At 58.7% G+C, this 115,343-nt stretch carries 105 protein-coding genes and 1 pseudogene (2 of these 106 running past the window's edge); 63 read left to right on the top strand and 43 right to left on the bottom strand.

The annotated features are described in order from the left end of the window. On the top strand, positions 1 to 308 hold the 3' portion of the coding sequence (gene polA / locus EQV97_RS12145; protein WP_122840878.1) for a DNA polymerase I. It extends 2,461 nt beyond the left edge of the window; the window shows 308 of its 2,769 coding nt (coding positions 2,462–2,769); the start codon falls outside the window, past its left edge; its stop codon occupies positions 306 to 308. Between the two features lie 380 nt (positions 309 to 688). Here the strand turns inward: polA and yihA are convergent, their stop codons facing one another. After that, positions 689 to 1,333 (bottom strand): ribosome biogenesis GTP-binding protein YihA/YsxC, encoded by a 645-nt coding sequence (gene yihA, locus EQV97_RS12140; protein WP_045059116.1) that lies wholly within the window; start codon positions 1,331 to 1,333, stop codon positions 689 to 691. 191 nt (positions 1,334 to 1,524) lie between these two features. Between yihA and EQV97_RS12135 the strand changes: the two genes are divergently transcribed. The 7 genes from EQV97_RS12135 (at position 1,525) to EQV97_RS12105 (ending at position 8,729) form a co-directional block, all read left to right on the top strand. Continuing rightward, positions 1,525 to 1,815 (top strand): c-type cytochrome, encoded by a 291-nt coding sequence (locus EQV97_RS12135; RefSeq protein WP_045059117.1) that lies wholly within the window; start codon positions 1,525 to 1,527, stop codon positions 1,813 to 1,815. A gap of 46 nt (positions 1,816 to 1,861) precedes the next feature. Further along, the gene (locus EQV97_RS12130) at positions 1,862 to 2,473 is read left to right on the top strand and encodes a cytochrome c4 (RefSeq protein ID WP_122840879.1); all 612 of its coding nucleotides are present in this window, start codon (positions 1,862 to 1,864) and stop codon (positions 2,471 to 2,473) included. 199 nt (positions 2,474 to 2,672) lie between these two features. Continuing rightward, complete coding sequence (locus tag EQV97_RS12125) at positions 2,673 to 3,314, top strand: thiol:disulfide interchange protein DsbA/DsbL (RefSeq protein ID WP_045059119.1); 642 nt, start codon at positions 2,673 to 2,675, stop codon at positions 3,312 to 3,314. A gap of 14 nt (positions 3,315 to 3,328) precedes the next feature. Beyond that, positions 3,329 to 4,192: an endonuclease/exonuclease/phosphatase family protein gene (locus tag EQV97_RS12120; RefSeq protein WP_045059120.1), complete on the top strand. Its 864-nt coding sequence runs from the start codon at positions 3,329 to 3,331 to the stop codon at positions 4,190 to 4,192. Positions 4,193 to 4,204: 12 nt separating this feature from the next. Continuing rightward, positions 4,205 to 6,157: a diguanylate cyclase gene (locus tag EQV97_RS12115; RefSeq protein ID WP_240888986.1), complete on the top strand. Its 1,953-nt coding sequence runs from the start codon at positions 4,205 to 4,207 to the stop codon at positions 6,155 to 6,157. 102 nt (positions 6,158 to 6,259) lie between these two features. After that, positions 6,260 to 7,039: an N-acetylmuramoyl-L-alanine amidase gene (locus tag EQV97_RS12110; RefSeq protein WP_122840882.1), complete on the top strand. Its 780-nt coding sequence runs from the start codon at positions 6,260 to 6,262 to the stop codon at positions 7,037 to 7,039. A 76-nt stretch (positions 7,040 to 7,115) separates the two neighbouring features. Further along, positions 7,116 to 8,729: an EAL domain-containing protein gene (locus EQV97_RS12105; RefSeq protein ID WP_240888985.1), complete on the top strand. Its 1,614-nt coding sequence runs from the start codon at positions 7,116 to 7,118 to the stop codon at positions 8,727 to 8,729. Positions 8,730 to 8,736: 7 nt separating this feature from the next. Here EQV97_RS12105 and EQV97_RS12100 read toward each other — a convergent pair whose 3' ends face one another. Together EQV97_RS12100 and algB are read right to left on the bottom strand one after the other, a co-directional pair. Next, positions 8,737 to 10,527: a KinB sensor domain-containing domain gene (locus EQV97_RS12100; protein ID WP_240888984.1), complete on the bottom strand. Its 1,791-nt coding sequence runs from the start codon at positions 10,525 to 10,527 to the stop codon at positions 8,737 to 8,739. Between the two features lie 10 nt (positions 10,528 to 10,537). After that, a complete protein-coding gene (gene algB, locus EQV97_RS12095; protein ID WP_045059125.1) occupies positions 10,538 to 11,884 on the bottom strand; it encodes a sigma-54-dependent response regulator transcription factor AlgB in 1,347 nt (448 codons plus the stop codon). A 433-nt stretch (positions 11,885 to 12,317) separates the two neighbouring features. Here algB and EQV97_RS12090 point away from each other — a divergent pair, with 433 nt between their 5' ends. From EQV97_RS12090 to EQV97_RS12070, 5 genes are all read left to right on the top strand, one after another. Beyond that, a complete protein-coding gene (locus tag EQV97_RS12090) occupies positions 12,318 to 12,605 on the top strand; it encodes a hypothetical protein (RefSeq protein WP_240888983.1) in 288 nt (95 codons plus the stop codon). An 81-nt stretch (positions 12,606 to 12,686) separates the two neighbouring features. Beyond that, the gene (locus EQV97_RS12085) at positions 12,687 to 12,851 is read left to right on the top strand and encodes a DUF1328 domain-containing protein (RefSeq protein WP_003177151.1); all 165 of its coding nucleotides are present in this window, start codon (positions 12,687 to 12,689) and stop codon (positions 12,849 to 12,851) included. 2 nt (positions 12,852 to 12,853) lie between these two features. Next, a complete protein-coding gene (locus tag EQV97_RS12080; protein ID WP_122840886.1) occupies positions 12,854 to 13,318 on the top strand; it encodes an inhibitor of vertebrate lysozyme family protein in 465 nt (154 codons plus the stop codon). Positions 13,319 to 14,030: 712 nt separating this feature from the next. Beyond that, the gene (gene gltP / locus EQV97_RS12075) at positions 14,031 to 15,362 is read left to right on the top strand and encodes a glutamate/aspartate:proton symporter GltP (RefSeq protein ID WP_122840887.1); all 1,332 of its coding nucleotides are present in this window, start codon (positions 14,031 to 14,033) and stop codon (positions 15,360 to 15,362) included. 268 nt (positions 15,363 to 15,630) lie between these two features. Continuing rightward, complete coding sequence (locus tag EQV97_RS12070) at positions 15,631 to 16,860, top strand: spore maturation protein (RefSeq protein ID WP_122840888.1); 1,230 nt, start codon at positions 15,631 to 15,633, stop codon at positions 16,858 to 16,860. Positions 16,861 to 16,988: 128 nt separating this feature from the next. Here EQV97_RS12070 and EQV97_RS12065 read toward each other — a convergent pair whose 3' ends face one another. The 10 genes from EQV97_RS12065 to EQV97_RS12020 all read right to left on the bottom strand — a co-directional run bounded on the left by EQV97_RS12065 (position 16,989) and on the right by EQV97_RS12020 (position 28,009). Beyond that, complete coding sequence (locus EQV97_RS12065; RefSeq protein WP_240888982.1) at positions 16,989 to 17,615, bottom strand: ABC-type transport auxiliary lipoprotein family protein; 627 nt, start codon at positions 17,613 to 17,615, stop codon at positions 16,989 to 16,991. Beyond that, entirely contained in the window at positions 17,612 to 18,550 is a 939-nt protein-coding gene (locus EQV97_RS12060; protein WP_122840890.1) for an MlaD family protein, read from the bottom strand. The genes EQV97_RS12065 and EQV97_RS12060 overlap by 4 nt, the downstream gene beginning before the upstream one ends. Before the next feature lies 1 nt (position 18,551). Next, positions 18,552 to 19,355, bottom strand: coding sequence for an ATP-binding cassette domain-containing protein (locus EQV97_RS12055; RefSeq protein ID WP_045061642.1), 804 nt, complete (start codon positions 19,353 to 19,355; stop codon positions 18,552 to 18,554). Then, positions 19,352 to 20,500, bottom strand: coding sequence for an ABC transporter permease (locus EQV97_RS12050; protein WP_122840891.1), 1,149 nt, complete (start codon positions 20,498 to 20,500; stop codon positions 19,352 to 19,354). The genes EQV97_RS12055 and EQV97_RS12050 overlap by 4 nt, the downstream gene beginning before the upstream one ends. Before the next feature lie 54 nt (positions 20,501 to 20,554). Then, positions 20,555 to 21,583: a DUF5924 family protein gene (locus EQV97_RS12045; RefSeq protein ID WP_122840892.1), complete on the bottom strand. Its 1,029-nt coding sequence runs from the start codon at positions 21,581 to 21,583 to the stop codon at positions 20,555 to 20,557. 85 nt (positions 21,584 to 21,668) lie between these two features. Next, a complete protein-coding gene (locus tag EQV97_RS12040) occupies positions 21,669 to 23,048 on the bottom strand; it encodes an insulinase family protein (RefSeq protein ID WP_240888981.1) in 1,380 nt (459 codons plus the stop codon). Positions 23,049 to 23,227: 179 nt separating this feature from the next. Continuing rightward, a complete protein-coding gene (locus EQV97_RS12035; RefSeq protein WP_240888980.1) occupies positions 23,228 to 24,886 on the bottom strand; it encodes a Na/Pi cotransporter family protein in 1,659 nt (552 codons plus the stop codon). 322 nt (positions 24,887 to 25,208) lie between these two features. After that, entirely contained in the window at positions 25,209 to 25,976 is a 768-nt protein-coding gene (locus tag EQV97_RS12030; RefSeq protein WP_045061647.1) for a TerC family protein, read from the bottom strand. 84 nt (positions 25,977 to 26,060) lie between these two features. After that, positions 26,061 to 27,368: a CitMHS family transporter gene (locus EQV97_RS12025; RefSeq protein WP_122840895.1), complete on the bottom strand. Its 1,308-nt coding sequence runs from the start codon at positions 27,366 to 27,368 to the stop codon at positions 26,061 to 26,063. A gap of 314 nt (positions 27,369 to 27,682) precedes the next feature. Further along, the gene (locus tag EQV97_RS12020; RefSeq protein WP_240888979.1) at positions 27,683 to 28,009 is read right to left on the bottom strand and encodes a DOPA 4,5-dioxygenase family protein; all 327 of its coding nucleotides are present in this window, start codon (positions 28,007 to 28,009) and stop codon (positions 27,683 to 27,685) included. A gap of 83 nt (positions 28,010 to 28,092) precedes the next feature. Between EQV97_RS12020 and EQV97_RS12015 the strand changes: the two genes are divergently transcribed. After that, positions 28,093 to 28,761 (top strand): NAD(P)H-binding protein, encoded by a 669-nt coding sequence (locus EQV97_RS12015; protein WP_122840897.1) that lies wholly within the window; start codon positions 28,093 to 28,095, stop codon positions 28,759 to 28,761. Positions 28,762 to 28,855: 94 nt separating this feature from the next. Here EQV97_RS12015 and EQV97_RS12010 read toward each other — a convergent pair whose 3' ends face one another. Next, positions 28,856 to 30,313, bottom strand: a complete 1,458-nt coding sequence (locus EQV97_RS12010) for a hypothetical protein (protein ID WP_240888978.1) — start codon at positions 30,311 to 30,313, stop codon at positions 28,856 to 28,858. Between the two features lie 336 nt (positions 30,314 to 30,649). Further along, a complete protein-coding gene (locus EQV97_RS12005; RefSeq protein WP_240888977.1) occupies positions 30,650 to 31,600 on the bottom strand; it encodes a LysR family transcriptional regulator in 951 nt (316 codons plus the stop codon). Positions 31,601 to 31,714: 114 nt separating this feature from the next. On the opposite strand from EQV97_RS12005, the gene betC reads away from it, so the two are divergent. The 3 genes from betC (at position 31,715) to EQV97_RS11990 (ending at position 35,915) form a co-directional block, all read left to right on the top strand. Beyond that, positions 31,715 to 33,229: a choline-sulfatase gene (gene betC / locus EQV97_RS12000; protein ID WP_240888976.1), complete on the top strand. Its 1,515-nt coding sequence runs from the start codon at positions 31,715 to 31,717 to the stop codon at positions 33,227 to 33,229. A gap of 16 nt (positions 33,230 to 33,245) precedes the next feature. Further along, complete coding sequence (gene choX / locus EQV97_RS11995; RefSeq protein WP_045061217.1) at positions 33,246 to 34,166, top strand: choline ABC transporter substrate-binding protein; 921 nt, start codon at positions 33,246 to 33,248, stop codon at positions 34,164 to 34,166. Between the two features lie 180 nt (positions 34,167 to 34,346). After that, on the top strand, positions 34,347 to 35,915 hold the full coding sequence (locus EQV97_RS11990; RefSeq protein WP_225568949.1) for a SulP family inorganic anion transporter: 1,569 nt from the start codon (positions 34,347 to 34,349) through the stop codon (positions 35,913 to 35,915). 22 nt (positions 35,916 to 35,937) lie between these two features. Here EQV97_RS11990 and aroE read toward each other — a convergent pair whose 3' ends face one another. Together aroE and hemF are read right to left on the bottom strand one after the other, a co-directional pair. After that, positions 35,938 to 36,759 (bottom strand): shikimate dehydrogenase, encoded by an 822-nt coding sequence (gene aroE, locus EQV97_RS11985; RefSeq protein WP_122840902.1) that lies wholly within the window; start codon positions 36,757 to 36,759, stop codon positions 35,938 to 35,940. A gap of 13 nt (positions 36,760 to 36,772) precedes the next feature. Beyond that, a complete protein-coding gene (hemF, locus tag EQV97_RS11980) occupies positions 36,773 to 37,687 on the bottom strand; it encodes an oxygen-dependent coproporphyrinogen oxidase (protein ID WP_122840903.1) in 915 nt (304 codons plus the stop codon). Between the two features lie 158 nt (positions 37,688 to 37,845). Here hemF and EQV97_RS11975 point away from each other — a divergent pair, with 158 nt between their 5' ends. Beyond that, on the top strand, positions 37,846 to 38,823 hold the full coding sequence (locus tag EQV97_RS11975; RefSeq protein WP_240888975.1) for an NADPH:quinone reductase: 978 nt from the start codon (positions 37,846 to 37,848) through the stop codon (positions 38,821 to 38,823). 48 nt (positions 38,824 to 38,871) lie between these two features. On the opposite strand, the gene EQV97_RS11970 is transcribed toward EQV97_RS11975, so the two are convergent. From EQV97_RS11970 to EQV97_RS11960, 3 genes are all read right to left on the bottom strand, one after another. Continuing rightward, positions 38,872 to 39,429, bottom strand: a complete 558-nt coding sequence (locus EQV97_RS11970; protein WP_122840905.1) for an L-threonylcarbamoyladenylate synthase — start codon at positions 39,427 to 39,429, stop codon at positions 38,872 to 38,874. A 54-nt stretch (positions 39,430 to 39,483) separates the two neighbouring features. After that, entirely contained in the window at positions 39,484 to 40,584 is a 1,101-nt protein-coding gene (gene dprA, locus EQV97_RS11965) for a DNA-processing protein DprA (RefSeq protein ID WP_240888974.1), read from the bottom strand. Positions 40,585 to 40,664: 80 nt separating this feature from the next. Next, positions 40,665 to 41,690 (bottom strand): LysM domain-containing protein, encoded by a 1,026-nt coding sequence (locus tag EQV97_RS11960; RefSeq protein ID WP_122840907.1) that lies wholly within the window; start codon positions 41,688 to 41,690, stop codon positions 40,665 to 40,667. 169 nt (positions 41,691 to 41,859) lie between these two features. Here EQV97_RS11960 and def point away from each other — a divergent pair, with 169 nt between their 5' ends. The 5 genes from def (at position 41,860) to EQV97_RS11935 (ending at position 46,491) form a co-directional block, all read left to right on the top strand. Beyond that, complete coding sequence (def, locus tag EQV97_RS11955) at positions 41,860 to 42,366, top strand: peptide deformylase (protein ID WP_017341723.1); 507 nt, start codon at positions 41,860 to 41,862, stop codon at positions 42,364 to 42,366. A gap of 57 nt (positions 42,367 to 42,423) precedes the next feature. Further along, a complete protein-coding gene (fmt, locus tag EQV97_RS11950; protein ID WP_122840908.1) occupies positions 42,424 to 43,383 on the top strand; it encodes a methionyl-tRNA formyltransferase in 960 nt (319 codons plus the stop codon). Next, entirely contained in the window at positions 43,380 to 44,690 is a 1,311-nt protein-coding gene (rsmB, locus tag EQV97_RS11945) for a 16S rRNA (cytosine(967)-C(5))-methyltransferase RsmB (RefSeq protein ID WP_122840909.1), read from the top strand. The genes fmt and rsmB overlap by 4 nt, the downstream gene beginning before the upstream one ends. 23 nt (positions 44,691 to 44,713) lie before the next feature. Beyond that, positions 44,714 to 46,087, top strand: a complete 1,374-nt coding sequence (trkA, locus tag EQV97_RS11940; RefSeq protein WP_045061227.1) for a Trk system potassium transporter TrkA — start codon at positions 44,714 to 44,716, stop codon at positions 46,085 to 46,087. 92 nt (positions 46,088 to 46,179) lie between these two features. After that, a complete protein-coding gene (locus tag EQV97_RS11935) occupies positions 46,180 to 46,491 on the top strand; it encodes a tetratricopeptide repeat protein (RefSeq protein ID WP_240888973.1) in 312 nt (103 codons plus the stop codon). Positions 46,492 to 46,565: 74 nt separating this feature from the next. On the opposite strand, the gene EQV97_RS11930 is transcribed toward EQV97_RS11935, so the two are convergent. Next, the gene (locus EQV97_RS11930) at positions 46,566 to 47,453 is read right to left on the bottom strand and encodes a lysophospholipid acyltransferase (RefSeq protein WP_045061229.1); all 888 of its coding nucleotides are present in this window, start codon (positions 47,451 to 47,453) and stop codon (positions 46,566 to 46,568) included. 40 nt (positions 47,454 to 47,493) lie between these two features. Continuing rightward, positions 47,494 to 48,051: a DNA-3-methyladenine glycosylase I gene (tag, locus tag EQV97_RS11925; RefSeq protein ID WP_045061230.1), complete on the bottom strand. Its 558-nt coding sequence runs from the start codon at positions 48,049 to 48,051 to the stop codon at positions 47,494 to 47,496. 81 nt (positions 48,052 to 48,132) lie between these two features. On the opposite strand from tag, the gene glyQ reads away from it, so the two are divergent. The 4 genes from glyQ to EQV97_RS11905 all read left to right on the top strand — a co-directional run bounded on the left by glyQ (position 48,133) and on the right by EQV97_RS11905 (position 52,543). Continuing rightward, the gene (gene glyQ, locus EQV97_RS11920; RefSeq protein WP_008155694.1) at positions 48,133 to 49,086 is read left to right on the top strand and encodes a glycine--tRNA ligase subunit alpha; all 954 of its coding nucleotides are present in this window, start codon (positions 48,133 to 48,135) and stop codon (positions 49,084 to 49,086) included. Beyond that, entirely contained in the window at positions 49,083 to 51,137 is a 2,055-nt protein-coding gene (gene glyS / locus EQV97_RS11915; protein ID WP_122840911.1) for a glycine--tRNA ligase subunit beta, read from the top strand. The genes glyQ and glyS overlap by 4 nt, the downstream gene beginning before the upstream one ends. A 4-nt stretch (positions 51,138 to 51,141) precedes the next feature. Continuing rightward, positions 51,142 to 51,681, top strand: a complete 540-nt coding sequence (gene gmhB, locus EQV97_RS11910; RefSeq protein ID WP_163019522.1) for a D-glycero-beta-D-manno-heptose 1,7-bisphosphate 7-phosphatase — start codon at positions 51,142 to 51,144, stop codon at positions 51,679 to 51,681. Between the two features lie 82 nt (positions 51,682 to 51,763). Then, positions 51,764 to 52,543 (top strand): lysophospholipid acyltransferase family protein, encoded by a 780-nt coding sequence (locus EQV97_RS11905; RefSeq protein ID WP_122840913.1) that lies wholly within the window; start codon positions 51,764 to 51,766, stop codon positions 52,541 to 52,543. 253 nt (positions 52,544 to 52,796) lie between these two features. Here EQV97_RS11905 and gyrB read toward each other — a convergent pair whose 3' ends face one another. Genes gyrB through dnaA form a run of 4 tightly spaced genes read right to left on the bottom strand, consistent with a single transcriptional unit; the run spans position 52,797 to position 59,009 of the window. Then, positions 52,797 to 55,214 (bottom strand): DNA topoisomerase (ATP-hydrolyzing) subunit B, encoded by a 2,418-nt coding sequence (gene gyrB, locus EQV97_RS11900; protein WP_122841277.1) that lies wholly within the window; start codon positions 55,212 to 55,214, stop codon positions 52,797 to 52,799. Between the two features lie 5 nt (positions 55,215 to 55,219). Next, the gene (recF, locus tag EQV97_RS11895; protein ID WP_240888972.1) at positions 55,220 to 56,323 is read right to left on the bottom strand and encodes a DNA replication/repair protein RecF; all 1,104 of its coding nucleotides are present in this window, start codon (positions 56,321 to 56,323) and stop codon (positions 55,220 to 55,222) included. Positions 56,324 to 56,343: 20 nt separating this feature from the next. Further along, the gene (gene dnaN, locus EQV97_RS11890; RefSeq protein WP_007948106.1) at positions 56,344 to 57,447 is read right to left on the bottom strand and encodes a DNA polymerase III subunit beta; all 1,104 of its coding nucleotides are present in this window, start codon (positions 57,445 to 57,447) and stop codon (positions 56,344 to 56,346) included. Positions 57,448 to 57,485: 38 nt separating this feature from the next. Beyond that, the gene (gene dnaA, locus EQV97_RS11885) at positions 57,486 to 59,009 is read right to left on the bottom strand and encodes a chromosomal replication initiator protein DnaA (protein ID WP_122840915.1); all 1,524 of its coding nucleotides are present in this window, start codon (positions 59,007 to 59,009) and stop codon (positions 57,486 to 57,488) included. 566 nt (positions 59,010 to 59,575) lie between these two features. Between dnaA and rpmH the strand changes: the two genes are divergently transcribed. The 5 genes from rpmH to mnmE all read left to right on the top strand — a co-directional run bounded on the left by rpmH (position 59,576) and on the right by mnmE (position 63,504). Then, positions 59,576 to 59,710: a 50S ribosomal protein L34 gene (rpmH, locus tag EQV97_RS11880; protein WP_003213577.1), complete on the top strand. Its 135-nt coding sequence runs from the start codon at positions 59,576 to 59,578 to the stop codon at positions 59,708 to 59,710. Positions 59,711 to 59,726: 16 nt separating this feature from the next. After that, positions 59,727 to 60,128 (top strand): ribonuclease P protein component, encoded by a 402-nt coding sequence (gene rnpA, locus EQV97_RS11875; protein WP_045061255.1) that lies wholly within the window; start codon positions 59,727 to 59,729, stop codon positions 60,126 to 60,128. Beyond that, a complete protein-coding gene (gene yidD / locus EQV97_RS11870; protein ID WP_052966011.1) occupies positions 60,121 to 60,366 on the top strand; it encodes a membrane protein insertion efficiency factor YidD in 246 nt (81 codons plus the stop codon). The genes rnpA and yidD overlap by 8 nt, the downstream gene beginning before the upstream one ends. A 2-nt stretch (positions 60,367 to 60,368) precedes the next feature. After that, positions 60,369 to 62,054, top strand: a complete 1,686-nt coding sequence (yidC, locus tag EQV97_RS11865) for a membrane protein insertase YidC (RefSeq protein ID WP_122840916.1) — start codon at positions 60,369 to 60,371, stop codon at positions 62,052 to 62,054. Positions 62,055 to 62,133: 79 nt separating this feature from the next. Continuing rightward, on the top strand, positions 62,134 to 63,504 hold the full coding sequence (mnmE, locus tag EQV97_RS11860; RefSeq protein WP_122840917.1) for a tRNA uridine-5-carboxymethylaminomethyl(34) synthesis GTPase MnmE: 1,371 nt from the start codon (positions 62,134 to 62,136) through the stop codon (positions 63,502 to 63,504). 48 nt (positions 63,505 to 63,552) lie between these two features. Here the strand turns inward: mnmE and EQV97_RS11855 are convergent, their stop codons facing one another. From EQV97_RS11855 to EQV97_RS11845, 3 genes are all read right to left on the bottom strand, one after another. Beyond that, the gene (locus EQV97_RS11855; protein WP_240888971.1) at positions 63,553 to 65,985 is read right to left on the bottom strand and encodes a TonB-dependent siderophore receptor; all 2,433 of its coding nucleotides are present in this window, start codon (positions 65,983 to 65,985) and stop codon (positions 63,553 to 63,555) included. A gap of 109 nt (positions 65,986 to 66,094) precedes the next feature. Then, positions 66,095 to 67,042, bottom strand: coding sequence for a FecR domain-containing protein (locus EQV97_RS11850; protein ID WP_240888970.1), 948 nt, complete (start codon positions 67,040 to 67,042; stop codon positions 66,095 to 66,097). Then, on the bottom strand, positions 67,042 to 67,548 hold the full coding sequence (locus EQV97_RS11845) for a sigma-70 family RNA polymerase sigma factor (RefSeq protein WP_240888969.1): 507 nt from the start codon (positions 67,546 to 67,548) through the stop codon (positions 67,042 to 67,044). The genes EQV97_RS11850 and EQV97_RS11845 overlap by 1 nt, the downstream gene beginning before the upstream one ends. 594 nt (positions 67,549 to 68,142) lie before the next feature. Between EQV97_RS11845 and mnmG the strand changes: the two genes are divergently transcribed. From mnmG to EQV97_RS11750, 19 genes are all read left to right on the top strand, one after another. Then, positions 68,143 to 70,041, top strand: a complete 1,899-nt coding sequence (mnmG, locus tag EQV97_RS11840) for a tRNA uridine-5-carboxymethylaminomethyl(34) synthesis enzyme MnmG (protein WP_225568936.1) — start codon at positions 68,143 to 68,145, stop codon at positions 70,039 to 70,041. Then, a complete protein-coding gene (rsmG, locus tag EQV97_RS11835) occupies positions 70,038 to 70,682 on the top strand; it encodes a 16S rRNA (guanine(527)-N(7))-methyltransferase RsmG (protein WP_205891785.1) in 645 nt (214 codons plus the stop codon). Before mnmG ends, rsmG begins: the two co-directional genes overlap by 4 nt. An 18-nt stretch (positions 70,683 to 70,700) precedes the next feature. Further along, positions 70,701 to 71,498, top strand: a complete 798-nt coding sequence (locus tag EQV97_RS11830; protein ID WP_007934331.1) for a ParA family protein — start codon at positions 70,701 to 70,703, stop codon at positions 71,496 to 71,498. Positions 71,499 to 71,507: 9 nt separating this feature from the next. Further along, positions 71,508 to 72,380, top strand: coding sequence for a ParB/RepB/Spo0J family partition protein (locus EQV97_RS11825; protein ID WP_045061243.1), 873 nt, complete (start codon positions 71,508 to 71,510; stop codon positions 72,378 to 72,380). 148 nt (positions 72,381 to 72,528) lie between these two features. Beyond that, complete coding sequence (locus EQV97_RS11820) at positions 72,529 to 72,936, top strand: F0F1 ATP synthase subunit I (RefSeq protein ID WP_010465473.1); 408 nt, start codon at positions 72,529 to 72,531, stop codon at positions 72,934 to 72,936. A 16-nt stretch (positions 72,937 to 72,952) separates the two neighbouring features. Further along, positions 72,953 to 73,822, top strand: a complete 870-nt coding sequence (gene atpB, locus EQV97_RS11815) for a F0F1 ATP synthase subunit A (RefSeq protein WP_240888968.1) — start codon at positions 72,953 to 72,955, stop codon at positions 73,820 to 73,822. Between the two features lie 133 nt (positions 73,823 to 73,955). Then, on the top strand, positions 73,956 to 74,213 hold the full coding sequence (gene atpE / locus EQV97_RS11810) for a F0F1 ATP synthase subunit C (protein ID WP_002555987.1): 258 nt from the start codon (positions 73,956 to 73,958) through the stop codon (positions 74,211 to 74,213). A gap of 54 nt (positions 74,214 to 74,267) precedes the next feature. After that, complete coding sequence (locus EQV97_RS11805; RefSeq protein WP_008027535.1) at positions 74,268 to 74,738, top strand: F0F1 ATP synthase subunit B; 471 nt, start codon at positions 74,268 to 74,270, stop codon at positions 74,736 to 74,738. Between the two features lie 12 nt (positions 74,739 to 74,750). Beyond that, on the top strand, positions 74,751 to 75,287 hold the full coding sequence (locus EQV97_RS11800) for a F0F1 ATP synthase subunit delta (RefSeq protein ID WP_008027533.1): 537 nt from the start codon (positions 74,751 to 74,753) through the stop codon (positions 75,285 to 75,287). A gap of 21 nt (positions 75,288 to 75,308) precedes the next feature. Then, entirely contained in the window at positions 75,309 to 76,853 is a 1,545-nt protein-coding gene (gene atpA, locus EQV97_RS11795; RefSeq protein ID WP_028620322.1) for a F0F1 ATP synthase subunit alpha, read from the top strand. 50 nt (positions 76,854 to 76,903) lie between these two features. Next, positions 76,904 to 77,764, top strand: a complete 861-nt coding sequence (gene atpG / locus EQV97_RS11790) for a F0F1 ATP synthase subunit gamma (RefSeq protein ID WP_045061245.1) — start codon at positions 76,904 to 76,906, stop codon at positions 77,762 to 77,764. Positions 77,765 to 77,791: 27 nt separating this feature from the next. Beyond that, positions 77,792 to 79,171, top strand: a complete 1,380-nt coding sequence (atpD, locus tag EQV97_RS11785; protein WP_045061246.1) for a F0F1 ATP synthase subunit beta — start codon at positions 77,792 to 77,794, stop codon at positions 79,169 to 79,171. A 45-nt stretch (positions 79,172 to 79,216) separates the two neighbouring features. Then, positions 79,217 to 79,642 carry a F0F1 ATP synthase subunit epsilon gene (locus EQV97_RS11780; protein ID WP_007969909.1) on the top strand — a complete coding sequence of 142 codons (426 nt, stop codon included), beginning with the start codon at positions 79,217 to 79,219 and terminating at the stop codon, positions 79,640 to 79,642. A 117-nt stretch (positions 79,643 to 79,759) separates the two neighbouring features. Continuing rightward, positions 79,760 to 81,127 carry a bifunctional UDP-N-acetylglucosamine diphosphorylase/glucosamine-1-phosphate N-acetyltransferase GlmU gene (gene glmU / locus EQV97_RS11775; protein ID WP_225568933.1) on the top strand — a complete coding sequence of 456 codons (1,368 nt, stop codon included), beginning with the start codon at positions 79,760 to 79,762 and terminating at the stop codon, positions 81,125 to 81,127. A 194-nt stretch (positions 81,128 to 81,321) separates the two neighbouring features. Continuing rightward, on the top strand, positions 81,322 to 82,098 hold the full coding sequence (locus tag EQV97_RS11770; RefSeq protein ID WP_122840923.1) for a DeoR family transcriptional regulator: 777 nt from the start codon (positions 81,322 to 81,324) through the stop codon (positions 82,096 to 82,098). 1 nt (position 82,099) lies between these two features. Beyond that, on the top strand, positions 82,100 to 83,932 hold the full coding sequence (gene glmS / locus EQV97_RS11765; protein WP_122840924.1) for a glutamine--fructose-6-phosphate transaminase (isomerizing): 1,833 nt from the start codon (positions 82,100 to 82,102) through the stop codon (positions 83,930 to 83,932). A 102-nt stretch (positions 83,933 to 84,034) separates the two neighbouring features. Then, positions 84,035 to 84,937 (top strand): LysR family transcriptional regulator, encoded by a 903-nt coding sequence (locus EQV97_RS11760; protein WP_122840925.1) that lies wholly within the window; start codon positions 84,035 to 84,037, stop codon positions 84,935 to 84,937. A 123-nt stretch (positions 84,938 to 85,060) separates the two neighbouring features. Next, positions 85,061 to 85,687, top strand: a complete 627-nt coding sequence (locus tag EQV97_RS11755; RefSeq protein ID WP_122841278.1) for a glutathione S-transferase — start codon at positions 85,061 to 85,063, stop codon at positions 85,685 to 85,687. A gap of 18 nt (positions 85,688 to 85,705) precedes the next feature. Next, entirely contained in the window at positions 85,706 to 87,736 is a 2,031-nt protein-coding gene (locus tag EQV97_RS11750; RefSeq protein WP_240888967.1) for a pyridoxamine 5'-phosphate oxidase family protein, read from the top strand. 188 nt (positions 87,737 to 87,924) lie between these two features. Here EQV97_RS11750 and EQV97_RS11745 read toward each other — a convergent pair whose 3' ends face one another. The 9 genes from EQV97_RS11745 to EQV97_RS11705 all read right to left on the bottom strand — a co-directional run bounded on the left by EQV97_RS11745 (position 87,925) and on the right by EQV97_RS11705 (position 97,378). Continuing rightward, positions 87,925 to 89,055, bottom strand: a complete 1,131-nt coding sequence (locus EQV97_RS11745; RefSeq protein ID WP_240888966.1) for a glycosyltransferase family 4 protein — start codon at positions 89,053 to 89,055, stop codon at positions 87,925 to 87,927. Between the two features lies 1 nt (position 89,056). Next, a complete protein-coding gene (locus EQV97_RS11740; RefSeq protein ID WP_122840928.1) occupies positions 89,057 to 90,187 on the bottom strand; it encodes a glycosyltransferase family 1 protein in 1,131 nt (376 codons plus the stop codon). Continuing rightward, positions 90,171 to 91,547 (bottom strand): glycosyltransferase family 1 protein, encoded by a 1,377-nt coding sequence (locus EQV97_RS11735; protein WP_201146551.1) that lies wholly within the window; start codon positions 91,545 to 91,547, stop codon positions 90,171 to 90,173. The genes EQV97_RS11740 and EQV97_RS11735 overlap by 17 nt, the downstream gene beginning before the upstream one ends. Further along, positions 91,544 to 92,809, bottom strand: a complete 1,266-nt coding sequence (locus tag EQV97_RS11730; RefSeq protein ID WP_240888965.1) for an ABC transporter ATP-binding protein — start codon at positions 92,807 to 92,809, stop codon at positions 91,544 to 91,546. Before EQV97_RS11730 ends, EQV97_RS11735 begins: the two co-directional genes overlap by 4 nt. After that, positions 92,809 to 93,606, bottom strand: coding sequence for an ABC transporter permease (locus EQV97_RS11725; protein ID WP_122840931.1), 798 nt, complete (start codon positions 93,604 to 93,606; stop codon positions 92,809 to 92,811). The genes EQV97_RS11730 and EQV97_RS11725 overlap by 1 nt, the downstream gene beginning before the upstream one ends. Further along, positions 93,607 to 95,049: a mannose-1-phosphate guanylyltransferase/mannose-6-phosphate isomerase gene (locus EQV97_RS11720; RefSeq protein WP_122840932.1), complete on the bottom strand. Its 1,443-nt coding sequence runs from the start codon at positions 95,047 to 95,049 to the stop codon at positions 93,607 to 93,609. It abuts the gene before it with no gap. Positions 95,050 to 95,053: 4 nt separating this feature from the next. Beyond that, positions 95,054 to 96,025, bottom strand: coding sequence for a GDP-mannose 4,6-dehydratase (gene gmd / locus EQV97_RS11715; protein ID WP_122840933.1), 972 nt, complete (start codon positions 96,023 to 96,025; stop codon positions 95,054 to 95,056). Further along, positions 96,022 to 96,936 carry a GDP-mannose 4,6-dehydratase gene (locus EQV97_RS11710; protein WP_122840934.1) on the bottom strand — a complete coding sequence of 305 codons (915 nt, stop codon included), beginning with the start codon at positions 96,934 to 96,936 and terminating at the stop codon, positions 96,022 to 96,024. Before EQV97_RS11710 ends, gmd begins: the two co-directional genes overlap by 4 nt. 265 nt (positions 96,937 to 97,201) lie before the next feature. Continuing rightward, positions 97,202 to 97,378 carry a hypothetical protein gene (locus EQV97_RS11705; RefSeq protein WP_240888964.1) on the bottom strand — a complete coding sequence of 59 codons (177 nt, stop codon included), beginning with the start codon at positions 97,376 to 97,378 and terminating at the stop codon, positions 97,202 to 97,204. Between EQV97_RS11705 and EQV97_RS11700 the strand changes: the two genes are divergently transcribed. Genes EQV97_RS11700 through EQV97_RS11670 form a run of 7 tightly spaced genes read left to right on the top strand, consistent with a single transcriptional unit; the run spans position 97,368 to position 106,536 of the window. Then, entirely contained in the window at positions 97,368 to 98,963 is a 1,596-nt protein-coding gene (locus tag EQV97_RS11700; RefSeq protein ID WP_240888963.1) for a glycosyltransferase, read from the top strand. The genes EQV97_RS11705 and EQV97_RS11700 overlap by 11 nt on opposite strands. After that, the gene (locus EQV97_RS11695; RefSeq protein ID WP_240888962.1) at positions 98,957 to 100,261 is read left to right on the top strand and encodes a glycosyltransferase; all 1,305 of its coding nucleotides are present in this window, start codon (positions 98,957 to 98,959) and stop codon (positions 100,259 to 100,261) included. The genes EQV97_RS11700 and EQV97_RS11695 overlap by 7 nt, the downstream gene beginning before the upstream one ends. Further along, complete coding sequence (locus EQV97_RS11690) at positions 100,258 to 101,145, top strand: class I SAM-dependent methyltransferase (RefSeq protein WP_122840937.1); 888 nt, start codon at positions 100,258 to 100,260, stop codon at positions 101,143 to 101,145. The genes EQV97_RS11695 and EQV97_RS11690 overlap by 4 nt, the downstream gene beginning before the upstream one ends. Beyond that, positions 101,138 to 102,295: an acyltransferase gene (locus tag EQV97_RS11685; RefSeq protein WP_240888961.1), complete on the top strand. Its 1,158-nt coding sequence runs from the start codon at positions 101,138 to 101,140 to the stop codon at positions 102,293 to 102,295. Before EQV97_RS11690 ends, EQV97_RS11685 begins: the two co-directional genes overlap by 8 nt. Further along, positions 102,289 to 103,125: a class I SAM-dependent methyltransferase gene (locus EQV97_RS11680; RefSeq protein ID WP_122840939.1), complete on the top strand. Its 837-nt coding sequence runs from the start codon at positions 102,289 to 102,291 to the stop codon at positions 103,123 to 103,125. Before EQV97_RS11685 ends, EQV97_RS11680 begins: the two co-directional genes overlap by 7 nt. A 53-nt stretch (positions 103,126 to 103,178) precedes the next feature. Then, complete coding sequence (locus tag EQV97_RS11675) at positions 103,179 to 104,375, top strand: DUF3142 domain-containing protein (protein ID WP_240888960.1); 1,197 nt, start codon at positions 103,179 to 103,181, stop codon at positions 104,373 to 104,375. Continuing rightward, positions 104,362 to 106,536, top strand: coding sequence for a hypothetical protein (locus EQV97_RS11670; RefSeq protein ID WP_240888959.1), 2,175 nt, complete (start codon positions 104,362 to 104,364; stop codon positions 106,534 to 106,536). The genes EQV97_RS11675 and EQV97_RS11670 overlap by 14 nt, the downstream gene beginning before the upstream one ends. Here the strand turns inward: EQV97_RS11670 and EQV97_RS11665 are convergent. Next, positions 106,537 to 106,668: pseudogene (locus EQV97_RS11665) on the bottom strand (LysE family translocator); the annotation flags it as partial. Between the two features lie 63 nt (positions 106,669 to 106,731). Between EQV97_RS11665 and EQV97_RS11660 the strand changes: the two are divergent. Further along, the gene (locus EQV97_RS11660; protein ID WP_045060854.1) at positions 106,732 to 107,205 is read left to right on the top strand and encodes an Lrp/AsnC family transcriptional regulator; all 474 of its coding nucleotides are present in this window, start codon (positions 106,732 to 106,734) and stop codon (positions 107,203 to 107,205) included. Between the two features lie 6 nt (positions 107,206 to 107,211). On the opposite strand, the gene lpdA is transcribed toward EQV97_RS11660, so the two are convergent. Continuing rightward, the gene (lpdA, locus tag EQV97_RS11655; protein ID WP_240888958.1) at positions 107,212 to 108,612 is read right to left on the bottom strand and encodes a dihydrolipoyl dehydrogenase; all 1,401 of its coding nucleotides are present in this window, start codon (positions 108,610 to 108,612) and stop codon (positions 107,212 to 107,214) included. A gap of 264 nt (positions 108,613 to 108,876) precedes the next feature. On the opposite strand from lpdA, the gene cfaB reads away from it, so the two are divergent. Further along, on the top strand, positions 108,877 to 110,064 hold the full coding sequence (gene cfaB / locus EQV97_RS11650; protein WP_240888957.1) for a C17 cyclopropane fatty acid synthase CfaB: 1,188 nt from the start codon (positions 108,877 to 108,879) through the stop codon (positions 110,062 to 110,064). Here cfaB and cls read toward each other — a convergent pair. Next, positions 110,061 to 111,500 (bottom strand): cardiolipin synthase, encoded by a 1,440-nt coding sequence (cls, locus tag EQV97_RS11645; protein ID WP_122840943.1) that lies wholly within the window; start codon positions 111,498 to 111,500, stop codon positions 110,061 to 110,063. The two genes, cfaB and cls, sit on opposite strands and share 4 nt — an antisense overlap. 131 nt (positions 111,501 to 111,631) lie before the next feature. Here cls and EQV97_RS11640 point away from each other — a divergent pair, with 131 nt between their 5' ends. Further along, positions 111,632 to 112,153 carry a DUF3617 domain-containing protein gene (locus EQV97_RS11640; protein WP_045060850.1) on the top strand — a complete coding sequence of 174 codons (522 nt, stop codon included), beginning with the start codon at positions 111,632 to 111,634 and terminating at the stop codon, positions 112,151 to 112,153. On the opposite strand, the gene folE2 is transcribed toward EQV97_RS11640, so the two are convergent. Next, on the bottom strand, positions 112,120 to 113,040 hold the full coding sequence (gene folE2, locus EQV97_RS11635; RefSeq protein WP_240888956.1) for a GTP cyclohydrolase FolE2: 921 nt from the start codon (positions 113,038 to 113,040) through the stop codon (positions 112,120 to 112,122). The genes EQV97_RS11640 and folE2 overlap by 34 nt on opposite strands. Positions 113,041 to 113,145: 105 nt before the next feature. Here folE2 and zigA point away from each other — a divergent pair, with 105 nt between their 5' ends. Continuing rightward, positions 113,146 to 114,351, top strand: coding sequence for a zinc metallochaperone GTPase ZigA (zigA, locus tag EQV97_RS11630; RefSeq protein ID WP_240888955.1), 1,206 nt, complete (start codon positions 113,146 to 113,148; stop codon positions 114,349 to 114,351). A 3-nt stretch (positions 114,352 to 114,354) separates the two neighbouring features. On the opposite strand, the gene EQV97_RS11625 is transcribed toward zigA, so the two are convergent. After that, positions 114,355 to 114,711, bottom strand: a complete 357-nt coding sequence (locus EQV97_RS11625) for an NADH:ubiquinone oxidoreductase (RefSeq protein ID WP_122840947.1) — start codon at positions 114,709 to 114,711, stop codon at positions 114,355 to 114,357. A gap of 26 nt (positions 114,712 to 114,737) precedes the next feature. On the opposite strand from EQV97_RS11625, the gene EQV97_RS11620 reads away from it, so the two are divergent. After that, a protein-coding gene (locus EQV97_RS11620) for a CobW-like GTP-binding protein (protein WP_240888954.1) crosses the window boundary here: on the top strand, positions 114,738 to 115,343 show its 5' portion. 357 nt of this gene lie beyond the right edge of the window; the window shows 606 of its 963 coding nt (coding positions 1–606); its start codon is at positions 114,738 to 114,740; the stop codon falls past the right edge of the window.

Genomic DNA, 115,343 nt, shown 5'->3' with positions numbered 1-115,343 from the left:
ACATCAACGCGAAGAACCCGGCCCTGCGCAAAGGCGCGGAACGCACAGCGATCAACGCCCCCATGCAGGGCACTGCGGCGGATATCATCAAAAAAGCCATGGTGGCGGTGGATAACTGGCTGACCGCGTCCGGCCTGGATGCCAAAGTCATCCTGCAGGTCCACGATGAATTGGTGCTGGAGGTGCGTGAGGATCTCGTGGATCAGGTTCGCGAAGAAATCCGTACGCACATGAGCAATGCCGCGAAACTGGACGTGCCACTGCTGGTCGAAGTAGGTGTGGGTAACAACTGGGATGAGGCTCACTGAGTCCCGATTCACCCCATACTGCAGGAGCGAGCTCGTTCGCGAAAAACCTGAGGGCGCCGAAGATAATCTGGCGCCCCGCAGAATCGCTAGACCATCGCCGGGAGCAAGTTCTCTACACAGGAACCGCACCGCGGCAATTAGTCGCGGCCTCGCGGGTTAGACCGCAATGTTCTTGGGGTTATTCCAAACGCATTCGAAAATAATCTGAACTAAACCGCCAAAACACCACTCAGATTTACTGAATGGCTGGTGAAGCCCTTCGATGCTCCTATGTTGTGTTAAGTGTTGGCAGATATCTGGACCCCGCCCTAGCGGTCCGGAACTTGAACCCCGGAACTTCCCCCTCCCCATAGAAGTCCGGGGTTTTTTTTGCGTGCGATTTATTGCTCGGCCGTTTGCGCACCTTTGTCTGCCAGTTCCATCCAGCCCGCCAGTACAGTGTAGGCGTCTTCCAGGCCCAGGCGCTTTGGCGCCGAAAATAGCTGGATCGAGATCGCGTCGCCCCAGCCTTTACGGATGTCCGACTGCACTTTGAGCAGCACGTTTTTCGCCGCGCCGTAGGTCAGTTTGTCGGCCTTGGTCAGCAGGATGTGCATCGGCATGCCGCTGGCGACAGCCCAGTCGAGCATCAACAGATCGAAATCGGTCATTGGATGACGGATGTCCATCATCAGAATCAGACCTTTCAAACTCTCGCGACCACCCAGATACGCTTCCAGGTGACGCTGCCAGTGCAGCTTCAGCGGGATGGGTACTTTTGCATAACCGTAGCCCGGCAGGTCGACCAGACGGCGATCATCGTCTAGCTTGAAGAAGTTCAAGAGTTGCGTGCGACCGGGCGTTTTCGAGGTCCGCGCCAGGCTGGCATGCGTCAGGGTGTTCAGCGCGCTGGATTTACCGGCGTTGGAACGGCCGGCAAACGCCACTTCGAAGCCTTCGTCGTCGGGACATTGATCGACTTTGGCAGCGCTGAGCATGAAGGTGGACTGTTGGCACAGGCCGAGGATGGGGTTCTTGAGTTGCATGGGATTTCCGATGTGGGCGGCGCCGGGAATGGACGCGGCGAGCAGTGTCGTTTCCGTTTCAGTGACGCCAGTATATAATGCCGCAGATTTTGTGTGCGCTTTGTCCCAGCGTAGGATGAAGAACACGAGAGCGATAGACCTTGATTGCGCATCAGAACGCAGCACGCTCTCAACCCTGAAAAGGTCGTTTTATGACGAAATGGCTGCTAGCTGCCGGTATCTTGATGCCGCTTTACAGCGCTCAGGCTACACAGGATCCGGAAGCTGTGTACAACCGTGTTTGTGGTGCCTGTCATTCCGGCCAACTACCCATGGCGCCCAGAAAGGGCGATCAGGCAGCTTGGACGCCGAGGTTGGCGAAAGGTATGGAGACGCTGGTGCAACACGTGACCCAGGGTTTCAAGGCGATGCCGCCGCGTGGTTTGTGCATGGACTGCAGTGCCGAGGATTACCAAGCCATCATCCAGTGGATGAGCGAGTGATCCCGGTCCATAACTCTTTAACCCTTAGCCGTAGTTGGATTAGCTGATGAACAAATTGATCGTGAGTCTGCTGTTGACCGTGGGGATCTCCGGCATTGCCCATGCTGCAGGTGATGCGACTGCTGGTCAGGCGAAAGCCGCAGTATGTGGCGCCTGTCATGGCCCGGATGGCAACAGCATGGCGCCTAACTTTCCGAAACTGGCAGGCCAGGGCGAACGTTATCTGAACAAGCAGTTGCACGACATCAAGTCCGGCAAGCGTGTCGTACTGGAAATGACCGGCCTGCTGACCAACCTGAGCGATCAGGACCTGGCTGATATGTCCGCCTACTTTGCCAGCCAGAAAGGCAGCGTTGGCGCCGCCGACCCGAAAGTCGTGTCTCGCGGTGAAGCCTTGTTCCGTGGTGGAGACCTGGCCAAGGGCCTGCCGGCCTGCACCGGTTGCCACTCGCCTAACGGCGCCGGCAACGCTGCTGCCGGCTTCCCGCACCTGGGCGGTCAGCACGCTCAATACATTGCCAAGCAACTGACCGACTTCCGTAAGGAAGAAGGCGGCCGCACCAACGACGGCGACACCAAGACCATGCAGACCATTGCCAAACGCCTGAGCGATGAAGATATCGCCGCGGTGTCGAGCTACATTCAGGGCCTGCACTAAGGCCGTCCATGGAGCATCAAGGGGGACGGACATCTCCTGCAATGTTAACGCTCCATTAATCCGTCGCAGCAAGTATAAAAAGGGTGGCTCTGGCCGCCCTTTTTTGTGGCCGCTGCCGTTACACTACAGAACTCAAGCCCGCCATGACCTGTCTGAATACAGGTCGCGCGAGGCGACCAAAATTGTCCAGGAGTAAAGCATGCGTAATCTGATCATCAGCGCCGCTCTCGTCGCTGCCAGCCTGTTCGGCATGACTGCACAGGCAGCCGAAGCACCTGCCGCCCCCTATGTCGAACTGAGCAACCCGGTTCAGGTCGCCGTGCCCGGCAAGATCGAGGTGGTAGAGCTGTTCTGGTATGGCTGCCCGCATTGCTACAAATTCGAGCCAGTGATCAACCCTTGGGTTGAAAAATTGCCATCCGATGTGAACTTCAAGCGCATCCCGGCGATGTTCGGCGGCCCTTGGGACGCCCACGGCCAAATGTTCCTGACCCTGGAATCGATGGGTGTCGAGCACAAGGTTCATGCCGCCGTGTTCAAGGCAATTCAGGAAGAACACAAGAAGCTGGTAACTCCGGAAGAAATGGCCGAGTTCCTGGCAACACAAGGTGTCGACAAGGATAAATTCCTCGCTACTTTCAACTCCTTCGCCATCAAGGGCCAGGTCACCCAGGCTCGCGAACTCGCCAAGAAGTACGAAATTACTGGCGTGCCAACCATGGTCGTCAATGGCAAGTACCGTTTTGACATCGGCTCTGCCGGCGGCGCCGAACAAGCATTGCAACTGGCCGATAAGCTGGTCGAACAAGAGCGAGCGGCTAACAAGGCTGCTGCCAACTAAGCGCGGGGCCTGCCATGCGCCGCTGGGGAACTGAACGAGTGGTTGGCCTGCATGATCCGCGGGTCAACGAACATCACCTGGAATCGACCGGGTTGCCCGCTGACAGCCGTCTGCGGCTACTCAGTTTTAATATCCAGGTGGGCATCAGTACCGAGCGTTATCGGCACTACCTGACCCGGGGGTGGCAGCATTTGCTACCCCACACCGGGCGCGCCACCAATCTGCAAAAGATCGGCGACCTGCTGGGTGACTTCGATCTGGTCGCTTTGCAGGAAGCCGATGGTGGCAGCATCCGGTCGGGCTATGTCAACCAGGTCGAACACCTGGCCCAGCTCGGGGCCTTCCCCTACTGGTACCAACAGCTCAATCGCAATCTTGGTCGCCTCGGCCAGCACAGTAATGGCGTGCTCAGCCGCCTGCGCCCCTGGGCGATTGAAGATCATCCGCTGCCGGGGCCCAAGGGTCGCGGGGCAATTCTGGTGCGTTTCGGCGAAGGCCCGGAGGCCCTCGTCGTGGTGATGATGCACCTGGCGCTCGGGGCGCGGACGCGTAGCCTGCAACTGGCCTACATCCGCGAACTGATTGGCGGCTACAAGCACCAGGTGTTGATGGGCGACATGAACACCCACGCCAGCGACCTGCTGCAGAATTCGCCGCTGCGCGATCTCGGCTTGCTCGCCCCGCAGCTGGAAGCGACCTTCCCCAGCTGGCGTCCACAACGCTGCCTGGACCATATTCTGCTGAGCCCGACCCTGACCCTTGAAAAGGTCGAGGTCCTGGCACAACCCATTTCCGATCACCTGCCGGTCGCGGTAGAGATTCGTCTGCCGGGTTCGCTCACGGCTGATGCATTCCCCGCGTTGAGTCCTGCCCCCTAGCGGATCCCCTGAATGAGCGACGAAGCACAGCGCTGGAAAGAGAAATACCTTCAAAGCATCGAACATCAGGAAAAACTCGAACGTCGCTGGGACGCCCGGCTCGACTTGCTGCGCCGTGGGCTGGTGCGCAGCACGCTGGCGGCCGAGGGCACCGATCGGACGGTCGATGAATGCATGAAGGAAATGCGCGACGTAGTGCGTACCGATGACATGGACGCCGGCCTGGCCGCATTGTTGCCGCGCCTGGAAAAAGCAGTGCTCGATTCCGAGCAACGCCGCGAGACTCGGGTCAATCAAACCAGCGCCGCACTGACGGCACTGGTCGCGCAGTTGCAAACACTGCCGCTGCCGCGAGAAGTGAGTCGCCCCCTCAAGCAGTTTGCCAAGCAACTGGATGCACGGGTTGGCCAGGCTCGCGAGATGCCGCTGCTGCTTAGCGAGTTGAGCGGGCTGCAGGGTAAAGCGCTAAGTCGGCTTGAGAGCCCAGAGGAATCGGAACGACCAAGCTTGTTGCAACGCCTTTTTGGCAACCGTGAAGCGCAGGACACCGCTCCCGCGCAGGTGCCAGCAGCGATGGCCCCAGTACGCGCACCAGTGATTGCGGCGCCCGCTGCCGAGCCCCCCCCGGAACCACCTGCAGCTACTGAACAGCAACCCCCGCTGGTTACGGCGCCAGTGCCAGTAGCGGCACCGGCACCGGCATCAAATGCTGCACAGCCTGCGCCAGCGCCGCCGCCACAAGAGCCTGAGCAACCTGAGCAACCCGCAATTGCCACCGAAACGTCTGCGCCGACCAGCGCTGAACCGCCCACCGTCGAAGACGTGCCCACTTCTCCAGACACGCTCGACACTCCGGTCGCCGATGCGCAACCTCCCGAGCAAGACACGCTCTACGCGCTTCCGGACTCACCAGAGCCCACCTACAGCTCGGTGGCCAGGCACATTGAAGACACGTTACTGGGCCTGCTTGACGACCTGACACTGCCCGAACGTCATCGTCCGCAAGCCGAGGCCATGCGCCTGCGCCTGCAAAATGGATTGAACTGGTATGAGCTGATCCCGATCCTCGACGACCTGGCCACCTTGATGCTGGCGATCACCGGTAGCGGCCAGCATGAATTCGAAACCTACCTGCAGCAGCTCAACGAACGCCTGGAGGCTTTCCAGAGCAACCTGAGGGCGGCCAGCGACGGGCATGCCGACAACCGGTCTGCTGCGCGCGAGATGGACTCGCAAATCCGCGAACAGGTCGATGGCTTGCAGAGCAGCATGCAGGACGCCGCAGACCTGGACGGGCTCAAGCATGCCCTGGAGAACCATCTGGAGGGCCTGCTGGGCACCCTGGACCATTTCCAGAAACAGCGTGACGAACGTGAACAGGAAGTGGCGAGTCGCCTGCAAGGCCTGGCTGATCGGGTGGCCCACATGGAACACGAAGCCCTGGGCTTTCGCGAACACCTTGAAGAACAGCGCCAGAAAGCCCTGATCGATCCGCTGACCGGCCTGCCCAACCGCGCTGCCTGGAACGAGCGCCTGGATCAGGAAATCAGCCAATGGCATCAACAGGGAAACAGCCTGTTGCTGGCCATGCTCGACCTCGACCATTTCAAGCGGATCAACGACAACTATGGCCACCTGGCGGGCGACAAGGTCCTGAAGATCATTGCCACCGTCCTGCGCAAGCGCTTGCGCGGCTCGGACTTCATTGCCCGATTCGGCGGCGAAGAATTTGTCCTGCTGATGCCCGCGACCTTACCGGCGACAGGTGCCAGTCTGCTCGAAAAATTGCGCGCAGCCATCGAAGCCTGCCCTTTTCACTTCAAGGGCGAACCGGTAACGGTGACCCTCTCGATGGGCATGACCGCCTTCCGGCCTGGCGAGCACAGTGACGCGGCGTTAAAAAGAGCCGACCAGGCGCTCTATCGGGCCAAACATGCGGGGCGCAACCGCATCGAATTGGGGTAAAGCCAATTGTTCCATTTTGTTTAAATCGGCGCTTTGGCCTTCGACCCGCCCGGCATTACGTTACACTGTTGCATTATCATCCTACGTGTATCGTCACTCGCCATGAAATATTTCGCCCTTCTTGTGTCGCTCGTCCTGCTGGCAGGTTGCGCCAGTGGCCCGCGCATCGACACCAGTCATCCGTCAGCCAACCACGACAGCCGCATCCAGTTCGTGGTCGTGCACTACACCTCGGCGTCGCTTGAGCGCTCGCTGCAACTGCTGACCCACGGCGAAGTCAGCAGCCATTACCTGATCGGCGACGACAACAAGGCGACCATCTACAAGTTGATGGATGAAGGCCTGCGCGCCTGGCACGCCGGCGAGAGCGAATGGCAAACCCGTACCTGGCTGAACTCCAGCTCAATCGGCATTGAAATCGTCAATCCGGGCTTCAAGGACACGCCGACCGGCCGTCTGTGGTATCCCTACAGCGACGCCCAGATCCAGTCCCTGGTCTTCCTGCTCAAGGACATCAGCAAGCGCTACGGCATCAACCCTCACAACATCATCGGGCACAGTGACATTGCTCCGGGACGCAAACTCGATCCGGGCCCGCTGTTCCCGTGGAAGCGCCTGGCGGAGCAGGGGTTGGGCGTTTGGCCGAACGAACAAGCCGTGGCACGCCAGCAAGCGCAGTTCAATGTGCAGCTGCCGAGTATCAGCTGGTTCCAGGGGCAACTGGCGCGCCTAGGTTATGCCACACCGCAAACCGGTGAACTGGATGTTTCCACTCGTCACGTGTTGTCGGCGTTCCAGATGCATTTCCGGCCTTCCCGGTTCGACGGCACGCCGGATGCGCAGACTGCGGCACTGCTACAAGTCTTGAATCAGACAAAATAATGACGCCCGCCCGACGGTCGGGCGTTTTACTCAACCAGCAGCTATAACTCATTGGTAATTCTTCGGATGTTACCGGATGCCACCTGCTCGAGAGACACTACGTAGCTGGTTTTATCGCCCATGGTTTTTGGCGACGCTGGCGGCTGTCTTCAGTGCAACGTTATTGCTTACAGGCAGTCTATTCGTCGCCGTCCACCACATTGATAAAAACGAAAGCGAAGAGATGAATGCTCAGGGCGAGCGCTTCCTTGCGCGCATGGAGCAGTTGTTCGGCCAATTGCGAGAAAGCCTCGACGACCTTGAAGCCCAACCTTTGCGCACCTGCGACGATGAAATGATCGCCACCTTGCAGCAGGTGACATTCAACTATCGCTTCGTTTACGAAGCCGCCTACATGGACTCCTCGCGAATCTGCTCCAACCGGCCTCGCCAGGAAGGCCTGTCGATGAGCCGCGCCCCGGACATCAAGGGCCCCACCTACAGCTACTGGCTGAACACCACCACCGAACCGGACGAAAACCGCGCAGCGCTGATGCTGGGGCGCGGCAATTTTCGGGTCGCTACTTCGCGTGGCCATTTGACCGACATGGTCGACCTGACGCCAGGTAGCAGCCTGCTCGTGGTGCTCGACCATGGCAAACGCGCCATACCGGTTCTCGGTGCGGAGCAGGCCTGGCCGCCGCTGGAAGTTTGGTCGCCAAAAAGCCGCGATGCCTTGCAGATTACCCAGACACACCTGATCTACCGCATGCCCACCAACAACCCCGCCTATCAGCTGGTGCTGATCTCACCGCGCACGGGAATCCACGTGCCGCCGGTCTGGTGGTGGCTGGTCCCGGCCAGCCTGGTGCTGGGTGGTTTTGTCGGGTTTCTGGTCTTCCTGCTGGTGCGGCAGCGCCAGTCGATGGATGCCGAGCTCAGCGGCGCCATCCGCCGGGGCGAACTGCAGGTTTTATATCAACCGATTTTCGATCTCGACAGCCGCAACTGCGTCGGCGCCGAAGCCTTGCTTCGATGGCGCCGACCGGACGGCACGCTCACCAGCCCCGACCTGTTCATCCCCATGGCTGAGAATACCGGCCAGATCCGCCAAATGACTGATTTTGTCCTGCAACGATTACTGGAGCAGTTGGGCCAACTGCTGCGCGCCAACCCCCAGCTGTACATCTCGGTCAATCTCGCGGCATGCGATGTCATGGTGCCGCGCGTTGGCCAGGTCATGGCCCGCTTGCTGACCTTGCACCGGGTCGCCGCCAAGCAGATTGCCTTTGAAGTGACCGAGCGCGGATTGATCGACGTAGTCGTCGCCCGGGAAAACCTGCAAGCCTTGCGGGACGTCGGGCACCAGGTGCTGATTGACGACTTCGGCACTGGCTATTGCAGCCTCGCCTATCTGCAAACGCTGCCAGTAGACTGCCTGAAGATCGACAAGGCGTTTATCGACGCCCTGGGACATGACGCCGCCAGCAGCGGCGTGGCGCCGCACATCATCCACATGGCCCAGGCCCTGCAACTCAAGGTGATTGCCGAAGGCATCGAACATGAAGCCCAGGCCGCCTTCCTGAGCAGCGAAGGGGTGAAGTTCGGTCAGGGCTGGCTATTCGCTCGAGCATTAAGCGCAGTGCAGTTCATCGAACTGATTACCCGTGGCCGACGCCTGGCAGGCCGTCGCCTGGACGACGAGGCCTGACCACGCTTCAGACCGCCAGGGCCATGTAGAACTGCGTGCCCTGCCCCGGTCGCGAGTAAACCCCCATTCGCCCGCCGTGCAGTTGCACGATCTCCTTGCACAGCGCCAGGCCGAGGCCCGCGCCGCCTTTCTTGCGACCGACCTGCACGAAAGGTTCGAAAATCCGCCCCTGCTGGCCGTAGGCAATTCCTTCGCCGTTGTCCTCTACGCTGATGATCACACGTTCGCCGTGGCGTCTTGCCTGCAGGCGAATCTGCCCGCCCGGGGAGGTGTGGCGCAGCGCATTATCAATAAGGTTATCCAGTACACGATCCAGCTGCGCCTGGTCGGCCTGCAGCCGGGGCAACGGGTCTTGCACTTCCACCACCAGATCGATATTGCTCGCAAGAGCGGTCCCACAGAAACGTACCCGGGCCTGTTCCAGCAGATCTTCGATGGAGCACGGCGCCAACGTGAGCTTCTGCAGACCGTTCTGGTAACGAGAAAAATTCAACAGATCGTTGATCAACTGCATCAGCCGCTGCATCTCTTCGTTTACCGTATCCAGCAGATCGGCTTCACGAGAATCCTCCGGGAATTTGGCCCTTTCCCGGAACAGGCCGAACGCCATATGCATGCCGGTGACCGGTGTGCGCAGCTCATGGGAAGCCCGCAGCACGAACTCGCTGCGCACCCGTTCGAATGCACGCTGTTCGGTTACGTCGTGCAGCACCATCACCGCGCCGAGGATATGCCCCTGGGTGTGGCTCACAGGCGTCAAGCTGTAGGTGAGCAACCGCGATTCGCCGTCGACCTCAATACTCAGGTCTTCGGGAGCCCGCTCCAGGGTGCCGCCGCGCAACACCAGCTGCAGCTGCCCATCGAGCTCCGGACGTTCGAGGGCCGAACCCAACCCCTGCCCCAAGCGGTCCGAGTCCCAGCCCAGCTGCCGTTGGGCCACTGGGTTCAAATGCTCCAGGTGTCCTTCGCGGTCAATCATCAACAAACCGTCATCGATGCTATCGAGCACCGCTTGCAGGCGCTGTTGGCCGGCGAGCAATTCGTCAACATTGGTTGCCTGATGCTCGCGCAGGGCCTCGGCCATGATGCCAAACCGCTTGGTCAGCAGATTCATCTCCGCAGCTGACGATATCGGCAGGGTGACTTCAAAATTGCCCTGGCCAATATTGTCAGCCGCCAGCGCCAGCGCCTCGATCGGAGCACCAAAACGCCGGGCAATGGCATGGGCAGTGACAAAGCCGATAATCAGCACCGCGAGGCCAACCAGCCCGATCAGACCGGCTACCAACAAGGCACGGTCTCGCGCTGAACGTTCGGTTGCATAGATGGCATCCAGGGCGCGCTTGTGCTCGGAAAGCAGACCATTGCGCAGTTTGTTGAATTTTTCCGTGAGCTCTTCGTTTCCGCTCAACAGATGGGAGGGGCTACGTGTATCCGCGTAGGCCTGCAAAAAATCCTGGTAGTCAGCCTTGGCCTGCTTGAAACCGTACTTGAAGCCGTCACTCACCTGTTCGTGGGCAATGCCTTCGTCGAGCAACTGCAGGTAGTGATCCCTGGATTTATCGAAAGCAGCGCGGTCCGGGTTCTCGCTGAGCATGACGACCAACTGGTCACCCAGGGTCTGGCGCAGTTTCAGCCCCAGATCCAGGGTGGCGAAATTGTTGCGAACCAGCGACTGCTGGGAACTGGCCATCTGCATCACGCTGACCAGCCCGAGCAACAGCCCAAGCAGCGCGACGGTGATCAGCGCGGAAATGCTCAGGAAGAGCCGGGTGCGCAACTTCATCGCCAGTTTCATCGGGGATGACTCACAGGTTGTACTGCTTGCGTTTGCGATACAACGTCGAGGCGTCGATACCCAAGGTCTTGGCAGCCTGGTCCAGCGTGTCGGCGGTGGCCAGGACCGCGCCGATGTGAGCCTTTTCCAGCTCGTCCAGACTCAGTGCCGCGCCAATACGCGGCGCGTTGTTCACCGGCGTTTCTGCCATGCCCAGGTGGCTGATCTCGACTCGTTCCTGCGGACAAATGATGCTCGCACGCTCCACCACGTTACGCAGCTCACGGATGTTGCCCGGCCAGCGATATCCGAGTAACGCCTCGCGGGCCTCCTCGCTGAAACCCCGCGCCGGACGCGCGTACTCCTTGACGAAGCGGGCCAGGAAGCGATCAGCCAGGTTCAGGATGTCTTCACGCCGCTCGCGCAAAGGCGGTAGATGCAACGTGATGACGTTCAACCGATAAAGCAGGTCTTCGCGAAAGCGCCCATCGCGCACCATGTCTTCGAGGTTGAGGTTGGTCGCCGCCAGAATCCGCACATCGGCACGGCGAGTGACAGGGTCGCCGACTCGCTCATACTCCTTGTCCTGAATAAAACGCAGCAACTTTGGTTGCAACGTGAGGGGAAAATCGCCGATCTCATCAAGAAACAAGGTTCCGCCATCCGCCTGGTTGACTCGACCCAAGGTACTTTCGCTGGCGCCGGTAAAAGCACCCCGACTGTGACCAAACAACTCGCTCTCCATCAACTCCGCGGTCAACGAAGGACAGTTGATAGTGACGCAAGATTTTTTCGCGCGCTTGCTCCAGCCATGAATGGCATGGGACAACTCGCCCTTACCCGTCCCGGACTCGCCGAGAATAAGGATGTTGGCGTCGGTACCGGCGACTTGGCGGGCCGTTTCCAGCACCACTTTCATGGCCGGGCTATGGGAGTCCAGGCCGTCCTTGGGCTTGCGCACTTCACCTTCCAGCGCTTCAAGGCGCGCCGAGAGTTGCCGCACTTCCAATTGCTTGGCCGTGGCCAGACGCAGCTGGTCGGGGCTGCACGGCTTGACCAGATAATCGGCAGCACCGGCCTGGATGGCATCTACAGCCGTATCCACAGCCGAATGAGCGGTGACTATGACGACACGCATCCATGGCGCCTGAATGCGCATCTGTGCGAGGACGTCGAGGCCGTTGTCTTCTCCCAGGCGCAAATCCAGAAAGCACAGGTCAAACACCTGGCGTTGCAGCAAGGCATCTGCCTGAGCAGCGCTGTTGGCCGTGGCGACACTGTAGCCTTCGTCTTCAAGGCAATAACGGAAAGTTCGCAGGATGGCGGATTCGTCGTCCACCAGCAGAATGCGGCCTTGATGCTCCGTGGCTGACTCCATTTTCCTACGCTCCATAAAGAATGATCTTAGGTTAGTCCCGGAAAAATCGGGCAAGTTGCATGGTCAATTCTGTGCCTTTTCATCAAAGGAAGGGTAGCTATCTACCGCCTCGTCGGACAAAGGCTTGATTTAACAGGATTTTTTGTGAAATACGGTTTTTTGGGCAAATGCCCACGTCCATTTCTGACATCCGCGCCCTCCTCTCAATTCAAAAAGAATGAAAGTTCCTACAGCATTATCGTGCATTACGCACGACCGTAGAGAGCCCATCGTGCAGGATGCGTTCAATGTGATTTTTAACAATCTTTTAAGTCATTGTTTTTAAACAGTTTTTTCTTATGAAAAAGCTGGCATGCAGGCTGCAATAGTCTGGGTAATCAGGGCAAAAGATCGCCCACAACAAGATCACCACCGAAGTGGGAGGAGTTTCCGGATGAATCGCCAACGTGCCGCCCAATTGCGCATCTCGCCCCTGCACATCCAGCAAGGTCTATTCGCTGTACTTGCGCTTTTGATCACATTGATTGGCGGCCAGCAATTCCAGCGTTGGGAACAAAGCCAGCAGCAGGAAGCGCCGCAGCTGTCATTCAAATATCCGACTCAAACCCACTTCAGTGCCGCCAGCAGTCAAGCGGCAGATAGCCCCCCCCTGCGGATGATGGACGTCGACCAGGCACAGCCTGCGAATGAGATGCCTCGTCAGGAGCGCTGGGTGTTCTGATCACCAGACTTGGCGCGCTGCTTGCGCCGGGAAAAGCACCAAAAGCATCACCTCTAAAATAGAAGCGTAAGGAGAATCACCATGTTGAGCTGGGCAATCACATTCTTGATCATTGCCATCATCGCCGCCGTATTGGGCTTCGGTGGTATCGCGGGCACCGCCACGGGTATCGCCAAGATTCTCTTTGTCGTGTTCCTGGTGATGTTCATTGCGTCGTTCTTCTTCGGCCGCCGTGGTCGAGGCTGAACATGAACGTCTCGTTGAAGACACTGGCAGCCGCCCTGCTACTGGGCGGCAGTGCCATGGCGATGGCGGCCAATGATGGCCAGACGCGGGTCAACGAGCTGTTGAATTCCGATCCGCAGTATCGCGAAACCTGGCAAGGCGTGGTTAAGAAGGAAGAACGCCTGCCGGAATGGGTGATGAACCTGTCCGGAGATGCCGAGCAAATGAATGCAGTGCAAGAGGATGGCGACAAGTACCTTGTAGGACCGCTATGCGAATCGCAGGCGACCTGTCTGAACAAGCGTCTGATCGTTGCTGTCAGCTTCGACAAGGATGACGCCTACGGGATGCTGGTTGAAGTGCCAGCCGGGCTGCCGGCTGACAAGTCGCCGACGCGACATGCTACTTACCGGTTCCTCGGCAAGCCCGATGAGGGCATGCAGAACCTGTTGATGGAACAACTGAAAAAAGATCCAAAGTGGTACTGAGTTTGAAATAGAAAGAGGCCGCCAGGCGTCTTTCCGATGCACTGCCCGATGACGGCAGCCGCATGACCAGGGGGCCGGGACGCTCTGCCTGTTTCAGGGGCGCAGTGACCTACGGGTACAGGGAGTACCTGCGCAAGGGCCGGGTCAGGAAAAAAGCTGCGACGCAGGTTCGCGATATTCAATGTCGACGAACCTGCGAAGAGCTTATGCAATCGAGGCATTCGGTTAGCACTCAATCCTCGTTTGCACCTTCCTCTCTACAATTCGAATCAACCACACCGGAAAAATACATTTCCCGGTGTTTCCTGACGACCGTACATCGAGAAAAATAACCTGATTTTTCAAGGCTATTTGACTTTCTGATCATCGAATTTTGCTCCAAAAATCCCTTTCTGCGGTTGATCAAAAAACACTCAATCCCCGCTGTGATGGCCGGTTCACGGCACTTTTGCCTGCCGAAATGTCGTATTCGAACCGGTTGGGACGCCAGTTTCGATTAAAAAGCTCATGCCGATTCGGCATAGGGTAGGCGTTTACGGCATTAGACGTCGCAGTCTTGCATCGGAATAGTTGCGCCTTTTTTCGCCTGCCAGAGAGCTACCAACAAGCGCTCCGGGGCACCTTATACGGAGGCCGATGCACAAGACTTTTTCGCCACGAGCGTTCCTGTTCCGCGCATCTGCCTGAGTCAAACGCAAGTAAGGGTAAAGATATGAAGAAGGCAAAGCTTAGCCTCGCCTGGCAGATCCTCATCGGTCTGGTATTGGGGATTGCAATCGGTGCGCTGCTCAACCATTTCGGCGCCGAAAAAGCCTGGTGGATCAGTAACGTTCTGCAACCGGCAGGCGATATCTTTATCCGTCTGATCAAGATGATTGTGATTCCGATCGTAATCTCTTCGTTGATCGTCGGCATTGCCGGCGTCGGTGACGCGAAAAAACTCGGCAGCATCGGGCTCAAGACCATCATCTACTTCGAGGTCGTCACCACGATCGCCATCGTCGTAGGTTTGGTACTGGCCAACCTGTTCCACCCGGGTGCCGGCATCGACATGAGCACCCTGGGCACTGTGGATATCTCCAAGTACCAGGCCACAGCTGCCGAGGTCCAGCATGAACACGCGTTCATTGAGACCATTCTCAACCTGATCCCGTCGAATATCTTCGCGGCCATTGCTCGCGGCGAGATGCTTCCGATCATTTTCTTCTCGGTATTGTTCGGCCTCGGTCTGTCGAGCCTGAAACCGGAATTGCGCGATCCGCTGGTCACCATGTTCCAGGGCGTGTCGGAAAGCATGTTCAAGGTCACCCACATGATCATGAACTATGCCCCGATTGGCGTGTTCGCACTGATCGCGGTGACCGTGGCCAACTTCGGCTTCGCGTCCCTGCTGCCACTGGCCAAACTGGTGCTGCTGGTTTACTTCGCTATTGCCTTCTTCGCCTTCATGGTGCTGGGCCTGATTGCTCGCCTGTTCGGCTTCTCGGTGATCAAGCTGATGCGCATCTTCAAGGATGAGCTGGTACTGGCCTACTCCACCGCCAGCTCCGAAACCGTGCTGCCGCGGGTTATCGAGAAAATGGAAGCCTACGGCGCGCCGAAAGCCATCTGCAGTTTCGTCGTACCGACCGGCTACTCCTTCAACCTCGACGGCTCGACGCTGTATCAGAGCATCGCGGCAATCTTCATTGCGCAGCTGTACGGCATTGATCTGTCGATCAGCCAGCAACTGCTGCTGGTGTTGACCCTGATGGTAACCTCCAAAGGCATCGCCGGCGTGCCGGGCGTGTCCTTCGTGGTGCTGTTGGCGACCCTGGGCAGCGTGGGTATTCCATTGGAAGGCCTGGCGTTCATCGCCGGTGTCGACCGCATCATGGACATGGCCCGTACCGCACTGAACGTGATCGGCAACGCTTTGGCGGTCCTGGTCATCTCTCGCTGGGAAGGCATGTACGACGATGCGAAGGGCCAACGCTACTGGAACTCGTTGCCGCACTGGCGCAGCAAGGAAAAACTGCCGGCAGGTGAAGTTTCCAAAAACTGACTCACGCTGGTCTGCCCCCAAAATGTTGAACATTCATCATGACTTTTGGGGTGCCGATCACCCTGTAGGAGCTGCCGAAGGCTGCGATCTTTTGATCTGGCTTTTAAAAAAATCAAAAGATCGCAGCCTTCGGCAGCTCCTACAGTAGGTTGAGGCCATCCATGTAAATGGGCCGCCAGCAGTTCCAGACAAACCCCGGAGAAATCCGGGGTTTGTCGTTTCTGGCTACCCCGTTATCATTCGCCGCATTCTTTGGGGGATTTGACTGATGCTTAATGGCCTGTGGCTTGGCTTCTTCATCGTGGCCGCCGTATCGGCGCTGGCGCAGTGGTTGATTGGCGGCAACGCCGGGATCTTTGCCGCGATGGTGGAGAGCATTTTCGCCATGGCCAAGTTGTCGGTCGAGGTCATGGTCCTGTTGTTTGGCACCCTCACCCTTTGGCTGGGCTTTCTGCGAATCGCCGAGAAAGCCGGCATCGTCGACTGGTTGGCAAAAGCGTTGGGGCCGCTGTTCCTGCGGCTGATGCCGGAAGTGCCGGCCGGTCACCCGGCGATCGGCCTGATCACCCTCAACTTCGCCGCCAACGGCCTGGGCCTGGACAATGCTGCCACGCCAATCGGCTTGAAAGCCATGAAGGCACTGCAGGAGCTCAACCCCAGCCCGACCATTGCCAGCAACGCGCAAATCCTCTTCCTGGTACTCAATGCCTCTTCGCTGACGCTGCTGCCGGTGACGATCTTCATGTACCGGGCGCAGCAAGGTGCGCCGGATCCAACCCTGGTGTTCCTGCCGATCCTGCTGGCCACCAGCTGTTCGACTCTGGTTGGGTTGCTATCCGTGGCATTCATGCAACGCCTGCGTCTGTGGGATCCGGTGGTGCTTGCCTACATGATCCCCGGTGCCCTGGCACTCGGCGGCTTCATGGCACTGCTGGCGACGCTGTCAGCCACCGCATTGGCCGGCCTGTCTTCCATTCTCGGCAACCTGACGCTGTTTGGTCTGATCATGCTGTTCCTGGTGATTGGCGCGCTACGCAAAGTTAAGGTCTATGAAGCGTTCGTCGAAGGTGCGAAGGAAGGCTTCGATGTAGCGAAGAATCTGTTGCCGTACCTGGTGGCGATGCTCTGCGCGGTCGGCGTATTGCGGGCCTCGGGCGCGCTGGATTTTGGCCTGGATGGCATTCGGCACCTTGTGGAGTGGGCGGGTTGGGACACGCGGTTCGTTGACGCGCTACCGACCGCGATGGTCAAGCCCTTCTCCGGCAGCGCCGCCCGCGCCATGTTGATTGAGACCATGAAAACGTCTGGGGTCGACAGCTTCCCGGCGTTAGTGGCGGCGACGATCCAGGGCAGCACTGAAACCACGTTTTATGTGTTGGCGGTTTACTTCGGCGCGGTGGGGATTCAGCGTGCGCGGCATGCTGTTGGCTGCGCTTTATTGGCGGAATTCGCCGGAGTAGTCGGCGCAATCGCCGTTTGCTACTGGTTCTTCGGCTAACAACCGGCCCTTGTAGGAGCGAGCTTGCTTGCGAGGGTCGTGAACGATGACGCAGGTAACCTGACACCCAGCAGCACCCTCAAGCGCTTCGCAAGCGAGCTCGCTCCTATAGAGGAAATGTGCCGGGTTTACGGGCGCCGCGGCGGGACTGCTTTTTGGCCTTGCGCCACCGCCCAATCCACCACCTGCGCCGTCAACTGGTCGCTCGCCAGGCCAAACCCGGCCACCACGGCCGGCACCTGCACGTCGGTCAGCGGCTGGCGCACTTCAAAGCGGCGACTGGCGAGAATCCGCTGGTCATACCCGCGCACCAACAACGCATCCAGACGCACCACGACGGTAGCTGCCGTACCCTGATACTCGGTCTGGAACGCCTGCAAATTGCCACCGAGCTCCAGGTCCGCCTGGAAGTTGCTGTCGTCAGTGCTTAGCAACGGTACCCGGCCGTCACGCTGAAAGCCATCCAGCAGGCGATTGCGCAGCAACACGGGGGCAGGGTCACTCCAACGCGAGGCTTTGTAACTGCTGATCAGGTCGCCCTGGGGAACGACGGCGATGTTCGGGCTGTTCAGTGCCTGGCTTGCTTGGGGTTTGGCCAAACGCAACGACCACGGCTGTACGGCGTCTTGCCTGACCGGGGCAGCGCCTTGAGTCGATGGCAGTCGGTACACATCCGACGGATCCGCCTTGGGCAGGATCGAGCAGGCACTGATCAGCGCAAAACCGGTGAAGAGCAGGGCGCGGGTCAGCTTCATGGGGTGAATTCCTTGTTCTTGTCGTTGCCCAGCAGATATCCGCTGGGATTGGCTTCCAGGCGCTGGGAGATGGCGCGCAACGAGGTCAGCGTATCGCGCAGTTCACGCACAGCGGGTGCGAGCCCGTTAAGACCCTGCATGCCATTGTTGAGCGAGTCCTGGTTGCTGGACAGCAACTGGTTGATGGTGGCGCTGCTTTGTTCCAGCGACTTCATGGCCTGCTCGGCGCTGGCGAACATCTGCTTGCCCTGATCATTGAGCAGGCCGTTGGCATTGCGCATCAGCGCAGAGGTCTGTTCCAGCATGGCGCCGGCCTGCTTGCCCACTGATGCCAGCTGTTGCATGGCCTGGCGGATATCGCCGCGCTGGTCCGCGATGGTGCCAGTCGTCTGCTCCAGGTGCTCCAGGGTCTTGCTGATGCGCTCGACGTTTTCCGTGGAGAACATCAGGTTGGCGTTGTGCATCAGCGTGTTGACGCCCGCCATCAGGTCGTTGCTGTCGTTCAGCAGGCGAGCGATGGGCGAGGGCGACGCCACGATCACCGGCAGTTTGCCGTCCTTGCCCTTGAGCGTCGGGCTCTGGGGCGTGCCGCCGCTCAGCTGGATGATCGACGTGCCGGTAATCCCGGTCAGCGCCAGCTTCGCCTGAGTGTCTTCCTTGATCGGCGTCTCGCCGCCCAGGCGAATCCGCGCCAGTACCCGACGCGGATCGTTCGGGTCCAGGCGCAGGGTCACCACATCGCCGACCTTGATCCCGCTGTATTGCACGGCGCTGCCTTTGGACAGGCCGCTGACCGCCTCGTTGAACACGATTTCGTAGTCCTTGAACTCGGTATCCACACTGGACTTGGCCAGCCAGAGCCCGAAGAGCAGGGCGGCTGCCACCACAATTACCGTGAACAGGCCGATCAGTACGTGATGGGCTCGGGTTTCCATGTCAGACCTCGTTGAGCTGTTGAGCGGCAGTCAGCGCCGCGCGGCCGCGAGGGCCGTGGAAATATTCGTGAATCCACGCATCGTCGGTTTCCGAAACCTTGTCGATGGCATCCGCCACAAGCACTTTTTTCTGCGCCAGCACCGCTACTCGATCGGTGATGGTGTAGAGGGTGTCCAGGTCGTGGGTGACCAGAAACACACTCAAGCCCAGCGCATCACGCAGGGTCAGGATCAGTTGGTCGAAAGCGGCAGCGCCGATGGGATCCAGGCCGGCGGTGGGCTCGTCGAGAAACAGGATGTCCGGATCCAGCGCCAGCGCGCGGGCCAGTGCGGCGCGCTTGATCATCCCGCCGGACAGCGAAGCGGGGTACTTGTCCGCAGCAGACAGCGGCAAGCCCGCCAAGGCCAGCTTTACCGCCGCCAGGTGCTCGGCGTCATTTCGGCTCAACCCCGCGTGTTCGATTAGGGGCAGGGCGACGTTCTCGGTCACGGTCAGCGAGGAGAACAGGGCGCCTTTCTGGAACAGCACGCCAAAACGGCGCTCCACCAGCGAGCGCTCGTGCTCGGGAAGGGCCGGCAGGTTTTTCCCGAAGACCTTCACCATGCCCTCGCTGGGCTGGCGCAAGCCGACGATGCTGCGCAACAGCACGGATTTGCCGCTGCCGGAACCACCGACCACGGCGAGGATCTCGCCTTTGTACAAGTCCAGGTCGAGATTCTCGTGCACGCTCTGGCTGCCGAAACGATTGCACAAGCCGCGGACTTCGATCACCGCCTCGGAGGACGCTCGGGGTTGACGACTCACCAGCCCATCTCCATGAAAAACAGCGCGGCCACGGCATCGAGCACAATCACCACAAAAATCGACTGGACCACGCTCGACGTAGTGTGTGCGCCAACGGACTCGGCGCTGCCGCTGACCTTGAAGCCCTCCAGACAACCGATGGCAGCAATCAGGAAGGCGAAGATCGGCGCTTTGACGATGCCCACCAGGAAGTGCTGAACGCCAATATCCGATTGCAACAGCGAGAGGAACATCGCCGGGGAGATATCCAGCGAAACCGCGCACACCACGCCGCCGCCGATAATCCCGGAGAGCATCGCCAGAAACGTCAGCATCGGCAGCGCAACCAGCAGCGCAAGAACTCGCGGCACGACCAGCAGTTCCATGGGGTCCAGGCCCAATGTGCGAATGGCGTCGATTTCTTCGTTGGCCTTCATCGACCCTATCTGGGCGGTGAACGCGCTGGCGGTGCGGCCGGCCATCAGGATCGCGGTGAGCAACACGCCGAACTCGCGCAGAAACGAGAACGCCACCAGGTCCACGGTAAAGATACTCGCACCAAAACTCGCCAGCACCGTCGCCCCCAGAAATGCCACCACGGCACCGACCAGGAAGGTCAGCAGGGCAACAATCGGCGCAGCGTCCAGACCGGTTTGCTCGATGTGCGCCACCATTGGCGTGATGCGCCAGCGTTTGGGACGAAACAGGCCGCGAGCGATGGTTTCCAGGATCAGGCCGACAAACCCGAGCAACTGCAGCGTGTCTTGCCAGACCGCGTCCACCGCGCGCCCGATGCGCGTCAGCAGTTGGATGCCGACGCTGACTTCGGGCTCCTTGATCGGCACGCAGAAATCAGTCATGGAGCAATAGACGGTGTGCAGCAGTGCGCGATCGGCGCCGGACAAGGTGCAGTCCGGGTGTTCGGCGGACTTGCCAAGCCGCTCGGACCCCAACAACTCCACCAACAACGACGCGCCGGCCGTATCGAGGGCGCCCAGGCCATTGAGGTCGATGTGGGTGCTGTCGTCGTATTGGCCGCGAATGGTTTCGCAAAGGCCCTTGAGGTTGGCGTAATGGGCAAGCGTCCAGTCACCCGTGACCCGCAATTGTGCAGGAGAGTGAGAGGCGTCCAGTTGGGCGTTGCCGGCCGTTGTACTGCTGGTCATAAGCTCCATGCTTGTTCGACTGAATGACTGTGGTACGTAATATCACGCAGCGTATTACTTTTCTTTGATCGGTGTGCTGTCTGTGATCTTGAAACGCAACACGCCAATGACCTGGCCATCCTCGGTGAGCACCCGCACCTGCCAGTTACCAGCCGGATTGCCCGGGAAATTCTGCTTGTGCGTCCATGCGCGGTAGCCTTCCTTACGCCCGCCATGGATATCCAGCGGGATGCGATCCACCTCTTTGCCGTTGAACTTCCACACGTGGTAAATCCGCTCGTCCAGCCCGCGTGGCGCGTTGATCGCGGTGTAGGCATACAGCCCGCCACCACGGATCTGCTCGGCCGTGACTTCATCCAGGCTGTCGCCTGGGGTACGGTCCTGCAGTTGCGTACTGATGGCGACATCGGTCATCCACAGTGTCGCCGGCGGCACCCAGGAACGCAGCACCCAGCCGACGCCACCGATCCCCACGGTGATACTCAGGATCGCCAACGCGTTGCGCAGGGTGCGAATGGGAAAGATCGACGCCAGGCTGGGGAACGACAGGACCACCGCTGTGCCCAGGGCCAGTTTGAAGCTCTGGGCCGTGGTCAGGTGCAGGATGACGGGCAGAGCGGTCAGCAGCGCGGCAAACAAGGTCAGCGTATGCAGGGCCAGGAACGCCCAGCGGCGGGGGGCCAGCCACTTGTAGTAGAGCGGGTCGATGATTGATATCAGCGCGGCGATACACAGCAGCCCGGTAAAGAAGAACTGCCCGCTGTTCCAAGTGGTGGTGATGAAAAAGAACGGCAGGACGAAGAACAGGCTTTCCTGGTGGATCATCTGCGTGGCATAGCGCAGCAAGGGCTGGGGTATCTCGCGCTTGAATATTTTGGCGAACAGCCTGGTCAGGCTGTTTTCCAGCATCAGCCAGATCCAGCTAAGGACCATGATGATGGTGATCCAGGTGGCCAGCCCTTGCTGGCGATCGACCAGAATGAAACTGCCGACCCCGGAGATAAACCCACCGAGCGCAATGACCCCAGGGTAGCGCTTCATCAATTCCAGTAGGCGCTGCACGTACAGGGTCAGGGTTGGCATTCGGCGATTCGCATTGGTCGTAGGAAAAATCCTCGACAGATTACCGCCCGAGAGGGTGGTGTGGCGAGCAGGCTCGCTCCCATAGTCATGAAGTCTTTCGGCGCAGACGCCACGCCAACAATCCCAGTACCAGCAGGGCCAACATTCCGGCCACCAGCCAGATCAACTCATCATCACTGATCAACGGCTTTTCAATCCGCAGATACCCCGGCTGCAGCAACAACGAGCGCATGGCGCGGTTGGCTTCTTCCAGGGTGACACCTTGCAGATCCCTGGCCGGGTCAGCAAAGCGCCCGTTCTGGAAGTCACCCAGCGCGCCCCAGTAATAATCGGCCAGCGCGCTGTTGCCCTGCACGGCCCAGGCCTGCCGGGCGATGGCGGCCTGTTTGAGGCGGTTGAAAGTCTCTACGTTTAGACCGTCCTTGAGCAGGCCTGCCTTGAGTTCTTCCAGGACCTGCCTGGCTGCGGGCAAATCATCGCGCTCCAAGTCTGCATTGAGGCTCATGAAACCCACCCCGCCAAACACCTCGCGCTCGGCCGAGGGCCCGTAGGACAGGCTATGTGCCAGGCGCATTTGGCGGTAGAGCGCCCAGTCCAGGTAGTCCTTGAGCAAATCAAAGGTCTCGTCGTGCTGGTCCTCCAGTACCGGCTCGGGCACCAGCCAGTGCAACTTGGCGCCGTTGCCCACCAGGCCGTGGCTCAACGTACGCTCGTGGGCTGCCGTTGCCTTGATTTCCGGCAGGGGCGGGTGATCGGTCGGGTCGACCGCTTCCAGCGCGCCATAGGCCCGCTCCAGATAGGCTGGCAGCAGGCGATCAAGGTCGCCGACCACGATCAACGTCATGTTGTTGGGGGCGTACCAGGCGTTGCGCACCTCCTCGAGCTGTTCGCGAGTCAGGTGATCGACTTGCGCACGCTCAGGGCATTTAAGGCCCAGCTCCACCGCCAGCTGGTTACTCGCGGTGTGGCCCAGATCCTGGCGATCGAGCCAGCGCTGCAGGTGAGAGTAGTGGCCACCGTCCTCACGCTCCACCACCTGCTTGGCCGCATTGATTGCATTGTCGTCAAAACGGGTCTGGGTCAACAGGGCCAGCAACAGATCCAGCACTTTGCGCTGGTTTTTCGCCGGCGCTTCGATGACGAATGTGGTGTCGGCGTTGCTGGTGTAGGCATTCCACTCGCCGCCCAGGGCCTGCATGCGCTCTTCCAGCCCACCTTCGCCGGTGGCGTCGATGCCGCTGAACAACAGATGTTCGAGCAGGTGCGGCAGCTCCTTGTCGGCGCAACCGAAGTCATCCAGCCCGACGCCCACCACCAGGCGAATCGCCACATGACCACGGTCCATGCCGGGCTTGAGCAGCAATTGCAAACCGTTGGGCAGCGTATAGCCCTCGACCTGAAAGCGATCCAGGGCGAATGAGGGTAATGAGCCAAGCAGTAGACAGGCGAACAACAGGCAACGCATAACGGGCTTCCAGGCAACCTAATCGGAGATCCATGTCGTCAGTCAGGCCGCTTTCGCGGGCAAGCCCGCTCCCCTCAGGTAGATTTTTGGGGCTCACAACCCCCTGTGAGAGCGGGCCTGCTCGCGAAAGCGGTCTTGCGGCTGAACCAATGTTACTGACTCACCACCTTGGCAGACGTTCAAGGCGAATGTGTGATGTCCGCCAAATCGTCCACCGCCAGCGCACCTGTGTCGGACGTTTCCAGCACTGCATAGGCACTGCTGCAAAACAGTGAATTGAGGCGCTTCATGTCGGCAATCAGCTCCAGATGCAAGGAACTGGTCTCGATACTCTGCACAATCTTGCGCTGCAAACGGCTCACATGCGCATGCGCCAGGCGCCGTTCCTGCGCGCGAAAGCGACGTTTCTCACGCAACAACTGGCGGGCGCTTTCCTTGTCGGAACTGAGGTACACCGACAACCCCAGGCGCAGGTTGGAGATCAGTTGGCTGTGCAGCCCCGCCAATTCCTCCAGGCCCACTTCGGAAAATGACCGACGCTGCGAAGTCTTCTGTTGCTGGACCTTGCGCAGCATGCGTTCGATCAGGTCGCTGGCAAGCTTTAGATTGATCGCCAGCTCGATGGTCTCCGCCCAGCGTCGACTGTCCTGCTCGCTCAAGTCTTCACGGGGCATTTGCGCCAGGTACAGCTTGATCGCGCTGTAGAGCGATTCAACATCATCCGTCAGGCGGCGCATTTCCTGAGTCACGGCCGTCTGCTTGCCGTGCAGCACATCGAGCATGGCTTCGAGCATATTATCGATCAGGTCGCCGATGCGCAGGGTTTCCCGTGCCGCATTGGCCAGCGCCAGGCTGGGTGTGACCAGCGCAGTGGGGTCCAGGTGGCGAGGCTTGGCCGTGCCATTGATCTCCGGGCGTTCCGGTAGCAACCAGGCACACAACCTGGCCATCGGCCCCACGCTGGGCAGCAGGATCAGGCAGCGCACGGTGTTGTAGAGCAAATGGAAGCCGATGACCATTTCCTGCGGGCTGAAGTCGAGGCTGTCGATCCAGTGCACCAAAGGATCCAGCACCGGAATGATCAGCAATAGTCCTATCAGTTTGTACAAGAGGCTGCCGAGCGCCACCTGGCGGCCTGCTGCGTTTTGCATGCTGGTGCTGAGGAAGGCCAGCACGCCGCTGCCGATGTTCGCGCCAATCACCAGGCCGATAGCCACCGGCAGGCTGATCACTCCCGCGCCCGCCAGGGTGGCGGTGAGCAGGACGGCGGCGAGACTGGAGTAGGAGATCATCGCGAACAGCGCGCCGACCAGGGCGTCGAGCAGGATATCGCCGGTCAGCGAGGCGAAAATCACCTTTACGCCTTGGGCCTGGGTGATCGGCGCGGCGGATTCAACGATCAGCTGCAGCGCCAGAATGATCAGGCCCAGACCAATGCTGACCCGTCCCATCTGCCCAAGTCGCGTCTGCTTGCGGGACAGGAAGAAAATCACTCCGACGAAAATCAGCAGCGGCGACAACCAGGACAGATCGAAAGTCAGTACCCGGGCCATCAACGCCGTGCCGACGTCTGCGCCAAGCATGGTCGCCAGCGCCGGGGTCAGTGCCATCAGGCCCTGGCCAACAAACGAAGTGACCAGCATGGCCGTGGCGTTACTGCTCTGGACCATGGCCGTCACTACGATGCCGGAAATAAACGCCAGCCAGCGCCTGGACATGTTCTGGCCAATCACATGGCGCAGATTGGACCCGTAGACCCGCAGGATGCCGGTTCGGACGATGTGCGTGCCCCAGATCAGCAGGGCCACGGCAGATAACAAATTGAGCAGGGTGAGCATAAAGGCCCCCTGTGGTGGTAGCGCCCCAAAGGAGCAAGTTGACGTGCCGCGCGTTTTTCTACGTTCTGTACTTAAGCTGTAGTTGGCTAACGGTCTGCGCGCCAGCATCGCATAGCTAAAGAGATGATTGAAACAAAAGTGTCATAAAAACAGCTGGATGGAAAAACAAAACAGGGACCCTGAGGTCCCCATTCATGCCCTGTGGGAGCGAGCCTGCTCGCGATGATATCGAGGACAACGAGTTGACTCAGTCAGTACGCGTTATCATTGACGACCATCGCGAGCAGGCTCGCTCCCACAGGTTTCATGCAGGTTAGCGATATTACTGGCCAGGAATATCCTTGCGCAGTTTCACCGGGTCCTGCTGCTTGCGCTTTCTTGCCATGGCAGTGCGCATCTTGATGTTGAACGCTTCCACCGCCAGCGAGAACGCCATGGCGAAGTAGACGTAGCCTTTGGGTACGTGGACTTCGAACGACTCGGCGATCAACACGGTGCCGACTACCAGCAGGAACGACAGCGCCAGCATTTTCAATGACGGATGCTTGTCGATGAACGAGCTGATGGTACCGGCCGCCAACATCATCACCAGTACGGCGACAACAATGGCCGCGACCATGACCGGTACATGGGAGACCATGCCCACTGCCGTGATCACCGAATCCAGGGAGAACACGATGTCGATGATCGCGATCTGGATGATGGTGTACAGGAAGTTGCCACCCTTGCCGGTCGGTTCCTCACCGGTCTCGTCTTCGCCTTCCAGCGCGTGATACATCTCTTGCGAGCTTTTCCACAGCAGGAACAGGCCGCCGAAGAACAGGATCAGGTCACGCCCGGATATGCCTTGGCCGAAGACCTCGAACAGGTCTGCGGTCAGCTGCATGACCCAGGTAATCGACAGCAACAACAGGATTCGCGTGACCATGGCCAGCGCCAGGCCGAAGATCCGGGTACGCGCCTGCATGTGTTTGGGCATGCGGCTGACCAGGATCGAAATCATGATGATGTTATCGATACCCAGGACGATTTCCAGGGCGGTCAGGGTAAAGAAGGCAACCCAGATCTCAGGGTTGGTCAGCCATTCCATGTGTATTCCTTTGAGGATGTGTTGAACCACGAAGGGTCCGGGCTTCGATAAAAAAGCCAGGACCCGTCACGGTGAGTCTTGGGCTTATAGAGTGCTGAACAGCGGAAAAATCCCCATCAGCAATGCTGCAACAAGTATGCACATGCACACCAGAACTGCCCACTTCAGGGTAAAGCGCTGGTGGTCACCGAAGTCGATACCGGCCAGGGCCACCAACAGATAAGTCGATGGTACCAGCGGGCTCAACAAGTGGACGGGCTGACCGACGATCGAGGCACGTGCCATTTCAACTGCGGTTATACCGTAATGACTCGCTGCTTCGGCAAGTACCGGTAACACGCCGTAATAAAATGCATCGTTCGACATGAAAAATGTGAACGGCATGCTCACCAGTGCGGTAATCACTGCCAGGTACGGGCCGAGGAAATCCGGAATCACCGCCAGCAGGCTTTTCGACATCGCATCGACCATGCCGGTGCCCGACAGGATACCGGTGAAAATACCGGCCGCGAAGATCAAACCGACCACTGCCAGCACGCTGCCGGCATGGGCCGCAACGCGATCTTTCTGCATTTGCAGGCAAGGGTAGTTGACGATCATCGCGATACTGAACGCCACCATGAACAACACTGGCAGTGGCAACAAGCCGCCAATCAGGGTGCACATCAGCACCAGCGTCAACGCGCCGTTGAACCAGATAAGCTTCGGACGGCGGGCATCCGGGAATTGCGAAACGCTGATCTCACTGTGGTCAACTTCATCGCCAGCCAGGTGCAGTTCACCCAGACGAGCGCGTTCGCGTTTGCCGTAGAAGTAGGCAATCGCCAGGATCGCCACCACACCCGCCAGCATCGCCGGAATCATCGGCACGAAGATGTCGGACGGGTCCACGTGCAGCGCGCTCGCGGCACGGGCGGTCGGGCCACCCCACGGGGTCATGTTCATCACGCCACCGGCGAGGATGATCAGGCCGGCCATGATGCGCGGGCTCATGCCGATGCGGCTGTAGAGCGGCAGCATGGCCGCCACGCAGATCATGTAAGTGGTCGCGCCGTCACCATCAAGGGAGACGACGAGCGCCAGTACGGCGGTGCCGACCGAAACTTTCAGCGGGTCGCCCTTTACCAGTTTGAGGATCTTGCGCACAGCCGGGTCGAACAGGCCGGAGTCGATCATCAGGGCGAAGTACAGAATCGCGAACATCAGCATCACACCGGTCGGCGCGAGCTTGGTGATGCCTTCGAGCATCATCGGACCGATCTTCGGCGCAAAGCCACCGAACAGGGCGAAAACAATCGGGATGATGATCAGGGCAATCAGCGCGGACAGGCGCTTGGTCATGATCAGGAACATGAACGTGATGACCATGGCAAAGCCAAGGAAAGTCAGCATGGGAATACTCCAGGCGTGGCGCGGCTAGGGGAAATGAGCGAACCGGGTGAGGTCAGCGCAGAACGGGAAGCACGAGTCGAGCGGGCGGAGTTAAAGCGCAGGGGCGGATTGAGAAGGACATCAGGATCACCATTGTTGTTGTTAAATGGGCCGTGCGAGCAGCAAAACACTCGCGTGGGCCAACCGGTCTGTTGCCGGGAGTGAGGCGATCCTAATCGGGGAAGCTTTCAGCCAGCTTTCGCCAGTAAAAGCAATGACCGGATGTTTAACCGGTCGTCGGACAGTACGGTTTGCGCAGGATGATATTTCGCTGGTTAAAAAACACTCAGATCCAGTGGGCGAATCGCCCCCATCCAGATCGCGTGCTCGGTGTGATCCAACAAATCGTTTCCGGTATCGGGATGCAGGAACACCACCAAACCCTTGCGGTTGAGCGCCAGCCACGGCAGCACCTCGCCCAGGTATTGTGGCTCCAAGGCCAACTGGCAACTCCAGTCCGGGTGCGGGCCTACCGGACGTTCGTGCACGCGCCCCATCCTTAAGGGAAACCGCTGCGCCGCCTGCTCGCACAGTGCCCGCGCCTGATCGATGTTGCTCGCGTCGAAGTACACGTGGGCGTGATAGCCCTTTATCCCTTGCATCTGAAACCCTCCAAACCCGGTCGAACCCTGAACGATTGCCACGGGTCACACGCCATATACGTTGCGATCAAGGGACCCCAGCCATGAAAAATGCCGAAACCCCCGTTGTGAAAGTGGTGCTTTATGGTGCCATGAGTAGCCTGGGCAGTGCGCTGATGGCTGAAATGCTGCGACGTCAGCATGAAGTGATCGCGATTCTGGACGACCTCACAGCGCTCTCACCGCGTCCGGGGCTGCGCACCAAGAGCGGCGACCTGTTTGACGCCGAGCGGGTAAAGCAGAGCGTGGCCGGCAGCACGGCCGTGGTCTGCCTGTTAGACGCGCCAGGGCTGCCTTTCAACAGCGAATACGTGGAAAAAACCATTATGCCGGGGCCCGTGGAACAAGTGTTGGCTGTGGATGCGCTGATCGAAGGCATGCAGGCATCCCATATTGCGCGACTGTTCCTGGTGGGTGATTTCGAGGTATTGGACGATCCGGAAATAGAGGATCGCCTGCAACGCCATGCGGCTGAAGAAATTCGCGAGGCCCTGCAAAGCAGCGATTTGCAATGGACAATGGTTAACGCCCCTCGGGGTGTTCCCGGGCTGACCATCGAACACTTTAGCCAGGTCAGCAGTAGCCTTGAGCCGGGACTGAGAGAGCCGCTTGAGCGATTGAGCCGGGTCGCAGTAGGAATCGCCGATGAGCTGCAGTTAAATTTACATGTCGGTGAGCACGTGAATTTTATCGCGAGTGGTAGCGCAAATTGAGGGATGCGAGTGTCGAGGTACGGTATCAATCGAATCACTCAGTGCAAATGTTACACTCGCCTTTTTATACTGCCACGTATTTGAATCGCACATTTCATCTGAATCTGTACATTTCCAGAGCACTGGTAATAAAGCTGATCCATGATTTCGAGCTCTCCTGCAGTTGCCGCTCCATTTCTTTCTCCCGTAGATAAGGCTCCAGCAGATACATAGCAATAAAATCGGTGTTTGTTAGCAAGAAAGAAGACCATAATTTGGCATCTGAAGATAACGCTGTTTTAAGGTAATTTGTTTTATCAATCACTTCCACACTTTGATCACCGCCAACATACAGATCATAAAATTGCATCAGAGCAGGCTGCATTGAAAGAGGAACTTTATCAATTCGATCTACAAGGTTATCCCGGAGTTTGTCATACACCTCCAGATAAACCTTATTTTCATTTTTTTGGGTGTTATTCAGCATTGCCTCGTCAACATTGGCATAAACCATATCACCATAGCCAGCATAATGAACCATCTCATGAATAAGAATGTGGGCCATGAGCGTCGGGTGATTAACCAGTTTCTCCACGTGCGTTGTTAGTATTATAGGCAGTTTATTGCTAAACAATGACATGACCAGATGCGCTGAAGCCGCGTAGGTCAGGGGCCTGTTATTTTCCTTGTCAAGCTGCATCCCCTCAGGCGTTTGCTCTATGAGAATATACTCCACACACTTGTCACCCGTTGTTCTTGCATGGCATGGGTTTTCTAATAACGCAATTAGAAAATCCACCAATTTATCCTGCGGGTGTATATAAGAGTCTAATTGAGCATATTCTTCCCTGGAGACCCCCAAATCGGACAATAATTTGTCAAACACCCCATCCCCTATACTGCGGTCAAGGGCATCACCTTCCCGAACGACGTCTATAACCTCCTTCACAAGTTCAGTGGCGTTAACGGTCAACGGTATCAGGGAGTCGCAGGGTTGTGGACACCTGGTTTTAAATACCTTGAGCGCGGCGATTGCCACCTGTCGACCCGCATCCAACTCGTTGTACACTTCCGGATAAAGTTCCTTTATCTTTTCACCCCGGGCCACTTCACTAGCACCAATATCTTCGATAAGCCATTGAGTCAAAGAATCACTAATGTAACCTTGGGGGGCATGACTGAGCGCATCAAGGACGGCGGTTTCATTTCCAGACTGACTACTGCCATTCACGGCCCAATGGTCGGTGGACATGATGAGTGGGCTCGATACAGGCGGGCGCTGAACACCAGAGCCGTCAGGGCGACGGGGCATCACGTTTGCTAAACCATAGGCTGCCAGTCCCAACCCCCCCACCGCAAGTACCGCTTGCCCTATGAATCTTTTACTTAATGTCCGCCAATCATTGGACGCTTGTGGTGGCCTGCCGCTTTCAATATCCCTCTTGGACCGTGATGGTGTATTTTTTACCTTTTTTAGGAGCCTTTCTGCCGCGAGGGGGTCGTTTTTTGCAGTGCGTGAGTTTACGGGCAGGATTCTACTTATGTCGTGTGTTGAATTCAGAGGGCCTGGCATGCAAATACTCTTAGTTAATTGATTAAAAATATAGGATTCTTCCTAAACATCCACTTAAAACAATACGTGGCTCGGCTTATTCCACATTATGCATATACAAACCAATAAATAATTTTAATTTTACGAGCATAGCGTGACGAAATTTTACTAATCACTTGAAGAAACATGCAGTATGTTTAAACAATCAACTCATCAGGTCGGAACTTTCGTACAGCACAACTCTGGAGAAGCCGATTGCCTGAAAAGGCCTGAAGCTTTTCGATCAGGCACTCACAGCACGACAGGTAAGTGAGCCATGCCCCCCCTACCACAACGTGAGCTTCATCGCGCCTGACGTCAGTTCGCGATAGACGGCAACGGCAGGCCATTAAGCGACTGCGCACTGCGCGCCTGCTCCTGCATCAACCAGTCAACGAATCGCTGGATCAATTCGCCACGACGCTTTCGCTGAGGCAGGACCACGTAGTAGCCAAGCCGCGAAATGACCGTGGCGCCGATTGGACGACACAACAAGCCCTCCGCCAGCAAGTTATCCACAAGATGTCGCCAACCGATAGCGACGCCCTGGCCACCAATCGCGGCCTGGATCAACAAGGTGTAGTTATCAAAACGCAGCTGGCCCGGTGCGGGCGCCGAAGTGATCCCCAGCTCACGAAACACACCGCTCCAATCAAACCAGTTGCTGCTGTTTTCGCCGCGCAAGTGCAGCAGGGGCAGCTCCAGCAGCGATGAGACCGGCAGGGGCAGCGCTCGGTCCTTGAGCAGCAGCGGGCTGCACACCGGGAATACTTCTTCGCTGAACAGCCAGTGGCTCTCACCTTGCTTGAAACGCCCTTCGCCAAACAGCACGGCAATATCGATATCGCTGCGCAGCATGTTGTGGCTGCGCTCACTGGTCACAAGACTAACGTCCACGTTGGGGTTGGCGGCATGGAAGCGGTGCAGTCGCGGCATCAACCAATAGGCGGCGAACGCGAAATCCGTGGCGACCTGCAGCACCTCGTGCTGATCTTGCGCACTGATCGCCGCCAGGCCTGCATCGATATTCTGCAAACCGAGCTGCACCTGTTCGAAGAGGACGATGCCCGCCTCTGTCAGCTCGATGCCACGATAAATCCGATCGAACAGGCGGGTGGCAAGTTGCTCTTCCAGCCGTTTGATTTGCTGACTGATGGCGGGTTGAGTTGTCCCCAGCTCCACGGCGGCGGCGGTAAAACTTCGCTGGCGCGCCGCAGCTTCAAAAGTACGCAACAGGTCCAGGGACAAACTCCCGAGGGCTTCATACATAAGCTGTGCTTATCCTAGTCATTGCCGGGTGTGGGCTTTACCGCAAAAGGCATGGCACCCATGCTCGGTCGCAGCACTCTCGCATAAATATTCACTATGGAATGCCGCGATCACATGAAGCGCAAGAATATTCTTTTCATCATGGCCGATCAGATGGCCGCGCCAATGTTGCCGTTCTACGGCCCTTCGCCAATCAAATTACCCAATCTCAGCCGACTTGCTGCCGAAGGCGTAGTGTTCGACTCCGCTTATTGCAACAGTCCACTGTGCGCACCGTCGCGTTTTACCCTGGTCAGCGGCCAGCTGCCGAGCAAGATCGGCGCCTATGACAATGCGGCTGACTTCCCCGCCGACGTACCCACCTATGCCCATTACCTGCGCCGCCTGGGCTACCGCACCGCCTTGTCCGGAAAGATGCACTTCTGTGGTCCGGATCAACTGCACGGCTATGAAGAACGCCTGACCAGTGACATTTATCCCGCCGATTACGGCTGGTCGGTGAACTGGGACGAACCCGACGTTCGGCCCACCTGGTTCCACAATATGTCATCGGTGCTGCAGGCTGGCCCCTGCGTGCGCACCAACCAGCTGGATTTTGACGAAGAAGTAGTCTTCAAGGCGCAGCAGTACCTGTTTGACCACATCCGCGAGGATGGCGACCAGCCGTTCTGCCTGACCGTTTCCATGACCCATCCCCACGACCCGTACACCATCCCGAAAAAATACTGGGATATGTACCAGGACAGTGACATCCCGCTTCCGCAGACGCCAGCGCAGTCCGAGCTGGACCCGCACTCCCAGCGACTGCTCAAGGTGTACGACTTGTGGGACAAGCCGCTGCCTGTGGATAAGATCCGTGACGCGCGACGTGCCTATTTTGGGGCCTGCAGCTATATTGACGACAACGTCGGCAAACTCCTGCAAACACTCGAAGATACAGGGTTGATCGACAATACAATTATTGTTTTCTCCGGAGATCATGGCGACATGCTCGGCGAGCGCGGCCTCTGGTACAAAATGCACTGGTTCGAGATGGCCGCCCGGGTCCCCTTGTTAATCAGCGCGCCGGGGCAATTTGGTGCCGGCCGCGTGAGCGCTGCCGTCTCGACTGCCGACCTTCTGCCGACCTTTGTCGAATTGGCGGGCGGCTCGCTGGAGCCTGGCTTGCCGCTCGATGGCCGCTCGCTGGTGTCGCACCTGAAGGGGCAGGGCGGTCACGACGAAGCGTTTGGCGAGTACATGGCCGAAGGCACCATCAGCCCGCTGATGATGATTCGCCGCGCTGCCTACAAATTCATCTACAGCGAAGACGACCCTTGCCTACTCTTCGATGTGCACAATGACCCGCGTGAACAGGAAGAGCTCAGCCAGTCGCCGCAACACAGTGCACTGTTTGCCGAGTTCCTCGTCGAAGCACGGGCCAAGTGGAACATACCTGCGATTCACCAACAGGTGCTCGCCAGTCAGCGCCGCCGGCGATTCGTGGCCGAGGCCCTGACCATCGGCAAGCTCAAGAGCTGGGATCACCAGCCACTGGTAGACGCCAGTCAGCAGTACATGCGCAACCACATCGACCTGGATGATCTGGAGCGCAAAGCACGTTATCCACAACCCTGCCAAAACCAATAATGTTAAGGGGAAGTCCATGCAAAGGTTATCCACAGTTCTGACGGTCGGGCTTCTGGCTCTGGGCAGCGCATCGGCGTATGCCGATCAGAGCTGCGACACGGTGAAAATGGCCGATCCGGGCTGGAGCGACATTGCGGCGACTAACGCCATTACCGGGTTCTTGCTGGACGGCATGGGCTACAAGGCCAAGGTTGACACCTTGGCGGTGCCTATCACCTTCGGTGGCTTGAAGGACGGTCAGGTCGACGTGTTCCTGGGTAACTGGATGCCGGCGCAGCAAGGTTTCTACGACAAGTTCGTGGCCACCGGGGATGTAACCCAACTGGCGAAAAACCTCGATGGCACCGAGTTCACCCTGGCTGTTCCGGATTATGTGTGGGACGCAGGTGTGCATAACTTCGCCGACCTGAACAAGTTCGCCGACAAGTTCGAGAAAAAAATCTACGGCATTGGCTCCGGGGCTCCGGCGAACATCTCGCTGCAGGACATCATCAAGAAAAACGACTTCGACCTGGGCCAATGGAAGCTGGTGGAATCCAGCGAGCAGGCCATGCTGGCGGAAGTGTCCCGGGCAGTTAAGAAGCAGAAGTTCGTGACCTTCCTCGGCTGGACGCCGCACCCGATGAACGTGCAGCTGAAGATGCACTACCTCAAGGGTGGCGAGAAGTACTTCGGTGATACCGGTGCGGTTTATACATTGACTCGCAAGGGTTATGCACAGGCCTGTCCGAACGTCGGCAAGTTGCTCACCAACCTGAGCTTCACCCAGGAAATGGAGAACAGCATCATGGCCGAGGTCGTGAACAAGAAGATCAGCAATGCCGAGGCTGCCAAGGCGTGGATCAAGGCTAATCCTGCGGTTCTGGATAAATGGCTGGATGGCGTGAAAACCGCCGATGGCAAGGAGGCGTTGCCTGCGGTGAAAGCCAAGCTCTGATTCATAGGAGGAGCCTGCTCGCGATGGACGTACACGATTTCGCCGGGCGCCTGATGCCCCGAGGTGCCGGTACGTTTTTCGCGAGCGAGCTCGCTCCTGCAGGTGGGGGCTGGCACGCTCGCGCCGCCATCACTGGTTCACCCTGTTACCCTTTGCGCATTCCCCCACCTGAGAGGACCCATGGCCTTTCCCAGCCGCCATTCGCTCTTCCCCTTCCTGAGCTGGTTGCCTCGGCAAACCCGTGCCACTGTCGGGCGCGACCTAATCGTCGGCCTGAGCGGTGCGATTCTCGCGCTGCCACAGTCGATTGCCTACGCCCTGATTGCCGGGCTCCCACCTGAATACGGGTTGTACGCGGCTATTGTTCCCGTTCTGATCGCGTGCCTGTGGGGATCATCCTGGCACCTCATCTGTGGTCCTACAGCGGCAATTTCCATTGTCTTGTATGCCAGCGTCAGCCCCTTGGCAGTGCCCGCGTCGCAGGACTACGTGGCACTTATTCTGTTGCTGACGCTGCTGGCCGGGACCTTCCAGTGGCTGTTGGGCTTGCTGCGATTCGGCGCGCTGGTGAATTTTGTCTCCCATTCGGTGGTATTGGGGTTCACCCTCGGTGCGGCGGTGGTGATTGCCGTCGGCCAACTGCCCAACTTGCTGGGGCTGGACCTGCCCAGCCAGGCCACGGCACTCGACAGCTTCATGTCGGTGTTTCAACACCTGCATCAGGTGGACAAGCCATCGCTCATTCTCGGGCTGGCGACCGTGGCATTGGGAGCCACCCTGAAATGGCTGCTGCCGCGCTGGCCGACACTGTTGATCACGCTGGTAACGGCAGGGCTGCTGGTGTGGCTCTGGCCCGGGATGTTTGGCCACGTCAGCCTGGTCAGCGCCTTTGTCGGTCGACTGCCACCTTTGAGCGCTGTGCCGCTGGACCTGGACTTGATCCTGCGCTTGTTACCCAGCGCGGTTGCGGTGGGCATGTTGGGGCTGGTGACCAGCCTGTCGATTGCTCGCTCGCTGTCGGCACGCTCACAGCAGTTGCTCGACGCCAATCAGGAAGTGCGCGCCCAGGGTTTATCCAACATGGTCGGGGCATTTTTTTCCGGTTCGTTGTCCGCCGGCTCCTTCACTCGATCGGGCCTGAGCTACGAGGCAGGGGCCTGCTCCCCGCTGGCCGGGGTGTTCTCGGCGCTGTGGGTCGCGCTGTTTGCAGTGTTTGGCGCGGCATTGATCGCCCACATCCCGATTCCGGCGATGGCCGGCAGTATTCTGCTGATCGCCTGGGGCCTGGTGGATCATCGCGGCATTCGCGCATTGCTGAGGGTCAGTCGCGCCGAGTTCCTGGTCATGGCGCTGACCTGTGTCGCCACGCTGCTGCTGGAATTGCAGACCGCGATTTACGCCGGGGTACTGGCTTCGCTGTTCTTCTATCTCAAGCGCACCTCGCAACCGCGTGTGCAGCATTGGCGCGACGGCGATGAGGATGTGTTGCGCGTTGGCGGCTCGATCTTTTTCGGCGCCAGCCACTACCTCCAGGTACGCCTGCAGCGCATGCACGCTGCCCGGGTAGTGATTGAGGCACAGCAGATCAATTTCATCGATTACTCAGGGGTGGAGATGCTGCATCAGGAGGCGCGGCGCCTGCTCAAGCAGAATCGCAGCCTGACCCTGCGGCAAGCGCGGCCGCAGGTGGTGGAGGAGCTCAGAAAGCTGGAAGGCGCGGAGAAATGCCCGATCCGGTTTGAAGACTGAATCGTGTTTCACTCCAACAGTTTCATTCTGCGAGTTGTCGGCGCAGTTCGGCCAGCACCGGCGCCGTGTCCGGACGCACACCCCGCCACAGGAAGAACGCTTCCGCCGCCTGTTCAGCGAGCATCCCCAATCCATCCATTGCCACCGCTGCACCGTGCTCGCTGGCCCAGCGGCAGAATGATGTCGGTTCCTTGCCGTACATCATGTCGTAGCAAACCGTCTTGCCCGGTTCGATCAGACTGCTGGCAATCGGTGGAACCTCACCGGACAGGCTCGCGGAGGTGGCGTTGATGATCAGGTCCACGGATTCCTCCAGCCAGTCAAAGCCACTGGCAGAGACCGGGCCCAGATCATCGAACAACTCGGCCAGCAATTCCGCTTTTTCCACCGTGCGGTTGGCGATGATCACCGACGCCGGCTGCTCGGCCAGCAACGGCTCAAGCGCACCCCGCACCGCACCGCCGGCGCCCAGTAGCAATATGCGCTTCCCCTTGAGACTGAAAGCGGCATTAACCGTCAGGTCCCGCACCAGCCCGGCGCCGTCGGTGTTGTCACCCAGCAACGAGCCGTCAGCCAGTTTGCTCAAGGTATTCACCGCGCCAGCGCGCTGGGCACGCTCCGTCAGGCTGTCGGCCAGGCGATAGGCCTGCTCCTTGAAAGGCACCGTGACGTTGGCTCCGCGCCCCTCCAGGAAAAACGCTCGGGCGAAGTGGGAAAAATCATCGAGCGGAGCCAGGGAAGTGCTGTAGTCCAGTTGCTGACCCGTCTGCTCGGCAAACAGTCGATGGATAAGTGGCGACTTGCTGTGGCCAATCGGGTTGCCGAATACGACGTAACGATCCATCAGTTTTCCTCGTTCAGGCCTTGGCCAACCAATCGCGGTCTTGCAGGAAATATTCGGTCAGCCGCGCTTCTTCGCTGCCCGGCTCGGCCTTCCAGTCGTACCCCCAACGCACTTGCGGCGGCAGCGACATGAGGATTGATTCAGTGCGCCCGCCCGACTGCAGGCCGAACAGCGTGCCACGGTCGTAGACCAGGTTGAATTCGACATAGCGGCCGCGACGGAACTCCTGGAATTCGCGTTGCCTGGCAGTGAATGCATCGTTCTTGCGGCGCTGGACGATCGGCAGGTAGGCCTCAATGAACGCGTCGCCGATGGCCCGCATGAAAGCAAAGCTGGTGTCGAAATCCCATTCATTGAGGTCATCGAAAAACAGGCCGCCAATGCCACGCGGCTCGTGGCGATGCTTGATATGAAAGTAGCTGTCGCACCATGCCTTGTAGCGCGAATAGACGTCGGGACCAAACGGCGCGCAAGCCTGCTCGGCAACCCGATGCCAATGCACACAATCTTCTTCATTGCCGTAATAGGGCGTCAGGTCGAAACCGCCGCCAAACCACCAGACGGGTTCTTCGCCTTCTTTCTCCGCGATGAAAAACCGCACATTGGCGTGCGAAGTCGGCACCATCGGGTTGTGCGGGTGGATGACCAGGGACACGCCGAGCGCTTCGAAACCGCGTCCGGCAAGCTCTGGTCGATGGGCACTGGCCGAGGGTGGGAGGCCGCTGCCAAACACGTGGGAAAAGTTGACGCCGCCTTTCTCGATGACAGCACCGTTCTCGATCACGCGAGTGCGACCGCCCCCACCCGCGGGTCTGGTCCAGGCATCCTCGACGAAGCGCGTACCGCCGTCTTCGGCTTCAAGGGCAGCGCAAATGCGGTCTTGCAGGTCGAGCAGATAGGCTTTTACGGCCTCGGTACGGGTCGTCATGGCATCACCTTGAATCGGGACAAACGGCGCGGCGCGTCAACGGCCGGCGGCAAATTGCTGCACAGGATAACACCGCACCCTGTTGCACCACAGTTGACGAAGATCATGCTTAGGAGTCCGATAGGGGGCTTACCCAAACGATCACCAGGAGAGTTCTGATGGCAAAGCGTATCCAGTTCAGTGCCCATGGCGGCCCCGAAGTGCTCGAGTATGTCGACTACCAACCTGCCGAGCCTGGCCCGCAGCAGGTACGCGTGAGCAATAAGGCCATCGGCCTGAACTTCATCGACACCTATTACCGCAGCGGACTGTATGCGCCACCGGCCTTGCCATCGGGCCTGGGTTCAGAGGGCGCCGGCGTGGTCGAAGCGGTGGGCAACGCAGTCACTCGATTCAAAGTGGGTGATCGGGTGGCCTACGGCAGCGGCCCATTGGGCGCCTACAGCGACACTCACGTGTTGCCCGAAGCCAACCTGGTGCAGCTGCCGGATGCGATCAGCTTCGAGCAGGCGGCAGGCGTGATGCTCAAGGGCCTGACCGTGCAGTACCTGCTGCGCCAGACCTATGAACTCAAAGGCGGCGAAACCATCCTGTTTCATGCGGCTGCGGGTGGGGTAGGTTCGCTGGCGTGCCAATGGGCCAAAGCCCTGGGTGTGAAGTTGATCGGCACTGTCAGCTCTGCAGAGAAAGCCGCATTGGCCACAGCCAACGGAGCCTGGGCGACGATCAACTACAGCCATGAAAACGTGGCGCAGCGCGTCCTGGAATTGACCGACGGCAAGAAAGTGCCTGTGGTTTACGACGGGGTCGGCAAGGACACCTGGCTGACATCCCTCGACAGCGCTGCGCCACGCGGCCTGGTGGTGAGTTTCGGCAATGCGTCGGGCGCGGTGGACGGGGTGAACCTGGGGATTCTATCGGCGAAGGGTTCGCTGTATGTGACCCGGCCAACACTTGCGACCTACGCCAACAACGCCGAAAACCTGCAGCGCATGGCGGATGAGTTGTTCGAGATGATCAGCAGCGGGAAGTTGAAGGTGGATATCAGCCAGCAATATCCGCTGGCCGAAGCGGCGAAGGCTCAGACCGAGCTGTCGGCACGGCGTACTACAGGCTCGACTATTTTGTTGCCTTGAGGACGCCATCGCGGGCAAGCCTTGCCCGCGATGAACGATGACTCGGTCTCAATCCGGGCGAATGACCTGCCCCGTCGCCAGGTCCCGAATCACACTCGGATTCCTGCGCCCACCCAAATTACCGCCCAGGATGTAATCCACCTGCCCACGGAAATACTGCTCCACGCGAATCCGTGTGCGCGCTGCCGGCCGACCTTGCGGGTTGGCCGAAGTGGACACCAACGGCCCTACCAATGAACACAGGTCCCGTACCTGAGGATGATCGCTGACGCGCAACGCCACGGTCTCATGCTTGCCAGTAATCCACAGTGGCAACTGATTCTGGTGCGGCACCAGCCAGGTGTTAGGTCCCGGCCAGGTGCTGGCCATGCGGTCCATCCACAACTCGGGAAAATCCTCGAACAGGAAGTCGAACTGGCGAATATTATCGGCGACCAGAATCAGGCCCTTCTCCATGGACCGTCCCTTGATCATCAGCAAACGTTCCACTGCGCTCTGGTCCCATGGGTCGCAACCCAGACCCCAGACCGCTTCGGTTGGATAGGCAATCACCGCGCCTGAGCGAACGGCTTGCGCGGCTTGTTGCACACGCCAACTGTTGACCATGAAAAACTCTCCGGAATAAGGCTCTGCGCAGTTTACCGATCTTCCTCATAAAACCTAGCTCACCCGCGCAAACCAGCGACCGCTTTCACATACCGCCCGACCGTCCATTTCCAGTTCGGTCAGCGCGGCCAGCACCTTGGGCAATGCCCAGCCGCTGCTAATGGCCAACGATTCACTGGTATGCGGCGCCGCGTGAAGCAACGCGAGCAGGGGGTGGGTCACCGCCGGCATAGGTGTGGAAAATGACAACTGTTGCCAACCGCGCAAGGCTTCAAGAATGTGCTCGATGGTTTCCACCAGCATGGCACCATCGCGAATCAGCTGATGACAGCCCTTGGCGCCGGGATGATGAATCGATCCCGGAATCGCATAAACCTCCCGCCCTTGCTCCGCCGCCAGCCTGGCGGTAATTAACGAACCACTGGCGACGCTCGCTTCGACCACCAGTACGCCGAGGGACAAACCACTGATGATTCTGTTGCGCCGCGGGAAGTTGCTGGCGGTGGGGGCCGCGTCCAGCGGAAACTCCGAAACCACTGCGCTGCCAGAGGCAATCATGGCTTCTGCCAGCCTGCGATTGCGCTGTGGATAAAACTTTTCAAGTCCCGTGCCAAGTACCCCGACCGTTCGCCCGCCCACGTCCAGAGCCGCCTGGTGCGCTGCAGCGTCGATGCCAAGGGCCAGACCACTGGTAATCACAAAACCGGCACCGGCCAGGCTGCGGGAGAACGCTGCGGCCGTGTCCATCCCCGGACGAGATGCGCGACGACTGCCGACCATCGCCAACTGTGGTTTGTCCAGGATACCGGGATCGCCCGCGACAAATAACAAGGGCGGCGGGTCACTGATTTCCGCCAGCAGCGCCGGGTAGTCAGGTTGGTCCCACATCAGTAAATGCTGGCGCGGACGCTCCAGCCAGGCCAATGCATGGTGGGCGCCATGGCGCACATCGGGATCGCGACGCCCCTCGGAGCAAGCGAATGGAAGGCCCAGAGACTTCCAGGCGTTGGCCGGCGCGCTCAGCGCTTTTGAGGCCGAGCCGAAGGCATCCAGTAGCTTTTTAAACCGCGCCGGCCCCAGTTCGGGTAAGCGATGCAGACGCAGACGCGCCTCCAGTTCGGCAGGCGAAACAGCTGCAGCAGCAGAGAATGTCATGGATCATCCTTGATCGTTATGAAGCCCGTTCAAACGGGCATAAGCTGTGGATAAGTCTGTTGGTAACTTGTGAAGCAGGCTTACGGATTTCGTACTTTGTCCATCACCGCTAAAGACCGCGAAGCATTGAGGACCAGGCCGTAACTGAGTTTGTCGTAGGTGCGGAAAACCATTAGCAACCCGGCGCGCTCATCGGGAATCTTCAACGGCTGACCGGTGATGCGGTCCCGCACGGTTTCACCGGTTTTCATCACCACCAGCACATTGCCTTCGGCCAATCCGTCGCGCTGCCCCTTGTTCAACGTGACGACATCCATCGCGCCGATCTGGGTCACCCCGCGCGGCACATCAATGATCAAGCCCTTGATGTCGGTCTTTGGCGCACTGGGCATGAAGGTGGAATTGATCGAACGCTCCTCGCCACTGAACAGCCGATCCCCCAGGCGCACCTCCTGGGTAGTGCGCTGCAGCGCCAGGGTGGCGACATCGCCCTCGGCGGCCACGATCTCGCCACCGCCGATATCGTCCGCGTTGATCCCGAGGAACTCCTTGCTCTCGGGATCGGTGTAAACCTTGCCCTGGCGGAAGATTCCATACACTGGCTGGTTCGGATCAAATTGCCCGCGGGCGAAGATGCGGTCTCCGGTGCCGCTGAGCACGCGCTCGGCATCGCCGGCAACGATATAGGGCGCCTTGTCGAAGTCCTCGACCTTGTCGACGATACGGTTGCTCAACAGGAAGCTGTTAATCAATTGCAGCGGAATGCTCGGAATCGCATCCGCCACCGGTGAACTGCGAATGCGCGGCGACAACTTGATAGTGCCCCTGGAAGCCCCGCGATTGAGGGTCAGGCGCGGCTGGCCGTTGATGTAGACCAGCGTCAGCGAGTCGCCCGGATAGATGAGATTGGGGTTTTCGATCTGGGGATTGGCTTGCCATAACTCCGGCCACTTCCATGGCTCGCGCAAGAATTTTCCAGAGATGTCCCAGAGTGTGTCGCCGGTAACCACCGTGTATTGCTGTGGAAAACCTTCCCTGAGTTGCACTTGCCCATGCGCTAAACCGGCTGAAGCCAGAAGCAGCAGGGCGAGTAGTGATTTCCTCATGCGGTGAATCCCTTTATTATGTGCGTTCGCGTGAAACGCCAGAGCCCTCGTGGCTCGCTCCCGACTCTTTGCAGAGAAAAGGGAGCTACGCTTCACAACGGTAGCCTGCATCTTCGGACCCGCCAGGCCATCGACCCGACTTTACCTCACACGTGCAGCAAATAAGCTTATGGCCATTTTAGACATCCTCGAATTTCCCGACTCGCGCCTGCGCACTATCGCCAAACCTGTGGCTGTAGTGGACGACGAAGTGCGTCAGTTGGTCGACGACATGTTTGAAACAATGTATGAAGCGCCAGGCATCGGCCTCGCCGCGACCCAGGTCAACGTGCACAAACGTATCGTCGTGATGGACCTCTCCGAAGACCGCAGCGAGCCGCGGGTTTTCATCAACCCCGAGTTCGAATCACTGACCGACGAGATGGAACAATATCAGGAAGGGTGCCTCTCGGTGCCGGGCTTCTACGAAAATGTCGATCGCCCGCAAAAGGTCAAGGTCAAGGCCCTGGACCGCGACGGCCAGCCCTACGAACTGATCGCCGAAGGCCTGCTTGCCGTGTGCATCCAGCACGAATGCGACCACCTCAACGGCAAATTGTTCGTCGACTACCTGTCCAACCTGAAACGTGACCGAATCAAGAAGAAACTGGAAAAGCTCCATCGCCAGAACGCTTGATGCCCTCCTTTCAAAGGCTTGCTGCGGCAAGCCTTTTCTTTTTCAGAGATCGCTCCCATGACTGAGCCATTGCGCATCGTCTTTGCCGGCACCCCGGAATTCGCCGCCGAACACCTCAAGGCGCTGCTCGCCAGCCCGTACGAGATTGTCGCGGTCTACACCCAGCCGGACCGCCCGGCGGGCCGTGGGCAAAAGCTGATGCCAAGCCCAGTCAAGCAGCTCGCGCTGGAACATCATATTCCGGTGTTGCAGCCGCCGACCCTGCGCAATGAAGACGCCCAAGCCGAATTGGCCGCACTGAACCCGGACCTGCTGGTGGTGGTCGCCTACGGCCTGATCCTGCCGCAAGTGGTGCTGGATATTCCACGCCTGGGCTGCATCAACAGTCATGCCTCTTTGCTCCCGCGCTGGCGCGGAGCGGCGCCAATCCAGCGTGCCGTCGAAGCCGGTGACAGCGAAAGTGGCGTCACCGTGATGCGCATGGAGCTGGGCCTCGATACCGGGCCGATGCTGCTTAAGGTCACCACGCCGATCACTGGTGAAGACACCGGTGGCAGTCTCCATGACCGGCTGGCTGAAATGGGTCCGCCGGCAGTGGTGCAGGCTATCGCCGGGCTGGCTGCCGGAACGCTGGAAGGCGAGGTGCAGGACGACAGCCTCGCCACCTACGCACATAAGTTGAACAAGGACGAAGCGCGCATCGACTGGAGTCGTCCGGCGCTAGAGCTGGAACGTCTGGTGCGCGCCTTCAACCCCTGGCCTGTCACCCACAGCTCTCTCAATGGCGAAGCGCTGAAAGTCCTGGCCGCGAACCTCGCTGAAGGGCAGGGTGCCCCGGGTGAAATCCTTGGCGCCAGCAAGGATGGACTGGTCGTGGCTTGCGGCGAGCAGGCGCTGTGCCTGACGCGCCTGCAATTACCCGGCGGCAAGGCGCTGAACTTCAGCGACCTGTTCAACAGCCGTCGCGAGAAATTCGCCCTCGGCACCGTCCTCGGCCAAGCGGTGGAGGCGCAATGAACCCGCGTCTCGCCGCCGCCAAGGCGCTCGCCGCTGTGCTTAACGGCAAAGCCTCGCTCAACAGTTCACTGCCCACGCAAATGGACAAGGTTGAAGACCGCGATCGCGGCTTCACCCAGGACCTGGCGTTCGGGACTGCGCGCTGGCAGCCACGCTTGTCGGCGCTCGCGGCAAAGCTGCTGCAAAAACCCTTCAAGGCGGCAGACGCCGATGTCGAGGCGCTGTTGCTGGTTGGCCTGTACCAACTGCTCTACACCCGGGTTCCCGCCCACGCCGCCATTGGTGAAACCGTCGGTTGCGCCGACAAGCTGAAAAAACCATGGGCCAAGGCGCTGCTCAACGCCGTGCTGCGCCGTGCCCAACGTGAAAGCGAAGCGCTACTGGCCGAGCTGGAACACGATCCGGTGGTGCGCACAGCCCATCCACGCTGGTTGCAAAAATCGCTCAAGGCATTCTGGCCCGAGCAGTGGGAAGCCATTTGTGCAGCGAATAACGCGCACCCACCGATGATTCTGCGGGTCAATCGCCGTCATCACAGCCGCGACGCCTACCTCGGACTGCTGAGTGAAGCGGGGATCGCCGCCAGCCCATGCGTCTACAGCCAGGATGGCATCATCCTCGACACGGCTGCCGATGTGCGCAGCCTGCCTGGGTTCGCCGAAGGCTGGATCAGCGTGCAGGACGAGGCGGCGCAACTGGCCGCCGATCTGCTCGACCTGGCACCGGGCCAACGGGTACTGGACGCGTGCTGCGCGCCGGGCGGAAAGACCTGCCACATCCTCGAAGCCGAGCCCCGGCTGGCGGGCGTCGTCGCCGTCGACCTGGAGGCCAAGCGCCTGGTGCGCGTGCGGGAAAACCTCGCCCGCCTGGGCCTGAGCGCCGAGCTGATTGCTGCCGATGGCCGCGATACCGCCACCTGGTGGGACGGCAAACCCTTCCAGCGCATCCTGCTAGATGCCCCGTGCTCGGCGACCGGCGTCATCCGGCGTCATCCGGACATCAAGCTGACTCGCCAACCTGACGACATCGCCGCACTGGCGGTTCTTCAGGGCGAATTGCTCGACGCCATGTGGATAACCCTGGAAGTCGGCGGCATCCTCCTTTACGCCACCTGCTCCACATTGCCGACCGAAAACACTGAAGTCATTGAAGCCTTCCTCGCCCGCACCCCGGGCGCCCGCGAGCTCGATCTCGCGACGGCCGCTGGCATCAAGCAGCCCCACGGCCGTCAGTTGCTCGCCCAGCAAGGCGGACATGACGGGTTTTACTACGCCAAGCTGATCAAGATCGCCGCCGCGCGCGGTTAACCGGACTTCAAGGGAGTGACTGGATGAAAATCATCATCCTCGGCGCGGGGCAGGTCGGTGGTTCGCTGGCCGAGCACCTGGCCAGCGAAGCCAATGACATCACTGTGGTCGACACCGACAGCGAACGTCTGCGTGACCTCGGCGACCGCCTGGACATCCGCACCGTGCAAGGCCGCGGCTCATTGCCCACGGTGCTGCGTCAAGCGGGCGCGGACGACGCCGACATGCTGGTGGCGGTGACCAACAGCGACGAAACCAACATGGTCGCGTGCCAGGTGGCCCACACCCTGTTCCACACCCCGACCAAGATCGCCCGGGTACGTGAAGCGGCATACCTCACCCGCTCCGAGTTGTTTGACAATGAAGCGATCCCGGTCGACGTGCTGATCAGCCCGGAACAAGTGGTGACCAACTACATCAAGCGCCTGATCCAACACCCGGGCGCGCTACAGGTCATCGACTTCGCCGAAGGCAAAGCGCAATTGGTGGCGGTGAAGGCCTATTACGGCGGGCCGCTGGTGGGACAGCAACTTCGCCAGTTGCGCGAACACATGCCAAATGTCGAAACCCGCGTCGCGGCGATCTTTCGCCGGGACCGCCCGATCCTGCCCCAGGGCGACACCGTGATCGAAGCGGACGACGAAGTGTTTTTCATCGCCGCCAAAGCGAATATCCGCGCGGTGATGAGCGAAATGCGCCGCCTGGATGAAACCTACAAACGTATTGTGATTGCCGGGGGCGGGCAGATCGGCGAGCGCCTGGCCGAGGCGATCGAAAGCCGCTACCAGGTCAAGATCATCGAGATGAACCCGATACGCTGCCGGCACCTGTCGGATACCCTGGACAGTACCGTGGTGTTGCAGGGCAGCGCTTCGGACCGTGATCTGCTGCTGGAAGAAAACATAGCCGACGCCGACCTGTTCCTGGCTCTGACCAACGACGATGAAGCCAACATCATGTCTTCGCTGCTGGCTAAACGCCTGGGCGCGAAGAAGGTGATGACGATCATCAACAATCCGGCCTATGTCGATCTGATCCAGGGCGGCGACATCGATATCGCCATCAGTCCGCAGCTCGCAACCATCGGCACCTTGCTCGCCCACGTGCGCCGCGGCGACATCGTCAGCGTGCACTCATTGCGCCGGGGTGCGGCCGAAGCGATCGAAGCGATTGCCCACGGCGATGAGAAATCAAGCAAGGTGATCGGCAAGGCCATCGAGAACATTGGCCTGCCACCGGGCACGACCATTGGTGCGATCATCCGCGATGAAGAAGTGATCATTGCCCATGACGACACAGTGATCGAGGCGGGGGACCATGTGATCCTGTTCCTTGTGGATAAAAAGCATATCCGGGATGTGGAGAAGCTGTTCCATGTGGGGTTGAGCTTCTTCTAAGCCAGTTTGGTGGCGAGTTCATTGGCCTCATCGCGGGTAAGCCTTGCTCCCGCAGGCAATCTCATGATCACAAATCAATCAGAGGGTAATCCATGCTCGAATCCCTGGAAAAAATGCTCGCCAAGGGTGTGGATAACGCATTGCTGCGCTTCGGCCTGGGTAAGGGTTACCTGGATCTTGGGGAAAACGCCAAGGCGGCCGAGCATTTCCAGCGCTGTGTAGCGTTTGATCCGAAGTATTCGGCGGCCTGGAAGCTATTGGGCAAGGCGTATCTGGCGCAGGCTGACTTCGCAGCCGCCCGCCATGCCTGGGACATGGGCCTGGAGGCTGCCCGGGCCCATGGCGACAAGCAGGCGGAAAAAGAAATGACCGTATTCCTGAAGAAACTAGACCGCCACCCGTAGGAGCTGGCGCAGCCTGCGATCTTTTGACCTTTTCAAATCAAAAAATCGCAGGCTGTGCCAACTTCTATATAACCTCAGTACCAGCGCTCTTCGCCCGGCGGACGCTTCTTGAAGCGTTTCATGCTCCACATGTATTGGCTTGGATACGCACCGACATAACGCTCCACCACCTTGCTCATCGCCGCGCAGGACGTCTCGGTGTCGGTGCTGTACATCGCATCAGGCGCTGCTTCGAGTATCACTTTGTAACCCGAACCGTCCGGCAGCCGCAGTGCATGCAGGAAGACGCCGACGGCTTTGCCGCCGGCCAGCATGTTTGGCACAAACTTGCTGGTCAGGGCCTGGGTGGCGAAAAACGGCACGAAAATCCCGGCAGACTCTGCCGGCTCAGGGTCCGCAGGAATACCCACTGCGCCACCTTTGCGTACCTCCTTGATCACGCTGAGAATGCCTTCCTTGGTGGAAGCCGCGACTCGGTTGCCCAGTTGTACTCGCTGTTTGCGCAGTAAATCATCCACCGCCTTCAACTTCGGTGGTCGGTAGAAAATGATCGGCTTGCACTGGCTGCAATAGAAATGGTTCAGCACTTCCCAGTTGCCCAAGTGACTGGTAATGCCCACAACGCCCTTGCCCGAAGCCAGGGCGTCCTTCAGCACGTCCAGACCTTCGACTTCACGCACCAGGTCGATCGAACGCTGCGCCGGCCAGATCCACGCGCAGGCACTCTCGGTCAGCGATTTGCCGATGTCCCGCAGGCTGCGACCCACCAGCTGTTCACGCTCGGCCGGGTCCATCTCGGGGAAACACTTGGCCAGGTTGATCCGCACCACATCGCGCGAGCGGTTGGGGGTTTTCCACATCACCCAGCCGATGGCCGAGCCGACAGCCTGCACGGCGCGCCACGGAAGCAGGGCAAACAACCGCAGAGCGCCTACCAGCAAGGCGCCTTTAAACTTATCCACAGGTCACTCCTGATCTTGTGCTGTGTGCGAGGCGGCCATTCTAACCGCCGTTCGCCAAGGTCGCGTAACGATCGCAATCGCGGGTGTGGTCCATGACCATGCCCGACGCCTGCATCAGCGCGTAACAGATGGTGGGCCCGACGAAGGTGAACCCGGCTTTTTTCAGGCCCTTGCTCATTTCTACCGCCACGGGCGTCACGGCTGGCACTTCGCTGCGGTCCTTGAAATGATTGATCACCGGCGTTCCGCCGACAAACGACCAGAGGAACGCAACCGGATCCTCCAGCGCCAGCCAGGCCTGGGCATTACGGCGGGCCGCGTTGAGTTTCAGTCGATTGCGGATTATGCCGGGATCGAGCATCAATTCATCGATTTCCGCGTCGCTCATTTGCGCCACACGCTGCACATCGAAGCCAAACAGCACTTCGCGATAACGCTCGCGTTTGCGCAACACGGTGATCCAGGAAAGACCGGCCTGGAACCCTTCGAGCAAAAGCAACTCGAAGAGTCCCTGCGCATCGCGAAGCGGCGCGCCCCACTCCTGATCGTGATAAGCCATGTACAGCGGATCTTCGGAACACCAAAAGCAGCGTGGCATAAGGCTCCAGGGGGCGTGCGCAGGACCGAATCGGGTATACTCCCGCTCTTTAAATCGCAGCCCAAGAAACAGGTGAATTTCGTGAGCCAGCCTACGCCAGCCGTGCGTACCTTCCAAGACTTGATCCTCGCCCTCCAGCAATACTGGGCCGAGCAAGGTTGTGTGGTACTTCAGCCCTACGATATGGAAGTAGGCGCCGGCACTTTCCACACTGCCACATTCCTGCGCGCCATTGGCCCGGAAACCTGGAACGCCGCTTATGTGCAGCCCAGTCGTCGCCCGACTGACGGCCGCTACGGCGAAAACCCGAACCGCCTGCAGCACTACTACCAGTTCCAGGTAGTGCTGAAGCCGAACCCGGACAACTTCCAGGAACTGTACCTGGGCTCCCTCAAGCACGTTGGCCTGGACCCACTGGTCCATGACATTCGCTTCGTCGAAGACAACTGGGAGTCGCCAACGCTGGGCGCCTGGGGCCTGGGCTGGGAAGTGTGGCTCAACGGCATGGAAGTGACGCAGTTCACTTACTTCCAGCAGGCGGGCGGCATCGAGTGCTACCCGGTGACCGGCGAGATCACTTACGGTCTCGAGCGCCTGGCCATGTACCTGCAAGGCGTGGACTCGGTCTACGACCTGGTCTGGGCAGACGGCCCGATGGGCAAAGTCACCTACGGCGACGTGTTCCACCAGAACGAAGTCGAGCAGTCGACCTACAACTTCGAACACGCCAACGTCGAGAAGCTGTTCGAGCTGTTCGACTTCTACGAAAGCGAAGCCAAGCGCCTGATCGAACTCGACCAGCCGTTGCCGTTGCCTAGCTACGAAATGGTGTTGAAGGCGTCCCACACTTTCAACCTGCTGGATGCGCGCCGGGCAATCTCCGTGACTGCGCGTCAGCAATACATTCTGCGTGTACGCACCCTGGCGCGTTCCGTTGCGCAAGCCTACCTGCTGGCTCGCGCCAAGCTGGGCTTCCCGATGGCGACCCCGGATTTGCGTGACGAAGTACTGGCCAAGCTGGAGGCTGCACAATGAGTGCTCTGGATTTTCTGGTTGAACTGGGCACCGAAGAACTGCCACCCAAAGCGCTGAACGCTTTGGCGGATGCCTTTCTTGCCGGTATCGACAAGGGTCTGCAAGCTGCCGGCCTGAATTACGAGACCAAAACTGTCTACGCCGCGCCACGTCGCCTGGCGGTACTGATCACTTCGCTGGCTACCCAGCAGCCTGATCGCAGCATCAACCTCGATGGCCCGCCACGCCAGGCCGCTTTTGATGCCGAAGGTAACCCGACTCAGGCCGCCCTGGGCTTCGCCAAGAAGTGCGGCGTCGACTTGAGCGAAATCGATCAAAGCGGCCCGAAACTGCGCTACAGCCAGAGCATCGCCGGCAAACCGACCGCGAGCCTGCTACCGACCATCGTCGAAGACTCGCTGAACGACCTGCCGATTCCCAAGCGCATGCGCTGGGGCGCTCGCAAGGAAGAATTCGTGCGTCCGACCCAGTGGCTGGTAATGCTGCTCGGTGACCAGGTCATCGACTGCACCATCCTTGCCCAGAAGTCCGGCCGCGATTCCCGTGGTCACCGCTTCCATCACCCGCAAAGCGTGCGCATCACCTCGCCAGCCAATTACCTGGCCGACCTGCGTGCAGCCTACGTGCTGGCCGATGCCCATGAGCGTCGCGCCCTGATCAGCAAGCGCACCGAAGAACTGGCGACCCTGCAGGAAGGTACTGCGATCGTACCGCCAGCCCTGCTCGACGAAGTGACCGCGCTGGTTGAATGGCCGGTGCCGCTGGTGTGCTCGTTCGAGGAACGCTTCCTCGAAGTGCCACAGGAAGCCCTGATCACCACCATGCAGGACAACCAGAAGTACTTCTGCCTGCTGGATGCCGACGGCAAGTTGCTGCCCCGTTTCATCACCGTGGCCAACATCGAAAGCAAAGACCCGCAGCAGATCATCGCCGGTAACGAGAAAGTGGTTCGTCCACGCCTGACCGACGCCGAGTTCTTCTTCAAGCAGGACAAGAAGCAGAAACTCGAAGATTTCAACCTGCGCCTGCAGAACGTGGTGTTCCAGGAGAAGCTGGGCAGCGTCTACGACAAGGCCGAGCGCGTTTCCAAACTGGCTGCGTTCATCGCTCAACGCATCGGCGGCAACGCTGCATGGGCGGCCCGCGCAGGCCTGCTGTCCAAGTGCGACCTGTCGACCGAAATGGTCGGTGAGTTCCCCGAGATGCAAGGTGTCGCCGGGTACTACTACGCCCTCAACGACGGCGAGCCGGAAGAAGTCGCCCTGGCGCTGAACGAGCAGTACATGCCGCGCGGTGCCGGTGCCGAACTGCCGACCACGATGACCGGTGCGGCCGTTGCCATCGCCGACAAGCTCGACACCCTGGTAGGCATCTTCGGGATCGGCATGCTGCCGACCGGCAGCAAAGACCCCTATGCCCTGCGTCGTGCAGCACTGGGTGTGTTGCGCATCCTGATCGACAAGAAGCTCGACCTCGACCTGAATGACGCCGTGGCTTTCGCCGTGAATGCATTTGGCACCAAGGTCAAGGTTGCCGGCCTGAATGACTCGGTGCTGGAGTTCATCTTCGATCGTCTGCGTGCCCGTTACGAGGACGAAGGCGTGGATGTCGCGACCTACCTGTCGGTGCGCGCCCTGAAACCAGGTTCTGCACTGGACTTCGATCAACGCGTGCAAGCCGTCCAGGCGTTCCGTCAGTTGCCGGAAGCTGCAGCACTGGCCGCGGTGAACAAGCGCGTGTCGAACCTGCTGAGCAAGGTCGAAGGCTCGGTCCCGACCGTCGTCGAAGCCAAGTACTTCGATAATGCCAACGAGTTCTCCCTGTATTCGGCGATTCAGCAGGCGGATCAGGCTGTCCAGCCGATGGCTGCGGCGCGTCAGTACAGCGAGTCCCTGGCTCGGCTGGCCGCCTTGCGCGAGCCGGTGGATGCATTCTTCGAAGCCGTAATGGTCAACGCCGATGACGCCAATGTGCGCGCCAACCGTTATGCGTTGCTGGCGCGTCTGCGTGGATTGTTCCTCGGCGTTGCCGATATTTCGTTGCTGGGCTGAGGGACTGCTGTTGAAACTGCTGATTCTTGATCGGGACGGGGTGATCAACCATGACTCCGACGCTTACATCAAGTCGGTGGAGGAGTGGATTCCACTCCCCGGTTCGATCGAGGCCATCGCGCAGTTGAGCAAGGCCGGCTGGACGGTAGCAGTCGCCACCAACCAGTCGGGCATTGCTCGCGGCTACTACGACATCGCCACCCTGGACGCCATGCACGAGCGCTTGCGCTCGCTGGTGGCGCAGCAGGGCGGTGAAGTCGGGCTGATCGTCTATTGTCCGCACGGGCCGGACGACGGTTGCAACTGCCGCAAGCCAAAACCCGGGATGTTGCAAAGCATCGCCGCTCATTACAACGTGTCGCTGACAAATCTATGGTTCGTCGGCGATAGTCTTGGTGACCTGGAAGCCGCCAAAGCCGTCGATTCTCAGCCCGTTTTGGTAAAGACCGGGAAGGGCGAAAAAACGCTGGGCAAGACTCTGCCGGTGGGGACCTTGATTTTTGACGATCTGGCGGCGATTGCCGCAGAACTTATCCACAACTAGAGCGTTTTCGATATTCCTGAACCAGGATTGATCGGGAGTGCGCTTTGTATAGACGGGCACAGCCCGCACGGTAAACGTCGCCATGTCGATACTGCAGGCCATCAGAACCTTCCTTTTTTATCTGTTGCTGGGCACCAGCTCTCTGCTTTGGTGCAGCCTGAGCTTTTTTATCGCGCCCTTTCTGCCGTTCAAGGCGCGCTATCGTTTCATTAACGTGTACTGGTGCCGCTGCGCGCTGTGGCTGAGTAAAGTGTTCCTGGGCATCAGTTATGAAGTCAAAGGCGCGCAGAACGTACCTGATCAGCCTTGCGTGGTTCAGTCGAACCACCAGAGCACCTGGGAAACATTTTTTCTCTCGGCGTATTTCGAACCCTTGAGCCAGGTGCTCAAACGCTCGCTGCTGTTTGTGCCGTTTTTCGGCTGGGCGATGGCCATGCTGCGGCCTATTGCGATTGATCGTGACAACCCGAAAGCCGCCCTCAAGCATGTGGCCAAGAAAGGCGATGAATTGCTCAAGGACGGCGTCTGGGTGCTGATTTTCCCTGAAGGCACTCGTGTGCCTTACGGCACCATCGGCAAGTTTTCCCGAGGTGGCACCGCATTGGCTGTAAATGCTGCCCTGCCGGTACTGCCTATTGCGCACAATGCCGGTAAATTTTGGCCGAAATCCGGCTGGGCCAAGAAGCAGGGCGTCATCACTGTGATCATCGGCGAGCCGATGTATGCAGCAGGAACAGGGCCTCGGGCCATTGCTGAATTGAACGACCGGGTCCAGGCCTGGAACGAGCAGATGCAGCGGGAAATGGGTTCGTTGCCACCTGCACCCCAGGCACCCGCGGCAAGCGATCAACTGGTTGTCTGAGATTCTGTGGATAAGCTGTGTACCGTTTCCCGGAAAATGTCCTGAATACGATCGTAACTTACTGATTTATATGTATATTTATTAATTGCTGAATATCTGTAAAAAGGTGCATAAGTTTTTTTTGGATGTAAAAAAACCGGCTGATATAGCCGGTTTTTTTATGAGCGAAATTCGTCGGTTCTGAGCACCTTGCGAAACAAAAAGGCCAACGCAAGCGTTGGCCTTTTTGTCTGGCTGGGTTATCTACACTGGATCAGAAGTCCAGATTCGAAACCGCCAAGGCATTGCTCTCGATGAAGTCACGGCGAGGCTCGACCGCATCACCCATCAGGGTGTTGAAGATCTGGTCCGCGCCAATGGCGTCTTCGATGGTCACCTTCAGCATACGGCGCTGCGCAGGGTCCATGGTGGTTTCCCACAGCTGATCCGGGTTCATCTCGCCCAGACCTTTGTATCGCTGAATGGTGTGCCGCTTGGTGCTTTCGGCCATCAGCCATTCAAGCGCTTCCTTGAACTCGGTGACGGCCTTCTTGCGTTCGCCACGCTGGATATACGCGCCTTCGTCGAGCAGAGTGCTCAACTGAGCGCCCAGGGAGACCACGGTCTTGTAATCGTTGCTGCCGAAGAAGTCGCGGTTGAACGTCACGTAGTTCGACAAACCGTGGGAGATCAGCTCGACCTCAGGCAGCCAAACGTTACGTTCACGGTCTTCACGCAGGCTGGCCTTATAGACCAGACCCGACTTCTCAACGGTACGCAGGCGAACTTCGAACTTGGCCAACCACTCCTGCATGGCTGCATGATCGGACAGTTGCTCCATGCTGACTGCAGGCAGGTAGATGAAGTGCTCGGTCAGCTCCTGAGGATACAGGCGCGACAGACGCTTGAGGGTCTTCATCACCAGGCGGAAATCATTCACCAGGCGCTCAAGGGCTTCACCAGAGATACCCGGTGCCTCTTCATTCAGGTGCAGGCTGGCATCTTCCAGGGCCGATTGCGTCATGTATTCTTCCATGGCGTCATCGTCTTTGATGTACTGCTCTTGCTTGCCTTTCTTGACCTTGTACAGCGGCGGCTGGGCGATGTAGATGTAGCCACGCTCGATCAGCTCGGGCAACTGACGGAAGAAGAAGGTCAGCAGCAAGGTACGGATGTGCGAACCGTCGACGTCAGCATCGGTCATGATGATGATGTTGTGATAACGCAGTTTCTCAATGTTGTACTCGTCACGACCGATGCCGCAGCCGAGCGCCGTGATCAAGGTGCCTACTTCCTGCGAAGAGATCATCTTGTCAAAGCGGGCTTTCTCAACGTTGAGAATCTTGCCCTTCAACGGCAGGATGGCCTGGGTACGACGATTACGTCCCTGCTTGGCGGAGCCGCCAGCAGAGTCACCTTCCACGAGATACAGTTCGGAAAGGGCAGGGTCTTTTTCCTGGCAGTCAGCCAGTTTGCCCGGCAGGCCGGCGATATCCAGCGCGCCCTTGCGACGGGTCATCTCACGGGCTTTACGTGCTGCTTCACGAGCACGGGCGGCGTCGATCATCTTGCCGACGACCAGCTTGGCTTCGTTCGGGTTTTCCAGCAGGAAGTCGGAGAAGTACTTGCCCATTTCCTGTTCGACAGCGGTCTTCACTTCGGAAGAAACCAGCTTGTCCTTGGTCTGGGAGCTGAATTTCGGATCCGGGACTTTCACCGAAATGATCGCGGTCAGGCCTTCGCGCGCATCGTCACCTGTAGTGGCAACTTTGTGCTTCTTCGCCAAGCCCTCGGCTTCGATGTAAGTGTTCAGGTTACGCGTCAACGCCGAACGGAAACCCACCAGGTGAGTACCGCCGTCGCGCTGTGGAATGTTGTTGGTGAAGCACAACAGGTTCTCGTTGAAGCTGTCGTTCCACTGCAGGGCGATTTCTACACCAATGCCATCTTCACGTTGGATGTTGAAGTGGAACACCTGGTTGACCGCAGTCTTGTTGGTGTTCAGGTATTCAACGAACGCGCGCAGGCCGCCTTCATATTTGAACAGCTCTTCCTTGCCGCTACGCTCATCCTTTAGGACGATGCCAACACCGGAGTTCAGGAACGACAGTTCACGAATCCGCTTGGCCAGGATGTCCCAGCTGAAGTGGATATTCTTGAAGGTCAGGTCGGAAGGCTTGAAGTGGATCTGGGTGCCAGTAGTTTCACTCTCGCCAACGATTTTCATCGGCTCTTTCGGAACGCCGTGGATATAGGTCTGTTCCCAGATCTTGCCACTGCGTCGTACTGTCAGGATAAGCTCTTCGGACAGGGCGTTCACAACCGACACACCTACACCGTGCAGACCGCCGGATACCTTGTAGGAGTTATCGTCGAACTTACCGCCGGCGTGCAGCACGGTCATGATGACCTCGGCTGCAGAAACGCCTTCTTCCTTGTGCACGTCAACCGGGATGCCACGGCCGTTGTCGCGAACGGTGATGGATTCATCCGGGTGAATAATAATGCTGATGTCGTCGCAGTGGCCGGCTAGAGCTTCGTCGATCGAGTTATCGACCACCTCGAACACCATGTGGTGCAGACCGCTGCCATCGTCGGTGTCACCAATGTACATACCGGGACGTTTGCGTACGGCATCCAGGCCTTTCAGCACTTTAATGCTCGTTGAGTCGTACGTATTTTCTTCGCTCAATGCCTTCACTCCCGATGGTCGTGGGTCTGGGTGATACGGCCCTGTTCCACGTGGAACAAAGCGACTGGCGTTTCCGTCTGCCAGCCTTCCCTCAATAATTCATGATCTACACAGGTGATAAATACCTGGCAGCGTAAGTCTTCCAACAAGCGGCAAAGCGCGCGGCGGTGGTGCTCATCCAATTCGGACGGCAGGTCATCCACCAGATAAATACACTGGCCGCGACGGGCTTGGCTGACCAAGTGCCCCTGGGCAATGCGCAATGCACAAACCACCAGCTTCTGCTGACCGCGGGACAAGATGTCCGCGGCGTTATGTGCGCCCAATCTGAGACGCAAATCAGCGCGTTGTGGTCCGGCCTGGGTATGGCCCATTTGCTGATCCCGTTGCACGGAACCGGCGAGCACTGCACTCAGTTCGCGGTCTTTGTCCCAGCCTCTGTAATAGCTGAGCGTCAAACCTTCAAGCTCAACCAACTCACTCAGGGTTTGTTCAAAGACTGGTTTCAGGGCTTTGATATAGGCGCGACGGTATTCATCGATTTCCGCGCTGGCCTGGCACAGTTCCCTGTCCCAAACCGCTTGCGAAACGGCGTCAAGTGTACCATGCCGCAGCCAAGAGTTTCTCTGGCGCAGGGCCTTCTGCAACCGTTGCCAGGTGGACATGAATCGTGGTTCCACGTGGAACACACCCCAGTCGAGGAACTGCCGACGAATCTTCGGCGCGCCTTCGAGCAGGCGGAAGCTGTCAGGGTTGATCAGCTGCAAAGGGAGGATCTCGGCCAGCTGGGCTGCGCTACGAGCGTTTTGTCCATCAATGCGGATCTGGAACTCACCCTGACGGTCGCGCGAGATCCCCAGCGCGCTATGGCCGCCTTCGGCTAGCTCGACTTGACCGAATACGGTGCACGCCAGCTGCTCGTACTGAATAACGGGGAGCAGCCGGGTGCTACGAAACGAACGGGCCAGGCCCAGCAGATGGATGGCTTCCAACACGCTGGTCTTACCGCTGCCGTTGGCGCCGTAGAGAATATTGATTCGAGGGGAGGGGGAGATGGTCACCGGGTGCAGATTGCGCACCGCGGTGACCGAGACGCGACTTAATGACATCTAGCTTCTGCTGAGCATGATTACAGACGCATCGGCATGACAACGTAGGCCGAGTCGTCGTTGTCGGACTCCTGCACCAGCGCGCTGCTGTTGGAGTCGGACAGAATGAGGCGAACCTGCTCAGTGGTCATCACGCCCAGCACGTCGAGCAAATAGCTGACGTTGAAGCCGATTTCCAGCGAGCCCCCGTTGTACTCAACGCCCACTTCTTCCTCTGCCTCTTCCTGCTCAGGGTTGTTGGCCTGAATCTTCAGCTGACCATTGGCCAGCTGCAGGCGGATGCCACGATACTTTTCGTTGGACAAAATCGCGGTGCGGCTGAAAGCTTCACGCAGTGCCTGACGATCGCCGAGAACCAGCTTGTCACCCCCTTTAGGCAGGACACGCTCGTAATCGGGGAATTTGCCGTCTACCAGTTTGGAGGTGAAGGTGAACTCACCTGTGGTAGCACGAATGTGGTGCTGGCCCAACACGATGCTGACGATGCCATCCGGCTCGGTGAGAAGACGCGCCAGTTCAAGGATGCCCTTGCGTGGCACGATCACCTGGTGACGATCCGGTTGACCGATATCCGCCTGCATCGAGCACATCGCCAGACGGTGGCCGTCGGTGGCCACAGCGCGGATGATTCCGGCCGACACTTCCAGAAGCATGCCATTGAGGTAATAGCGCACATCTTGCTGGGCCATGGCGAAGCTGGTGCGCTCGATCAGACGACGCAACTTGCTTTGCTCCAGGCTGCACGTCAGCGAACCTGGGCCTTCCTCAACAGTCGGGAAATCATTGGCTGGCAGCGTCGAGAGGGTAAAGCGGCTACGACCGGCTTTCACCACGAGCTTTTGCTCGTCGACCTTGATATCAATCAGCGCGTCATTCGGCAGGCTCTTGCAGATGTCCATCAACTTGCGCGCAGGCACAGTGATGGAACCCGGGTCTGCCGGCTCTTCGAGCTGTACACGACCGACCAGCTCGACTTCCAGGTCGGTACCGGTCAGCGACAGTTGCTGGCCTTCGACAACCAGCAGCACGTTGGAAAGCACCGGCAAGGTCTGTCGGCGTTCGACGACGCCTGCGACCAGTTGCAGGGGTTTCAACAGGGCTTCGCGTTGAATGGTGAAATGCATGGTCTAGTCCCTTGCCTTAATAAGCTGCGCTGGTGTCATCAAGTGGTCAGTGTACGCAGCAGGTTCTTGTAGTCCTCGCGGATGTCCGCGTCGGATTCCTTAAGTTCGTTGATCTTGCGGCAGGCGTGCAAAACCGTCGTATGGTCACGGCCGCCAAACACATCGCCGATTTCCGGCAGGCTGTGGTTGGTCAGCTCCTTGGACAATGCCATGGCCACCTGACGCGGACGTGCCACCGAGCGAGAACGACGCTTGGACAGCAGGTCGGAGATCTTGATCTTGTAGTACTCGGCGACCGTGCGCTGAATGTTATCCACAGAGACCAGTTTGTCTTGTAGCGCCAACAGATCCTTCAGGGATTCGCGGATCAACTCAATGGTGATATCGCGACCCATGAAGTGCGAGTGGGCGATCACGCGTTTAAGCGCGCCTTCCAGTTCTCGCACGTTGGAGCGAATGCGCTGGGCAATGAAGAACGCGGCGTCGTGTGGCAGATCAACCTTGGCCTGATCGGCCTTCTTCATCAGGATCGCGACACGGGTTTCCAGTTCCGGCGGTTCGACTGCAACCGTCAGGCCCCAGCCGAAACGGGACTTCAGGCGTTCTTCAAGGCCTTCGATTTCTTTCGGATAGCGGTCACTGGTGAGAATGACCTGCTGGCCACCTTCGAGCAAAGCGTTGAAGGTGTGGAAAAACTCTTCCTGAGAACGTTCCTTGCGGGCGAAGAATTGAATGTCATCGATCAACAGCGCATCCACCGAACGGTAAAAGCGCTTGAATTCGTTGATCGCATTCAGCTGCAACGCCTTGACCATGTCGGCCACGAAACGCTCGGAATGCAGGTACACGACCTTCGCATTCGGATTCTTCTTTAACAGGTGGTTACCCACAGCGTGCATCAAGTGGGTCTTACCCAAGCCAACACCACCATAAAGGAAGAGCGGGTTGTAGCCATGCTTGGGGTTGTCCGCAACCTGCCAGGCCGCAGCGCGAGCGAGTTGGTTGGACTTGCCCTCGACGAAGTTCTCGAAGGTAAACGTGCGGTTCAGGTAGCTGGTGTGCTTGAGCGCACCTTCGACCTGCACCGTGCGCTGTTCAGCGCGAATCGGGGCCTGTTGCGAACTGGCACCGGCCATCGGGTCGAAACTGTCCCGGGACGGTTCTTCGCTGACATCGGCAATTTTTTGCGTCGAGCGTTTGGTCTGCTGCGGGGCAGCTGGCGCAGGCGCAGGTGCACTCACCGGAGCCTGTGCGGCCTGAGCCTGGGAAGCGGCGGCGGCCAGCGGAGCATTGGGTGCCGCCCGCGGCGCCGAACTGCGTTTGCTGCCTATTAATAAGGACAGCGCCGGCATCGAGCCATTGCCATGCTCATCCAGCAGCTCAAGAACACGACCCAGATACTTTTCGTTGACCCAGTCGAGAACAAAACGATTCGGCGCGTAGACACGCAGCTCGTCGCCTTCGGCTTCGACCTGTAGTGGACGGATCCAAGTGTTGAATTGTTGGGCAGGCAGCTCATCGCGCAAAAGCTCCACGCACTGCTGCCAAAGTTCCACTGACACGGATATCCCCTAAGTTGAAAGCCGGTGAGGCAAAAACAAGCGGCCATTGTAACGATCAGGCGCCGACTTATCCACACGAAGGTTGTTCATCCACCAAGAAGAATCAACGCTTTATAGGGAAAAAAGGCGACCAATGGTCTGTGCATAAGCTCTGTGGATAACCGGGGTTAAGGTCATTGCACAAGTAGGGGGGAAACTCGGTGGATAACCTACCTGTGGATAAACATGCCTTTCACCCACAGCTTATCCGACAGCGCAGCACAGGCTGACCACCGTTTACCACGGTAGTTGTCATTCTCTGTACACCGCGTTTTACCTGGCCCCAAGGCAGTTATCCACAGCAAAGTGCCTGCCTAGCTTTTATAAGCTTTACAAAAAAGCTTTAAATACTTTCCTTCTTTATTTCTATATCTACAGGTTGGTCAGGCACCGGGAATCGCCAGCAGATCTATTTATAAGGAAACGCTGGTTGGAAATTGACCTAGAGGCTTGCTTTCTCTAGAATCCCCGGTCTCTTAAAACGGGGGCCATTCCGGCCCGTTGTGGACGAACCAGGTAACACGACAATGAAACGTACTTTCCAACCAAGCACTATCAAACGCGCTCGTACCCACGGTTTCCGTGCTCGCATGGCTACCAAAAACGGTCGCGCCGTCCTGTCGCGTCGTCGCGCCAAAGGTCGTGCGCGTCTGGCAGTTTGATAATCCGGCACTGGAGGTGAGTCAGGACTTCAGTCGGGAGAAGCGTTTGCTTACCCCCCGGCATTTCAAGGCAGTCTTTGACTCCCCTACCGGCAAGGTTCCGGGGAAAAATCTCCTGCTCCTTGCGCGCAATAACGATCTTGATCACCCCCGTCTCGGGCTGGTTATCGGGAAAAAGAGCGTAAAGCTCTCCGTCGAGCGCAATCGCCTCAAACGTCTGATGCGCGAATCGTTCCGTCTGCACCAGGAATCACTGGTCGGTTGGGACATTGTTATCGTCGCGCGCAAAGGTTTGGGTGACGTAGAAAACCCCGAATTGATTCAGCATTTCGGCAAACTCTGGAAGCGTCTGGCACGCAGCACGCCAGTACCAGCAGTCAAAACCGAAACTGTAGGGGTAGACAGTCCCGATGCGTAAACTGGCACTCGTTCCGATCCAGTTTTATCGCTATGCCATTAGTCCCCTGATGGCCAGTCACTGTCGCTTCTACCCCAGTTGTTCCTGCTACGCGTATGAAGCCATAGAAAATCATGGCCTTCTGCGCGGTGGCTGGCTGACCTTTCGTCGTTTAGGTCGCTGTCATCCGTGGAATCCCGGTGGTTATGACCCGGTTCCATCTATCCCTACCTCCCGTTCTTCTTCGATGGCCGAGTAATCATGGATATCAAACGCACGATCCTGATCGTCGCCCTGGCAATCGTGGCCTACGTTATGGTCCTTAAATGGAACCAGGACTACGGTCAAACTGCCCTGCCGACTCAGAATGTTGCTTCCAGTACTACCGCACCGGGCCTACCGGATACGGCGACTGGCAATAATGCTTCTGTCAGTGACGACATTCCGCGCGCCCCAAGCGATACCAGTGCAACTGCTCCTGCTGAAACTCCGGTAGCGGCAAGCAAAGACCTCATCCGCATCAAAACGGATGTGCTCGACCTGGCAGTCGATCCACAGGGTGGTGACGTTGCCCAACTGACACTGCCGCTGTATCCACGTCGCCAGGACCATCCGGAAATTCCGTTCCAGTTGTTCGACAACGGCAATGAGCGCACTTATCTGGCTCAAAGTGGTTTGATCGGCACCAACGGTCCGGACGCGAACCCGGCCGGTCGTCCGGTTTACTCCTCGGAGAAGAAGGTTTACCAGCTGGCTGATGGCCAGGACCAAATGGTCGTGGACCTGAAGTTCAGCAAGGACGGCGTCAATTACATCAAGCGTTTCACCGTGAAACGTGGCCTGTATGACGTAACCGTTTCGTATCTGATCGACAACGAGAGCGCTCAACCCTGGTCTGGCGCGATGTTTGCCCAACTCAAGCGTGACGCCAGCGGTGACCCATCCTCGACTACGGCCACCGGTACTGCCACTTATCTGGGCGCTGCCCTGTGGACAAGTAACGAGCCGTACAAGAAAGTGTCCATGAAAGACATGGACAAGGCCCAGCTGAAGGAAACAGTCAGCGGTGGTTGGGTTGCCTGGTTGCAGCATTACTTCGTAACAGCTTGGATTCCGGCGAAAGGCGAAAACAACGTCGTTCAGACCCGTAAAGACAGCAAAGGCAACTACATCATCGGCTTCACCGGTCCGGCAATTACTGTCGCGCCAGGTGCCAAAGCTGAAACCAGTGCGGTTCTCTACGCAGGTCCGAAAAGCCAGGCTGTGCTGAAAGAGTTGTCCCCAGGCCTGGAACTGACCGTCGACTACGGCATCCTGTGGTTCATTGCCCAGCCGATTTTCTGGCTGTTGCAACATATCCACGCGTTGGTCGGTAACTGGGGCTGGTCGATTATCTTCCTGACCATGCTGATCAAGGGGATCTTCTTTCCACTGTCGGCTGCCAGCTACAAATCCATGGCACGTATGCGTGCAGTGGCACCGAAACTGGCCGCGCTGAAAGAGCAACATGGCGACGACCGGCAGAAAATGTCGCAAGCCATGATGGAGCTGTACAAGAAAGAGAAGATCAATCCGCTGGGTGGTTGCTTGCCAATCCTCGTGCAGATGCCGGTTTTCCTTTCCCTGTATTGGGTTCTGCTGGAAAGCGTGGAAATGCGCCAGGCGCCGTTCATGCTGTGGATTACTGACCTGTCCATCAAGGATCCGTTCTTCATTCTGCCGATCATCATGGGCGCAACCATGTTCATCCAGCAGCAGTTGAACCCGACTCCACCGGATCCGATGCAGGCCAAGGTGATGAAGCTGATGCCAATCATCTTCACCTTCTTCTTCCTGTGGTTCCCGGCTGGTCTGGTGCTGTATTGGGTAGTCAACAACTGCCTGTCCATCGCCCAACAGTGGTACATCACGCGTAAAGTCGAAGCGGCTACTAAAGCAGCAGCCTGATTTACACTGTGGATAACCACTCAGAACGCCCCCTAGTGGGGCGTTTTGCTATCTGTCATTTTTGTCTGGATATCGGTTTATGAGCGTTCCTCGTGAAACCATCGCCGCTGTCGCAACTGCACAAGGTCGCGGTGGCGTGGGCATCGTGCGCATTTCGGGGCCACTGGCCAGTGTTGCTGCCAAAGCCTTCAGCGGCCGCGAACTGAAACCCCGATATGCCCATTACGGACCTTTCCTCGACGGCAACGAAGAGGTGCTGGACCAGGGACTGGCCCTGTATTTCCCGGGCCCGAATTCGTTCACCGGCGAGGATGTGCTGGAACTTCAGGGCCACGGCGGCCCGGTCGTCCTGGACATGTTGCTCAAGCGCTGCCTGGAACTGGGGTGTCGTCTGGCTCGCCCGGGCGAGTTCAGCGAACGGGCATTCCTCAACGACAAACTCGATCTGGCCCAGGCCGAAGCTATCGCTGACCTGATCGAAGCCAGTTCCGCACAGGCAGCGCGAAATGCGCTGCGTTCCCTGCAGGGAGCTTTTTCCCAGCGGGTGCATAACCTTACCGAGCAGTTGATTGGCCTGCGGATCTACGTTGAAGCGGCCATCGACTTCCCGGAGGAGGAAATCGACTTCCTCGCCGATGGCCATGTCCTGAGCATGCTCGACAAAGTGCGAGACGAGTTATCCACAGTACTGCGTGAGGCCGGGCAGGGTGCCTTGCTGCGCGACGGCATGACCGTAGTCATTGCCGGTCGACCGAATGCCGGTAAATCCAGCCTGCTGAATGCCCTGGCGGGTCGCGAGGCTGCGATTGTCACCGAGATTGCCGGTACTACCCGGGACATTCTTCGCGAACATATCCACATCGATGGCATGCCGCTTCATGTAGTCGATACGGCCGGTCTGCGGGATACCGATGATCATGTGGAGAAAATCGGAGTGGAAAGGGCGTTGAAGGCCATTAGCGAAGCGGATCGGGTGCTGCTGGTAGTCGATGCCACCGCGCCGGAAGCGCTTGATCCGTTTGCCTTATGGCCCGAATTCCTCGAAGTGCGCCCGGACCCGGCCAAGGTCACATTGATCCGCAACAAGGCTGACCTGACAGGCGAAGCCATTGCACTGGAAGTCAGCGAGGATGGCCATGTCACTATCAGCCTGAGTGCCAAGTCCGCCGGCGCCGGCCTGGAACTGCTGCGAGATCACCTCAAGGCGTGCATGGGCTACGAGCAAACTTCTGAAAGCAGCTTCAGTGCCCGTCGACGCCACCTTGAGGCGTTACGCCATGCCAGCGCATCCCTCGAGCACGGTCGCGCGCAGCTGACACTGGCAGGTGCCGGGGAGTTGCTGGCCGAGGATCTGCGCCAGGCGCAGCACTCCCTGGGAGAAATCACCGGTGCGTTCAGCTCCGATGATTTACTGGGGCGGATATTTTCGAGTTTTTGTATAGGCAAGTAAAAAAAGGGCTGGGGATAGGTTATCCACAGCCCTTTTTCTGACTGTTACTTACCAGTTATAGGTAATCGAGCCCAGTAACGTTCGGCTTTCGCCCCAATAGCACCGCCCCGCATCATTACACCCAGCCACATACTCCTTGTCGAAGACGTTCTTTGCATTCACGTCGACCGTCCAGTTGCGATCAATCTGATAACCCACGGCCGCATCCACCAGGGTGACATCACCCGCATCCAGCTTTCCGTACAGGGACGGCGCCGTGTAGGCGAACGCGCTGTCGAAGTACCGCACACCGCCACCTGCATATAGCCCCTTGAGGCTGCCTTCGAGGAAGCGATACTTGGCCCAAACCGACGCCTGATTGCGCGGAACCCCCGTCATCTGGTGATCCTTCACCAGCGAAGTGGCGGAGTCCTTGGTGATGCGTGCATCGGTGTAGGTGTAGGCCGCCGTCACATTCAGATTTGGCGTCAGGTTGCTGTTGAGTTCCAGCTCCACGCCTTTGGCACGGCTTTCACCCACTTGGCGATAGGTGGAAGTGGTTGCGTCGAAGTAGGTGTCGTCTTTCTTGCGCAAGTCATACACCGAGGCGGTGAAGGCCGTGTCCCAGCCGATGGGTTCGTATTTCAGACCCACTTCATACTGGCTGCTGGTGATCGGGTCCAAGGGTGCACCCGAGTTGGAGATCTGCTGCACGGGCACAAACGCAGTGGAATAGCTGACGTACGGCGTCAGGCCGTTGTCGAACTGGTACATCACGCCGCCCTGGTAGGTGAACTTCCTGTCCTCAGAACTGATATTGCTGGCCGAGGCTACTTTGTCGCGGAAATCGCTGTCCACCCAGTCCTGACGACCTCCCAACAAGAAAAGCCAGTGATCGTACTTGCTCTGGATCTGCGCATAGGCACCTTGCATTTGCTGTTCCAGCAAAGTGTTCTGCACCGCGATGGGGGTCAACGGATCGCGCAGGTAAACCGGGTTATATATGTCGATTGGCCCGACGAAGCCTGCATTCCAGTCCTGATTGAAGGAAGTGCGATCAAAGCTGCCGCCAAACAGTACGGTGTTTTCCAGGCCGCCCACCTCGAACTTGCCTTCCAGCTGGTTATCCAGCGAATACACCATCGACTTGTTGAAGCGGTCATAGGCAGTCACGTTCAGGCGGGTACCAAAGCCTGCATTATTCAGATTGCCGGGCCAGGTTTCGTGACGGGTGATCCTGGACTGCATGTAGCGCGAGTTCTGCCGAAACTGCCAGTCGTCATTGAAGCTGTGGGTAAATTCATATCCGGTGCTCCACGTTTCCCTTTCGAAGGTGTTCCAGTCCGGGTCGCCGAGCATGGTGTCCTTGGATAACTTGCCATTGGGATTGTTCAGTAAGGTACCTGCGGCAGGCAGACCGAGCTCCATGTTGGTGTGATCCTTCTGGTAGTTGGCCAGCAGGGTCAAGGTGTTGTAGTCATCGAAGTTGAGGGTCAAGGAGGGGGCGATGTAGATCCGATCATCTGGCACGTGATCAGTCTGGGTGTCGGCATTGCGTCCCAGCATTACCATCCGGCCGAGAATGTTGCCGCTGTCATTGAGCGCACCGGACACGTCGACACCCAATTGGCGACGATTGTTGGAACCGTAGCCCAACTGCACCTCGCCCTGGGGGGCGGCAGTCGGGCGTTTGCTCACGATGTTGACCAGGCCACCAGGGGCGTTTTCGCCATAAAGCAATGAGGAAGGACCGCGAAAAATCTCTACCCGCTCCAGCCCGTACGGTTCGGTGCTGGTGTCGTACCGATTGCCTTGCACCCGCAAGCCATCTCGCAACAGACCATATCCATAGTCGGTAGCGTTAAAACCACGGATGAAAAACAGGTCGCCGGCGAGGCTATCGCCCGCGGCAAAGGGCGGCGCAAAAATGCCGGGGACGTAACCCAGCACATCGGTAAGGGTCTGGGATTTTTGATCCCTGATCCGCTGACTGGTGACCACCGACACCGAGCGCGGGGTTTCAGACAGCGGTGTGCTGGTCTTGGTCCCGACTCGACTATTTTTTGCGTTGTAGCCAACGTCTGCCGAGTAGTCGAGGCTCATTTGACCAGGTTGCGCGGCATTGATATTGGTGGCGCCCAGGACCAGGGGCCCATTCTCTGGTACTGGCTGGAGTGTGTAGCTGCCGGGAGCACTCGGCACCGCCTGCAACCCAGAGCCTTCGAGTAACACCTGGAAACCCTCATCGATCGAGTAGTTACCTGCCACCCCCCCGGTTCGCAACCGAGCGGTCTGCTGCGGCGAGAACGACAGGATCACATTGGCCGCCGCCGCGAACTGACTCAGCGCTCCATCCAGTGGTCCCGCGTCAATGGTAAAGCGTTGAGAAGAACTGGCTGCCATTGCGTGGGGTGTCAGCAGGCAACCTGCAGCACTGGTCATCAATAAACCGTAGGCGAGGCAGTGGTGGGAAAAACGCTTGCGGAACGTAGGAAGACGCATGAGTGGATGAGCCCTGAAGGTGGCGAAAAGCCGCGTGAGTCGCGATTACCTGTAGGGCCGTGTCAGGATAAAAAAAGATAACCCTGTCGCTACCTATTTTTCTCCAGGCTCAGCCAGCGTGACCGACCGACACCCAGTAACGGGTGAAATAGCGCACGCTAATGGGCAAGGAGGCTTGCAGATTGGCCAGCACAGCGTCGGTAGCGTCCAGTCGAAAAGTCCCGGAAACCCGCAACTTCGCAGCCCCCTCATCACAGTGGATAACGCCCGGCCGATATCGAGCCAGTTCCCCCAGCACCTCACCCAGCGGGGTATCCAATACGATGAGCTGGCCGTTGATCCAGGCTGCTTGCGATGACCTATAAGGGTGAATGGCACCTAAGCGGTCACTGCGCAAATCGATGCCTTCTCCTGCCTGGAGTATTCGCGAACCAGTGGAAGCCCTGGTTGGTCGCACGTTCACCCGGTCCTCCAATACACCAACACGTGTCGAGCCTGAAAATTGCTGCACCGAAAAACGTGTGCCCAACGCCTGTATCCGACCATCGCGGGTTTCGACGATGAAGGGCCGTTGGTCGCCGAGCTTGCCAGTGCTTACAAGAATTTCCCCGGAGCGCAATCGAATCAACCGTTGCTGATCATCGAACAGCACATCCACTGCGGTCTGGGTGTTCAGGTGCAACTGAGTACCATCGGCCAGCTCGATTTCCCGGCGTTGACCCACCTTGGTTGAGTAATCCGCCCAGACGTTACCCAGCGTCGTGTATTTCTGAGCGTTCCAACCGACATAGCCGGTGCCGGCGCCTAACAGCAAGAGTTTGAGCATCTGCCGACGATTTTGGCCAGGAGTCAGGGCGCGTCTAGCCAGATCCCTGGGCATTGTCCCCAAGTGCCTTTGCATTTGCTCCAGGTGGTTCCACGCGGCGAGGTGCGCTGGATTGCTGTCCACCCACCGCTGCCAGGCTTGTTGCTGTGCTGGCGTAGGCGGTTCGGCCTGGAACTGCACGTACCAGCCTGCAGCCGCTTCGAACACTTGACGATCCGGCGCCGTAGCCATCACAGGCCTGCCATGATCAAGGAACATTCAGTAAGAGCACGGACCATGTGTTTCTTCACTGTTGTCAGCGACACTTTGAGCTCTGCTGCAATCTGTTGATAAGTCAGCCCCTCGATCTGCGACAGCATAAAGATTCGCTGCGTGCGTATTCCCAGGCTGGCCAGGGCTTTATCCACAGCTATCAGGGTTTCGATAATGAGCGCCTTGTCCTCCTCACTGATGACCATAATTTCGGGCCTGGCTGCCAATGTTTCCAGGTAGGCCAGCTCGATAGCGCGTCGACGATAACGGTCAATCACCAACCCTCTGGCTACCGTTGCCAGATAGTCTCGGGGTTCGCGAATGTGCATGGCACTACGTGAGCCCAGGATGCGCACAAAGGTGTCATGTGCGACATCCGCGGCATCGCACGCATCATGCAGCTTGCCCTTGAGCCATCCATACAACCAGGAATGGTGCTGCTCGTAGATGTGCTGAACGGCTGCCGTATGGGTGGGTAGGGACATAAGGGCATCAGGCTGGTTAATGATAATGGCTATTATTAGCTTCCACTGCGCCGTCCCACAATAGTGATCACCACGCAAAGCTCCCCCTTCAAATTTACTTTTTTCAATCGCTCGCGCCCGGCGGGAAGGTGTCTGGGGGGAGTTTTTTTTGCCGTCATTTCTAGAAAACTTCAAAAAACTGTGGATTAAGCCCTGTGAATAACTGCCACTAAGGGCAGTTGATAACAGGGTCTGAAAACTGAATATAACTGCCCCTGTGGATAACCACCCCTTTCATCCACAGGCTTAAACCGGTTATCCAAGGGCCTCATTGGCACATGGACACAGGGTTTTGAATCTCTGTACACATTGAATAATATGGCCTGTAGCGTTTTATCCACAGAAACATGCCTCAGTAGAAATAAACATAAAAACAAAGATTTAATAAATTTCTCTCTTTTTAATTTCTATAACCCTGACTTCTCCACAGCTGGTTAAATTTTGTGCAAAGGGTTCTTTAGAAACGGCGAAGTCCCTATACTTGTCGACCAGGTCCAGAAACCTGAGCTCAAACTATTCCTGATTACCCAACTGAAAGCAGGCACGAGGTGCGTGGTGGATTTCCCTTCCCGTTTTGAAGTGATCGTCATCGGCGGCGGTCATGCCGGTACCGAGGCAGCACTGGCCTCAGCACGTATGGGGGCAAAAACCCTGTTGCTGACGCATAACGTGGAAACCCTCGGAGCCATGAGCTGCAATCCCGCTATTGGCGGCATTGGCAAAAGTCACCTGGTCAAGGAAATTGACGCCCTGGGCGGCGCGATGGCCATGGCTACTGACAAAGGCGGCATTCAGTTTCGCGTGTTGAACAGCCGCAAAGGCCCGGCCGTGCGTGCAACTCGCGCTCAAGCCGATCGGGTTCTGTACAAGGCAGCTGTCCGCGAAATCCTGGAAAACCAGCCGAACCTGTGGATATTTCAACAAGCGGCCGATGACGTCATCGTCGAGCAGGATCAGGTGCGAGGTGTCGTTACCCAAATGGGCCTGCGCTTTCTGGCAGATTCGGTGGTACTGACCACCGGCACCTTCCTGGGTGGACTTATCCACATCGGCATGCAGAATTTTTCCGGCGGTCGTGCCGGTGATCCGCCCTCAATCGCCCTGGCTCAACGTCTGCGTGAGTTGCCGCTGCGGGTGGGACGCCTGAAAACCGGAACGCCGCCGCGCATCGACAGCCGCTCAGTCGATTTTTCGAAGATGACCGAGCAAGCCGGCGATACCCCGATTCCGGTGATGTCGTTCATGGGCTCCAAGGAGCAGCACCCGCGGCAGGTGAGCTGCTGGATTACCCATACCAACGCCCGCACCCACGAAATCATTGCCGCCAACCTTGATCGGTCGCCGATGTACTCGGCCGCCGGGATGATCGAGGGCATCGGGCCGCGTTATTGCCCATCGATCGAAGACAAGATCCATCGCTTTGCCGACAAGGAAAGCCATCAGGTATTCATCGAACCTGAAGGTTTGACCACCAACGAGCTGTATCCCAACGGGATTTCCACTTCGTTGCCGTTCGACGTGCAATTACAAATCGTGCAGTCGATCCGCGGCATGGAAAACGCGCACATTGTTCGCCCGGGTTATGCGATCGAATACGACTATTTCGATCCCCGCGACCTGAAGTACAGCCTGGAAACCAAAGTAATCGCCGGCCTGTTTTTTGCCGGGCAAATCAACGGCACCACCGGTTACGAAGAAGCCGGCGCCCAGGGTTTGCTGGCCGGAGCCAACGCTGCACTGCGTGCACAAGGCAAAGATGCCTGGTGCCCGCGTCGCGACGAGGCGTACATTGGAGTACTGGTCGACGACCTGATTACCCTGGGTACTCAGGAACCGTACCGGATGTTTACCTCCCGTGCGGAGTACCGCCTGATCCTGCGCGAAGACAACGCCGACCTGCGCCTGACCGAAAAAGGTCGCGAGCTGGGACTGGTGGACGACGCCCGCTGGGCGGCGTTCTGCACCAAACGCGAAAGCATTGCGCTGGAAGAACAACGTTTGAAAAGTACCTGGGTACGCCCGGGTACCGAGCAGGGCGATGCCATTTCCGAGAAATTCGGCACCCCGCTGACTCACGAATACAATTTGCTCAACCTGCTGAGCCGTCCGGAAATCGACTACGCTGGCCTGATCGCCGTGACCGGTGGGGGTGCAGAAGATCCACAGGTTGCCGAGCAGGTCGAGATCAAGACCAAGTACGCCGGCTACATCGACCGGCAGCAGGACGAAATTGCTCGTCTGCGGGCCAGCGAAGACACCAAATTGCCTGTGGATATCGATTACACGAATATCTCCGGTCTCTCCAAGGAGATCCAGAGCAAACTCGGTGCGACCCGTCCTGAGACACTTGGCCAGGCGTCACGTATTCCCGGCGTTACCCCGGCAGCCATTTCGCTGTTGATGATTCATTTGAAAAAACGCGGCGCGGGCCGTCAGTTGGAGCAAAGCGCTTGAGTTCGTTGGTCACCTCGCAACATGCCGAAGAGTTATCCACAGGTGCGCGCCAGCTCGGTGTCACACTGACCGAGACCCAGCACGCACAGCTGCTGGGTTATCTCGCCCTGTTGATCAAATGGAACAAGGCCTACAACCTGACCGCCGTCCGAGATCCGGATGAAATGGTTTCCCGCCACCTGCTCGACAGTTTGAGCGTGATGTCTTTCGTCCAAGACGGTCGCTGGCTCGACGTCGGCAGCGGCGGCGGGATGCCCGGCATCCCGTTGGCCATCCTGTTTCCGCAGTCGCAAGTGACCTGCCTCGACAGCAACGGCAAGAAAACCCGGTTCCTGACCCAGGTCAAACTCGAGCTGAAACTGGACAACCTGCAAGTTATCCACAGTCGCGTCGAAGCCTTCCAGCCTGCCGAGCCATTCAACGGGATCATCTCCCGGGCTTTCAGCAGCATGGAAAACTTCAGCAACTGGACTCGCCACCTCGGCGACAGCAACACACGTTGGCTGGCAATGAAGGGCGTTCATCCGGCCGATGAGCTGGTAGCATTGCCGGCAGACTTCCACCTCGATAGCGAACACGCCCTGGCCGTACCTGGTTGCCAAGGCCAACGCCATCTGCTGATACTGCGCCGCACGGCATGATTGGGAACAAAAGCAAGAATGGCTAAGGTATTCGCGATTGCGAACCAGAAAGGTGGTGTGGGTAAAACCACCACCTGCATTAACCTCGCAGCATCCCTGGTCGCTACCAAGCGTCGGGTGCTGTTGATCGATCTAGATCCACAGGGCAACGCCACCATGGGTAGCGGTGTGGACAAGCACGGCCTGGAAAATTCGGTCTACGACCTGTTGATCGGTGAGTGTGACCTGGCTCAGGCCATGCACTACTCCGAGCACGGTGGTTACCAACTGCTGCCGGCCAACCGTGACCTGACTGCGGCCGAAGTGGTTCTGCTGGAAATGCAGATGAAGGAGAGTCGTCTGCGCAGCGCGCTGGCGCCTATCCGCGAGAACTACGATTACATTTTGATCGACTGCCCACCTTCGCTGTCGATGCTCACGCTCAACGCCCTGGTTGCCGCTGACGGGGTAATTATCCCCATGCAGTGTGAATATTTCGCACTCGAAGGCCTGAGCGACCTTGTGGATAACATCAAGCGCATCGCCGAGCTGCTTAATCCGAACCTGAAGGTCGAAGGCCTGCTGCGGACCATGTACGACCCGCGACTGAGCCTGATGAACGACGTGTCGGCGCAGCTCAAGGAGCATTTTGGCGATCAGCTCTACGACACCGTCATTCCGCGCAACATCCGCTTGGCTGAAGCGCCGAGTTACGGCATGCCGGCGCTGGCGTACGACAAATCATCGCGGGGCGCCATTGCCTACCTGGCTTTGGCGGGCGAGATGGTTCGTCGCCAACGCAAAAATTCACGTACAGCCGCTGCTCAGGCAACTTAAGGAATCCCCATGGCCGTCAAGAAACGAGGTCTCGGACGTGGACTGGATGCACTGCTGAGCGGTCCTACCGTCAGTTCGCTGGAAGAGCAGGCGGTCCAGGCTGATCAGCGCGAACTGCAGCACCTGCCGCTGGACCTGATCCAGCGGGGCAAGTATCAGCCGCGCCGGGACATGGATCCCCAGGCGCTGGAGGAGCTGGCGCAGTCCATCAAGGCCCAGGGCGTGATGCAACCGATTGTGGTTCGTCCAATCGGCGGCGGGCGTTTTGAAATCATTGCCGGCGAGCGTCGTTGGCGTGCGAGCCAGCAGGCTGGCCAGGAAACGATCCCCGCAATGGTGCGTGACGTGCCGGACGAGACTGCGATCGCCATGGCGCTGATCGAGAACATCCAGCGCGAAGACCTGAATCCAGTCGAGGAGGCGGTGGCCCTGCAGCGTTTGCAGCAGGAATTCCAGCTGACCCAGCAGCAGGTGGCAGAAGCGGTGGGTAAATCCCGCGTGACCGTAGCCAACCTGCTACGCTTGATCGCGTTGCCCGAAGTAATCAAGACCATGCTGTCCCATGGGGATCTGGAAATGGGCCACGCTCGTGCGTTGCTCGGTTTACCGGAGAATCAGCAGGTTGAAGGGGCGCGACATGTTGTCGCACGGGGGCTGACCGTGCGCCAAACCGAGGCACTGGTTCGGCAGTGGTTGAACGGCAAACCGGAGCCTGTTGAACCGGCTAAACCAGACCCGGATATCGCCAGGCTCGAGCAGCGCCTGGCCGAGCGCCTGGGCTCTGCGGTGCAGATCAGGCACGGAAAGAAGGGCAAGGGCCAGTTGGTGATTGGCTACAACTCCCTGGATGAGCTCCAGGGTGTCCTTGCACACATTCGCTGAAACATTTCCTCATGTAGCGAGCAGTCGGAAATCACTACCTGACAGTTGAATAGGGGCTGAACCGCCCCTATACTCTGCGCGCATTTTGTCGGCACAAATTATGCCAAGTTATTGAATTCTGGCAGCCGACCATTGGAGAGCAAAAGTGATGGAAAGCCGCACGCCAAACCGCTTGCCGTTCCATCGCCTGGCAGTTTTTCCGGTGTTAATGGCTCAATTTGTCGTTTTGCTGATCGCCGCTTTGGCGCTCTGGCAATGGCACGGGGTCGTTGCCGGGTACTCGGGACTTTGCGGAGGCCTGATAGCCTTGCTGCCCAATGTTTATTTCGCTCACAGGGCATTTCGGTTTTCCGGCGCCCGAGCAGCCCAAGCCATCGTCCGGTCTTTTTATGCCGGTGAGGCGGGCAAACTGATTTTGACGGCAGTGCTCTTTGCATTGACGTTTGCAGGTGTGAAGCCATTGGCGCCGCTAGCTGTATTTGGCGTCTTCGTGTTGACCCAACTGGTCAGCTGGTTCGCGCCCCTGCTGATGAGAACAAGACTTTCGAGACCTTAGGGCGTTTGAGGCAACCATGGCAGAGACAACCGCTTCGGGCTATATCCAGCACCACTTGCAGAACCTGACCTTCGGTCAGCACCCAACAAGCGGGTGGGGTTTTGCCCACACCGCAGCAGAGGCCAAAGAAATGGGCTTCTGGGCTTTCCACGTCGATACTCTCGGCTGGTCGGTCGCTTTGGGTCTGATTTTCGTTCTTCTTTTCCGCATGGCGGCAAAGAAAGCGACATCCGGTCAGCCTGGTGCTTTGCAGAACTTCGTTGAAGTATTGGTCGAATTCGTCGATGGCAGCGTGAAAGACAGCTTCCATGGCCGTAGCCCGGTGATCGCACCGCTGGCACTGACCATCTTCGTCTGGGTCTTCCTGATGAACGCCGTCGACCTGATCCCGGTTGACTGGATTCCTCAGCTGGCCATCCTGATCACGGGTGATGCGCACATTCCTTTCCGTGCCGTATCCACCACTGACCCGAACGCTACCCTGGGCATGGCCCTGTCGGTGTTCGCGTTGATCATTTTCTACAGCATCAAGGTCAAGGGCATCGGCGGCTTCATCGGCGAACTGACCCTGCACCCTTTCGGCAGCAAGAACATCTTCGTTCAAGCCCTGCTGATTCCGGTGAACTTCCTGCTGGAGTTCGTGACGCTGATCGCCAAGCCTATCTCCCTGGCACTGCGTCTGTTCGGCAACATGTACGCCGGCGAGCTGGTCTTCATTCTGATTGCTGTGATGTTCGGCAGCGGTCTGCTCTGGCTTAGCGGCCTGGGCGTAGTTCTGCAGTGGGCGTGGGCTGTGTTCCACATCCTGATCATCACCCTGCAGGCGTTTATCTTCATGATGCTGACCATCGTCTACCTGTCGATGGCGCACGAAGAGAACCATTAAGACCAGTCTCGACTGGTCTGATGTCCCACCCGGTCAAACGGGTGGGTGCCCTAACAGGGCTATGAAACGATTTGTTTTACCGCTTTAAAATCTAAAAAACCTAAACCATACGACGTAAAAGTCGGGAGGAAAGATGGAAACTGTAGTTGGTCTAACCGCTATCGCTGTTGCACTGTTGATCGGCCTGGGCGCACTGGGTACCGCAATTGGTTTCGGCCTGTTGGGTGGCAAGTTCCTGGAAGGCGCAGCGCGTCAGCCAGAGATGGTTCCAATGCTGCAAGTTAAAATGTTCATCGTTGCCGGTCTGCTCGACGCCGTAACCATGATCGGTGTTGGTATCGCTCTGTTCTTCACTTTCGCGAACCCATTCGTTGGTCAACTCGCTGGCTAATTACTCGCCTTCGAGTAATTGGTGTGATGTGCAACGAACGAGCGAGGTGTTGGCGTGAACATTAATGCAACCCTGATTGGCCAGTCCGTTGCGTTCTTCATTTTTGTACTGTTTTGCATGAAGTTCGTGTGGCCTCCGGTCATCGCGGCTTTGCACGAACGTCAGAAGAAGATCGCGGATGGACTGGACGCTGCCGCCCGAGCAGCTCGCGACCTGGAGCTGGCCCAAGATAAAGCGGGTCAGCAACTGCGCGAAGCGAAAGCTCAGGCAGCCGAAATCATTGAGCAAGCCAAGAAACGCGGTAACCAGATTGTTGAAGAGGCCGTTGAAAAGGCCCGTATCGACGCTGACCGTGTGAAGGTTCAGGCTCAGGCCGAGATCGAACAGGAACTGAACAGTGTCAAAGACGCTCTGCGTGCCCAACTGGGTGCTCTGGCTGTCGGCGGCGCCGAGAAGATCCTGGGTGCCACAATCGATCAAAACGCGCACGCGGAGCTGGTAAACAAACTGGCTGCTGAAATTTAAGCGAGGGCGATCATGGCAGAATTGACCACGTTGGCCCGACCTTACGCTAAGGCAGCCTTCGAGCACGCCCAGGCCCACCAGCAACTGGCCTCTTGGTCAGCCATGCTCGGCCTGGCTGCAGCAGTGTCGCAAGACGACACCATGCAGCGCGTGCTCAAGGCCCCGCGACTGACGAGCGCAGACAAGGCCGCCACGTTTATTGACGTGTGCGGCGACAAGTTTGATGCCAAGGCACAGAACTTCATCAACGTCGTTGCCGAAAACGACCGTCTCCCGCTTTTGCCGGAGATATCCGCTCTGTTCGACCTGTACAAGGCTGAACAAGAGAAGTCGGTAGACGTTGAAGTGACCAGTGCTTTTGCATTGAACCAAGAACAGCAAGACAAACTCGCCAAGGTTCTCAGTGCACGACTCAACCGGGAAGTGCGCCTGCAAGTCGAGGAAGACAAATCCCTTATTGGGGGCATTGTCATCCGCGCCGGCGACCTGGTTATCGATGGCTCGGTTCGCGGCAAACTCGCGAGCCTGGCCGAAGCATTGAAATCTTGAGTTTGAAGGGGCAGCAGAGCAATGCAGCAACTCAATCCTTCCGAAATAAGTGAAATTATCAAGGGCCGCATCGACAAGCTCGATGTGACCTCCCAAGCCCGTAACGAAGGCACTGTCGTCAGCGTATCTGACGGTATCGTGCGGATTCACGGTCTGGCCGACGTAATGTACGGCGAGATGATCGAGTTTCCGGGCGGCGTCTTCGGTATGGCTCTCAACCTGGAGCAGGACTCCGTAGGTGCCGTAGTTTTGGGCTCCTACCAGTCTCTGGCTGAAGGCATGAGCGCCAAGTGCACTGGCCGCATCCTCGAAGTTCCGGTTGGTAAGGAACTGCTGGGTCGCGTAGTCGACGCACTGGGTAACCCTGTTGACGGCAAAGGTCCACTGGGCAACACCGAGACCGACGCGGTCGAGAAAGTTGCTCCAGGCGTGATCTGGCGTAAGTCGGTAGACCAGCCTGTACAGACTGGCTACAAGGCTGTCGATGCCATGATCCCTGTCGGCCGTGGCCAGCGTGAGCTGATCATCGGTGACCGTCAGATCGGTAAAACCGCTCTGGCCATCGACGCGATCATCAACCAGAAAAACAGCGGCATTTTCTGCGTCTACGTAGCGATCGGTCAGAAGCAATCGACCATCGCCAACGTGGTTCGCAAGCTGGAAGAAAACGGCGCACTGGCTAACACCATCGTCGTTGCCGCGAGCGCTTCGGAATCTGCAGCACTGCAGTTCCTGGCTCCGTACTCCGGTTGCACCATGGGTGAATTCTTCCGCGACCGCGGTGAAGACGCGCTGATCGTTTATGACGATCTTTCCAAGCAAGCAGTGGCTTACCGCCAGATTTCCCTGCTGCTGCGCCGTCCACCAGGCCGTGAAGCTTACCCAGGCGACGTGTTCTATCTCCACTCCCGTCTGCTGGAGCGCGCATCCCGCGTTTCGGAAGAATACGTAGAGAAGTTCACCAACGGCGCAGTGACCGGCAAAACCGGTTCCCTGACCGCACTGCCGATCATCGAAACCCAGGCTGGCGACGTTTCCGCGTTCGTTCCGACCAACGTGATTTCCATCACCGACGGTCAGATCTTCCTGGAATCGGCCATGTTCAACTCCGGGATCCGTCCTGCTGTGAACGCCGGTGTTTCGGTATCCCGTGTGGGTGGTGCCGCTCAGACCAAGATCATCAAGAAGCTCTCCGGTGGTATCCGTACCGCTCTGGCTCAGTACCGTGAACTGGCGGCATTCGCCCAGTTCGCTTCTGACCTGGACGAAGCGACCCGTAAGCAACTTGAGCATGGTCAGCGCGTTACCGAGCTGATGAAGCAGAAGCAATACGCACCAATGTCGATCGCTGACATGGCGCTGTCGCTGTATGCCGCTGAGCGTGGGTTCCTGACTGACGTTGAAATCGCCAAGATCGGCAGCTTCGAACAAGCGCTGATTGCTTTCTTCAACCGCGATCACGCCGATTTGATGGCGAAGATCAACGTGAAGGGTGACTTCAATGACGAAATCGACGCTGGCATGAAAGCCGGTATCGAGAAGTTCAAGGCCACCCAAACCTGGTAAGCCGCAGCGGGAGCCGCGAGGCTCCCGCTTGCTAACCTGATAGGTGTTACATGGCAGGCGCAAAAGAGATTCGCAGTAAGATTGCGAGCATCAAAAGCACGCAAAAGATTACCAGCGCCATGGAAAAAGTGGCGGTCAGTAAAATGCGCAAGGCACAAATGCGCATGGCTGCTAGCCGTCCTTACGCGGAGCGCATCCGCCAGGTTATTGGCCATCTGGCCAACGCCAACCCGGAATATCGCCACCCGTTCATGATCGACCGTGAAGTAAAGCGCGTTGGTTATGTTGTGGTGAGCAGCGACCGTGGTCTGTGTGGTGGCTTGAACACCAACCTGTTCAAGGCTCTGGTCAAGGACATGGCGGTAAACCGCGAAAACGGCGTCGAGATCGATCTGTGTGTTGTTGGTAGCAAGGGTGCGGCTTTCTTCCGCAACTTCGGCGGTAACGTCGTAGCAGCTATCAGCCACCTGGGTGAAGAGCCGTCGATCAATGACCTGATCGGCAGCGTCAAGGTGATGCTGGATGCCTACCTGGACGGCCGTATTGACCGCCTGTCCGTGGTGTCCAACAAGTTCATCAACACCATGACGCAACAGCCTACCGTGGAGCAATTGATTCCTCTGGTGGCAACGCCGGAACAGGAACTCAAGCACCACTGGGATTATCTGTACGAACCGGACGCCAAAGAGCTGCTTGATGGCTTGATGGTCCGTTACGTGGAGTCGCAGGTCTACCAGGCGGTGGTCGAGAACAACGCGGCTGAACAAGCTGCGCGGATGATCGCGATGAAGAACGCTACCGACAACGCCGGTGATTTGATCAGCGATTTGCAGCTGGTCTACAACAAGGCGCGTCAGGCTGCGATCACCCAAGAGATCTCGGAAATCGTCGGCGGCGCTGCCGCGGTTTAACGGTTCAAATATTCAGAGGATCCAGCTATGAGTAGCGGACGTATCGTTCAAATCATCGGCGCCGTTATCGACGTGGAATTTCCACGCGACAGCGTACCGAGCATCTACAACGCTTTGAGTGTAAAAAGCGAAGCCGGCACCACCCTGGAAGTTCAGCAGCAGCTGGGCGACGGCGTGGTACGTACCATTGCGATGGGTTCCACCGAGGGCTTGAAGCGCGGTCTGGAAGTCACCGACTCTGGCGCTGCCATCTCCGTACCCGTCGGTAAAGCGACCCTGGGCCGGATCATGGACGTTCTGGGCAACCCGATCGACGAAGCTGGTCCGATCGACACCGAAGAGCGCTGGGGCATTCACCGTCCTGCGCCAACCTTCGCTGAACAAGCTGGCGGCAACGACCTGCTGGAAACCGGCATCAAGGTTATCGACCTGGTTTGCCCGTTCGCCAAGGGTGGTAAAGTTGGTCTGTTCGGTGGTGCCGGTGTAGGCAAAACCGTAAACATGATGGAACTGATCCGTAACATCGCCATCGAGCACAGCGGTTATTCCGTGTTCGCCGGTGTGGGTGAGCGTACTCGTGAGGGTAACGACTTCTACCACGAGATGAAGGATTCCAACGTTCTGGACAAAGTGGCACTGGTTTACGGTCAGATGAACGAGCCGCCGGGTAACCGTCTGCGCGTAGCACTGACCGGCCTGACCATGGCCGAGAAGTTCCGTGACGAAGGTAACGACGTTCTGCTGTTCGTCGACAACATCTATCGTTACACCCTGGCCGGTACTGAAGTATCCGCACTGCTGGGCCGTATGCCTTCGGCAGTAGGTTACCAGCCGACTCTGGCCGAAGAGATGGGTACTCTGCAAGAGCGTATCACTTCGACCAAAAACGGTTCGATCACCTCCATCCAGGCGGTATACGTACCTGCGGATGACTTGACTGACCCGTCGCCAGCGACCACCTTCGCCCACTTGGACGCCACCGTCGTTCTGTCCCGTGACATCGCTTCCCTGGGTATCTACCCAGCGGTCGATCCACTCGACTCGACTTCGCGCCAGCTGGATCCGAACGTGATCGGCCAGGACCACTACGACACCGCTCGCGGCGTCCAGTACGTTCTGCAGCGTTACAAAGAACTGAAGGACATCATTGCGATCCTGGGTATGGACGAGCTGTCGGAAACCGACAAGCAGTTGGTAAACCGTGCTCGTAAGATCCAGCGTTTCTTGTCGCAGCCGTTCTTCGTGGCTGAAGTCTTCACCGGTGCTTCGGGTAAATACGTTTCCCTGAAAGACACCATTGCTGGCTTCAAAGGCATCCTCAACGGTGACTACGACCACCTGCCAGAACAAGCGTTCTACATGGTCGGCGGCATCGAAGAAGCGATCGAGAAAGCCAAGAAACTGTAATCCCGGCGCCCGGCAACGGGCGCTAATTTAGGTTGAGGCAATCAGATGGCTATGACAGTCCATTGCGATATCGTCAGCGCGGAAGGGGAAATCTTTTCCGGCCTGGTCGAGATGGTAATTGCGCACGGTGCACTCGGTGATCTTGGTATCGCCCTGGGTCACGCGCCGCTGATCACTAATCTCAAGCCGGGCCCGATCCGCCTGGTCAAGCAAGGCGGGGAAGAGGAGGTGTATTACATCTCTGGTGGTTTCCTCGAGGTTCAGCCGAACATGGTCAAGGTTCTTGCCGACACTGTGCAACGTGCTGCCGACCTGGACGAAGCCTCCGCTCAGGAAGCCGTCAAGGCTGCCGAGAAGGCCCTGCATGAACGTGGCGCTGAATTCGATTACGGTTCTGCCGCTGCACGTCTGGCCGAGGCTGCAGCTCAGCTGCGCACCGTCCAGCAGATCCGCAAGAAGTTTGGCCACTAACAGGCCTGCCACTTGTTGTGCGATTGATTAAAAAGGGTAGCCTCGGCTACCCTTTTTTCTTTTCCGATATTCATCACCTGGTCGCAGCCGCTGACCACCCAGGATTGGTAGCCAGTCATGTCTCTAGAAATCGTTATCCTCGCTGCAGGCCAAGGCACGCGCATGCGTTCGTCGTTGCCCAAGGTGCTGCACCCGATCGCCGGCAACTCGATGCTTGGCCATGTTATCCACACCGCGCGCCAACTTGATCCACAGCGCATCCACGTGGTCATTGGTCACGGCGCAGACGCTGTACGTGAGCGGCTGGCGGCGGATGACCTGAATTTTGTCCTGCAGGATAAACAGCTGGGTACTGGTCATGCCGTTGCCCAGGCGGTGCCGTTCATCGAATCCGACACCGTGCTGATCCTGTACGGCGACGTGCCGTTGATCGAAGTTGAAACCCTGCAGCGCCTGCTCAAGAAAGTAGCCCCGCAGCAGTTGGGGCTGCTGACCGTGGAGCTGGACGACCCGACCGGTTATGGCCGTATCGTGCGTGATGCCCAAGGGCAGGTGACCGCCATCGTCGAGCAGAAAGACGCCGACGAAACCCAGCGCGCCATCACCGAAGGCAACACCGGCATCCTGGCCATGCCGTTTGCCCAGCTGAGTGGCTGGATGAGCCGGCTCTCCAACAACAACGCCCAAGGCGAGTACTACCTCACCGACGTGATCGCCATGGCAGTCGGCGATGGCCTGGTGGTGGCAACCGAGCAGGCGCACGACGCCATGGAAGTGCAAGGCGCCAACGATCGCAAGCAGCTCTCCGAGCTGGAGCGCCACTATCAGTTGCGCGCGGGGCTGCGCCTGATGGCTCAAGGCGTAACACTGCGCGACCCGGCGCGTTTTGATGTACGCGGCGACGTCACGGTTGGCCGCGACGTACTGATCGACATCAACGTGATTCTGGAAGGCAAAGTCGTTATCGAAGACGACGTGGTGATTGGTCCGAACTGCGTGATAAAGGACAGCACCCTGCGTAAGGGGGTGGTGATCAAAGCCAATAGTCATATCGACGGCGCGATCATGGGTGAGGGCAGCGATGCCGGCCCGTTCGCTCGCCTGCGTCCAGGTAGCGTGCTCGAAGCGCGCGCGCATGTCGGTAATTTTGTCGAACTCAAGAACGCCCACCTGGGTGAAGGCGCGAAGGCCGGTCATCTGACCTACCTGGGCGACGCCGAGGTCGGTGCACGTACCAACATCGGCGCTGGCACCATCACTTGTAACTATGACGGCGCCAACAAGTGGAAAACCGTGTTGGGCGAGGACGTATTCATTGGTTCCAACAACTCGTTGGTGGCGCCTGTGGATATCTCTAACGGTGCAACAACGGCAGCCGGTTCGACCATTACGCAGAATGTGGATAACGCACAGTTGGCCGTAGGTCGTGCACGCCAGAAGAACATCGACGGCTGGAAGCGCCCGCAGAAAATCAAGAAACCGTAAGTTATCCACAGTTCCCGTAGGAGCTGCCGAAGGCTGCGATCTTCTGATCTTGAAAAATCAACGGCAAACGATCGCAGCCTGCGTCAGCTCCTACGCGGTTATCCACAGAACTTTTTATCGCCACCCGCTTGACGAAGTTTAAGTAATAGGTTTTGATTGCTTTCGTTATCTTTCGAATCGAAACTTACCAAGTCATGTCGAAGCGCAATACTCCCCAACGCCGCCACAACATACTCGCCTTGCTCAACGTGCAGGGCGAAGTGAGTGTGGACGAATTGGCCAAGCGTTTCGAAACCTCGGAAGTTACGATTCGCAAGGATCTTGCCGCGCTTGAAAGCAATGGTCTCCTGCTGCGCCGTTACGGTGGAGCAATCACCATGCCTCAGGAACTGGTGGCCGACATTGGCCTGCCGGTTTCCAAATACAAGCAGGCCGTCGCCCGCGCCGCCGTCTCGCGAATTCGCGAGCATGCGCGAATCATCATCGACAGTGGCAGCACCACTGCGGCAATGATCCCGGAACTCGGACAACAACCGGGTCTGGTCGTGATGACCAACTCGCTGCATGTCGCCAGTGCTTTAAACGAACTGGAACACGAACCGGTGCTGTTGATGACCGGTGGAACCTGGGATCCGCATTCCGAATCCTTTCAGGGCCAGGTCGCCGAGCAGGTACTGCGCTCTTACGACTTTGACCAGCTGTTCATCGGTGCCGATGGCATCGACCTGGTGCGCGGAACCACCACCTTCAATGAACTGCTGGGCCTGAGTCGCGTCATGGCTGAAGTCGCCCGGGAAGTGGTGGTGATGGTCGAGTCCGACAAGATAGGTCGCAAGATACCCAATCTGGAGCTGCCCTGGAGCAGCGTCCATACCCTTATTACCGATGATCGCCTGCCGCTCGAGGCACGGGATCAGATTCAAGCGCGCGGGATCACCCTGATCTGCGCAGCTGTCAGTCAGGAGAAATAGCATGTGTGGAATTGTCGGCGCAGTCGCAGAACGTAACATCACCCCGATCCTGCTCGAAGGCCTCAAGCGTCTTGAATACCGCGGATACGACAGCGCCGGTGTGGCGGTGTACACCAACGACGAGAAGCTTGAGCGCATGCGCCGTCCGGGCAAAGTCAGCGAGCTGGAACTGGCCCTGACCGAAGAGCCACTGTTGGGGCGTCTGGGCATTGCCCACACCCGCTGGGCGACCCATGGCGCGCCGTGCGAACGCAATGCTCACCCGCATTTCTCCGGCGACCTGGCGGTGGTGCACAACGGCATCATCGAAAACCACGAAGCCCTGCGTGATCAACTCAAGGCCCTGGGTTACGTGTTCACTTCGGACACCGATACCGAAGTCATTGCTCACTTGCTCAACCACAAGCTCAAGGACCTGGCTGACCTGACCGTGGCGCTCAAGGCTACCGTTAAAGAGTTGCACGGTGCCTACGGCCTGGCCGTCATCAGCGCTGATCAACCGGATCGCCTGGTGGCCGCGCGCAGTGGCAGCCCGCTGGTGATCGGCCTCGGCATGGGTGAAAACTTCCTGGCTTCGGACCAGTTGGCCCTGCGTCAGGTCACTGACCGCTTCATGTACCTTGAAGAAGGTGATATCGCCGAGATTCGCCGCGACAGCGTGCAGATCTGGGACGTCAACGGCCAGAGCGTCGAGCGCGAATCCGTGCAATACCGCGATGGTGCCGAAGCCGCCGACAAAGGCGAGTTCCGCCACTTCATGCTCAAGGAAATCCACGAGCAGCCAGCGGTCGTGCAACGCACACTCGAAGGTCGCCTCAGCCAGAACCAGGTGCTGGTGCAGGCTTTTGGTCCACAGGCTGCCGAGTTGTTCGCCAAAGTGCGCAACGTGCAGATCGTCGCCTGCGGCACCAGCTACCACGCGGGGATGGTTGCCCGTTACTGGCTGGAAGAACTGGCCGGCATTCCATGCCAGGTCGAAGTGGCCAGTGAGTTCCGCTATCGCAAGGTGGTGGTACAGCCCGACACCCTGTTTGTGACCATCTCCCAGTCCGGCGAAACCGCCGACACGCTGGCGGCGCTGCGTAATGCCAAGGAGCTGGGCTTCCTGGCCAGCCTGGCGATCTGCAACGTGGGCATCAGCTCGCTGGTGCGTGAATCCGACCTGACCCTGCTGACCCAGGCCGGTCGTGAGATTGGCGTGGCTTCCACCAAAGCGTTCACCACTCAACTGGTCGGCCTGTTGCTACTGACCCTGTCCCTGGGCCAGGTTCGAGGCACGTTGGCCGATGGCGTCGAAGCCACCCTGGTCGAAGAGTTGCGTCGTCTGCCAGCCCGCCTGGGCGAAGCGCTGGCGATGGACAGTGTCGTCGAGAAAATCGCCGAGCTGTTCGCCGAGAAGAATCACACCTTGTTCCTGGGCCGCGGTGCACAATTCCCTGTCGCCATGGAAGGTGCGCTCAAACTCAAGGAAATCTCCTACATCCACGCCGAAGCCTATCCCGCCGGTGAGCTCAAGCATGGTCCGCTGGCCCTTGTGGATAACGACATGCCAGTGGTTACCGTGGCACCGAACAACGAGCTGCTGGAAAAGCTCAAATCCAACCTCCAGGAAGTGCGCGCCCGCGGTGGCGAGCTGATCGTCTTCGCCGACGAGAAGGCCGGCATGACCAACGGTGAAGGCACCCACGTCGTGCACATGCCGCACATCCACGACATCCTGTCGCCAATCCTCTACACCATCCCGCTGCAGCTGCTGTCGTACTACGTTGCCGTACTGAAAGGCACTGACGTCGATCAGCCGCGCAACCTGGCGAAGTCGGTGACTGTGGAATAAGTTATCCACAACCTGGTGAGAACTTAAGATCGCATCCATCGAGCTCTTGTAGGAGCTGCCGAAGGCTGCGATCTTTTGCTTTTAACAAAGAGCAAACCTTCCATGGATCGCTTCCAGGAAATGCAGGTATTCGCCGCCGTCGCCCAAGCCCAGGGCTTTTCGGCGGCAGCGCGGCATTTGGGTATGTCGGCAGCCAGCGTCACTCGCGCAGTCGCCGCGTTGGAGAAGCGCATCGGCACGCAGCTGCTCACGCGCACCACCCGCAGTGTCCACCTCAGTGAAGCGGGGCAGCGTTATCTGGAGGATTGTCGGAGAATTCTTGGCGAAGTGCAGGAAGCCGAGGATTCGGCGGCGGGCAGTCATGCCCAGCCCCGTGGGCAGTTAACGGTGACCGCCCCCGTTCTGTTTGGCGATCTTTTTGTCACACCGATCATGGTGAGTTACCTGACGCGGTTTCCTGAAGTCAGCATCAACGCTTTACTGGTTGATCGAATCGTCAGCATGGTCGAGGAGGGTGTTGATGTCGCCGTGCGCATTGGCGAGCTGGCCGACAGTAATCACCATGCTATTGGGGTGGGTGAGGTTCGCCGGGTCATCTGTGCGTCGCCGTCCTTTCTCCAGGCTCACGGCCGCCCGGTGCACCCGCAGGATCTTGCCCAAGTGCCGGTCATTGCGACTTCCGCGACAGGGCTGCAACGCAATTGGCCATTCCTCGACGCCGGCAATTCGCTGAGCGTGCGTCTGGAACCGCGGCTGACGGTGACGGCTAATCAGGCCGCAATCAGTGCGGCTTGCCTGGGGCTGGGTCTCACTCGGGTGCTTTCCTACCAGGTGGCGAATCAGGTCAAAGCAGGTGAGCTGGAAGTTGTGCTCGCGGAGTTCGAACTGCCACCGCTGCCCATTCATGTCGTCTACCAGGGCGGCCGTAAGGCACCGGCGCGCATTCGCGGCTTCGTGGATTTTGCAGTCAATGAACTGCGCGAACATCCGTCCCTGCGTCGCTGAATTATTGCTCTCAGTGAAATAATGGATTGCGAATGCTGGTGATTCTATAGATCCGGGGATTGGTGGAGGATGGCTTTCCTCGGCGCTGAGCTCCTCATCTGCGCCCCAACTGCGGAGTTCACCATGCAAGCGATCAAACTCTATAACTTCCCGCGCTCCGGCCATGCACATCGCGCCGAGCTGATGCTGTCCCTGCTGCAGCTACCCACTGAGCTGATCTTCGTCGACCTGGCCAAGGGCGCGCACAAGCAGCCCGAGTACCTGGCCCTCAATCCTTTCGGGCAAGTGCCCGTACTGGATGATCAGGGAGTCATACTCGCCGATTCCAATGCGATTCTGGTTTACCTGGCGCACAAGTATGGCAACGGTCGCTGGTTGCCAACGGATCCTGTGGGAGCCGCCAGGGTGCAACGCTGGTTGTCGGTGGCTGCGGGGCAGATTGCTTTTGGTCCGGCTCGTGCTCGGCTGATCACAGTGTTCGGTGCGCCCTACAATGCCGAAGAAGCCATCACTCGCGCCCACGACCTGCTCAAGGTTATGGACCATGAATTGGCGGATACCCCATGGCTGGCCGGAACCGAACCTACGATCGCCGATGTCGCTGCCTACAGTTACATCGCCCATGCGCCTGAAGGCAATGTGTCACTCGAGGCTTACGCCAACGTGCGCGCCTGGCTGGCGCGTGTAGAAGCCTTGCCAGGGTTTGTGCCGATGCCGCGCACCGTCGCTGGTTTGCAAACCACTGCCTGATTCAGGGGAGATGCCGTTATGGAACGTTCACCGTGGCACGTCGGCGAAAGACAGTTGCAAGAGCATGTCGGAGTAGCCGAGCGCATGGAGGCATTCGGGCGCAGGGTGATTCGCCGCGAGATGCCGGATCAGCACCGCCAGTTTTATCAGCAACTGCCATTCATGCTGTACGGTGCGGTGGATGCAAACGGTGATCCGTGGGCCAGCGTGCTTGAAGGCGCGCCTGGATTTGCCCACTCGCCGCAGCCCGGTGTGTTGCAATTCGACCGCCTGCCGGGTGCCGATGACCCGGCGCAATTGACCCAAGGCGCCGCGATCGGACTCCTGGGCATCGAGCTGCACACCCGGCGCAGGAATCGTCTCAATGGCCATGTCGGCAACCTGACAGCCAAAGGCTTTGACGTCACGGTTGATCAGTCCTTCGGCAATTGCCCGCAGTACATTCAGTTGCGTCAGTTTCATACAGTCCCGCTGGCAGAACCTTCGTCGCGAATTGCTGAACGCCTGGGCGCGCTGGATTTCGCGGCCCAGGACATGATTACCCGTGCCGACACCTTCTTCGTCGCCAGTTATGTAGACATCGACGGCCAACGCGCGGTCGACGTATCGCATCGCGGTGGTCAGGCCGGATTCGTCCAGGTGCATGGCAATCGACTGACCATTCCGGATTTTGCCGGCAATCTGCACTTCAACACCTTGGGCAACCTGCTGGTCAATGCTCGGGCGGGCCTGTTGTTCATCGATTTCACTTCCGGCGATCTGCTGCATCTGGCGGGTCGCACTGAAATCCTCCTCGATGGCCCACAGGTGGAAGCCTTTCAAGGTGCCGAACGGTTGTGGACCTTCGACGTAGAGCGCGTGGTGCGTCGCCCGGCAGCTCTGGCTCTGCGCTGGCGCTTCGACGGAGTCTCGCCCAACAGCCTGATGACCGGCACCTGGGAGCAGGCGGCTGCGCGGTTGCAGGCCCAGGCGTTGGGCGATCGCTGGCGGCCATTGCGAGTGGTGCGCATCGAAGCGCAAAGCCGCAACATTCGCTCGATTTATTTCGAACCAGCGGATAATGCAGGGTTACCGGTGTTCCAGGCCGGTCAGCATTTGCCGTTGCGATTTGATATCGGCGGTGAAAATCACATCCGCACCTACAGCCTGTCGAGTGCTCCCTCCGACGATTTTTTCCGTATCAGCGTGAAGCGCGAGGGATTGGTATCTTCGTTCCTGCACGATCAGCTCAAGGTCGGTGATGTTCTGGAAGCTCGTGCACCTCAGGGACATTTCACCATGGCGCCCCACGAGCGACGGCCGCTGGTGCTGCTGGCGGCGGGCGTTGGCATCACCCCGTTGCTCTCGATGTTGCGCGAGGTGGTGTACCAGGGCCTGCGCACCCGGCACATTCGTCCTACGTGGTTGTTCCAGAGTTCGCGCACGCTCGACGACCAGCCATTTCGCGCCGAGCTGGATCAACTCCTGGAAACGGCGGGAGATGCGGTAAGGGTGCTGCGCCTGCTCAGCCAGCCGGAAGAAGGATTACTGGAGGGAGAGGACTTTGATCTGAGCGGACGTATCAGCACGGCGTTGCTCAACAACATCCTTGAAGTGGAAGACTACGACCAGCCGGATTTTGTCCTGTGCGGCCCTGGAGGTTTCACTCAGGGTCTGTATGACAGCCTGCGGGAGCTGGACATTCGCGATGCGCAGATTCACGCGGAAACCTTTGGCCCTTCGACTCTCCGGCGTCAGCCTGACCCTGATGCCGTGGTGATCGAACAACCGCCGGCGGCGACTACCTCGGTGCCGGTGGTGTTTCAGCGATCGGCCAAGGAGGCCCGCTGGCAGCCCGACGGAGGCAGTTTGCTGGAGTTGGCGGAAAGTCGTGGTTTACTACCGGAATTCAGTTGCCGTGGCGGTTCATGCGGCACCTGCAAGACGCGCCTGTTGAGCGGCCAGGTGAGTTATCCACAGCCTCCGGCGGAGATTCCCGGTGAGGGGCAAGTGTTGATCTGCTGCGCGGTGCCGGCGCAGGGATCACAGCCTTTGGTGCTTGACCTTTAGGAGCTGTCTCGTGGAACGAGGCTGCGATCTTTTGAACCTGAAACCAACGTCAAAAGATCGCAGCCTCGTTGCACTCGGCAGCTCCTACAGGGATCGCGGGATCACAGGGATCACAGGATTCCAGGATCACAGGGGTCACAGGGGTCACAGCGGCCACAGGGCCATGAACAACACGACAATCAGCCAGGTCATGCGTAAGCCAACGATTTCTCGGCCAAGAGCTCTTCATACAGAGCCGCCCACTTGCGCCCCATCTCATCAGCGGTAAACAACTGCCGATACCGCGCCTGCGCGTTTGCCCCCATTTTCGCCGCCAGCGCCGGGTTTTCCCACAGGGTGCGCATCGCTTCACGAAACGCCTGTGGATTACTGGGCGGCACGACCAGCCCGGTCTCATTGTGAATATTGATGTAGCTGGTGCCTGTGCCGATCTCGCTGGAGATCATCGGCTTACCGTACATCGCGCCTTCAAGCAGCGAAATACCGAACGCTTCAGAGCGCAGGTGAGACGGGAAGACCACCGCGTAACTGAGCTCCAGCAGGGCGACCTTGTCCTCGTCGCCGAGGAAGCCGAGGAAGTGCAGGTTGTGCAGACCCAAGGCCTGGGCCTGAGCATGCAGCTCTTTCTCCAGAGGACCGGCGCCCACGATCACTACCGGATAATTGAGCCCCTGCATGGCGTCGAGCAGGATATGCAGGCCCTTGTAATAACGCATCACTCCAACAAACAGGAAAAACTTGTCGCCCAACTGCTGGCGCCAGCGTTCGGTACGCGATGCGTCAGGCTGCGGATAACCTGACTTGTCGAGCCCGTAGGTAATGACCCTGGTCTTCTCGCGATAATCCTTCAATACATCACTGGTGTGAAAATAGTTGGGCGAGGCCGCGACGATGCGGTCGGCGCTGTCGAGGAATCGACGCATCAAGGGCCGATAAAGTTTGAGCAGATGACGCTGGCGAATGATGTCCGAGTGATAGCTGACCACGCAGGGTTTCTTGGTGGCCGTGCAGAAATGCACCAGATCCATGAACGGCCAGGGGAAGTGATAATTGACCACGTCGGCTTCGGCTGCCAGCTCGCGAAACTGCTTGAAGACGCTGTAGGAAAAGCCCGTAGAGGCCAGCTGAAAATCCATCCTGGCCTGATGAACCTGATGTTCGCGGATCTGCAACACGCCTGGCGCCGGATTGTTGCTCAGCGTCAGCACCGTGCTCTCGACACCGTGACGGGCGCCGCTTTCGCTCATCTGGAAGATGACTTGTTCGATGCCACCCATGGAGTCGGGCAAATAGGTTTTATAAAAGTGCAGAACTCGCATATCAATCTCCCATAGCCTGGCGGTAGGCGCGGGCCGTGACCTTCGCGCAACGCTCCCAGGAAAAAAGCTTGGCTCGATGCAACCCCGCCGCACGGCAGGCCTGCCAATGCGTCGGGTCTTCGATCAGCCGGGTCATCGCATCACGCAAGGAGTCGGGATCGTCCGGTTGAATGTAATTGCCGGCGTCGGCGGCAACTTCGGGCATGGCCGAGGCACTGGTGAGTATTACTGGGGTACCACTGGCCATGGCTTCCAGTACCGGCAGGCCAAACCCTTCGTACAGGGAAGGGAAGACCAGCGCCCGGGCGCCGGCCAGCAGTTGGGCCAGGTCCTCATCAGGCAGATACCCCAGCAGACACACATGACCGGCGGCAAGGGCTGAGCGCAACTCGTCGTTGAACTGCTCGCGCTGCCAGCCTGCCATGCCGGCAATCAGCAGCGGAAAACGCTGGCGCACGGCTTCGGGCAGTCGGGCATGGGCGCGCAGTGCCAGAGTCAGGTTCTTGCGCGGTTCGAGGGTGCCGACGCACAGGAAATACTCCCGGGCGTCGACCCCGTGAGTTTTGAGCACTTTATCGATGGACTCGTCCGACCTGGGATGGAATCGCGCGGCCACACCAAGCGGCGCAACGACAAAACGCTCGGCTGGCAGTGCGAAATAGTCCTGTGCCTCGTCGGCAATGCATTGTGAGTCCGTCAGAATCAGGCGTGCCTGCTGTACGCCATCGGCCAGGCGCCGCTCGATCTCCCGCAAGCGTGCAGCCGGCTGGGTTTCGGGATAGTGCAGATGTGTCAGGTCGTGCAGGGTGATAACCGTCGGGCCATCGAACGACAACGGCCACAAGCTCGGCTCGTGATACAAATCGATACTCTTGGAATGACGCTGGTCGAACCGTTTCTGCTCCAGCCAGCGCCTTGCCTGATAGGCCCCGGGGATTTGTCGCAACAATGGCGTCAGGCGCGAGTAACCGGGCATTGCGGCTTCGGGAAGCGCCGAACTCCAGCCCCAGCCGTGGAACAATGCCAAATCGACGTCCGGCTCCTGGGCGAGGGCGTTTACCAGTTCGGCGACGTAATGCCCGATACCGGTTCTCGGCGCCTGGAGAATGCGTGCGTTAAGGGCAATGCGCATGTTGGCTCTCAGGCACTTTTGCCACGTTGTGCAGGTTGCGCTCGATGCGCTCCACCAGTTGCGCGCTCGCTTCACGCCAGGACAGCCAGCGCCAGCCTCCAAGGTCGAGCGTTGCCGGGAACACGCCAGTGGTTTCCATGCCGATTATCAGGTCGGCCAGGCTCTGCGGCTTGTCGAGGTCGAAATAGGCCATGTAATCGCCGCCAATCTCGCGAAACACCGGTATGTCGCTGGCCATAGCCGGCAGCCCGCGCTGCATGGCTTCCACCAGCGGCAAGCCAAACCCTTCGACGTAAGAAGGGAAGACGAGCGAAGTGGCGTGGGAGTAAGCATGCTCCAGGCTTCTGTCCGACAGGTCGTTGAACATGAACAACCGTTTGTTCAATTCGGGATGGCGGCGGATACGCTCGACCAGTGCATCGCACTTCCAGCCAATCTTGCCGACGATGCACAACCGGGCCAGCGACCCAACCGCCCAGGCGCGCTCGAACGCATCCAGCAGGTAAGCGTGGTTCTTGCGCGGTTCGATGGTGCTGACCATCAGAAACACCGGCTGCGGCTTTTTGAACATGTCCAGCAGGCCTTGATCGACGGATGAGCGGGCGTCGCTCAAGTCCAGTTCCGAGCCCAGGTGGAAATAGTCGAACCAGCGTTGTGCCACCTGTTCAGTGCCAACCCGGCGCACCATCTCCTGTCGGACCTGATCGCGAATAGTCGTGGAAATCGCCACGTAGCCATCGGCGGTGCGGGCGATCCAGTCGAACCACTCATTGAACACTTTCACCAGGCCCGCGTCGCAGAACTGCGGATGAGTCAGGGGAATCAGGTCGTAGATCACCGACACAATGCCGACACCGTCACGCTTTAGCTGCTCGGCCAGGGGAAAGAAGTTGGCATGCCAGGACGAGTCCAGCAACACCAGTTGGTCTCCGGCCCGATGCTGCAACGGCACACAACGCTCAGGCACCTTCTGATCTTTGAGCACCCGGTCGAGCACGCGCATTGGCAGGCTCAGGCAGGCGAACGCGGCAAGGCGGCACCCCACGTAAAGTACGCGGCGGGCGAACTTCGACTCGCTGAAAGGGCGACGTCGCTCCAGGGTGCGGTGGCGCAGCCAGAACAGGTTGGCCATCTGTTCGAGCTTCACCCGCAGGCTCATCAGGTCGTGTTTCGGCGTCTCCAGCGGCGCCAGGCTCTTCACCTCGAACAACGCGCCGTTGACCATCACCACGGGAATGCATTCACGGGTGGAATTTGCCGCCGGTAGCTGCTGGATGACGTTGCGCACCACCCGCTGAATGCCTGAGTTGGCGTGAGGATGTTCAAAAACGTAGGTGCATTCCACCAGCAGTCGGGTCATCGCAATTCCTCTGGGTCGGCCACTTCGATAGTGCTCTCGCTGGAGCGGGTAATGCTGGTTTGGGCCTCGAGCCACGAACAGCCGACGAAGTCTTCCCGACGGTTGTTGATCACGTGAAAGACCAGCCCGTAGTCGCGCCACTCGAAGTTGCGGTCCAGGTGCGAGTCCAGGCGCGAGAGGCTCAGGGCCACCGAGTAATTACCCTTGCCCAGGCGCATGTCGAAAGCGAATCGGTAAGTGACGCGTTCGCCGGCGCTCAGGTCGGTGAGGGCCTTGTCGATGCGGTGGGTATTGATGCCGTACATGGGTTGGCCGAGGCGATCCTTGATCATGAACCCAAGGATCAGCCGCTCGATGTCCTGGCGAACTTCGACTTGCACTTCCAGCACCATCGCCTGCCCGACCTCGGCCACTTCCACCGAGCGGCCCTTTGGATCGAGCAGGCGCACGCTGAGAATGCCGGCCTCGCCTGTGCCGGAAATAGTCTGCACCTGGCCGTTGGCAAGCATCTCCTGGCGGACCGTCTGGCCTTCGCGCTGGGCGAGCATCGCGTTGTAGTAGTCCATCACCTCTTCAGGCTTGCCGCGCATGGCCATGCGCCCGTTTTCCAGGAGGATGGCGGTATCGCAGATCGACTGGATCGCCGACCGGTCGTGGGACACGATCAGCAGCGTGGTGCCGGCCTTGCGGAAGTTACGGATGCGGTCGAAGCTTTTGTGCTGGAAGTAGGCGTCACCCACGGACAATGCTTCATCGACGATCAGGATATCCGGACGGCGCGCCGTAGCAACGCTGAACGCCAGGCGCATCTGCATGCCGCTTGAATAGGTACGGACCGGCTGGTCGATGGCCTCGCCAATTTCGGCGAAACTTTCGATTTCCGGCATCAGCGCCTCAATTTCCTCGACCTGCATGCCGAGCAGTTGGCCCGCCATGAAGGTGTTCTGGCGCCCGGTGAAATCCGGGTGGAAACCCATGCCCAGCTCCAGCAGCGCGGCGACTCGACCTTGCAGCTTGATCTCGCCACAGGTGGCCTGGGTGGTGCCGGTGATCATCTTCAACAAGGTACTTTTGCCAGCGCCGTTGACCCCGACAATGCCAACGGCTTCGCCGGGCTGGATCTCGAAGTCGACACCCTGCAGCACCCAGTGCAGGTGATGGCGGGTAGGGGAGAACGGCACCAGCCATTCGAATAGCCGGCTCCAGCGATTCGGGTATTGCTTATAGGCCTTGCCCAGGCCACTGACGCGTATATGTCCCATCAGAGCTCATCCACCATTTCACCAACACGCTGGCGGAAAAGCCGCAGCCCCATCACGCAGAACAACAGCCCGATCACCACCAGCGGGAGCAGCGAGCTCCAGTTAGGCCATTGGTTGTAGAGGAACAGGTTCTGGTAACTGTTCATCAACGCCGTCATCGGGTTCAGCTCGATAACGCGCTGTATGCCCGGCGGCAGGATCGACAGCGGGTACACGATCGGTGTCAGCCAGAACCAGAATTGCAGGCAGATGCCGAAAAATTGCCCGACGTCGCGGAAGAACACATTGAGCACCCCGAGGATCATCCCCAGTCCGGCGGCGAACATCACCTGCAGCATCAGCAGCGGTATCAGGGCCAGCAACGCCATGCCCGGAAGCCGTCCGCTGATCAGCAGGAAGCCGAGGAACAACCCCAGAATGATCGCGAAATTGATCCCGGCATTGAGCAGCACGATCACCGGCAGGCAGATGCGCGGGAAGCTGATTTTCTTCAGCAGGTTGGCGTTTTCCAGAAACATGCTCTGGCTGCGGGTGGTGATCTCGGCGAACAGGCCCCAGGTCAGCAGGCCGGCGCAAAGGTAAACGCTATAGGCCAGGCCATCATCCACGCCCGGCAGGCGGGCGCGCATGATGGTGGAGAAGATGACCGTGTAGACCACGATCATCGACAGCGGGTTGAGCACGGTCCACAAGGCCCCAAACAGCGAATTGCGATAACGCGCCTGAAACTCTCTTTTGACGCTGCCGAGGATAAAACCCCGGTAACTCCACAACGATTGGTAAAGATTACGCAGCATTCAAACCGTCCGGCCGTATTGATCTTCGAAGCGGACGATATCGTCCTCTCCCAGGTATTCGCCGCTCTGCACTTCGATGATCACCAGGTCGATCACCCCGGGGTTTTCCAGGCGATGCTTGTGGCCGGCGGCAATGAAAGTCGATTCGTTCTTGGCCACCAGGTGAGTGCCGGTGCCATTGTTGGTGACCTTGGCCATGCCTTCGACCACCACCCAGTGTTCATTGCGATGGTGGTGCATCTGCAGGGACAACTTGGCACCAGGCTTGACCACGATGCGTTTGATCTTGAAGCGTGGACCTTCCTCGAGCACCGTGTACGTGCCCCATGGCCGGCTGACCGTGCGGTGCAGGCGATAGGCTTCGTGCTTCTTGTCCTTGAGTTGCTTGGCCACCTGGCGCACATCCTGGGCACGGTCGGCATGCGCCACCAGGACCGCGTCGGCGGTGTCGATGATGATCAGGTTTTCCACGCCAACGGTGGCCACCAGGCGATCTTCGCTCTGCACGAAGTTATGGTGACTGTCGATGAAGATGGCTTCGCCTGTGGCACGGTTGTGCTGCGCATCCGCCGGCACCAGGGCGGCGATTGCGCCCCAGGAGCCGATGTCGCTCCAGTCGAAACGGGCGGGCACCACCACCACCTTGTCAGAGCGCTCCATCAACGCGTAGTCGATGGAAATGTCCATGATCTCGCCAAACAGCGCAGGCGATAGCTCCTGCTGCAGGCCGCCGGCGGTTTCCACTGCAGCACTGGCTGCCATGCAGGTCCTGGCCTGTTCCAGCAGTGTAGGGGCGTGGGTTTCCAATTCCGCCAGGACAGTGGCGACCGAGAAGCAGAACATCCCTGAATTCCACAGGAAGTTGCCGCTTTCAAGGTAATGAGTAGCGGTCTGCAGGTCGGGTTTTTCAACGAAACGCTGCACACGGGCGGCGCCATTTTCGTCCAGCGGTGCGCCGGTCTCGATGTAGCCAAACCCTGTTTCCGGTGCCGTCGGCACCACTCCGAAGGTCACCAGGTGACCGGACCGGGCCAGAGCCACCGCATGTTCGACAGCTTGTTTCAGGGCTTCTTCGTTGACGATCAGGTGATCGGCGGGCATGACCAGCATGATCGCCTCGTCACCATGCAGTGCCTGCAGCGAGAGGGCGGCCGCCGCGATTGCCGGAGCGGTATTGCGCCCGGTCGGCTCCAGCAGAAAGTGCCCGCGATGCCTGCCCAGTTGTGCGTCCTGATAGTGATCCTTGCTCTGGAAGTAGTAGTCGCGATTGGTCACCGTCACGATGTCGCCCCAGCCGTCCAGCAACGCCGCAGCACGACGATAGGTCTTGCCGAGTAACGACTGGCCGTCCGGCAACATCATGAAGGGTTTCGGCTGGCCTTCTCGCGATACCGGCCACAACCGCGTACCAGCACCACCGGAAAGAATCACGGGAATCAGCATTGGCCTACTCCTTGGCGACGCGTTTCATGTCCGCATCCATCATCATGCGGATCAAGGTATCCAGGTCGGTTTTTGGTTTCCATCCCAGCACTCGTTGAGCCTTGGCCGGGTTGCCGAGCAGCACTTCGACTTCGGCCGGGCGGAAGAATGCCGGGTCGATCTTCACGAAGTCACGGTAGTTCAGGTCGACGTGTTCGAAGGCAATCCGGCACATTTCGCGCACCGTGGTGGTTACCCCCGTGGCGACCACGAAGTCATCGGGTTTGTCCTGTTGCAACATCAACCACATGGCTTCGACGTAGTCGCCGGCAAAACCCCAGTCGCGCTTGGCGTCGATGTTGCCCAGGCGCAGTTCCTGCTGTTTGCCCTGCTTGATGCGAGCGGCTGCGTCGGTGACCTTGCGCGTCACGAATTCGATGCCACGCAGCGGTGATTCGTGGTTGAACAGGATGCCGCTGCTGGCGTGCAGGTTGTAGCTCTCGCGATAGTTCACGGTGATCCAGTGGCCATAGAGCTTGGCCACGCCGTAAGGGCTGCGCGGGTAAAACGGCGTATTTTCGTCCTGCTGCTCCGCCTGGATCAGGCCAAACATTTCGCTGGTGGATGCTTGGTAGAAACGGGTATGCGGGCTGAACTGGTGGATCGCTTCAAGCAGGTGCGTGACGCCCAACCCGTCGACAATGCCGGTGGTTACCGGTTGCGACCAAGAGGCGGCAACAAAACTCTGTGCGGCCAGGTTGTAGACCTCGTCAGGCGCCGATTTGATCACTGCGCGCTGGATCGAGCAGGCATCGGCCATGTCGCCGTCCAGGTAAACGATGTCGGCCTCGACCCCCATTTCGCGCAGTCGCCAGCGTGCGTCGCTGCTGCGCCGCGCAACCAGGCCGTGGACTTTATAGCCCTTGTCGAGCAACAGTTTGGCCAGATAAGCGCCGTCCTGTCCGGTGATCCCTGTGATCAGTGCACTTTTTGTCATTCTTGTCTTACCCGTATCTCCCAGTCGGACAGGGTCGCCCGCAGGGTTTGTTGTGTAGTGATTTGCGGCGCCCAACCGGTGGTCTGGGCCAACCTTGCATGACTGCCGCATACCCGTCGCTGATCCGCGCGGCGCATTCTGGCGGGGTCTTGAACCAGTTGCAGGTCGACTTGCGCGAGGTCACCCAGCTGTTCGATCAGGCTGCGAATGCTCTGCTCGCGCCCCGAGCACACGTTGTAGACCTGCCCGGGCGTACCTTTTTCCAGCAAGGCCAGGTAAGCGGAGATCACGTCGCTCACGTCGAGGAAGTCGCGCGTGACGTCGATGTCACCGACTTCCAGTTGCGGCGCTTGCAGGCCTTGTTTGATCCGATTGATCTGGCGGGCGGCGCTGGCGATGACAAAATTTTCTTTCTGGCCAGTGCCGATGTGGTTGAACGGGCGGGCGACCAGTACCGGCCAGCCTTCGCTCAAACCCCATTGCAGACTCAGGAACTCTGCCGACAGTTTGCTCACGGCATACGGATTGCGCGGGCAGGGCGGTTGCAGTTCGGTGATGGGCAAATGCTCTTCGCTGACCTGGCCGTAGACGTCGCCGGAGCTGACGTACAGGAACGTGCCGGTGAAGCCGCGAGCCTTGAGGGCTTGCAGCAGGTTCAGTGTACCGAGCAAGTTGATATTCAGGGTGCGCGCCGGATCACGGAACGCTTCGGGTACGAAGGTCTGGCCGGCCAGGTGAATGACCGCATCCGGCAGCTCCGGCCACAGGCCTTCAAGGCTCTGCGGGTCTGCGAGATCATAGCGGGCAGGGACGGTCAGCAGCTCCCACTGCGCGGAATCAGCCAGCAGGCGGGATTGGATGTGTTGTCCTACGAATCCGCTGAGACCCGTAACGAACAGACGCTTTTTCAAACAGCAGCCCCTTGGTCATACATTTTCGTCCATTCCCCACAGGCTTGTCGGAGATATCTGACGGACCGGGTCGATTACTTGGTCGAAAGACTGGCGAAAAAATTTTGTTGTAGTTGTTTGGTTGCCAATCTGTGCCAATTGCGCGGTAATTTCAACAGGTCCAACCGTGACTGATCAGTTCTGGTCCGCGTAGCCCGATTTATTCTCGTCGGGCGGTTCACGAATCCTCAACGGATGTGTTTAGAATGCCCCTCGTCACGATGACTCAAGGTTCGGCAGCGCCGCTGTGAAACTGCGAGGAACTGACCATTAAAACAAGAACGAAGACGGGCACGAAGACGATGGACGAGGGCTGGCAAATGCTGCCCCGATCCTTGGCTTCTCCGTCACACAGTGAGGTTGCCGGGATGGCGATCTCACCATGGGATGCCATGAATTTCATTCTCTACTCCGACGTCAACGACAGCTCCATCAGCCAGAGTCTCGGTCGTCCCGAGTACAGTTACTATTTTGTGCTCAAGGCCTATCGACCCTTGTTCGAAAGCCTTGGGCAGGTTCACGTCGTAGCCTCGACCGCCGAAGTGGATCCGCTCTATCGGCAGTTGCAGCAAGCGGGGCAGGATAGCCTGTTCATTTCGTTTGCACCGCCGCACAAGACCCCGACCGATGTTCAATGCCCGATGGTGTGTGTGGTTGCCTGGGAATTCGACACCATTCCCGCCGAGTACTGGGACAACGATCCGCGCCAGGACTGGAGCCAGACACTGGCGCGCCTGGGTCGGGTGATTACCTTGTCCACCCACACTGCCGAAGCCATCCGCCGAACCCTGGGTGCCGATTTTCCAGTGCTCGTATTGCCGACGCCTTTGTGGGAACGCTTTGCCGAGGTGCGCCAGCAGTATCCTGGCACTCCGGTGAACCCGGGAACCACACTGCAGATCAAGGGCTGCATACTCGACAGCCATGTGATGGGCTTGTCCGCCGATGGCCTGCTTGGACCGCAGATTGTAGAGTCAGTGGCGCAGATCGAGCCTGAGCCGGAAGAAGTAGTACCGGAGCCGCCACCGCCACCGCAATTGACCATCCGCCGCCGCGCATTTATTACCCGGCACTACGTGCGTGAAGTCTACCGGGCACTCAAGCACAACCTGCTGCTGTGGTATCGCGAAGCCGCGCGCGATCTGGTGCCGGACGCCGTTCGCCCCTGGCTCGCAAGGCTTCGCAAGCAGGCACTGCCAGTGCAACCACTGCCAGTTGCACCCGAGGTTGCCGAGCCAGTCGAACCAGTCGAACCGGCGCCATCCGCTTTGCCCGATACCACCACGACGGTATCCATCGATGTCAGTGGTGTGTTGTATGTCAGCGTGTTCAACCCCGATGACGGGCGCAAGAACTGGCACCATCTGATCACCGCATTTTGCTGGGCATTGCGCGATGCACCAGACGCTACGCTCGTACTGAAGATGACCCAGAACGACCTCTCGACCTATTACGTCGAACTCATGACCTTGCTCTCGCAACTGTCACCATTCGCCTGTCGAGTGGTGGTCATGCATGGTTATCTGCAGGATGAAGAATTTGCGCGGTTGTACGGGGCGGCGAGTTTCTACGTCAACGCATCTCGCTGCGAAGGCCTGTGCTTGCCGCTGATGGAATTCATGTCGTGCGCCCGGCCCGTTATCGCCCCGGACCACACCGCAATGCGAGACTACATCGACGAACGCGTGGCCTTTGTTGTGAAGTCCAGTCGCGAGCCGACGATCTGGCCGGAAGACGCGCGCATCCTCTACCGGACCCTGCGCCATCGTCCGGATTGGGGCTCGTTGAAAACCGCTTATGCACAGAGTTACGCCATGGCCAAAGACCAGCCGCAGACCTGGCATGCCATGGCCGACGCCGCCAGCGAGCGAATGCGCGACTACTGCAGTTTTACGCCAGTGCAGCAGCGCCTGGCGCAGTTCTTCGGGCAGGCCCCGGTCATCGCCGTGACGCCAGCGGCCGCCAAGACGGGGACAGCAGCATGCTGATCATCATTCATTCGGAAACCAACAAGAGCAACATCCAGCAGAACCTGGGCCGGCCCGAGTACAGCTACTACTTCGTGCTCAAGGAGTTTCGCCCGGTGCTGGAACGACTGGGCCAGGTGATCGAGGTCAGCGACCCTGACGAGTTGGTCGACCGTCTGTATCAAGATTGCCAGAGCAGGGGAGAGGATTGTGTGTTCCTGTCCTTCTCACCACCGCACCGCACACCCATCCGCTATGCCTGCCCGACCATTGCAGTGTTCGCCTGGGAGTTCAGCACCATCCCCACTGAAAGCTGGCATGGGGAACCGCGGCATGACTGGCGGGTGGTACTGGCGGCCAGCGGCATGGCGATCACTCATTCGAGCTTCACCGTAAAGGCCGTTCGCGATGTGATGGGGCCCGAGTATCCGATCAGCGCGATTCCGGCGCCGGTCTGGGATCGCTTTGCCGCGCGTGGCGAGCACTTGCTCAAGCGCCCGGTCGCTGAAGGGATTCGCCTGAACCTGCGCGGCCTGATGATCGACAGTCGTACCGCAGATCTGCGCCCTTACGGACCGGAGCGCTTGCGCGAAGGCACGCCGATCGCGTTCGACGGACCGGTGCGCGATTGCGAGTTGCTGCTTGATGGCGTGGTCTACACCTCGGTCTTCAACCCCTACGACGGGCGCAAGAACTGGAAGGACATGATCAGTGCGTTTTGCAGCACCTTCCGCGAGTCGGCCGACGCGACCCTGGTGCTCAAGCTCACTCACCATGACATCGCCGATGCACTCAACGACATGCTGCACCACGTCTACAAGAATCAGACCTATCAGTGCCGCATCGTGCTGATCCATGGCTACCTCGCAGACCTCGACTATGAACGCCTGGTAGAGGCCACCAGCTACGTCGTCAATTGCTCCTACGGCGAAGGCCAGTGCCTGCCGTTGATGGAATTCATGTCGTGCGGCAAGCCGGCGATTGCGCCGCTGAACACTGCGATGGCCGACTACGTGGACAGTGACAACGCGTTCATCGTCGACTCGACAGAAGAACTGACCGCCTGGCCGCACGATCCCCGGGCGGCATTTCGTACCCTGCGTTACACCACTGATTGGGACTCGCTGTGCGCTGCCTATCGGGCCAGCTACGACGTCGCGAAAAACGATGTCGGGCGGTATGAAAGGATGTCGGCCCATGCTGTCAGTCGACTTCAGGGTTTCTGTAGCCAGGCCAGCACCGAACAGCGCCTGCGGGCGTTCTTCGAACAGCTGCTGGAGCGGCGCAAAGCACTGACCTTGCAAGCGTCCAACGCATGATTCGCCGTTTGTTGGCGAAGCTCTGGCCGGCACCGTCGGCGCCTTCGACCGTGCCCCAAAGCCCGGTATCGCCCAGGGACGTCGGTTTGCACGATGCAGTACTCGATGGCTGGTTCCTCGGCGAAACCGGCGAGTTGCTCAAGGGTTTTGCCATTAACGCCGACGACACGCTGCTGGATGTCGGATGCGGCGAAGGTGTGGCGACCTTGTTCGCGGTTCGACAGGGCGCCTCGGTGATCTTCACCGACAGCGAGCACGACAAGGTGCGTGACCTGGCCCGCCAAGTGGCCGCGCAATCGAGCCAGGCCAATCTGGGGCTGGTCAGCAACAGCTTGCCGCTGCCGCTGGCCGACGGTTGCGCAAGCAAAATCGTGTGCATGGAAGTGCTCGAACACATCGACCAACCTGAACCCTTCATGGCTGAACTGGTGCGCATGGGGCGTCCCGGGGCGCTGTATCTGCTAAGCGTTCCAGCACCGGTGGGCGAGCATTTGCAAAAGGGCATCGCTCCCGCCAGTTATTTCCAGACACCCAATCATGTGCAGATTTTCACCCCCGAACGGTTCGCCACCCTGGTGGAGGAGGCGGGCCTGGTCATCGAGCATCGTCAGGCCAGCGGGTTTTTCTGGGTGATGGGCATGATCTTTTTCTGGGCGAGCGAGAGGGCTGCCGGACGTGACGTGGGTGGCGCGGTTCGCGACCGTATCCAGGCGCCGTATCCGCCGTTGATGGAGAGCTGGGCGAAAACCTGGCAGGACCTGCTGTCGCACCCCGACGGCCTGGCGATCAAGCAGATGCTTGACCGGTTCATGCCCAAGAGCCAGGTCATCATTGCCCGCAAACCGATGGATACCGTGGCACGTCCAGGAGGACACCATGAGTAGCAGCAAGCGCATCATGGATATCGAGTTGCTTCGCGGCATTGCGGTACTGGGCGTTTTGTTTCACCACCTGCAGGACAGCCTGTTCGCGGCGAGTGTTCCGCTGTTGCAACGCATCACCCTGTACACGCAGCCGTGGTGGGGCGTTGATTTATTCTTCGCCATCTCCGGCTTCGTCATCGCGCGTAGCCTGATCCCGGCGCTGCAAGGTTGCAGCACGCGGCAGGAATACTGGCAGGAAACCCGCAACTTCTGGCTGCGGCGGGCCTTTCGTTTGTTGCCGTCAGCCTGGTTATGGCTGGCGCTGATGTTGCTGGCGTGCCTGTTCCTCAACCGCTCCGGCGCGTTCGGCACCCTGCAGGCGAATCTGCAGGCGACCCTGGCCGGCATTGCCCAGTACGCCAACTTTCGCTTCGCCGACAGTTTTTACAATTACGAATATGGCACCAGTTTCGTGTACTGGAGTCTGTCGTTGGAGGAGCAGTTCTACCTGCTGTTCCCCTTGCTGATTTTGCTCTGTCGCAAATACCTGGTTTGGGCGCTAGTCCTGTTGGTGGCGGTGCAACTGTTCACTTTGCGCACGCCGATATTGATGGTGATCAGAACAGATGCGCTGGCCCTCGGCGTGCTGCTGGCCATCTGGAGCGCGCAGCCTTCCTACCGACGCTGGGAACCGACATTCCTGCGCCGTCCCTGGGCTGGTCTGGCCGCATTGCTCGCGGTGTCGCTGGTGCTGGGTTTCATAGCCACTGATCGCTTCACGTTCACTCATTACCGTATTGGCGTGATTGCACTGCTGTGTGCGTTGCTGGTCTGGATCGCTTCCTACAATCGCGACTACCTGATGCCCGGATATCTGATCAAAAGCCTGATGACCTGGGTGGGCAGCCGTTCCTACGGGATTTACCTGATCCACATCCCGGCTTATCTGCTGGTGCGCGAAGGCATCTTTCGTTTGCAGGCAGCCAACTTGCCGAACCCTGGCGGACACCCGATCCCTACATTGTTGATCGCCTTCGGGTTGATCGCGGTTTTAAGTGAACTCAACTATCGCTTTGTCGAAATGCCCATGCGCCGTCGTGGCGTATCGCTGGTGCAGCGCCTGAGCTTGCCCCCAAACGCCGTCCCATCCTCTGGAGCAACCTCATGCTGAGACTGTTGAAGAAACTCGCGGCGGGCACGCCTCCCGCGCAACCGGTGCCGGAGCCGACACCGGTGGCCGCAGCACCCGAAAAGGTCGATCCGTACATGCTCGGCCTGCATGACGCGATGCTCAGTGGCTGGTTCAATCAGCAAACCGGCGAGCTGTTCACCGGCTTCCCGGTCACTCCGCAAGACACCTTGCTGGACGTTGGCTGCGGTGACGGCGGTAACGTGCATTTCTGCGCAATGCGCGGGGCGAATATCATCATCGCCGATATCGACGCGGCTAAGGTCGAGGCGACCCGGCAACGCTTGGCAGATACACCGGCTCGGAGCATTGAGTGCCACGTCACCGATTGCAACCCGTTGCCCATTGCTGACGGAACCGCGACTCGAGTGGTCTCCACTGAAGTAATCGAGCACGTCGATGACCCTGCGCAGTTTCTTGCCGAACTGGTACGGGTCGGCAAACCGGGAGCGCTCTATCTGCTCAGCGTGCCGCATCCAAGTTCCGAAGACCTGCAAAAAGACATCGCCGCGCCCGAGTACTTTCAGAAGCCCAATCACATTCGCATCATCAGCGAAGACCAATTCAAGGCAATGGTCAGCGACGCGGGTCTGGAAGTGATCAGCCATAGCCAATACGGTTTTTACTGGTCGATGTGGATGCTTCTGTTCTGGGAGGCCAAAGTGGACTTCAGCAATGCGGACCATCCTTTGCTCAATCACTGGGCCGATACCTGGCAGGCAATTCTCGCTTCGCCTCGGGGTGCACAGATCAAACAGGCCCTGGATGCGGTCGTGGCCAAGAGTCAGGTGATCATTGCGCGTAAGCCCTGATCCCACAGGATTCTGTGTACCCTGCAACCCTGTGTTGGAAAGGATGGATGTTCATGGGGTTGTCGATCCGACGGTGCGCACTGCTTTTCCCGCTGTTGATGCTCGCCGGCTGCGGGCAACCCGAGGCGCCTGCGCTCGATCAGCAGCTCTACATCTGGCAACGCCAGTGGATGCCTGCTCATCAACACGCCTTGCGTGACAGCCGGGCTGATTTCTCTACGCTGCGGGTACTAGCTCTACAGTCATTTCCTCACGCCGGCTGGAGTCGGGCGCAAGTTGACGCCCATCTGTTACGACAAGATGGTCGCCCGCTGATCGCGGTAATCCGGCTTGATGGTCAGTTGAAGTCCCTGGATTCGCATGAAGTCATTGCGCAGGTCCAACAGTTGATCAGTGACTGGCAAGGGCAGGGCTTGACATTGGCCGGGGTGGAAATTGACCACGATGCCGGTGTTGCTCGACTGCCGGTCTATCGAAATCTGCTGAGCGAATTGCGCCAGGTGCTACCGGCATCCATGGCGCTGAGTATCACTGCATTACCCGCTTGGCTGAACAGCCCAGAGTTGCCGGCGCTTTTATCCTCCGTCGATAGCAGCGTGTTGCAAGTGCACGCAGTCAGCGATCCAAGAACAGGTTTGTTCCACGTGGAACAAACAAGAAAATGGACCGAGGCTTGGTCACGCAAAACTTCGAAACCGTTTTACCTGGCGCTGCCGGCATATGGCGTCGCGTTGTTGCCGGCGAGTAATGGAGCGCCGGTCGTAGAAAGCGAAGTGCCCCTTGAGCGCGACGGTGATCGCCAGGAGTTGATGGCCGATCCCCAGCAACTTCGCAAGCTTGGCCTGGAACTGCGGGATAATCCCCCGGAGCACCTCGCAGGTCTAATCTGGTTCAGATTACCGCTGGCGAATGATCGCCGGGCCTGGAGCCTGACCATGCTGCGCGCTGTAGCACGCGGTGAGGCGCTCCGAAGCCAGGTGACGTTGCAACTTTCAGAGCATCAAGGCTTGTTCGATATCAGCATCATCAACTCAGGCAATCTAGACAGCCCATGGCCTGAACAGGTGACGCTGGCGGCTAGCGGTTGTGAAGGTGCGGATGCGCTGGCCGGTTATTCAATGCAGCAGACTTCAAACAGCCTGACCTTCAGCCGTCTACGAGAGGGCCGAGTAGCGGCACAGGGGCAGCGTGCTATTGGTTGGGCACGCTGCAAAAAAATTGATCAAGGAGCGTCACATGTTGATCCGTAAGTGGCCCCATCATCTGCTATGCCTGACCCTCAGCCTGCCACTGGGGTCAGTGCTGGCCTGCGGCCCGGACTTCCCCATGCGGCTGTTGGACAACCGGGGGCAGACTCTGTCGGAGCTGCCGGAGGGCAACTTCAACTTCGAGGTCAGTCGCCTTGGCGGCTCGATTGCCGGGCTGAAGAACATCGCACCCGCTACTGGCAATCAAGATTACAGTTACGGCGAAGAAGCGGGCCAACCCAGCCCGCGGGATCTGGCAGAGCAGGTCGGTTTGTCTGTGGAGCAACAGGCTCTGGTGAAGCAACTGCGCAGTGTGGCCGACGCGCGCCAAGTTGAAGTCGACGGCAAAGCACTGCCGCCCGAACTCATGTTCTACCTGGCGGGCGCGGCGGCCTTCAATGCAGCTGACTACGCGCTGGCTGCCGAGTACTTTCACAAAGTATTGGCACTGCCGGCAGATCAGCGCTCGCTACGCAGCACCTGGGCCGCCTATTCCTTGGGACGGGCATTGTTCGCCATGAACTCGCAAGTGGATACAGTGCCAAGCCTGTTGGCCCAGTCCCAGCTTGCTTTCGAGCAGACCCGTCAACTGAGCATTGACGGCTTCAGTGACCCCTTGGAGTTGGGAGTCGCCAGCCTCGGCGAAGAAGCCCGTGTGGTTCGCGCCGCAGGTGACTGGAACCGCGCCATTGAGCTGTATGCCACGCAGAACCGGCACGGATCGCCAGTGGGCTACAGCTCCTTGAAGCAACTGGTGGCTGAATTGGCCGCGATGCCCGAAACGTCTTTGGCGCAATTACTCCAGGGAAAGCCAGTGCAGCAACTGGTGACAGCTTCCTTGATCAGCCGACTGGGCTGGTCATTCGGGGAACAACCGCCGAACGAACTGAAGCTGATCAAGCTGCTTCAAAACAGCACGCGCGGGACCCTGGAAAACGCGGATCGGCTGGCGGCGGTCAATTATCAACAAGGTGATTACGCCAGCGCGAAAGCCTTTCTTGAGCACGCCGGGGACGGCGGCCTGGCTTGGTGGCTACGGGCGAAGCTGGCGCTGCGCGGTGGCGACAAGGTCGCGGCAACCGCAGCCTATGCCAAAGCTGCTCAGGCCTTCCCGCAGAACGAATCATGGGGTGAGCGCAGGACCCCGGATTTTGATTACGAGTCGCTGCAACCCAAATGTCGGGTCGAGGGTGAGAGTGCAATTCTGGCGCTGCAGCGTGGAGATTACCTGCAAGCGTTTGATCAACTCTACCGCAGCCAGGACATCTACTGGTTGGACGCGGCGACCGTGGCCGAGCGCGTGCTGACTGTCGATGAGCTCAAGCATTACGTCGACACCAACGTGCAGGTGCCAACGCCCTTTAGCCTGCAGGATGTTGAGGCCTATGCGGCCCAAAAAGAAGCAGAGGGTAGCGACCAGGTCGCAGCCCCGCTAACGGTCGCGGCCAAACTACGCAACCTGCTCGGCCGCCGGTTGCTGCGCGAAGGACGCTACAACGAAGCGCCGGTTTACTTCGATAACCCCCGGTTGTTCAGCCTGGCGAAGTGGTACGGCGAGCTACGCCACGATGCAGAATCAAAATGGTGGCCGACCAAAAGGGCATTTGCGTACTTCCATGCAGCCGACTTGAGCCGTCACTTCGGCATGGAGTTACTGGGCTATGAGATGTCCCCCGACTACGCGACTTTCGAAGGCAACTACAGCCTTCAAAGCACCGAATTGAAAGTGGGGCCACTGTTGGCACAGGAAGAGTTCAGCCGTCAGCAAGCCAGCGCTGCACAGCCAGACCTGCGTTATCACTACCGCTATCTCGCCAACGACCTTGCCACTCGGGCCGCCGATAACTTGCCGCATACCAGCCAGGCATTTGCCGCTGTTTTGTGTGCGGCAACTGGCTGGAACGCTGATCCGGAGCAGAAACAGGTATTTTATCGGCGGTACGTCAACGAAGGGCCGTATGTCGATTGGGCTGTTCACTTCGGTGAGCGCTGCCCGTCCCCGGATTTTGGGAAGGCCGACCGACGTTACGTGACGCAGGCCATCAGCCCGGTCCGTAACGTCTTGCGGCCGTATAAAACGTGGCTGCAACTGGGCGCAGTGGTGGCATTTACCGCCTTTGCGCTGCTGCTGATCAACCGGCACAAGCGACGCAAGCAGACCTGATCAAGCCTGCTGGAGGAACGTTAGACGTATCGCAAAACCGATCAGCAGGCTGCCGAACAGCCATTGCTGCAAGCGCTGGGCCGAAGGGCTGTGTTGCAACCAACGGCCCAATGCGGCGCCGGTCACTGCGTAGAAACATGTGTGTGGCACAATCTACTGGTTTATTGCCTATCAACCATTGGGATCTGCCAACTTATGAAGCTCGACGCCTACGACCGCAAGATCCTTGCCGCCCTGCAACGGGATGGTCGCCTGAGCAACGTGCAACTGGCCGACGAGATCGGATTATCCGCCTCGCCGTGCTTGCGTCGGGTACGGATGCTGGAGGAGGCCGGAGTGATCAGGGGTTATCAGGCCAATCTGGACCGTGACGAGGTAGGCTTGGGGCTGACGGTATTTGTCGGGGTCAAGGTGGAACGCCATAACGACGAACAGGCCGAGGCGTTTCGCCTGGCCGTGACGGCATTGCCGGAGGTGATTTCGGCATTCCTGGTATCGGGCGAATCGGATTTTCTGCTGCAGGTGGTAGTACCGGACTTGCGCGGCTACGACCGGTTCCTCACGGGCCAGCTGTTGAAACTGCCCGGCGTGAGTGACATTCGCAGCAACTTTGCCATCAACACCGTAAAGGCTCCAGGCGCGTTGCCCCTGGAGCACCTGCCGCTCTAGCATGGGCTACATCTGCGTTGCCATCCCCTCCACATTCATCGCCGCCTGACGCAGCGCCTCGGAGCGGGTAGGGTGGGGATGGCAGGTCAGTGCAATGTCTTCGGCTGAAGCGCTGAACTCCATGGCCACGCAATATTCGCCGATCATCTCGCTGACACTGGGGCCCACGAGGTGCACGCCCAGAATTTCGTCGGTGCGCTCATCAGCCAGTACTTTCGCGAAACCTTCGGTTTCATGGTTGATCTTCGCGCGACTGTTGGCGGTAAAGGGAAACTTCCCGACCTTATACCCCCGACCTTCAGCCTTGAGCTGCTCTTCGGTCTTGCCGACGCTGGCCAGTTCCGGTCGGGTGTAGATCACGTTGGGGATCAGGTCGTAATTGACCTCGCCCGCTTTACCCGCGATTTGTTCCACGCAGGCCATGGCTTCGTCTTCGGCTTTATGCGCCAGCATCGGCCCGGAAGTCACGTCGCCAATCACCCAGACTCCAGCGGCTTCGGTGCGATGCCTTTTGTTGGCGAGCATCCCCCGCTTGTCCGTCGTCAGGCCCACGTTTTCCAGCCCCAGGCCCTCGGTGTAAGGCCGACGGCCGATTGACACCAAGACGTAGTCGGCCTCCAGCAGCTCGGCGGTACCTCCCGCAGCGGGCTCAACGCTTAGCTGCACTCCGGTTGCGGACGAGGTAGCGCTGGTGACTTTAGAGCTCAACTTGAAGCTGATCCCCTGTTTGCTCAACGAACGCTGCAGTGTTTTACCTGCCTCTGCATCAACGCCTGGACAGATGCGGTCGAGAAATTCCACTACCGTGACTTGCGCTCCCAGGCGCCGCCACACCGAACCCAATTCCAGACCTATTACCCCAGCGCCGATCACCACCAGATGCTTGGGCACTTCAGCCAGTGACAGCGCGCCAGTGGAGTCGAGGATTCGTTGATTGTCGATGCTGACGCCGGGAAGGGGCATGGGTTCGCTGCCGGTGGCGATGATGATGTCCTTGGCGCCGAGCTCGGTCTTGCCGCCTTCACTGTCGGTTACCGTGACTTTGCCCGGGCCATCGATGCGGCCCCAACCCTTGATCCAGTCGACCTTGTTCTTGCGAAACAGGAACTCGATGCCTTTGGTCAGGCCGCTAACGCTTTCGTCTTTCTGCTTCATCATCTGCGCCAGGTTCAGCACCGGTTTGACCTCGATGCCCAGGTTGGCAAATTCCGCCCCGCTGGCCGCTTCGTAGAGCTCCGAGGCATGCAACAACGCTTTGGACGGCATGCAACCAACGTTCAGGCAGGTGCCTCCCAGCGTGGTGCGACCTTCGACGCAGGCGGCCTTCAGGCCCAATTGGCCGGCCCGGATTGCTGCGTTGTAGCCGCCAGGGCCGCCGCCCAGTATCACGATGTCGTAGGTGCTCATGCTGTTCTCCTGGATGGAAGGCCATCGGAAGTTAAAAGTAGTCCGGGGTTAATATTATGAACATAATATGTCTCATGCGCCCTCGTTAGAGCAATTATAATTTTCAGAACTCCAGCAGTTTTCGGGAGTCATCTGGGAGGAGGGTGCAGGTTCTGGTGTTTTTTTAACCGGAAGATCCCTGGAAAGCCCGTTAAATCGATAGCCAGCTATTTTTTCAGGATGGTCTAACCTCTCATCAGACGTCTGAAACAAGGGGGATTCTCCATGCTCGCGCGTATTCCACCGGCCTTACAGAATCTGCAGTTACCGCTTCGCTTGAGACTTTGGGATGGCCATGAATTCAATCTGGGGCCGGCGCCTAGTGTCACGATTGTGGTCAAGGACCCACAGATGGTTTCCCAGTTCACCCATCCGAGTCTGGATGCGTTGGGAGCAGCGTATGTCGAAGGCAAACTTGAGCTGGAAGGTTCAATTACCGACGTCATTCGCGTCTGCGATCAATGGAGCCAGGCCTTGATTGATGAGGACGATGCCGGTCAATTTGTGCGCACCGTGCATGACAAGGAAACCGACGCCAAGGCCATTTCTTATCACTACGATCTTTCCAACGCCTTCTACCAGCTCTGGCTCGACAGTGACATGGCGTACTCCTGCGCCTATTTCGAGACCGGCAGTGAATCCCTGGAGCAGGCACAACAAGCAAAATTTCGTCACCTTTGCCGCAAGCTGCGACTGCAATCAGGTGAGTATTTACTCGACGTGGGTTGCGGCTGGGGCGGGCTTGCGCGGTATGCCGCGCGTGAATTCGGCGCGAAAGTTTTCGGAATCACGCTGAGCAAGGAACAACTGGCGCTGGCCAGGGAGCGAGTCACCGCCGAGGGGCTGGACGACCTGGTAGAACTGCAACTGCTCGACTACCGCGACCTGCCTCAGGATGGTCGCTTCGATAAGGTGGTCAGTGTCGGTATGTTCGAGCACGTCGGGCACGCTAATCTCCCGGAGTACTGCAAGACGCTTTTTGGCGCGGTAAAAGAGGGCGGCCTGGTGATGAACCATGGCATTACCGCTAAACATACCGATGGGCGTCCGGTTGGACGCGGTGCCGGTGACTTCATTGGCAAGTACGTGTTTCCCAATGGCGAGTTGCCGCACCTGTCCATGATCTCGGCCGAGATCAGTGAAGTGGGCCTTGAAATCGTCGACGTCGAGAGCTTGCGCCTGCACTATGCGCGCACGCTGGACCACTGGAGCGAGCGCCTGGAAGACAATCTGGAGGCCGCCGCGAAGGAGGTACCAGAGCAGGCTTTGCGGATCTGGCGGCTGTATCTGGCCGGCTGTGCCTACGCATTTGCCAGGGGCTGGATCAACCTGCACCAGATACTTGCCGTCAAAGCCCATCCCGATGGCAGCCATGAACTGCCATGGACCCGCGACGACATCTATACGCCTTAAAGAATTGGCGAAATAAGCCGGGCTATCCGCATGCCGATCTGTTGCAGGCGATGGGTCTCCCGGCTTTCCTCCTTGGCTATTTCATGGGCCAGGGCGAAATCGGCGTTCAGCATCTGCTCCACCTCCCCGGCGAAAGCACTGTCGACTGTCAGCAGCATCACTTCGAAATTCAACCGGAACGAACGGTTGTCGAGGTTCGCGCTGCCGATCGCGCTGATCTCGCTATCTATCAGCACCACCTTCTGGTGCAGAAAACCAGGCTCGTAGCGGAACACCCGAACACCGGCCCGGACCGCTTCGAAAGCGTAAAGGCTGGACGCGGCATAGACGATGCGGTGGTCCGGGCGCGATGGCAACAGCAGGCGCACGTCCACTCCGCGCAACACAGCCAGACGCAGGGCGGCGAAAACAGCTTCGTCAGGAATGAAATACGGGCTGGTGATCCAGACCCGCTGCGTGGCTGCGTGGATCGCCTCAACGAAAAACAGTGAGCAGGTTTCATAGGCATCTGCCGGGCCGCTGGCGAGCAACTGGCACAGCACTCCGTCATCCGGATAGACGTCAGGCAGTATCAGCGGGGGCAGCGAGCGCGCCGCCCAGAACCAGTCTTCGGCAAACGATTCCTGCATGCAGGCAACGACTGGGCCGCGTACTTCAACGTGGGTATCACGCCAGGGTGCCAGCGGTGGTTTTTCGCCCATGTACTCGTCGCCGACATTGTGGCCACCGACAAAGCCCAGCACACCATCGACCACCACAATTTTTCGATGGTTGCGGAAGTTCACCTGAAAGCGATTTAGCCAACCGCTGCGAGTGGCGAACGCCTTGACTTCAACACCAGCATCGCGCAACGGCTGGACAAAACTGTGGGGCAGGGAGTGGCTGCCAATGCGGTCATACAACAGATAAACCGCCACCCCTTCGGCGGCTTTTTGCAGCAGCAAGCTTTGCAGACGTTGGCCGAGGCGGTCATCGTGAATGATAAAAAACTGGATCAGCACCGCTTCTCTGGCGGAGCTTATTGCCGCGAAAATAGCTTCGAAGGTGGCGTTCCCATTGATCAGCAGGCGCACTTCATTGTTCGCCAGGCACGGCATTCGTCCCAGTTTAGGCATCGCTCGCAGGGACGCGTAGGCGCTGGATGCGCGCGCGGCCAGCGCTTCCTCTACCCAGGGTCGCCAATTTAGCTCGGAGATCGCTTTGCGCATTTCCTCGTTGGCCTGCCGGCGAGCCTTGATATATCCATCAAACGTACTGCGGCCGAACACCAGGTAGGGGATGAGGGTGAAGTATGGGATAAACACCAACGACAGGGCCCAGGCGATCGAGCCTTGGGCCGTCCTTACGGTGAGCACTGCATGAATGGCCGCGATCGAGCCGAGCGTATGGAGCAGTGCAATCATGTAGCCGAAGATATGCGGTCCAAAGTAATCCATGGGGCAACCTTGCTCCTGAATAATCAATGCTTAACAGACCATGTTCCGTGCAGAATGTCGCTAATTAATTGGCCCATGAACCGATGCCTGTGGCTGACGTCTAACGGCCACTACTGATCAGGAGTTACACGATGAACGTTCGTCTGCTGGGTTTGGCCATGGCATTTGGTTTGGCACTTCCTGTGGCCGCTCAGGCGCAGATGCTTCAGCCAGGTTTGTGGGAATTGACTTCGAGCAACATGAAGGTCGACAACCAGGACCTCCCGGATCTGCAACTGATTCTCGGGCAGATCCAGAGCCAGATGACGCCTGAGCAACGCGCTCAACTGGAGAAGCAAGGCATCACCATGGGTGGCAAGGGCATTCGCGCCTGCCTGACTCCGGAACAGGTAAAGACCGACAATATCCCCCTGACGGATCCTCAGTCGGGTTGCAAGCAGGAAATCACCGAGCGTACCGGCAACCAGTGGAAATTCCGGTTCAGCTGCCCGAAGGCCCAAGGTACCGGCGTGGCCACTTTCCTCAGCGATCGTGAGTTCACTACCAAGGTCAACGGTACATTCAACGCCACCGGTATTCAGCAGAAGGGTAGCCTCGATACTCGAGCCGTGTGGCTGGGTCAGGATTGCGGTACGGTCAAGCCTCGAGCCTGATCCCGCTTCCATTGGCTCTGTGCCACCGCGTCGTGGGCATGCAGGCTCTCTGCATGCACCACGCGTAGTTGAAACCCGTCGATTTCATCGCAGTGTTTGAGGGCAAAGTGCAGACGTCGCGCGGCGTCTTCGCAGAACATCAGGTTCTGTCCATTTGCCAACGCGAAAGCTTGTTCGTCGGCGCGCTTAACCGCTGTTTGTACTGCGGTGCCTAACGCCGTTTCTGCTACATCTATTATTTTTAACAGTGGTAACTCCAACCCATCTGGAATTATCCGTGCTTGCAGTTGTGCGCTGCTGCGCTGGCTGTGAGGTGTCGCAACAATTCCATTTGCGCCACCCAACCACACAAGCACCTCGGCATGCTGCAGAGTCCTGTTGGCGAAATCATCAATGAATTGCTTCTGGATCAGCTGCCGCGAAAGTGCGGCTGAACAGGGGCAGGTCGACGAGTAGATGACTTCGACAGTTAGTTCCACGTGGAACATTCCAGTTTCCAGGCGCGCTTGAACACTCACCGGGTATGACCGCCAGCCGGATAATTGGGTGATCAGTGCCGGTCTTTTTAACAGCAGCTCAAAGTGGATGTTGAGGTAGGCACTGTTTGATAGCCCCTGGTGAGTCCGCAGAAAGCACTGCAGTACCTGGCTCAAGCGCGCAGGCGTCAGCTCCTGTTGCTCAAGCGATTCTAATGCCAGGTACAGGCGTGACATGTGGATGCCACGTGCGTCGCCATCGTCCAGGCTGACCCCTGCATCGGCTTTTGCCGAGCAATGCTGGCCGTTGAGCACGATGGGAATGGCAATCCCGCGCATGCCGACCCAATCCAGCGGCAGTGTTTGGTGGGAGGCCTGGGTGGCGATATCCGGCAACGGCAGCGCGTTCATGAGGCAGTTCCATCGTAGAGGTAGATGTTATATGTTATGTTATTACATATTAAATATACCACGCCTTTTCTCACAAGAGCGTGCAATGCCTACGAGGAATTTCGCATGCCCCACCGTCTACCCGTCACCGTGCTGTCTGGCTTTTTAGGCGCGGGCAAAAGCACGCTGCTCAACCATGTGCTGCGAAATCGCGAAGATCTGCGGGTGGCCGTGATCGTCAATGACATGAGCGAAATCAACATTGATGGCAGTGAGGTTCAGCGTGACGTCAGCCTGAACCGCGCTGAAGAGAAGCTCGTGGAAATGAGCAACGGCTGCATTTGCTGCACGCTGCGCGAAGATCTTCTGGAGGAGGTGAGCAAGCTCGCCAGGGACGGTCGTTTCGATTACCTGCTGATCGAGTCGACGGGAATATCCGAACCATTGCCGGTGGCTGAAACATTCACCTTCCGCGACGAACAAGGACAGAGCCTGGCCGATCTGGCGCGGCTCGATACCATGGTCACGGTAGTTGATGGGGTGAACTTTCTGCTCGACTACCAGGCCGCAGACAGCCTCGCATCAAGGGGTGAAACCCTGGGTGAGGGTGACGAGCGATCCATCACCGACTTGTTGATCGAGCAGATTGAATTTGCCGACGTCATTCTGATCAGCAAGGTCGATCTGATCAGCAGCAGCGAGCGCCTGGAGTTAATGGCTATTCTTGCGCGGCTTAACGCCCAGGCAGAGATCATTCCAATGGTCATGGGCGAAGTTGCCTTGGGCAGAATCCTGGATACGGGTCGTTTCGATTTCGACAAGGCCGCCCAGGCCCCTGGCTGGCTGCGAGAGCTACGCGGTGAGCACCTGCCGGAGACTGAGGAGTATGGCATCGCTTCCACCGCCTATCGGGCGCGTAAACCTTTTCATCCCCGGCGTTTTTTCGATTTCATCAACGGCTCCTGGGAAAATGGCAAATTGCTGCGTTCCAAGGGATTTTTCTGGCTCGCCAGCAAGCACATGGACGCGGGTAGCTGGTCTCAGGCGGGCGGCTTGATGCGCCATGGATATGCTGGGCGCTGGTGGCGTTTTGTGCCACAGGAGCAGTGGCCACAGGACGACGAAAGCATCGCTGCAATCCGAAAAAACTGGGCTGTCGACACCGGCGATTGCCGCCAGGAGCTGGTGTTCATCGGCCAGAATATCGACTTCGCAAAACTCACCGGCGAGCTGGACGACTGCTTGCTCACTGAAGCAGAAATGGCATTGGGTGTGTCGGGCTGGCAACAGCTGACGGACCCGTTCGGACCGTGGTACGAGGAAGTCTCCTGAGGCTCAAGGCTTGAGCCAGTTGCCCTGGCTTTGTGCCTCGCAATAGGGCTTGAGGTACGCCTGATCGGTCACCACACCGTAATAGTGAATATCCTGCCGGTACGGCATATTGGCGACCTGGGCGTTGCTGCAGACGCCAAACGCCCCGGCAGGGCATTCGTTCACATACTGCACGTCGACCTTCTGCCCGGGCAGGTTGGGCTGGCAAAAACCATCGGCGAAGAGTTTTTCCGGTATGTTGCGGTTCTGCTGGCACACTTTCACATCCAGTCGCTCGGCGGTACTGTGAACCACGCAGGCCTGCGCCAGTACCTCGCCCGAGGTCAGCGCCAGGAGCAACGACAATCCCGTCAACCGCATCTTCTACCCCTTAGAATCCGTCAATCATGTTGCAGAACATCCCGACCCACGTCATTGCCGGCCCCTTGGGTGCTGGCAAGACCAGCCTGATCAGGCATTTGCTTGAGCAGCGGCCCCAGAACGAACGTTGGGCAGTGCTGATCAATGAGTTCGGCCAGATCGGCCTGGACGCAGCGCTGTTAACCAGCGACGCCGATGGTATCGCACTGGGTGAAGTGGCCGGGGGATGTTTGTGCTGCGTAAACGGTGCGCCTTTTCAGATAGGGCTGGGACGTCTGCTGCGCAAGGCACGGCCCGATCGGCTGTTTATCGAGCCGTCCGGGTTGGGTCATCCGGCGCAATTGCTCAGGCAACTGAACGAGGGGCCCTGGCTGGGTGTACTGGCTGTACAGCCGTGTGTACTGGTCCTGGATGCCCAGGCACTAGCCCTTGGCAAAACCTTGCCACAGGCGCAACAGGAGGCGCTAGGCAGCGCCGGCTTGTTGTTGCTGAACAAGTCGGAACAGCTTAATGAAGCAGATCGCCAGCGCATCGCCGCCAGCCTGCCAGCGCGCCCACTGCACTGGACCCGGCAGGCAGCACTACCGATAAGCGCACTACCCGGGCTCCATGCTCGCGCTGTGGGGGCTGTG

Source organism: Pseudomonas sp. TMW22090 (assembly GCF_022496665.1).
GTDB classification, from domain to species: Bacteria; Pseudomonadota; Gammaproteobacteria; order Pseudomonadales; family Pseudomonadaceae; genus Aquipseudomonas; species Aquipseudomonas gregormendelii.
This window is presented reverse-complemented; position numbering and strand designations above follow the sequence as displayed.

Coding starts and splice junctions, on each gene's coding strand:
- mnmE (WP_122840917.1), top strand. CDS start 62,134: ATGAGCGTTCCTCGTGAAACCATCGCCGCTGTCGCAACTGCACAAGGT.
- cls (WP_122840943.1), bottom strand. CDS start 111,500: ATGGATTACTTTGGACCGCATATCTTCGGCTACATGATTGCACTGCTC.
- EQV97_RS12120 (WP_045059120.1), top strand. CDS start 3,329: ATGCGCCGCTGGGGAACTGAACGAGTGGTTGGCCTGCATGATCCGCGG.
- glmU (WP_225568933.1), top strand. CDS start 79,760: ATGTCTCTAGAAATCGTTATCCTCGCTGCAGGCCAAGGCACGCGCATG.
- EQV97_RS12125 (WP_045059119.1), top strand. CDS start 2,673: ATGCGTAATCTGATCATCAGCGCCGCTCTCGTCGCTGCCAGCCTGTTC.
- dprA (WP_240888974.1), bottom strand. CDS start 40,584: ATGACATTCTCTGCTGCTGCAGCTGTTTCGCCTGCCGAACTGGAGGCG.
- EQV97_RS11850 (WP_240888970.1), bottom strand. CDS start 67,042: ATGGCTACGGCGCCGGATCGTCAAGTGTTCGAAGCGGCTGCAGGCTGG.
- EQV97_RS11820 (WP_010465473.1), top strand. CDS start 72,529: ATGGAAAGCCGCACGCCAAACCGCTTGCCGTTCCATCGCCTGGCAGTT.
- betC (WP_240888976.1), top strand. CDS start 31,715: ATGAAGCGCAAGAATATTCTTTTCATCATGGCCGATCAGATGGCCGCG.
- zigA (WP_240888955.1), top strand. CDS start 113,146: ATGCCCCACCGTCTACCCGTCACCGTGCTGTCTGGCTTTTTAGGCGCG.
- choX (WP_045061217.1), top strand. CDS start 33,246: ATGCAAAGGTTATCCACAGTTCTGACGGTCGGGCTTCTGGCTCTGGGC.
- EQV97_RS12110 (WP_122840882.1), top strand. CDS start 6,260: ATGAAATATTTCGCCCTTCTTGTGTCGCTCGTCCTGCTGGCAGGTTGC.
- EQV97_RS12080 (WP_122840886.1), top strand. CDS start 12,854: ATGAACGTCTCGTTGAAGACACTGGCAGCCGCCCTGCTACTGGGCGGC.
- yihA (WP_045059116.1), bottom strand. CDS start 1,333: ATGCAACTCAAGAACCCCATCCTCGGCCTGTGCCAACAGTCCACCTTC.
- EQV97_RS12020 (WP_240888979.1), bottom strand. CDS start 28,009: ATGCAAGGGATAAAGGGCTATCACGCCCACGTGTACTTCGACGCGAGC.
- EQV97_RS11660 (WP_045060854.1), top strand. CDS start 106,732: ATGAAGCTCGACGCCTACGACCGCAAGATCCTTGCCGCCCTGCAACGG.
- EQV97_RS11935 (WP_240888973.1), top strand. CDS start 46,180: ATGCTCGAATCCCTGGAAAAAATGCTCGCCAAGGGTGTGGATAACGCA.
- EQV97_RS11700 (WP_240888963.1), top strand. CDS start 97,368: ATGAATTTCATTCTCTACTCCGACGTCAACGACAGCTCCATCAGCCAG.
- EQV97_RS11670 (WP_240888959.1), top strand. CDS start 104,362: ATGTTGATCCGTAAGTGGCCCCATCATCTGCTATGCCTGACCCTCAGC.
- EQV97_RS12005 (WP_240888977.1), bottom strand. CDS start 31,600: ATGTATGAAGCCCTCGGGAGTTTGTCCCTGGACCTGTTGCGTACTTTT.
- EQV97_RS11625 (WP_122840947.1), bottom strand. CDS start 114,711: ATGCGGTTGACGGGATTGTCGTTGCTCCTGGCGCTGACCTCGGGCGAG.
- EQV97_RS12135 (WP_045059117.1), top strand. CDS start 1,525: ATGACGAAATGGCTGCTAGCTGCCGGTATCTTGATGCCGCTTTACAGC.
- EQV97_RS11725 (WP_122840931.1), bottom strand. CDS start 93,606: ATGCTGCGTAATCTTTACCAATCGTTGTGGAGTTACCGGGGTTTTATC.
- EQV97_RS11780 (WP_007969909.1), top strand. CDS start 79,217: ATGGCTATGACAGTCCATTGCGATATCGTCAGCGCGGAAGGGGAAATC.
- EQV97_RS11735 (WP_201146551.1), bottom strand. CDS start 91,547: ATGACCCGACTGCTGGTGGAATGCACCTACGTTTTTGAACATCCTCAC.
- rpmH (WP_003213577.1), top strand. CDS start 59,576: ATGAAACGTACTTTCCAACCAAGCACTATCAAACGCGCTCGTACCCAC.
- EQV97_RS11720 (WP_122840932.1), bottom strand. CDS start 95,049: ATGCTGATTCCCGTGATTCTTTCCGGTGGTGCTGGTACGCGGTTGTGG.
- EQV97_RS12050 (WP_122840891.1), bottom strand. CDS start 20,500: ATGACCAGCAGTACAACGGCCGGCAACGCCCAACTGGACGCCTCTCAC.
- EQV97_RS11675 (WP_240888960.1), top strand. CDS start 103,179: ATGGGGTTGTCGATCCGACGGTGCGCACTGCTTTTCCCGCTGTTGATG.
- EQV97_RS12090 (WP_240888983.1), top strand. CDS start 12,318: ATGAATCGCCAACGTGCCGCCCAATTGCGCATCTCGCCCCTGCACATC.
- EQV97_RS12100 (WP_240888984.1), bottom strand. CDS start 10,527: ATGAAACTGGCGATGAAGTTGCGCACCCGGCTCTTCCTGAGCATTTCC.
- EQV97_RS12030 (WP_045061647.1), bottom strand. CDS start 25,976: ATGGAATGGCTGACCAACCCTGAGATCTGGGTTGCCTTCTTTACCCTG.
- rsmB (WP_122840909.1), top strand. CDS start 43,380: ATGAACCCGCGTCTCGCCGCCGCCAAGGCGCTCGCCGCTGTGCTTAAC.
- EQV97_RS12115 (WP_240888986.1), top strand. CDS start 4,205: ATGAGCGACGAAGCACAGCGCTGGAAAGAGAAATACCTTCAAAGCATC.
- EQV97_RS12060 (WP_122840890.1), bottom strand. CDS start 18,550: ATGGAAACCCGAGCCCATCACGTACTGATCGGCCTGTTCACGGTAATT.
- EQV97_RS12130 (WP_122840879.1), top strand. CDS start 1,862: ATGAACAAATTGATCGTGAGTCTGCTGTTGACCGTGGGGATCTCCGGC.
- EQV97_RS11975 (WP_240888975.1), top strand. CDS start 37,846: ATGGCAAAGCGTATCCAGTTCAGTGCCCATGGCGGCCCCGAAGTGCTC.
- atpD (WP_045061246.1), top strand. CDS start 77,792: ATGAGTAGCGGACGTATCGTTCAAATCATCGGCGCCGTTATCGACGTG.
- EQV97_RS12040 (WP_240888981.1), bottom strand. CDS start 23,048: ATGCGTTGCCTGTTGTTCGCCTGTCTACTGCTTGGCTCATTACCCTCA.
- EQV97_RS11960 (WP_122840907.1), bottom strand. CDS start 41,690: ATGAGGAAATCACTACTCGCCCTGCTGCTTCTGGCTTCAGCCGGTTTA.
- EQV97_RS11845 (WP_240888969.1), bottom strand. CDS start 67,548: ATGTCCCTACCCACCCATACGGCAGCCGTTCAGCACATCTACGAGCAG.
- EQV97_RS11705 (WP_240888964.1), bottom strand. CDS start 97,378: ATGAAATTCATGGCATCCCATGGTGAGATCGCCATCCCGGCAACCTCA.
- yidD (WP_052966011.1), top strand. CDS start 60,121: ATGCGTAAACTGGCACTCGTTCCGATCCAGTTTTATCGCTATGCCATT.
- EQV97_RS11690 (WP_122840937.1), top strand. CDS start 100,258: ATGATTCGCCGTTTGTTGGCGAAGCTCTGGCCGGCACCGTCGGCGCCT.
- EQV97_RS12015 (WP_122840897.1), top strand. CDS start 28,093: ATGAAAAATGCCGAAACCCCCGTTGTGAAAGTGGTGCTTTATGGTGCC.
- atpA (WP_028620322.1), top strand. CDS start 75,309: ATGCAGCAACTCAATCCTTCCGAAATAAGTGAAATTATCAAGGGCCGC.
- EQV97_RS12070 (WP_122840888.1), top strand. CDS start 15,631: ATGCTTAATGGCCTGTGGCTTGGCTTCTTCATCGTGGCCGCCGTATCG.
- EQV97_RS11760 (WP_122840925.1), top strand. CDS start 84,035: ATGGATCGCTTCCAGGAAATGCAGGTATTCGCCGCCGTCGCCCAAGCC.
- tag (WP_045061230.1), bottom strand. CDS start 48,051: ATGCCACGCTGCTTTTGGTGTTCCGAAGATCCGCTGTACATGGCTTAT.
- glmS (WP_122840924.1), top strand. CDS start 82,100: ATGTGTGGAATTGTCGGCGCAGTCGCAGAACGTAACATCACCCCGATC.
- EQV97_RS11740 (WP_122840928.1), bottom strand. CDS start 90,187: ATGCGCATTGCCCTTAACGCACGCATTCTCCAGGCGCCGAGAACCGGT.
- EQV97_RS11990 (WP_225568949.1), top strand. CDS start 34,347: ATGGCCTTTCCCAGCCGCCATTCGCTCTTCCCCTTCCTGAGCTGGTTG.
- EQV97_RS11970 (WP_122840905.1), bottom strand. CDS start 39,429: ATGGTCAACAGTTGGCGTGTGCAACAAGCCGCGCAAGCCGTTCGCTCA.
- def (WP_017341723.1), top strand. CDS start 41,860: ATGGCCATTTTAGACATCCTCGAATTTCCCGACTCGCGCCTGCGCACT.
- EQV97_RS11800 (WP_008027533.1), top strand. CDS start 74,751: ATGGCAGAATTGACCACGTTGGCCCGACCTTACGCTAAGGCAGCCTTC.
- recF (WP_240888972.1), bottom strand. CDS start 56,323: ATGTCATTAAGTCGCGTCTCGGTCACCGCGGTGCGCAATCTGCACCCG.
- EQV97_RS12045 (WP_122840892.1), bottom strand. CDS start 21,583: ATGCCAACCCTGACCCTGTACGTGCAGCGCCTACTGGAATTGATGAAG.
- folE2 (WP_240888956.1), bottom strand. CDS start 113,040: ATGAACGCGCTGCCGTTGCCGGATATCGCCACCCAGGCCTCCCACCAA.
- atpB (WP_240888968.1), top strand. CDS start 72,953: ATGGCAGAGACAACCGCTTCGGGCTATATCCAGCACCACTTGCAGAAC.
- EQV97_RS11755 (WP_122841278.1), top strand. CDS start 85,061: ATGCAAGCGATCAAACTCTATAACTTCCCGCGCTCCGGCCATGCACAT.
- aroE (WP_122840902.1), bottom strand. CDS start 36,759: ATGGATCGTTACGTCGTATTCGGCAACCCGATTGGCCACAGCAAGTCG.
- trkA (WP_045061227.1), top strand. CDS start 44,714: ATGAAAATCATCATCCTCGGCGCGGGGCAGGTCGGTGGTTCGCTGGCC.
- atpG (WP_045061245.1), top strand. CDS start 76,904: ATGGCAGGCGCAAAAGAGATTCGCAGTAAGATTGCGAGCATCAAAAGC.
- EQV97_RS12010 (WP_240888978.1), bottom strand. CDS start 30,313: ATGCCAGGCCCTCTGAATTCAACACACGACATAAGTAGAATCCTGCCC.
- EQV97_RS12085 (WP_003177151.1), top strand. CDS start 12,687: ATGTTGAGCTGGGCAATCACATTCTTGATCATTGCCATCATCGCCGCC.
- EQV97_RS12025 (WP_122840895.1), bottom strand. CDS start 27,368: ATGCTGACTTTCCTTGGCTTTGCCATGGTCATCACGTTCATGTTCCTG.
- atpE (WP_002555987.1), top strand. CDS start 73,956: ATGGAAACTGTAGTTGGTCTAACCGCTATCGCTGTTGCACTGTTGATC.
- EQV97_RS11730 (WP_240888965.1), bottom strand. CDS start 92,809: ATGGGACATATACGCGTCAGTGGCCTGGGCAAGGCCTATAAGCAATAC.
- gmd (WP_122840933.1), bottom strand. CDS start 96,025: ATGACAAAAAGTGCACTGATCACAGGGATCACCGGACAGGACGGCGCT.
- cfaB (WP_240888957.1), top strand. CDS start 108,877: ATGCTCGCGCGTATTCCACCGGCCTTACAGAATCTGCAGTTACCGCTT.
- yidC (WP_122840916.1), top strand. CDS start 60,369: ATGGATATCAAACGCACGATCCTGATCGTCGCCCTGGCAATCGTGGCC.
- EQV97_RS12105 (WP_240888985.1), top strand. CDS start 7,116: ATGCCACCTGCTCGAGAGACACTACGTAGCTGGTTTTATCGCCCATGG.
- EQV97_RS12035 (WP_240888980.1), bottom strand. CDS start 24,886: ATGCTCACCCTGCTCAATTTGTTATCTGCCGTGGCCCTGCTGATCTGG.
- EQV97_RS11695 (WP_240888962.1), top strand. CDS start 98,957: ATGCTGATCATCATTCATTCGGAAACCAACAAGAGCAACATCCAGCAG.
- dnaN (WP_007948106.1), bottom strand. CDS start 57,447: ATGCATTTCACCATTCAACGCGAAGCCCTGTTGAAACCCCTGCAACTG.
- EQV97_RS11745 (WP_240888966.1), bottom strand. CDS start 89,055: ATGCGAGTTCTGCACTTTTATAAAACCTATTTGCCCGACTCCATGGGT.
- algB (WP_045059125.1), bottom strand. CDS start 11,884: ATGGAGTCAGCCACGGAGCATCAAGGCCGCATTCTGCTGGTGGACGAC.
- EQV97_RS11855 (WP_240888971.1), bottom strand. CDS start 65,985: ATGCGTCTTCCTACGTTCCGCAAGCGTTTTTCCCACCACTGCCTCGCC.
- EQV97_RS11770 (WP_122840923.1), top strand. CDS start 81,322: ATGTCGAAGCGCAATACTCCCCAACGCCGCCACAACATACTCGCCTTG.
- EQV97_RS11905 (WP_122840913.1), top strand. CDS start 51,764: ATGTCGATACTGCAGGCCATCAGAACCTTCCTTTTTTATCTGTTGCTG.
- EQV97_RS11680 (WP_122840939.1), top strand. CDS start 102,289: ATGCTGAGACTGTTGAAGAAACTCGCGGCGGGCACGCCTCCCGCGCAA.
- EQV97_RS11750 (WP_240888967.1), top strand. CDS start 85,706: ATGGAACGTTCACCGTGGCACGTCGGCGAAAGACAGTTGCAAGAGCAT.
- EQV97_RS11685 (WP_240888961.1), top strand. CDS start 101,138: ATGAGTAGCAGCAAGCGCATCATGGATATCGAGTTGCTTCGCGGCATT.
- hemF (WP_122840903.1), bottom strand. CDS start 37,687: ATGACGACCCGTACCGAGGCCGTAAAAGCCTATCTGCTCGACCTGCAA.
- EQV97_RS12065 (WP_240888982.1), bottom strand. CDS start 17,615: ATGAAGCTGACCCGCGCCCTGCTCTTCACCGGTTTTGCGCTGATCAGT.
- EQV97_RS11640 (WP_045060850.1), top strand. CDS start 111,632: ATGAACGTTCGTCTGCTGGGTTTGGCCATGGCATTTGGTTTGGCACTT.
- glyS (WP_122840911.1), top strand. CDS start 49,083: ATGAGTGCTCTGGATTTTCTGGTTGAACTGGGCACCGAAGAACTGCCA.
- gltP (WP_122840887.1), top strand. CDS start 14,031: ATGAAGAAGGCAAAGCTTAGCCTCGCCTGGCAGATCCTCATCGGTCTG.
- fmt (WP_122840908.1), top strand. CDS start 42,424: ATGACTGAGCCATTGCGCATCGTCTTTGCCGGCACCCCGGAATTCGCC.
- lpdA (WP_240888958.1), bottom strand. CDS start 108,612: ATGAGCACCTACGACATCGTGATACTGGGCGGCGGCCCTGGCGGCTAC.
- EQV97_RS11830 (WP_007934331.1), top strand. CDS start 70,701: ATGGCTAAGGTATTCGCGATTGCGAACCAGAAAGGTGGTGTGGGTAAA.
- EQV97_RS11825 (WP_045061243.1), top strand. CDS start 71,508: ATGGCCGTCAAGAAACGAGGTCTCGGACGTGGACTGGATGCACTGCTG.